Here is a 115,343-nt window from a genome sequence, read left to right as displayed (position 1 = left end):
ACCTTGATGCCATGCGACTGCAGGCGCGCGGTGGTAGCGAGCGAGCTCGACACCGCGCCGCGATAGCGCCCCTTGTTGACGGCCAGCGCGTCGATGAAACAGTTCGCGGTGGAGCCGGTGCCGACACCGATGATCGCGCCTTCGGGCACGCTGGCATTGACATAGTCGGCGGCGGCCTGGCCGACCAGTTGCTTGAGTTCGTCTTGGGTCATGAGAAATGCAGGCGGGCAGGGAAAACGACAAGTTTACCGGAGTGGCGCGCCAATGCCGGATTTATCGGGCATGCCCGCCCGGAAGAGCGCCGAAGCGGGTTCGGCGCGCCTTGATTTACTTCTTCACCGCCCGCTGCCGCACGGCTTCGAACAGGCACACGCCGCTCGCCACGGAAACGTTCAGGCTTTCGACCGTACCCGCCATCGGAATCTGCATGACCACGTCACAGGTATCGCGCGTGAGACGCCGCATACCCTCGCCTTCTGCGCCCATGACCAGCGCGACCGGACCGTCGAGTTCGGTGTCGTACAGGCTCCTGGTCGCCTCACCCGCCGTGCCGACCACCCATACGCCCGCGTCCTTCAATTCTCGCAAGGCTCGCGCCAGGTTCGTCACCGTGATGTACGGCACCGTATCGGCGGCGCCGCTCGCCACCTTGGCGGCCGTTGCGTTCAGACCCACCGCGCGATCGCGTGGCGCGATCACCGCATGCGCGCCGGCCGCATCCGCGACGCGCAGGCAGGCGCCGAGGTTGTGCGGATCGGTGACACCGTCCAGCACGAGAATCAGCGGCGAACCGTTGATGCCGTCGAGCAGCTCGGCGAGGTTCTGCGCGAGCGGCATGTCGCCCGCGCGCGCGACCACGCCCTGGTGACGCTCGGTATGCGCGAGACCCCACAAACGCGTCTCGTCGGCCGCGATCAGACGCACGCCGGCTTCTTTCGCCGCATGCAGGAACTCGGTCATGCGGCGGTCTTTGCGCGTCGCATCGTAATAGACCTCTTCGACCGTCGACGCGTCGTGCCGCATACGCGCGGTCACCGCGTGGAAACCGTATAGAACCTTGAGACGTGCCATGACTGAAACAACCTTTGATTGAGCGCGCCCGGGAGGCGCGCTGCTGTGATGAATACGAGTTTGGGTACTTCAGTGCCTGAGTACTTGCGTATGACAGAAGGCAGACCGCGCGCAACCGGTACGTGTGGACGTACCCGATGCGCGCGGCTCAACAACTCATGCGACTTCAGCGCTTCTTGCGGGCCTGCGGCTTGGACGCTGATTTGGCCGTGGCGCCATGCTTCCTGGCGGCGCCGCGTGCGTCACGTGCTTCCTTCACCGCCGCGGTTTGCGCCGGCGCGGCTTTCTTGCGACGCCCGCCCGCTGCGCCACCGGCTCCGCCCGTGCCGCCTTCCAGCGGCGGCAACGACCGCACGCGCGCACCGCCGTTGTCGGCAGAGGCTTTGTCGACGAGTGCCGGACGATTGACCGGCGACTTGATCGGCGTGTCACGCACTAGACGGAAGTCGATCTTGCGGGCGTCGAGATCGACGCGGCTCACCTGCACGCGCACCCGATCCGACAGACGATAACGAATGCCGGTGCGCTCGCCGCGCAACTCGTTCTTGATCTCGTCGTACTGGAAGTAGTCCGAGCCCAGTTCGGTGACGTGCACGAGGCCTTCGATAAAGAGCGAATCGAGCTGCACGAAAATGCCGAACGACGTCACGCCGCTCACCATGCCGCCGTACTCTTCGCCGAGCTTGTCGCGCATGAAATAGCACTTGAGCCACGCTTCGACGTCGCGCGATGCTTCATCCGCCCGGCGCTCGTTGGCCGAGCAATGCAGGCCGAGTTCTTCCCAGATCGCCACGTTATTGGCGCGCGCGCGGCCGCGCTTTTCTTCGTCGGCCTGCTGCATGGCGCGGGCACGCGGCGACAGCGCCGTATTCAGCTCGACGCCGTGCGGCGCTTCCGGCTGATACTTGCGGCCCTGCAGAATCGCGTAGATCGCGCGGTGCGTGAGCAGATCGGGGTAGCGGCGAATCGGGCTCGTGAAGTGCGCGTACGCTTCATACGCAAGACCGAAGTGGCCGATGTTGTCCGGGCTGTAGACAGCCTGTTGCATCGAGCGCAGCAGCATGGTCTGCATCATCTGGGCATCGGGCCGTTCGCGGATCTGCGCCATCAGCGCGGCGTAATCGCTCGCGTGCGGTTTGTCGCCGCCGCCAAGCGAAAGCCCCATGCCGCGCAGGAAGGTGCGCAGATTTTCGAGCTTCTCGACGGTCGGGCCGGCATGCACCCGGTACAGACCCGCATGCTTGTTGCGCTTGAGGAAGTCGGCCGCGCAGACGTTCGCGGCCAGCATGCATTCCTCGATCAGTTTGTGCGCGTCGTTGCGGGTACGCGGTACGATCTGCTCGATCTTGCCCTGCGCATTGCAGACGATGTACGTTTCCGTGGTGTCGAAATCGATCGCACCGCGCTTCTGACGGGCGGCGAACAGCGACTTGTACACGCCATACAGATTCTGCAGTTGCGGCAGCAAGGCGGCGCGACGTGTGGCCTCGGGGCCCTTGGTGTTTTTCAGCACCGCGGCCACTTCCGTATAAGTGAGCCGCGCGACCGAATGCATCACGCCCGGGTAAAACTGATACGCCTTCACCTCGCCGCGCGCGGTGACGATCATGTCGCACACCAGCACGCAACGGTCGACGTTCGGATTGAGCGAACACAGTCCGTTCGACAGTTTCTCCGGCAGCATCGGAATCACCCGGCGCGGGAAGTACACCGAGGTGCTACGTTCGACCGCGTCGGCGTCGAGCGCGCTCTTCGGACTCACGTAATGCGATACGTCGGCGATCGCGACGATCAGGCGGAAACCTTCGCCGCGACCGACCTGAACCGGCTCGCAATACACGGCGTCGTCGAAGTCGCGCGCGTCTTCACCGTCGATCGTGACGAGCGGCACGTCGCGCAGATCGATGCGATGACGCGCGTCGACCGGACGGACTTCGTCGGGCAGCCTCGCGGCTTCCTCGAGCGCGGCCGGGTTGAATTCGTGCGGCACGCCGTATTTGCGCACCGCGATTTCGATTTCCATGCCCGGGTCGTCGATATCGCCCAGCACCTCGACGACACGACCGAGCGGCTGCGAATGACGGCTCGGGAAATCGGTGAGTTCGACCACCACCACCTGGCCGACCTTGGCCTTCTTGGTGTTCTGCGTGATCAGGATGTCGTGACCGATGCGCTTGTCTTCGGGCGCGACGATCAGCGCGCCGTTTTCGTTGAGCAGCCGTCCGATCACGCGCTTGTTGGCACGATCCGTGACCTCGACGATATGCCCTTCCGGGCGCCCACGACGGTCATAGCCGACGATGCGCGCGAGCACACGGTCGTTGTGCATGACCTTTTGCATTTCGCCGGTGGGCAGAAACAGATCGTCCTGACCGTCATCGCGCACGAGGAAGCCGTAGCCGTCGCGATGGCCTTGCACGCGGCCGCCGACGAAATTCGACGGATGGGTCAGCTGATAGAGATTGCGCTGATCGAGCCGGATCTGGCCGTCGCGCTCCATCGCGCCCAGGCGCTTGAAAAATCCCTCGCGCTCCTGGCGCTTGATCGACAGGGCTTCGGCGATGTCGTTCGCGGCAAGCGGCGTTTCACTCGTGCGCAGGACGCCGAGGATTTCTTCGCGGCTTGGAATCGGATACGGAAATTTGCTCAAGGGCTTGTCGATGATTTTTTCTCGTTGCATGGACGTCGGTCGGCGATGTGGCTCGGCTTAAGAAGCGTTTGAGATGCGCTTAAGTTGCACTTGCGATTGACTGCTCGGGTCCCGCTCGTTCAAGGCTGAGTCCGACGGGCGCGTGCGCCCGTGCCAACGAACTACTGCGAGGCATTCTAACACCCGTCTTGCGCGCCACGCGGCCCGTCAATAGTCGCTGTGAGGCGCGCGCAGGCTGGCTGCAGCGTGGTTTAAGCGAGTTCCGGGAAACGCTTGACAGGCCCGAATCTGTCGCTATAATGGCGTTCTTTGCTGTTCATCACCTGCCCAGGTGGCGAAATTGGTAGACGCACTAGGTTCAGGTCCTAGCGGTGGCAACACTGTGGAGGTTCGAGTCCTCTCTTGGGCACCAGATTCAAAAGTAAAGCCGCCTGATGTTTCACATAGGCGGCTTTACTTTTTGTGTGAAGCCATGTGATCCGATTCTGTTTTGTCTGATCGGATTGATTGACTGGTTGGCAGGACGGTCGATCGTGAGCGAAGTTCTACTTCGCTGCGTGAAAACCGGGCGGTTGATGAAGCGATGTTTAGTTTGCATGTGGGGATTGACACGCTACATCATCACGCTAAAATAGCGGTCTAGCTTGAAAACGTGCCCAGGTGGCGGAATTGGTAGACGCACTAGGTTCAGGTCCTAGCGGTGGCAACACCGTGGAGGTTCGAGTCCTCTCCTGGGCACCAACAGTTGTTCCGGCGCAAGCCGAAGAAGTCCGAGAAACCCCGTAAGATCAACGTCTTACGGGGTTTTTTGTTCTCTACAGATCCCCTGCGTTCCACTGACATCGACGATTTTTGCGTATACTGTTGCGTATACCAGATTCGGGGGCAAACCCATGCCCAGACGCGTCGAACCGAAGTCAGAGTTAGTGTTCCGTGCCGCCAAAGCGCGCGCCCGTTCCTACCTTCTCGCGGATGGAAACGGACTCGCCCTGAGGGTCCAGCCGAACGGCACCAAAACCTGGCTGTTCCGCTATCGACGACCGAGCACAGGCAAGGAGAACTTCCACAGCCTCGGCCCCTACCCCGATATCACGCTCACTGATGCGCGACGGTCGGCCACTACCGCACGCAATCTCGTACGCGAAGGCATCGATCCGGTTGCATATCGCCAGGCCGAGTCCATCGCCCGCAAACGCGTGGCCGAAGGCGCCTTCCATCTCGTGGCCCAGCGCTGGCTCGACTTCAAACGGAAGGAATGGGCCGACGAAACCTACCGGAAGGCGGAGTTTGTCGTGCGCGAATACCTGACTCCCGCACTCCGCAACAAGCCCATTTCGACGCTTGCGACGCCAGAGGTCAAGCCCGTACTTGAAGCGATTGCAGCTCATGCGCCTAACCTCGCGACCAAGGCACGGCAGTATGTCGGTGGCATCGTGACGTACGCCGTCCAGAACGGACTGCGCGAAGATGGCGCCGCCTTGACACTGCGCGGCGTTGTGCCTCGCCACAAGAAAGGCCACATACCAGCGATCACCAAGCCTGCGGACATCGCTCCGCTCGTCCTTGCTATCGATGCCTACAAGTCGCCTATTACCCGCGCCGCCCTCAAGCTCACCATGCTGACCGGCCTTCGCCCAGGTGTGGTTGCCGCGGTACCGTGGGATGAGGTGAACCTCAAGACAGCTGAATGGCATGTTGCAGCCGAGCGGATGAAAATGCGGCACGATCACATCGTGCCATTGCCGAAGCAGGCCATCGCCGTCCTGAACGAGTTGCAGTCACTTACCGGTAAGGGGCACTATGTCTTTCCGTCCCCTGCCCGTCAAAAGACCCCTCATCTACATCGAGATGCATTGAGCAAAGCACTGCGAGAGATGGGCTTTCAAGGGAAGCACGCGACGCACGGTTTCCGGGGCATGCTTCGCACCGTCGCGCGAGAACGACTCGGTATGGATATCGATGTACTGGAAGCGCAACTGGCACACGCCAAACGTGGCGATGTACAAAAGGCCTACGATAGAACTACGTTTGACGATGATCGTCGCCGGGTCATGCAGGAGTGGGCCGACTATATTGATCGCCTAAGCATGCCAACGACAGAAACGGGATCGAGCAAGCGGACCTGAGCGGCATACCCACTCGATGGTCAATCCAGTGGCTGCACCCTTTGTGGGAACGGATTGCCGCCAGGTCATGTATCGACGATACCGTCACCGATACCGAAAAACCTAGTCGGCAGTTATCGGCTTTCGATAGACTGCATCGGAGATTCAACCCGTGCTTTCGTCGATGGATCAGGAACACTAGGCATTTGAGGGCGATTTCTCCAAGGATATCGTCATCGATACCGTCAGGCACGTCCAAGGTAATCCTGGCAGAGCTTGCTGAAGCCATGATTTCAACCCGGGAACGATCCCTGGCAGACTTCATTCGCCCCAGAGCTAGACGTTCCAGACTGTCGCGCTGCCGGTTAATCACCCACAGGACTACTAGTCGGCGCTGAAGCTCGCCTAGCGTACCGGCCAGCATCGCACCAAATCGCGCAACACCCGCCTGATTGCGCGCCGCCGTATTGACGATTACTGCCGCGTCCCGGTGTCCGTCGCAGAAATTGACGAGGCCAATCCAGCCGTCTGCATCGTCCAGACTATAGGCAACGCAATGCATCTCGTCCTGAACCGCCTTCATGACGTCCGGATTTGAGGTGTCGGTTTCAACCAGCGCGGCATGGATATCCTGACGCTGGAGATAATCGGCCAGCGCAAGCGATACAAAGCTCTTACCCACACCGCCCTTGCTGCCGCCAACCAGATAAATGGGGGGAATCGTCGTGTCCATTTGAGCCCTCTACAAGTTTTCAACATCGGGCGTGATCTCGAACGAGAACGCGTCCCGAATTACCATTGATCCCTGCTGACTGACTGCCCTTCCCCCATCCTGCGTTTTCCCGGCAGGCTTGTTGCCGGCATGTAATGCTCTTTCCTGACTACCCTTCTTCGCGCGTGCTGCCGTCGTCGCACCCTGCACACCATTCGCTTCTGCCTGAACAGGCCGACTCTCCTTTGCAGCGCGTTGCATCGCGTATCTCAACGTGCTCGCGCTGATTTCGACGCCATCCTGGGCAAGCTGCTGCACGATTTCCTCCAGCGTGTACCCCTTTTTCTGGGCGCTGCAGATCTGGGCCTGCATCGACTTGATTGCATCCCGCACATTGACGCGATGCTCATGCGCAGGCTTTGCCGGCAGCGTATCGAGACGGCGCGAGGCGGCGTCCCATTGCGCCTGGGTAAAGCTCTTCACCATCGGCATGACTCGCTCCGGTGTGCGGCCTGAATGCCATCTTGCAAACGATTCCCGATGATCGTCAATACCCTGAATCAGGCCTGAAGCAAGGCACGAGAACACGGCGGAATACAGAGGAACTGACCGGAATAGGAAAATTTTTTGCGTCGTTTTGTACGGGCAACACGTGGGGATTCGTGCGAGAAGGCACGACCGTCGAGGCTACCCAGCGATAGCAATCAATGGTTGCGCGCTTCTACAGGTTTGACCGGTAGGAACATTGTTCACCGTAGGAGGCTGCGATCGCGCAAGTTGCGCCGAGCAATCGCAGGATTCGATTTAATCCGCTTCGTTATACAGGTTTTTTCTGCGCTGCTCGCCAACACCTGGCATCTCCAAGTGGCGGAAGAGGCTGCCTTCTCGCGTAGACATTCAACAGGTCATTTGAATTTTTCTGCGCGAAGCATGGAACTCCGTGTTCTCCATATTGCGCCAGCAATTACGGGTTTCTTTCTCCAGACTGTTCGGTCAATTTGCGAGCAGGGAAATCTACCCGTACGATGTCGCGCACCTTCCCTCGCAAGAGGTTCAGTTTTCTGCGTGCCACAGATGTCTTTTCTGTGCTAGTGGATCGTTTTTCTTGCGCCAGGTGGTCATTCTTTTCGCGCGGCGTCGGCTACCCTACTCACGGGATCTGCGGACGACAAACTGAACAACGGAAAAACAAGGGATGGCAGGATAGGCTACCGCCGGTTTTGGGCGCCATGTGCAATGCACTTCTACTAGATAAACATGGTCGCGGCCTCAGTAACCTTGCGCTTGTTAACAAACGCTCTCGCGTTGACCGGGATCCTGTTGCGTACGCTGGTGGTGTGAACGATCAGATCAACGAGGATATCGAGCACTGTATTCGTGGCCGCCGAAATAGCTCGCGATCCGCAGCGGAGTTGAGAGGTCGAACGAACCCTACTTCAGCCGGTCGTCGCCGATGTCGCGGCTAGGACTGATTGCAAAGATCAGCGGGCGTTAGAGACGTCGTCGCGGCCGGCGGGTGTCGGCAATTGCGATCACTGTTAGCCCGTCATGAGGCAACTGCTATACCGAAAAGCGGCCCGCTCGCCGCATCGGTCGGGGTCTCAAGAAAATGCAAAGAACGATACTACTTTGAGCCGGGCAACCACCAGCCGATCCGTCCCGCCCGCCCTCGCCTTTGCGACACCTGGTCGCCGCGATAACGTGGGCTATCGCCGCCCCGACCAGCAGATTCTTCTCGGTTCGATGTGCCCATTGAGGACTCCCGCCCACGCATGGATTCAGCGAAGCAGCCCGTCAGAGCACCTTGTTCTTATCGAGCTTCTTGCCCGATGCCGCGTTGTAGTGGTCGACGTATTCGCCAAGCAATGCCCGGATCGCGCGTCCGATCTTCACATAGTCGCTCTCGTTGAGATTCGCAAGCGACACGCGGCCCGACGGATGCTGTGTACCGAAACCGCGTCCCGGCAGCAGCACGACCCGCGCGTCCTTCGCGAGACGGAACAGCATCTCGGACGGCTCAGTGTTCTTGATCACCCAATCGACGAAGTCGCGTCCGTAGGCTCGCTCACCGAGGAACTCGAGATCGAGGATCGTGTAGTAGTCAACCTTGTTCTCATCATCGTCATCGAAGCTAATGCCGATCTCGCGGTATAGCGCCTGCTTACGGCTGCGGATCAGCCGCTTGAGCGCATTCTTGTACGCATCGGGCGTATCCATCAGCGAGAACAGAGAGAACAACACCATCTGCACCTGCTGCGGTGTCGACAAGCCAGCTGTGTGATTCAGCGCGACGGTGCGGCTGTCGGCCACGAGACGATCGATGAACTTGAGCTTGGCCGGCTCGGTCGTGATCGACTCGTAGCGCGTGTTCAGTTCCTTTTTGACGTCCTTGGGCATCTCGGCGAGCAGCCTGTCGAGCACATTGTCGCGATGCGTCGCAATCGTGCCCAGGCGCCAGCCGGTCGCGCCGAAGTACTTCGAGTACGAATACACGAGGATCGTGTTCTTAGGTGCGAGTGCGAAAAGCGACACGAAGTCATCGGCGAAGGTGCCATAAACGTCGTCGGTCAGCAGGATCAGGTCGGGACGTTCCTTGACGATGTCGGCGATGTATTCGAGGCTCTCGTCGCTGATCTTTACCGAAGGTGGATTGCTCGGATTCACGAGGAAGAACGCCTTCACCTTCGGATCGCGCAGTTTGTCGAGTTCCTTCTTCGAATATTGCCAGCCGTTTTCCACGTCGGCATTCAGGTTCACGACATTCAACTGGTAGTCGTTCAGACGCGGAATTTCGATGTACGGCGTAAAGATCGGCATGCCGAGCGCAATCGTGTCACCTGCCTGGATCAGGTGATTCTCACGCATCGTGTTGAAGATGTACGTCATCGCCGCCGTGCCGCCTTCGACAGCGAAGATGTCGAACTCGCCGATGAACGGATGCTTGCCGATCATCTCTCGACGCAGATACTGCCCAACGATGATCTCCGAGAGCTTGAGCATCCGGTCCGGCACCGGATAGTTGCAGGCGAGAATGCCTTCGCACATTTCATAGAGGAAGTCGCCGGCAGACAGTCCGAGCTGGTCGCGTACATACGAAACGGCGGCGCCCAGGAAGTCAATACCGGGCACGCCCCGGTTTTCGCGCAGGAATAGCTCGAAGCGTTCGGTGAGCCCTTCACGCTTCGGAAAGCCGCCGATGCCCTCCGGCATGTACGCAAACGAACGCTCAGATTCACGCATCGCGAATAGCCCGAGCTGCCAGAAACCGTGGCGTGGAACCGTCGCGAGAAAGTTTGGATTGCCGCGACCGGCATTGAGCATCGATGCGTTCGCCGCGCGCTCGACTGCGCCGCCGCCCGCGGCCTTGATGAGTTCGTCCTTCAGTTCGAACGGGCTGAGCGCCGCCATCGCAGCACGATCGCCTGCGCCCGCTTTAGAAGACTTCGCCATCCAACACCTCCATTGAGGGTTAACGTGCAGGAAAAGCCGAATGCGTCAATGTGGGAGTCAGGTCAACAGCATCACGATGACCATCCCCCAGATCGTAAGCAGCGTATTGCCCACTGCGTAGGTGACGGTGTAACCGAGACCCGGCACCTGGCTTTTGGCCGCGTCGCAGATCATGCCGAGCGCGGCTGTCGTCGTTCTCGCCCCGGCACAGATGCCGAGCAGAATCGCAGGATGGAACTTGAAAATGTATTTGGCAATGAACATGCCAAGGATGAGCGGTACACTGGTCGCGAAGATGCCCCACAGGAAGAGGCTCACACCCAGTTGCTGAAGGCCCGAGACGAAACCCGGCCCCGCCGTGATACCGACCACCGCAATGAACACGTTCAGACCGACTGAGTTCATGAACCAGATGGTCGGCTCGGGGATCCGGCCGAAGGTCGGATGAATCGCGCGCAACCAGCCGAACACGATACCCGCGATCAGCGCACCGCCCGCCGTCGATAACGTAATGGGAATCGCCCCAACCTTGATCACGACGGCACCGATCAGGGCGCCGAGCGTAATCGCAAAACCAACGAACGCGATATCCGCGGCGCCGGTGGGCCGATCGAGCACGCCCAGATCTTTCGCGGCCGCCGTGGTGTCCTGCGTGCGGCCGATGATAGTGACGGTGTCGCCACGATGCAGCCTGGTGCTCGGTAAGACCGGAATCGGTGTTTCCGTCGCGCCACGCTTGATCCTGCGCAGGAAGACGCCGCGCGCCAGAGGCCGCGCCGCCAACTCCTGCAAGGTCTTCCCGTCGACCTCCTTGTTCGTGACATAAACGTCGACACCTTCGGCCGGCACGGCCAGCAATTCCGGATCGTCGACCTCGGTACCCCGTGGCCCCAGCATCGCCACGAGATGCTCGCGGCGCCCGGCAACGGCGACCACGTCGCCCGCCTGCAGCACATCGTCGAGCTTTGCGTCCTGAAGCACGCCACTGCGTCTGATCCGTTCAACGAATAGCCGGGCTCCTTCTGGCGACCTCACTTCAGCCTGTGCCACCGTCAGGCCGACAGCCGGGCCGTGTTCCGCAATCCGGTAGGCACGCAATTCATATTGGTGCCATGCCACGGCGGCCCCACCTGACTCCTGTGCCCCGCCCAGCGTCGCTTCATACTCTTTGCACGCTGCCACGAGATCGATACCCAGGAGCTTCGGTCCGAGCGTCGCGAGGATCAGTGCGGAGCCAATAGTGCCGAAGATGTAGGTGACGGCATAGGCGGTCGGCATTGCGTCCAGCAGCGCCTTCGTCTCGTCGGCGGGTAGCCCGAGGCGATTCATGGCGTCTGTGGCAAGGCCCATCGATGCAGAGATGGTTTGCGACCCCGCGAAGAGGCCCGCGGCCGAACCGACGCTATACCCGGCAAGCTTCGCCGCAACATAGGGCGCCGCGAGACACAATATGCACTGAACGACAGAAAACAATGCTTGCGGCAAGCCGTCCTTCGCAACGCCACGGACGAACTGCGGGCCGACGCCATAACCGACGGCGAATAGAAACATCAAGAAAAACACTGACTTGACGTTAGCCGAGACGGTAATACCCAGCTGTCCGATCGCAATGGCGGCAAGCAGCGTCGCCGTCACCGCCCCGAGAGTAAACCCGCGATAGCTTTTCCCGCCTATCCAATATCCGATCCCCAACGAGAGAAAAATGGCGATCTCGGGGTAACTGCGTAATGTTGTAGTGAACCATGACATATGCACTCCTTGGTGGACTGCTTCTCGACGATATATTCGACAGGCTCAAGCAATAACATACGGGCATTCCAGCCCGGCGCAGCCGCGTGCTGCTGAGCCGACCGACGCGCAGGCAGTACGTTCGGGAAGGAAAGGGTCGTCGATTGAGTGTAGGAAATGAAACCTGAAATACAATCCTTTCAACGGATCTGGGAGCGCACCAGAATGCTCCACACGATGGAGTTCAGAGGTCAAGGAACGGTTAAGCTTCGCACGCCCTTGATGTCATATGCGGAGCGATGATGCTGCCCAACCCTATCTAGATGGGAGAGGAACATGAGCAAGCTGACCACCACGATCAAGCGCGAATTTATGGAGATGCTGCCGCCGACTATCTTCTTCGTCATCCTCCACATCGTCGCGATCATTCGGGCCCTGACAACAAAGGGCACCGACATTACGCTGCCCACTTCCGCCTCGGTGACCATCGCCGCTCTGATTCTCAGCAAATCGGTGCTGGTCGCCAACATGCTGCCGTTCGTCAACCAGTTTCCCGAGAAACCGCTGATCTGGAATGTCGGATGGAGGACGTTCATTTACACGATTGTGGCGTTGCTCGTGCACTACGCGGAGCACCTGTACGACTACTGGAAGGAAGCACCGGGCCTGGTTGCCGCCAACAACATGCTGTTTGCCGAACTCAACTGGGCGCATTTCTGGGCCATCCAGATCCTGCTGGTCACGCTAATCGCCAACTACTGTGTGCTCGCCGAACTCGCACGTGTAGTCGGTCGCGACAAGCTCAAGGCGTTGTTCTTCGGTCCCCTGCCCCACAAGCCCGACGGGCAGACTATCGTCTAGTTCAGCTTCAGACATGACCGCGCAGGTTATTGCAGGCGTGCAATGAATTCAGCTGCGTGCGGTTGCATGGGTGCCAGCTGCGAGGTTGGTGATACGCCGTTAGTTACCGGGCCGGCCCCAGCGATACCTCCGCGTTCGCCGAACCGCCAGCGATATAGGCCTGGCGGTTTAGCGTGTTGCCGCTGGCGGTGTACGCGCCGACCGCCGCACTGTCCTGCCGATGCGCCTTCGCGCCTTGACCGACGGCAACGCTGTTATGTGGCTTCGCCCCCCTCCGGAATGAGGGGTTCACATAACGCCTGCGGCGTTATAGTCGGCGTCAACGGCTGGCTACGACAAATGGAGACAGATGATGAAAATGAATTTCGCCCGCATGACCGAACAATTGTCCGTTCGCCATCGCGACCGCGAGGCGCTTGTGAATATCGAACGCCAACGGCGCTTCACGCACCGCGATCTACATCTGCTCACCAATCGCATCGTGAACATGATGGTCGAGCGTCTCCAACTGCGGCGCGGCGACACCTATTTGTGCATTCTGGAGAACGACAATCTGTCGTTGCTGCACGCCTGGACCGCACTGAAGGGCGAAGCCGCCGCCGCATGGACGAATTTCCGCGACTCGAGCGACGAGCACCGCTGGCAAATCGAGTTTATCCAGCCCAAGGTGGTGTTTCTTGAGAACGCGCTTCTCGATCGCTACTTCGACATGCTGCATGAGCGCGGCATCCTGGTCGTCTGCATGGATCCGCCGCCGGGCGCGCGCGAAGGGCTGGCTTACTTCTGGGACCTTCTGGAAGACGTTTCCGATCGAAACCCCGGGATCGAAAGCGATCCCGACACCGACGTCCTTATCTACCGGTTCACCGGCGGAACCACCGGCAAGAGCAAGTGCGCGCAGTACACCATGGAAAACTGGCTGGCCTGTCGGAACTCGGCCTACCTGGAGAGTGAACAGCTGTACGACGCCGACTCGCGGTGCCTGCATATGGCGCCGATCAGTCACGGTTCGGGAATGGCCTTGCTGGCAGCGCTCTTTCGTGGGGGCTGCACCGCCACGCAGAACCTGCCCGATCTGACCCAGTGGTGCCGCAACGTCGAGACTGAGCGAATCACCATGAGCGCGCTCGTGCCGACGCTGTTGTACTGGCTGCTCGATCTGCCCGAAGCTTCCGCCTACGACCTGTCGACGCTACGCACGATCGCCTACGGTGCCGCCCCGATGAGCCCGGCCAAACTCGATCAGGCGCAGAAGCGTTTCGGTAACATTTTCGTGCAGGTGTACGGGGGAACTGAATGCCTGCAATACGCCACGATGCTGACCAAAGCGGACCATCTGACGGCAGCAGAAGCCGGCCATCTTGCTTCTGCCGGACGCGTGGCAATCGACGTCGAACTGATGATCGTCGACGAGACAGGTAAGGAAGTCGCGCCGGGCGCAACGGGCGAGATCTGGATCCGCTCGCGGGCGACCATCGACGGTTACCTCAATAACCCGGAAGGCACGGCCAGCGAATTCTCCAACGGCTTCTGGAAGTCAGGCGATCTCGGCTATCTCGACGACCAGGGCTTTCTGTACATCGTCGACCGCAAGAAAGACATGATCATCACCGGCGGCTTCAATGTCTATGCAGTCGAAGTGGAAGCCGCGCTAAATGCTCATCCGGCGGTGTCGAACTCGACCGTGGTGGGCGTGCCGCACGATGAATGGGGCGAAGCCGTGCACGCGGAAGTGGTTCTGCGTGCCGGCGAATCCGTCACCGCCGAAGCATTGATTGAACATGTGAAGAGCCGCATAGGCCGCTACAAGGCGCCCAAGTCGATCGTGTTCGTGGAGGATCTCCCGGTCAGCGTGGTCGGCAAGGTATTGCGCCGCAAGGTCCGCGAAAAGTATTGGGCTGATCGTTCGCGGCAGGTTGGATAGTACTGGCGCGCTTTGCCCGCAGCTCCGGCTGCGGGCTCGGCGTTCCCTAGCGGTCCGCCGCGACCGTAAGCGGCGCGAGCGCCGCTCGCATCGCATCGGACAAATGCATCGGGCGACGCGCAATGCGATCGACGTAGACATGCACGAAATGACCTTGCGCTGCGGGCTCCGCCTCACCTTCACGAAAGAGCCCAACCTCATATCGAACACTCGATGAGCCGAGTCTCGCCACGCGCAGCCCGGCGTCGACGCGGTCCGGAAATGCGACCGACGAAAAATAGTTGCACTGGGTTTCGACGACAAGCCCAATCGCTTCGCCGTGCTCGAAATCGAGTACCCCCATTCGGAGCAGATACTCGTTCACGACCGTATCGAAGTAGCTGTAATAGACAACGTTGTTGACATGTCCGTAGACGTCGTTATCCATCCATCGAGTCGGAATCGAGAGGAAGTGACGGTACGCATCACGTGACAAGGCAGTGGGTTTCTTCATTGCTGCTTTCCCCCGTTCAAACCGCCGCGCCACCGTAAGGAACGTCCTTATGGCCGTAACGGCGCACACGCAGGTTAGCCTGCTCGCCGTGGCCTGCGAAGCCTTCAAGCGCGCACAAACGCGAGCAGTACTCGCCGATCATCGCCGATGCCTCGTCCGTCATGACCTTCTGATAAGTGCAGGTCTTCAGGAACTTGCCCACCCACAGTCCGCCCGTGTAGCGTGCCGCCTTTCGGGTCGGCAGTGTATGGTTCGTGCCAATCACCTTGTCGCCAAACGACACGTTGGTGCGCGGCCCAAGGAAGAGCGCACCGTAGTTGGTCATGTTGCGCAGGAAATAGTCGGTATCGCGCGTCATCACCTGCACGTGCTCCGAAGCGATCTCGTTGGCGATGCGAACCATCTCTTCGTCGCTTTCCGCCACGATCACTTCGCCATGCTTGTCCCACGACTTGCGGGCAATATCAGCCGTCGGCAGTATTTTGAGCAGGCGTTCGACTTCGGCCATCGTCTCGCGAGCCAGCTTCTCCGAGGTGGTCAGCAGGATCGCGGGCGAATCGGGACCGTGCTCGGCCTGGCCGAGCAGATCGGTTGCGCACATTTCGCCGTCGACAGATTCGTCGGCGATCACCAGCGTCTCGGTCGGACCGGCGAAGAGATCGATCCCTACCCGCCCGAACAATTGCCGCTTCGCTTCAGCCACGAATGCGTTGCCTGGCCCGACGAGCATGTCGACGGGCGCAATGCTCTGCGTGCCGATCGCCATCGCGCCGATGGCCTGGATGCCGCCCAGACAGTAGATCTCGTGCGCGCCTGCCATATGTTGTGCAGCGACGACGGCGGGTGCCGGTTTACCGTGAAACGGCGGCGCGCAGGTCACAATGCGCGGCACGCCGGCCACCCTCGCGGTAATCACCGACATATGCGCCGACGCCAGCAACGGATACTTGCCGCCAGGCACATAGCAACCCGCAGCGTTCACCGGTAAATTCTTGTGACCGAGAACGACGCCCGGCAACGTTTCGACTTCGATGTCGCGGATCGAGTCGCGCTGGTGGCGCGCAAAATTCTCAACCTGCTTCTGCGCGAATTCGATGTCGGCGATGTCACGCGCTGACAATTGCGACAGACATTGATCGATTTCACCTTGCGACAGGCGGTAGTCGTCACGCTCCAGTTTGTCGAAGCGGATCGACAGATCACGCACCGCGGCATCGCCTCGCGCCTCGATATCTGCCAACGTTGCTTCAACCGTTTCGCGTACTTCGCGCGCGGCCGCCTTCAGAACCTCCGCCTCGGCGCCTCGCTTGAGCCAAATTGCCATTTCTAATCCCTGCCATCTATGATTATGCGGCCTCGCGCGCCGGCCGCCCACCACGCCGGATTTTCAGCACCGGCATCTACAGCCCCCGCCGCTTCAATACGAAAACGGCCCCGGCAGCATCACCACCGGGGCCGTTCACTCCGTTACTGGCCGCAAGCCAGCTTCAGGAACGCCTGCACCTGCGGGCCCGACTCTTCATAGGCGCGCGCCGTGCTCCAGTTCGCGATCTCGTCGAAGCGCGCCGCGATGCCTTCGGGCGTCAGCTCCGCGTCCGACAGCAGCACCGGCGCGGTCTCCACCACCGTCGCCGCGGCAAACGCACCGCCGCCCGCTGCGATAATCGTCTTCGACGGCGCATCCTCGCCGCACAAGAACAGCACCGCCGGCGTCACGCGTTCCGGCTGGATCCGCTGCAGCATCGCTTCGGGCAGAATGTCGGACGTCATGCGCGTGGCCGCCACCGGCGCGATCGTGTTCACCTTGATGTTGTACTTGCGGCCTTCGGTCGTCAGTGCGTTCATCAGGCCGATCACCGCCATCTTCGCGGCTCCATAGTTCGCCTGGCCGAAATTGCCATACATGCCCGAGGACGACGTGGTCATCACGATGCGCCCAAACTCCTGCGCACGCATGATCTCCCACACCGCCTTCGAGCAATTGATCGAGCCCATCAGGTGCACGTCGAGCACCGCCTTGATATCGGCCATCTCGAGCTTCTGGAAACTCTTGTCGCGCAGGATGCCGGCGTTGTTCACGAGGATGTCGACGCGCCCAAACTCCGTCACCGTGCGCTCAACCATCTTCTGCACCTGATCGTAGTCGGCCACATTCGCACCGTCGGCGATCGCCATGCCGCCTGCCTTGACGATCTCCTCGACCACCGCGAGCGCCGCCTCGGACGAGCCGCCGCTGCCATCGCGCGCGCCGCCGAAATCATTGACGACGACCTTCGCGCCACGTGCGGCCAGCGCCAGCGCGTGAACACGGCCCAAACCGGCGCCCGCGCCGGTCACAATGGCGACCTTGCCATCAAAACGAATTGTCATGGTTTGCTCTCCAGATTAATAGTCATTGCTGATTCTTCGGAATCAGAAGTCGGACACGATCGTGAACCACGACCCTGCCTCAGTCAGTTACGGAAACAGGCGTGTGATCGATTCCGCGACGCACGCGGGCTTCGTGCCCCCTTCGCATTCGACGGTCATCTCGATCTTCAGTTGTGCGCCGCCGTTGGCGAGCGCCTCCCACGCGAGCAAGCGGAAGTGCGCGCGCAGCCGGCTGCCCACGGGCACCGGCGCGACGAAACGCACCTTGTCCAGCCCGTAGTTCAGGCCGCTCTTCGTCTCGCGGATCTCGAAAGCGGTTGCAAAGAACGCCGGCAGCAGGCTCAGCGTCAGGAAGCCATGCGCAATCGGACCGCCAAACGGCCCGGCCTTGGCCCGCTCGACGTCTACGTGGATCCATTGGTGATCGCCGGTGGCGTCCGCGAACAGGTTCACGCGGTGCTGGTCGATCAGCAGCCAATCGCTCGTACCGATCGATTCGCCGACCAGCGGCTGCAGGTCGGTGATTTTTTCGAAAATCTTCATGCTGCGTTGTCTCCCTGAAGCAAGGTTTTCTGCAATTGCGCCGCACAGGCCGCCTCATGCCGGCCGCTGCTGCCCAGCAGAACATCGGCTACCACGGCGCGTTTGTAGTAATGACCGACCTCATATTCTTCGGTCATGCCGATTCCGCCATGCAACTGAATCGCCTGGCCGCACACGAATTTCGCCGCCCGCCCGATCAGCGCCTTGGCCTGCGAGACCGTATGCTGACGCGTTGCCGCATCATCGTTGTCAATCGACGCGAGCAGCGCGTACAGCATCGAACGCGCCACTTCCAGTTCCGCAGCCATATCGGCCATGCGATGCTGCAGTGCCTGGAAGCTGGCGATCGGGACGCCGAATTGCTTGCGCATCTTCAGGTATTCGGCGGTAATCGCGATTGCCTTCTCCATCCCGCCCACCAGCTCCGCGCACAGCGCCGCAGTGCCGTGTGCGAGGCCCTGCTCCAGTGCGGCCAAACCTTGGCCGGGCGCTCCGAGCACGGCGTCACGCGGCACGCGTACGCCTTCGAACGAAACTTCCGCGGCCCAGCTACCGTCATGTAGCGGCAACGCGCGACGCGTCAAGCCCGTGCTGGCGGCGTCCACCAGGAAGAGCGTGATGCCGGGCGCGTCTGGCGCGATCGCTGACACGATGAAACTGTCGGCGTCGAGCCCGCCCGCTACCAGTGTCTTGCGGCCGTGCAGCGTATAGCCGTCCGCGGTGGCCTTCGCATGCAACTGGACAGGCTCGGCAAAACCACATGACTGCGCTTCGCTGTACGCGAGTGCGAGCTTGCGCGAACCCTCTGCAAGCGGCGGCAGCAACTGTTCGAGCTGCGCCGGCGTGGCGGCGGCCACCAGCGTTTGCGCCGCGAGCACCGCGCAGCCCAGATACGGTTCCACCACCAGACCACGGCCAAATTCGTGGGCGATCAATACGGTGTCGATGAGCGTGCCGCCCAGACCGCCGGCCGCTTCGGGCAGCGCTGCGGCGAGCCAGCCGTTGTCGGCAAACGTCTGCCAGTGCGCAGCGCTACGGGTAGCGCCCGCCTTGAGCGACGCGGTTCGCGCTTCAAAGCTGTAGGCCTTGTCGACAAAGCGGCGCACGCTGTCCTGCAGCAGTTGCTGCTCGGAATTCAGGTTGAAGTTCATGATCGATAGCCCAACTCAGAATTGAAACAGCATCTTCGCGATGATGCCGCGCTGAACTTCGCTCGTGCCGCCATAAATCGTCGACGCACGCCGGAAGAACATCTCGTTGGCAATGCCGCGCCCAACTTCCTGCAGCGGCAGCGCCTCGCCCTGCGCGTCATCGTGCGGCTCCGGATACGCGATCGCGCCATAGTCGCCGAGCGCCTCGAGCGCGAACTCGCTGAGCCTTTGCTGCAGCTCGGTGCCACGCACCTTCAGGATCGAGCCCATCGCATGCGCTGCGGGGCTATGATCCTGCTCCATCGCAGCGACGCGCTTGACCATCATCGCAATCGCGTTGACCTCCGCCTCCAGCCGCGCCAGCTTCAGCGCGAACTCAGATTGCTCGATCAATGCCTGGCCGCCGGCGAGCTGCCTTGTCGCGAGCTTTTTGAGCTGCATCAGGTAGCGGCGCAAGATCGGCAGATCGGCCGCGGAGGCGTGCTCGTTGTTGAGCAGGAACTTGGTAATGTTCCAACCGGCGCCCTCTTCGCCGACGCGATTGCCAACCGGCACCCGCACGTTGTCGAAGAAGGTTTCGTTCAGGTGATGGCAATCGTCGATACTGCGAATCGGGCGCACCGTAATACCCGGCGTCTTCATGTCCACCAGCAGGAAACTGATACCGGCCTGCTTCTTCACTTCGGTATCGGTGCGCACCAGCAGGAAGATCCAGTCCGACTCATGCGCATAGCTGGTCCAGATCTTCTGGCCGTTCACCACGTAGTGATCGCCCTCGCGCACCGCCTGCGTGCGAAGTGACGCGAGGTCCGATCCCGAACCCGGCTCCGAAAAACCCTGGCACCACAGCCGCTCGCCGGCGAAGATCAACGGCAGGTGTTCGGCTTTCTGCTCGGGCGACGCGAACTCGTTGAGTACCGGGCCCAGCAGCTTCTGCGCAAAGCCGTCCTGAGTGGGCGCTCCCGCGGCGACGCACTCTTCATCGAACGCCAGCCGCTGCAGCACGCTCCAACCGGTGCCGCCATCCTTCGCTGCCCAATAGGGCGCGCCCCATCCTTTCTGATTCAGGATGCGCTGCCAGCGCACGAGATCGGCACGCATCGACCTGACGCTGCCCACCGGCTTGCCGGCAAGGTCGGCCGGCAAGTTCTCGCGCAGGAACGTACGAACCTCGTCGCGAAATGCGTCCAGTCCCTGATCGGGTTGAAAGTCCATCAGCGTCTCCCGCTCAGTTCCGGTACATCGTCACGACGCAAGCGCCGCCGATGCCGACGTTGTGCTGCAGGGCGATCCGTGCACCTTCGACCTGGCGCTCACCCGCCGTGCCGCGCAGTTGCTGGACGAGTTCGGTGCATTGCGCGAGACCCGTTGCGCCGAGCGGATGTCCTTTCGACAGCAGGCCGCCGGACGGGTTGACGACATAGCGACCGCCGTAAGTGTTGTCACCGTCGTCGATGAACTTCTCTGCGCCACCTTCCGGACACAGGCCAAGCGCTTCGTAGGTGATCAGTTCGTTGTGTGCGAAACAGTCATGCAGCTCGACCACGTCCACGTCTTCCACACCCACGCCCGCCGTCTCGTAGACCTGACTCGCGGCGTCCTTGGACATGCCGTACCCTGCCACGTAGCGCAGGTCGTCGCCGTGCAAAGATTCCTCCTTGTCCGTCGTGATCGCCTGGGCGGCGATCCACACGCGCGAATCGAGACCATGCTTGCGCGCATAGTCTTCGCTGCACAGGACGGCCGCCGCCGCGCCGCAGGTCGGCGGGCAGGCCATCAAGCGCGTCATCACGCCGGGCCACAGCACCTGCTCGTTCATGACGTCCTCGACACTCACCACCTTGCGGAACACCGCAAGCGGGTTGTTCGCCGCGTGGCGGCTCGCCTTGGCGCGAATCTTCGCGAAGCTCTCCATCGGCGTGCCGAAGCGCTTCATGTGCTCCATACCGGCCCCGCCGAAGATGCGCAGCGCGGGCGGAATGTCGGTCGGCACGCCGAGCCGGTCGCATTGCTGGTTGAACAGATCGGAAGGCAGCGGACGGTCGTTGAAGTAGCTGCCGAGCGCGCCCGGATTCATCTGTTCGAACCCCACCACCAGCGCGATGTCGATCGCGCCCGATACGATCGCCTGGCGTGCGAGAAACAGGCCCGTGGAACCGGTCGAGCAGTTGTTGTTGACGTTGAAGATCGGCAACCCCGTCATGCCGACGTGGTACAGCGCGCGCTGGCCGGCCGTCGAATCGCCGTAGACGAATGCGGCATACGCCTGCTGGATCGCCTGGTAGGTCACGCCTGCATCGGCAAGCGCGAATCGCGCAGCCTGCGCACCCATCAGGTCATACGTTTCACTGGCACCGGGTTTCTTGAACGGGACCATCCCTACACCGGCGACTACCACCTTGCGTGTCATACGCTCTCCTCCACCTGTTATTCACGCCGTTCGGGGGAATCGGCACTGGGCCATAATAGGCAGAGCCGCCCCGCACCCGCCCCTTCCTTTCTAGGGGGCGTTCAAACTTGCCCGCCGGTACAGAAACAGCGAGCACAGCACGCGTCAGCGCGACACCCGACGCTTGTCGGTATCTTCCCCACACCCCTCGAAACGAGGGGCTCTACCGCGACCGACCCGCTCTAAGCTGGACGGAACGCTGCGTCCTGCCTGTTCCCGACATGCGCGAAACGGGTCGATCATCCTGGCGGCCGGCAGGCGCCGGCACGCGAAATCGCAACGGGTTACGCCATAGCGAACGCTCCAGCAGCGCCTCGGCTGCGCGCGGCGCCATTGTTCACTGTTGACGGCCTGACGATGCACTCGACCAAACTCCTGATTTCGACGAAGTTCGCACCGCCCCGTATCAGCGCCAGGCATGTGCCGCGCGCCGGCTTGCTGAGCCTGCTTTCGCAGACACAGCAACGCAAGCTGGCGCTCGTCACAGGCAGCGCCGGCTACGGCAAAACCACGCTGCTTGCACAATGGCGTCAAACCTGTCTGCAATCGCATGCGCAAGTGGCGTGGCTGTCCCTGACTTCCGACGACAGCGGTTTCACGGATTTCTGTGCTGTCTTCTTTGCCGCCCTGCAGCAGATCGGCGTCGCGGTCGAGCTCGACCTGTTCGTCGAGGGCAGCAGCCAGAGTGCGATCGACGAGATGATCGCGAGCGTGCTTGCGGGCATCGCCAATCTCGCGAGTGAGTTGTTTCTCGTCCTCGACGACTACCATCACGTCGAGGATCCGTGGATACACAAACTGGTGCAGAAGCTGCTCGACCAGTGTCCCGCGAATTTCCATCTGGTGATCGCGTCGCGTTCAGCCCCGCCACTCAGCCTGGGCCGGCTTCGCGTGATGGACCAGATGGTCGAGATCGACTGCGTGGAGTTGCCGTTCAGTGCCACGGAAACGCGCAGCTTTCTCGACGGGAACCTCGGGCCGGGCAAAGTCAACGCGGACGACGCGGGTCTCATCTATGAGATGACAGGCGGCTGGCCGTCCTGCCTTCAACTGATCGCCATCATGCTGAAAAACCACCCGGGTGCCGGCAGCCGCTTGCGCGACGTGGTGTGGCGTTCAAACGATCTGCAAACCTACCTCAGCGAGGAGGTGCTCGCTGACCTGCCCGCCGAACTCGTCGAGTTCGCCGAGACACTCTCGCTGTTTCGCCGTTTCAACGCACCGCTTGCGGAGTACGTGACCGGCAATCCGCGCGCGGCCGAACTGCTGAGGCGCATGGAGTTCGAGAATCTGCCGATCCAGCCTGTCGATCTCGACGATCGCACGCCCTGGTTTCGCTTCCACCGGTTGTTCAGCGAATTCCTCAATACGCGCGTGGAACGGCGCGGCGTGCACGCCATCGCGGATCTGCATAGCCGCGCGAGCCGCTGGTTTGCCGCCAACGAGTTGCTCGTCGAGGCGGTGCGTCATGCCAACCTGGCGGGAGACGTGGATCTCGCCGCTTCGGTGATCGAAGGCGCGGTGCCGGCAAACTGGACGCTGGGATACCTCGGGCCGATCCTCGGCTTGCTCGAGCGCCTGTCTCCCGAGACGCTGCTCAAGCATCGCAAGCTCTCCTTCCTCGCCTGCCTCGCCGTTGCGATGGCTGCGCGCGCGCCTATTGCGCAGGCGCGGCTGACACAACTGCAAGCAAGCGAAGCCGCCCGGCACCCTGATATTGCGAGCCGCCTGCCGCTGATCCATGCCGTCATCGCACTGCAGCGAGACGACGCGAAGCACGCGATCGATCTGCTGGAGTCGCAGCCCGACGCCGCTGCCGATAACCCGTTCCTGCGGTATCTCGCGCTTTCCGTGTTGGCCACCGCCTATGCGGGTGCAGGACGCTTCGCCGATGCTCGAAGCCTGTTGGACCGTCACCCCATGCTTCCGCGCGACGAAAACAGCGACATGGCGATCGTCGCAGAAAATACGCGCGTCCTGTTGCTCTTGCTGGAGGGGAACGCACTCGAGGCTGAACGACTTGCTTCACCACTGCTGGCACGAGCGCAAAAAGAATTCGGCGATCAGTCCGTGCCCGCCAATGTTTGCTCGGCATTCGTCGCCGACGCGTTTTACGAGCTCAACCGTATCGACGATGCACGCGAGACACTCGCCAACCGCCACGGATTATTGGAATCATCAGGCGTGGAAGTGACCGTACGGGCTTCACTCTGCCGGGCCCGGCTCGACCTGTTGCAGGAGAGTCCTGGTGCGGCACTCGCGTTCCTGCAGCGGCAGGTCGTGCGCTTTCGCACCGTGGGGCTGGATCGCCCGGTCGCGCTCATGCTCGCCGAGCAGCTCAAGATCCTGCTCGCCAAAGGCGACAAAGTGCACGCCGCGACGGTGATGGCAGCCCTCGATGAGCTCGCCGGCGCTCACGCCGACAGTCAGGGCTTCCTGGCCGAAATCCCGGCCGCCGCGGCCCTTGCGCGAGCGCGCATGAATCTCGGCGAGCGGCCGGAGCTTGCCATTCAGGCGCTCGAAGAGGCGCGCCGGTATGCGCTGGCGCTTAAACGGGGCAAGCTGCTCACGTTGGTCGATTTGCTTTCGGCGCGCGCGCTCGATGAGCTGGGGCGGACGGATGACGCGATGGCATCGCGCAGCCGGGCCGTCCAGTTCGGCTGCCAGTTGGGCCTCGTGCGCACTTTTCTGGACGAAGGCTTGCTCGCACGCGAAGAACTCGCGCTGCTGGTGAAAAAACAGGGATCGCAGGACCGATCCTTGCAATTCGCACGCGAACTGCTGGCGGGATTTCCCGACGACGGCACGGCGAAAGGCCTGGCCGTACCGGCGGAACCGCACTCGCGCGCCGGCCGGGGACAGGCCGCGCTGACGCAACGGGAAATCGAAATACTCGAGCTGGTGGCACAGGCCATGTCCAACAAGCGCATCGCGCTGACGTTGAAAATCACGGTCGAGACCGTGAAATGGAACCTGCGCAATGTCTTTTCGAAACTGGAAGTATCGAGCCGCTACGACGCGATGGTATGGGCACGGAATCGGAACCTGATCCAATAGGTGCGTTCAGGTTGCAGACTGGCGGGCCGAGCGTCAGAACGCGGCGCGGTAGATCGCCAGTGCGTCGCCCTCCTCGACGGGACGAGGGTTATTGACAAGCAGGCGCGTCTGCAGCATCGCGTCGCGGGCCATGCGTGGCAGGTCCTCAAGTCGAACGCCGACCTCGCGCAGTGTCCGCGCGATGCCTGCCGCCTCTATCAGACAATCGATGTGGTCGATCAGCGCGTACGCCTTCGATTCGTCGCTGCAGGCTGCGGCTGGCACCACAATGTCGGCAAGCTCCGCGTACAGATGCGAAGCCGCCTCGACATTGAATTTCATCACATGCGGCAACACGAGTGCGTTTGACAGACCGTGCGGCACATGAAAAATGCCACCGATCGGATAGGCGAGCGCATGCACGGCGGCCACCGGCGAATTGGCGAACGCCTGCCCCGCGAACATCGCACCGAGCAGCATGGCCTCACGCGCCGCGCGATCGTTGCCGTTGTCGCAAGCACGCAGCAGATTGCGCGACAGCAACGAAAGCGCCTTCATCGCCAGCATGTCGGAAACAGGATTCTTCAGGTGTACCGACGTATAGGCTTCGATGGCATGAACCATCGCGTCGATGCCCGTCGCGGCGGTTGCGTGCCGTGGCAGCCCCAGCGTGAGCTCAGCGTCGAGGATGGCGAGGTCCGCGTACAACTGGGGCGCCACGACGCCCGTCTTGGTCGTCTCGCCGGTAGTCACGATCGACACCGCCGTCACCTCCGAGCCGGTCCCTGCGGTTGTCGGCATCTGCACGAGAGGCAGGCGTGCGCCGGTCACTTTCCTGACGCCGTAGATCTCGGCCAGCGTTTGACTGCCAGGCACGAGAATCGCAATCAGCTTGGCCACGTCCATCGACGAGCCGCCGCCCAGCCCGAGTATGACCTCCGCGTCGGCGGCGCGCGCGCGGTTCGCCGCCTCGATCACGATGTGCTCCGGCGGATCGGCGATCACATCGTCGACCAGCGTCACATGCCACCCGTGTGCGCACAAGTCGTTCAGTGCCGGATCGAGTAGCCCGCTTCTTTTCAGTGCACTGTCGGTAACGACGCACAGGCGAGTCTGGGAGCGATACGTCTCGCGAAGCAACGCGCCAAGGCGTCGCGCCGCGCCAAACTCGACGACGATGGTGGGAACGGTTTGAAAGCTGAATGATCGCGTCATGTCTTTGAAAAGAACGATGGCTCGGCGAGGCGATGAACACGACGCCAATGCGTTAATCGCGTGAAATCGGCCATCCTGATTCTGCGGCCCATTTCACGACGTGCCGATTACATATTCGGGTAATTCGGACCGCCGCCCCCCTCAGGCGTGACCCAGACGATGTTCTGCGTCGGGTCCTTGATATCGCAGGTCTTGCAATGCACACAGTTCTGCGCGTTGATGACAAGCCGGTCGTCGTCGCTCTCGTCTTTCACAAACTCGTACACGCCTGCTGGACAGAAACGGGCTTCCGGTCCTGCGTAGATTTGCAGATTGACGTTGATGGGAACGCTTGCGTCCTTCAGCGTGAGGTGAGCCGGCTGATTCTCTTCGTGATTGGTGTTCGAAATGAACACCGAAGACAGGCGGTCGAACGTCAGCTTCCCATCCGGCTTCGGATAGACAATCGGCTTGCACTGCGACGCGGGTTTCAGCATCTCGTGATCGGAATGCTGGTGATGCAGCGTCCACGGCACGTTGCCGCCCAGCAGCTTCTGCTCGACACCGACCATCAAGGTGCCGAGGTACAGCCCCTTGCTCATCCACTGCTTGAAGTTGCGCGCACGATACAGTTCAGTGTGCAGCCACGAGGTCTTGAAGCTCTCCGGATAAGCAGTGAGTTCATCGGCCTGACGTCCCGCCTGCACCGCATCGAACGCCGCATCGGCCGCCAGCATGCCGGTCTTGATCGCCGCATGCGAACCCTTGATCCGCGATGCATTCAGGAAGCCCGCATCGTCACCCACCAGCGCGCCACCCGGGAACACCAGCTTCGGCAGCGACATCAGGCCGCCCGCGGTGATCGCCCGCGCGCCGTACGACACGCGCTTGCCGCCTTCGAGGAACTCGCGGATCGCCGGATGCGTCTTGTAGCGCTGGAACTCCTCGAACGGTGACAGGTACGGATTCGTATAGCCCAGACCCACCACAAAGCCGACCATCACCTGGTTGTTGTCCAGGTGATAGAGGAACGAGCCGCCGTAGGTGTCGCTCTCCAGCGGCCAGCCGGCGGTATGGATCACCAGACCCGGCTTATGTTTCGAAGGATCGATTTCCCACAGTTCCTTGATGCCGAGGCCGTGGACCTGTGGATCGACACCGTCGCGCAGCTTGAACCGGTCGTTCAGCTGACGGCCGAGATGGCCGCGTGCGCCTTCGCAGAACAGCGTGTACTTGGCGTGCAGCTCCATGCCGAGCTGGAAATTCTCGGTCTGCTGCCCCTCCTTGCCGATGCCCAGATCGCCCGTGGCGACGCCTTTCACGGAGCCGTCGTCGTTGTACAGCACTTCGGCAGCCGGAAAGCCCGGGAAGATCTCGACGCCCAGCGCCTCGGCCTGCTGTCCCAGCCAGCGCGTGACATTCGCAAGGCTCACAACGTAGTTGCCGTGGTTCTTGAAGTTGCCCGGCAGAGCCCAGGTCGGCACGCTCTTCGAACCGGTTTTCGACAGGAACAGGAAGCGGTCTTCGGTCACGTCCACATTCAGCGGCGCGCCTTTTTCCTTCCAGTCAGGAATCAGTTCGGTAAGGGCGCGGGGGTCCATTACCGCGCCGGAGAGAATATGAGCACCGACCTCTGAGCCCTTTTCCAATACGCAGACGCCAATCTCCGCGCCTTTTTCCTGTGCCAGCTGCTTCAGGCGGATCGCCGCGGACAGGCCGGCCGGCCCGCCGCCGACGATCACCACGTCGTATTGCATCGACTCGCGCTTGGGGGCGAAGTCATCTTCGAGGACTGTCGAGATACACACTGAACCAGGTCTCCATGCTTATAAAAACGGTATAAGTCGCGTCTCACGCGAGCCACGCGACTTTTTTTAATCTGGGAAAACGTCGACCGGCGCCGCGGACCTGTGACAGTCCCGCTTCCTGCGGCATCGATTAGCCCAAGCGCATTGCTGGCATTCACAAGCGGCTGCCGAGCCAAACACTGGCGCTCCGGCCGCTCAGGCGACGTGAAGAGCCTCGTCGCCTGAAAATTGCCTTGCGCAGTCAGGACTCGTGGCCGGCGAAGCGATGGTTCGTACGATATTCATCGTTGGTCGCTTGTATTCCGGGGGGAATACGCACCACGATCCCTCGTCGTGACGAAAGAAGACGAACGCCAGCGTGCCTGACGGTCGATCGGCTTCCACACACACATAGCGCCACTGCTTACGGCGGGAGTGACTGAAACGGGTCACGCGGGCATGCTTCGCCGCGTCAGGTCCCATCCAATTCTCAACCAGTACGCGCAACGACTTTTCTCGAGTACCCATTTGTTTCTCCGACTACGCCAACGTCCTGTATTACACGGCGCGCCAACCCGCTTGTCCAGACAACAGGTCTGCTGGGCCATGCGCTTCACCATGCGCGGGACACTGCGGCTGATGGACGCGCACGCCGATATCGCGCAATGCTGAAGAAGGCAAGCGTGCCGCCGCCACTCCAGGTTTTTGCGCACGCTTTAAAGGTACCGTGATGGGCTTCGAATGGCCCCTCCACGAGTGGGGGGGCGTGTCGGTGTGCAGGACTGTGTAGTCGCTAACCTGTCTATGCCCGCAATTAAAGTTCGCTCGCGAGTTCCGGCACCACCTCGAACAGATCGCCGACGAGACCGTAATCGGCAACGCTGAAAATCGGCGCTTCCGGATCCTTGTTGATCGCGACAATGACCTTCGAGTCTTTCATCCCGGCCAGATGCTGGATCGCGCCCGAGATACCGACTGCAAGATACAGTTGCGGCGCGACGATCTTGCCGGTCTGCCCAACCTGATAGTCGTTCGGCACGAAGCCCGCATCGACGGCTGCGCGCGAGGCGCCCAACGCCGCGTTCAGCTTGTCGGCCAGCGGTTCCAGAACCTTGGTGTAGTTCTCGCCGTTGCCCAGACCGCGGCCACCCGACACGATGATCTTCGCCGAGGTCAGTTCTGGACGGTCCAGCTTCGTCACTTCGCGGCTCAAGAACTGCGACAGGCCGGTATCCGCTGCGGCTTCGATCTTCTCGACCGTCGCGCTGCCGCCGTCGGCCGCCACCGGGTCGAAGCCGGTCGTGCGGACCGTGATGACCTTGATCGGATCTTGAGATTGAACCGTTGCGATCGCGTTGCCAGCGTAGATCGGGCGTTCGAAAGTGTCAGCCGAAGCCACTGCAGTGATTTCGCTGATCTGCGCAACATCGAGCTTCGCCGCAATACGCGGCGCGATGTTCTTGCCATAGGCAGTCGCCGGCGCGAGGATGTGCGTGTAATCCTTCGCGATGTTCATCACCGTCGCTTCGACGTTCTCTGCGAGGCCTGCTGCGAGCTGCGGCGCGTCGGCCAGCAACACCTTGCTCACGCCAGCAATCTTCGCTGCCGCATCCGCTGCAGCTTGTGCGTTGTGCCCTGCGACCAGCACGTGAATATCACCGCCAATCTTCTGCGCGGCGGCAATCGTATTCAGCGTCGCGGCCTTGATCGACGCGTTGTCGTGCTCTGCAATTATTAGATTCGTCATTTTTTATCTCTCAGGTCCTAACTACAACACCTTGGCTTCGGTCTTCAGCTTCTCGACCAGCGTCTTCACATCCGGCACCTTCACACCGGCGGAGCGCTTCGGCGGCTCGGCGACTTTCAGCGTCTTCAGGCGCGACGCGACGTCGACACCCAGATCTTCCGGCTTGACGATTTCCAGCGGCTTCTTCTTCGCCTTCATGATGTTCGGCAGCGTCACGTAGCGCGGCTCGTTCAGGCGCAAGTCGGTGGTGACCACGGCCGGCAGCGTCAGCGACAGCGTTTCCGCACCGCCGTCGACTTCGCGCGACACCGTAGCTTTACCGTCGGCCACGACAACCTTCGACGCGAACGTGGCTTGCGGCAGGTTCGCCAGCGCAGCCAGCATCTGGCCGGTCTGGTTCGAATCGTCGTCGATCGCCTGCTTGCCCAGAATGACCAGCCCAGGTTGTTCCTTGTCGACCAGCGCCTTCAGCAGCTTGGCGACGGCCAGCGGCTGCAGCTCTTCGTTCGACTCGACCAGGATCGCGCGGTCCGCGCCGATCGCCAGCGCCGTGCGCAGCGTTTCCTGCGCTTGCGTCACACCCGCCGACACGGCGATCACTTCGGTCGCCACGCCCGCTTCTCTCAGACGTACCGCTTCTTCTACGCCGATCTCGTCGAACGGGTTCATCGACATCTTCACATTCGCCAGATCGACGCCCGTGCCGTCCGACTTCGCGCCGACCTTCACATTCGCATCAACCACTCTTTTAACTGCAACTAAAATCTTCACAACCTTCTCCTTGCCTGCTGAGATTCTCTATGGGCAGCGGCACGCGCCGACTCTGAGCGCACGCCACCGCTGAGACATGGCTATCGCGTGCCGCAATCGATGTCGAGTGTGGTCGCATTCAAATAGGCGTTCTCGATCACGTGCTGAACCAGAGCTGCGAATTCGCTCGCTTTGCCCATGCGCCGCGGGAACAGCATTTTCTCGATCAATCCGTCCGACACCTTCGGCGGCATACCGGCCGACATGCCCGACTCGAACAAACCCGGTGCAATCGACACGACCCGAATACCGTGCTCCGCGAGGTCGCGCGCCACGGGAGTGGTCATACCGATCACCGCGGCCTTGCTCGCGCTGTAAGCGGCCTGCCCCATCTGCCCCCCGCGAGCCGCACCCGATGCGGTGTTGATGATCACGCCACGCTCGCCGGTCTCTTCCGGTTCGTTGGCCGTCATCGCGAGCGCTGCATGGCGAATCACATTAAAGGTGCCCGTCAGGTTCACGCCGATCACGCGGTTCCAGAGATCCGACGGAAAAAGCTGGCCTTTCGAAATCGTCTTGCAGGGTCCGAGCACGCCGGCGCAATTGACGGCGATATGCACATGACCGTATTCGTGAACGACCGCATCGATGCCAGCCTTCACACTGGCTTCGTCGGCCACGTCGACGGCAATCCCTTTGATGCCCGTGCCGAGCGCGTCGTCAAGCTTCGTCTTGTCCAGATCGAAGCCGACCACCGTGGCACCCGCCGCCGCCAGCGCCTGGCAGGTGGCGAGCCCGAGGCCCGAAGCGGCGCCCGTGACGACAGCTACCTTGTTTTGCAGTTTCATCTTTCTTCCTCATTCTCTACGTTTGTACGTTCAGGATGCTGCGCAATCGGACGACTCCTCTGCAACGCAACGGCCCCCACCAGGCACCCCCTCGGATCGTGCGCGTGCCCGTCAGAATCGATGCATGATGCCGAGCGCGAAAAGGGTCTGCGACGTGCCTGTCCCGGTCACCGATACCCCTGGCCAGCTCGCCGTCGCGCTGCCGTGGTTCTTCATATAGCCCGCACGCATGTAGACGCTCGTGCGTTTGGACAGGTTGTGATCAGCGCCCAGCTCTATGCCAACCGTGTTGTCGTGAGCGCCGCGCACGTTGCGCTCAACCGCGGCCACCTCGATCACGTCCGCCGCGGTGGCCTGAATCGTCGCGCCCAGTTCGGCCACGCTGACCGAATGCCCCGCATTGAGCTGCGCCGCCGGCGAACCCGCCGGCGCATTGCCCGGCCGGGCATAGGTATAGATGAACTGGAGATTCACGATGCCCAGCCGGTACGCCAGTGCGCCCGTGAAGTGCTCCGTCGGCAGCAGATTCAGCGCAGCCGGCAGCCCGGGGAACGTTTCAGTGCCCGCATGCTGGTTCTGATACGCGAGGCCTGCGTAAAGCCCATAGCCTTCGTAGGTCACCCCGACATCGAGGACATCGCCCGAAGTGACCGGCACTGGCTGGGTCACCGTGTCAGGAAGCGCGTACATCGCATAAAACTTGAAACCGCCCAAGACCGGCGAGCGGTACAAGATCGAGTTATCCACCCGCCCTGCCGGGTATTGGGTAGACAGGGTCCGCTTGTCCACCGGCAAGATGCCCGCCGAGAACGGCGACAAGATTTCGTTGCCCCGGAACGGCTCGGCGAAATACGCGATCCAGAAACTCGGCTGATATTGACGCCCGAATGTCAGCGTGCCGTAGTGGTCGCTCGCGAGTCCGACCCATGACTGACGCTCGAAAAGCTTGCTGCTATCGACAAAAAATGCGCCGTTGTTCGCCGTGAAACCGCTTTCCAGATCGAAGATCGCCTTCAGTCCGCCACCCAGATCTTCACTGCCCTTCAGGCCGATCATCGACCCCGTGCTGCCGCCGCTTCGCTCGGAGATCGAAGTCTTTCCGCCGTTATTCAGGTACTGGACGAACGTATCGACCACCCCATACAGCGTCACGTTTGACTGCGCCGCGGCCCCCCCTGCGGCGAGCATCAATGCGGCCCCGCCCATACTCCGACTGATAAAGCGCATACAACCTTCCTCTTTGTGCCTATCGCGCCGGACAGACGCGCGAAGCAAACTCAAGCAAATGCGTAACAGCTGCGGATACCTTCGCGGACGCCGTGTAACGGACGCCGTGTAACGGACGCCGTGTAACGGACGCCGTGTAACGGACGCGTGTAACGGACGCCGTGTAACCCTCTGACGTGCTGACATGCCAGTTGGCATGGAAGAAGGATAGGGACCTTCCCGCCTGGATGCCCCCCTCCCATGTAGGGGGGTTGCCGCAGCCCAATATGCCGACCGGGGGGCGTCGCCCCTATGCCAATGGCGGACGCGGCACCGGCGTCAGGGTGACGCCGTGCCTGCCGCGTGCGGGAAAGGCCGTCGCACGGGCGTCGCCTCGCGCAACGGCCTCGTTGCAAACGGTTACGGGACGGCGCCTCGGTCGCGCGTGGCGCTATTCTCTGGCGAGAACTTGCGATGCCGCGCTCTGCGGTACCTTCCGATGATTCAGCAGGAAGTATGACAACGCGGGAATCAGCACGAGCGCGCCCACCATGTTCCACACGAACATAAAGGTAAGCAGAATGCCCATATCAGCCTGGAACTTGATCGGCGACCATGCCCACGTCACCACCGCGACGGCAAGCGTGACGCCAATCAGCGCAATGACCTTGCCGGTAAAGCTGAGCGCTCCACGGTAAGCGTCTTCGAGCGAAGCGCCCTGCCGCAGCATCGTCAGTTGAACACTGACCAGGTAGAGCGCGTAATCCACGCCAATGCCGACACCCAACGCGGTCACCGGCAGTGTCGCGACCTTCACGCCGATGCCGAGCATCACCATCAACGCCTCGCACAGAATCGACGTAATGATGAGCGGCACGACGGCCACCACCACCGCGCGCCAGCTACGGAACGTAATGAAGCACAGCACGATGACCGCGGCATAGACGAGCAGCAGCATCATCCGGTTGGCCTTCTCGACCGCGATGTTCGTCGCCGCCTCGATCCCGGCGCTGCCGGCCGCCAGCAGGAACTGGCGGTCACCGGCGTTATGCTGGGCCGCGAACGCTTCGACCGTCTTCACCACCCGTGCCAGCGTCTGCGCCTTGTGGTCAGCGAGGAAAGCGACGACGGGTGCGACAGCGCGGGCGCCATCCACCAGTTCAGGGTTCGCGACATAGGCGTTGTTGACGGCGTCGGTCGATATGGCGGGATCGCGGCTGATGGTCATCCAGCGCGGATCGCCTTCATAGCCCGCCGCCGTGTAGCGACGGCTCAGACTGCTGATTGAGGTCGTCGTCTGCACACCCGGCAGATCCCGCAACTGCTGCTCGAGGTTGTCCATTTCGATCAGCGTCTTGAAGTCGTTGATCCCGCCGGGCGGCGTCTTCGTGATCACCGCGAACTGGTCGGTCGACAGGCGATAGTGGCCGGTGATGTACGCGTTGTCGCGGTTATACCGCGAGTCCGCGCGCAACTCGGGCGCCCCCGGATCGAGATCGCCGATCTTCAGATGCTGGCCGATGAGCAGCCCTCCTGCCGTGAGCATCCCCGCTACCAGCACAGCCCCGCACGCATAGGGGCGGCGCGTGAACGGCATGAGCAGCCGGATAAGCGCGTTCTGATCGCCGGCACGCAAACTGCGCGTGGCAGCGGCGCGCGTCACGCCGGTGTAGGACAGCAGCACCGGCAGAAACACCAGATTCGTAAAGATCAGCACCGCCACGCCGACGCTGGCGGCAAGTGCGAGGCCGCGGATCACCGGAATGTCGATGAGCATGAGCACGGCGAATCCCACCGCATCCGCCAGCAACGCGGTAAGCCCCGCAAGAAACAGGCGGCGGAACGTGTAACGCGCCGCCACATAGCGGTCCGTGCCACGCCCGATATCCTGCATGATGCCGTTCATCTTCTGGGCGCCATGCGATACGCCGATGGCAAAGATCAGGAATGGCACCAGAATCGAATAGGGATCGAGATCGACGCCCAGCAGCCGAACGATGCCAAGCTGCCACAGCACCGCTGTCAACGAACAATAGATGACGAGTGCCGTGCTCCGGACGCAGCGTGTATAGGCGAAGATCACCGCCGCCGCAATCGCCGCCGCGATACCGAAATAAACCGCGATCTGCATCAGCCCATGAATCAGGTCGCCCACCACCTCGGCAAAGCCGATCACGTGAATGCTGATGTCGTCGCCGGCATACTCAGCGCGGATCTTCTCGATTGCGTCGTACACCGCGCGCGCGTCGAGCGGTTTGCCCGTATCCGCATAGTGGTCGAGCAACGGCACAAAGATCGTGCTCGACTGCTGGTCATTGCCGACCAATGAACCGACAATGCCGGCCCGCGCGACGTTCGTGCGCAGTTGACCGAGGCTGCCGGCCGATCCGTCATAGTTGTCCGGCATCACCGGGCCGCCCTGGAAGCCGTTTTCCGTCACCTCGGTCCACCGTACCACCGGCATCCAGAGCGACTTGACGAACGACCGGTCGACGCCCGGAATCACGTAGATCTTGTCATTGACCTGCCGCAGGACCTTGAGATACTTCTGGTCGTAGATGTTGCCTTTACGGTTTTCGACCACGATGCGCAGCGAGTTGCCGAGGCCACGCAGGGAGCCGATGTTCTCGAGATAGTTGCGGATGAACGGGCTCGACTGCGGCATCATCCGTTCGTAGCTCGCACTGACGGTCGACTTCGCCGCCTCAAAGCTGAGGAACGCCGTCAGGATCGCACACAGCACGACGATCCATAGCCGATGATTGAAAATGAGCCGCTCGAGGCGCGAGCCGGATTTCGATTCGAAATCCTCACGGTTCTTCAGAACCGGCATTGAATCGATTCGTTCAGTGTTCAGTGACATACCTGTATTCTTTATCCTGAAGCGGGTGCGATTACCGAAGCGCGGCGAAACTCACGCCATCGAGACCTGACAAAACCAGCGTGCTGCCCGCTAATGCCTGTACCGCAGTGATGAGCGTCGGCCGCGTGGACTTCGAAAGGTGAAGCGCGTTTGCCGATGCGTCAGCGGTTGCAATCTCACCGGCGCTGCTCACGAGCGCAAAAGTGCGAAGCCCTGGCACATAGCTCGCGCCGGTCACGGTGCCATGCAGCGGACTTTGCATCGCACGCCATGTGGCGCCGCGATCGGCACTGCGATAGACCGTGCCGCGCAGCCCGTAGGCGAGCAGCACGTCCTCGTTGCCTGTCACGCCAAAGAAGCTTCCTGCATAGCCTGTATCAACGCGATGAAACTTTCCCGTGTCCGGATCGAGCCAGAAGACGGTGCCTTTTTCGGCGGCGATATACACCTTGCCCGCCACTTCACGGATCGCGTCCAGATGCAGAAACTGTGGATTCTCGATACGCTCCAGAATGGGAGCCCAGGTTTTCCCGCCATCGTCGGTCGCGATAGCCATGCCGAACGGCCCGACGGCGAATCCATGCAACGTATCCCGGAACACCACGCCGAGAAGCGGCAGCGACGGTCCCGCTTTGTAGTTCAGTACCAGTTGATCCAGGTAGGGTTGCAACGTGGCATCGCCGGCAGCAATGCGCGTCTTGTAGTTTTCAATCAGCGCCGTGGCGGCCATGCGGCCGTCGAACTGCTTGATCCAGGTCTTACCGCCGTCGGCGGTGTGGAGCACAACGCCATCGTGGCCGACCGCCCAGCCTTCCAACGCCGTCGGAAAGCTCAGCGCGAGCAGATCGCTTCTGACCGGCGAGCTCACCTGGGTCCACGTCTTGCCGTTGTCGTCCGACATCGCAATCAGGCCACGCATGCCGGCCACAACAAGCCGCGTTCCTGCACGCACGACCGACATCAGGGGTCGCCCAGCGATGCTTCGGTGCATCACCGCAGCCTCATCCAGCGGATCGACAAACGGATCCTTGTGCAAAACCACACCCGCGCTCTGGTGCGCGCTCGTGTCCGACAACGATTGCGCCGCGACTCCGCCAGAGCTCGCCATCATCAGCGCGCCCAGCAGCAGACTCCCGCGGGCGATGCCCACAAACGTTTGCTGAAACATGTTTCACCTTCGATCATCCGATGCCTTTTCCAAGGCATCCGCAATCATGTCGTATCGGGTCCCTGCACTCCCGGCCGGAGGCGGCGTGCAGCCGCCATCCAGCCGGGAAGCAGTCCGTACACTACCCGCCGGACTGCGGTGCGAGCATTAGCGGAGGCCGGTTCCCGCCATGCCTGCTGGCGTAAACAGCATCGGCTTTTCCAGTTTTTCGGCCACACGGACTTGCATGGGACCACTCAGGCTAGCCGTACCGGCGACAAAGTAGTTCCCCTTTTGCAGGTCGTAGAAGCCCAGCGAAGTGGCGAAAACGCCGCCGCCATCGTCGTAGTAGTTGAATGAATAGTCGAGACCGACGCGCCACAGCTTGCCATCCTGGCCGAAGCCGTCTGATTCGCTGAATGCCCAGCTATCCTCGTCGACATAGAAGACCCGCTTCGAATACGCATGTCGCGCATCAGCCTTCAACGTGGCTTCCACGACCCAGACACGATGCCGCTCCCAACGCACCGCATCCGGTTTGGTGTGCTTGGGTCCGAACAGGTCATCCGGCGGAATTTGCGAAAGCTTGTAGTTGTTATACGGAATGAACACTTCCTTCTTGCCGATCAGCTTGAAGTCGAACCGGTCCATCCGGCCACGGAAGACCGCAGCCTCGTCCCAGAACGTGACGCCACCGTAGCTCGCCGCAGGGGTGTCGTATTTGTAGTCGGGCGCCATGCGGGTGCGACGTTGCGCGGGAAAATACGCCCAGGTCGTCTGATCGGCTTCGGAATAGTTAATCGGGTAGTCCACCAGGATCGACGTTCCTGCCGTCGTCGGCGGGGTCTTTTGTTGCACCCACAGCCGGTCATATGACCCGGTGAAGTTCTTGCCCGCCAACGCGCGGTCGTAGTACGGCCGGAATTCAACAATATCCAGAACCGGCAGATCGGTGCGTCCTCCCGAGGTATCGACCAGAAAGGCGCCCACGTTCCTCGCGTCGTATTGCGTGCGCTGATAGTTCAGCAGCGCGTTCCACATCACCTCGTAGCCGTTCTTTGGAATCGGGAATGGAATCCCGCCGAATGCACCCTCCACGCCGTCGCCCTCGATCTTGCCGGTCAGCTTCGCGCTGGTGGCGTTCTTCAGCGTGTTGTCGAGCACCCATTGGGGATAGCGGATCGTGCGATGCGTCGGATAGACATCGACGCGGTAGTCGGGAAACCGCTTGAGCAGCGCCTGCACGCCCGGTGTCAGCTGGTCGGCATATTGCGACATGTTCGCCGCGGTGATGCTGAAGGCGGCCTTTTCACCTTTGAACGGGTCGGGCCATTTGCCGCTATTGGGCACAAAGTCCGCCGGTGCCTGGGTAAGGCCACCGGTGTACTCCGGAATCGTGCCGTCGGCACTCGCCGCCTTCTGGGCGCCAAACGCGGTCAGCGTAGTGCCGAGCTGTTTGGCCTCGTCTGCCGATACCGCCGCGAATGCGCCGGCGCCGTGCAGCGCCACCAGACCGGCAGCAGCCAGATGAATCCAGATCTTCATGAATGTCTCCACTATCTTGTTGGTGCGAATCAGAACGACGATTGAATCGTCAACGACACCCACGGGCGGTCGTTGAGATCGACCAGCCCGGCGGCCCCGCTGTTGTCATAGGTCAAGCCGCTCGGGGTCGTCGAAGTACCATTTACGTGCGCGTGATAGCCGTTGTAGGCCAGCGTGACCGTGGTCTTCTGGCGAATCAGTGCCTGGACGCCAATGGAGTAGATAAAGAAGCCCTGCCCCCCGCCCGCTGGGCCAGGGTTGATCGGATTGTTCCCATAGAGGCCGCCCGTGATCGAGGTCGGCATACTCAGATCCACGCCCGGGAACACCTGAAGCCATTGCGGCTGGAATACGACGCCGGCGCCCACATAGTTTTTGGTCGAACAGCCCGCCCACTTGTTGTTGGAGGGGCAGCCGCCATAACCCAGACCGTTATAGATCGACGCATTCTGAGTCACGGACATGAGATGCGTGTACGACAGTTCGGCAATCAGCGTACCCGTATCCCAAAGGGGCGAACGCGACAAAGGCACGATTGCATTGGCGACCAGGTTCAGCACATCACCCTTCGCGCCTTCCGTCTGGGTCGCTATGTTCGAACTCAGCGCGGTGTTGAGGGCCGTATTGCGCCGGTAGGATGCTTCGAATCCCGTGGCCACGCTGCCGATCGTCGTGTCGAGGCTATAGCCGAACAGCTGGACGCCGCGGTTATAGGCGAGGTGGTAGTCGGTCGGCAGGGAGGTATGCAACGCCGGGAAGCTCTTCCAGTCCGACAACACCCAAGGCTGCGCTTCGTCGAAGCGGCGGAAATAGAAACCCATCGCGCCGTTCATGAAACTCGGCGTCCAGCTCGTCTTGAGGCCGAAGTTGTTGTCCAGCTGCGGCGGCGTGTTAGCCGTGCCCTGGGGGATGACATACCCAAACGGGCCGCCCGGCGGCAAACCAAACAGCGGACGCACCGCGCCTGGCAACGTCGTAACAAAGAGGCCCGATGGCCCCTGGGCAACCGCGTCGTTCGCCTCGAGGTAGGTGCCCCCCGTGCCAAGACGATTCGCCTGCCAGCCGAGTTCGTACTGTCCCGACACGGACACCTGCGGTGTCACCTGTGCTGTCAGGCTGACCTGCGGACGCGGCAGGAGCAGTTCCTTGGTCTGCGTGCCCGGCGAGTTAAGTGCCTTGATCCCGTCAGTCGCGCCCTGCCCATACGAAATGCCCTGGGTGGGAGACAGGAGGGAATTACCCCAGTACTCGGTAAACTGCCCGGCCTTGAAATAAATCGCCTTGCCGCCGATCTCCGAGTTGTAGAAAGCGAACCCATCCAGCAGCTGCGCGCCCTCTACGTAGTATCGGTTCGTATAGGAGCCGTACTGCCCGTTCGGATAGGCCCTGATCGACTGATAGGTGACGCCGGGCGCATACATGCCCGGGTTCGTCGCGTCGCCGCTGCCGTAAGCAAAATCCTTCCATGCCGAGCCCGACAGTTTGAAACCGACGTACCCCTGATAAGCCGCGGTGAACTCGGACACCGCCGACAGCCGGTTGGTGACAATGTCGCCGGCGTGCTTGAATTTGTAGTCCCCGTCATCGAAGTTCGGATTATTTCCGATCATCGGATCGACGCCCTCGGTCCGCATACCGATGTTGTAGCTAACGGTGTTATCCCAGTTGACTTCCCAGTCAGAAGATCCCGTGTCGATCCTGAACGCGTGCGCGTAGATCGGCATGACGGCCGACACCAGGCCCGCCAGAATTGTCAGCCTCGGCAGTTTCTGCACCCAGTCCCCTTGCTTTGTCTTGCGAAACATCTTTTTGTCTCCTGTTGTCCTGCCGGCTGAGTTCACACTCACGCGCAAACCCCGATACTCTTATTCAGACAGGGCTACGCCGGTTGCCGCTGCGGGTGAATCAGGCAATCTCGATCCACCGTCTCGACGCCCGCTTGTATCGAACTCAACGCAGACTTTTATGTTGTTAGTCACGTCTCAACCTGTCACTGCGATCCTCAGTCGACCTCCTCTGAAATCTCGAACGATGGATTTGCTTTTCCATACGACAGCCGTATCAAACAGCTAAGTGTCAGATTGCCAGCACTCCCCTATCCCCTCCCCTGTAAAAAGGAGGGGGCGGGTTTACTAGATAGCTTGCAAAGGGCAGCACAAAAGAAAAAACGGCGCCCGCGTGGCGCCGTTTTCTGCGTATGGACGAAGGGGGAGTCAGCCAGTCAAAACTGATCCTCGGCGAGCGCCAGTACACCTTCACCGCCCCGTCCGCTGAGGATTGTCAATTCGAGCGCTATCGCCTGGGGCAACACGTGCGTGGCGTAGAAATGCGCCGTGGCGATCTTCGCGCCGTAAAACGACGGATCGTCGGCCATCCTGTCCGCCGCCACCAGCAGCGCTCGTGCCATTTGCCAGCCGCACAGCACGATCCCGGTCAGCTTCAGGTACGGCACGCTCCCAATGAACGCCGCATTCGGATCACTCCTGAAGTGCGCGATCATGAATTCGATTGCGTTCGCGAACGCGCCCCGGCCCGCCGCAAGATGGCGATGCAGCGCCGGGAAGGCAGCACTCGACTCATACGAAACGTGTGCCTGCAGCGCCGCGAGCGTTTGATCGATCTGCGCAAGAATCGTCTTTGCGACCTCGCCGCCGTCGCGCACCGTTTTACGGCCGACGAGGTCGTTGGCCTGGATCGCCGTGGTGCCTTCGTAGATCGGCAGAATGCGTGCATCGCGGTAGTACTGCGCGGCGCCTGTCTCCTCGATGAACCCCACGCCGCCATGCACCTGCACACCGAGGCCCGTCACTTCGAGCGAAAGCTCCGTACTCCACCCCTTGATGACCGGCACCAGAAATTCATAGAGCGCATGATGTTCGGCGCGCGTTGCCGGGTCCGGATGACGATGCGCCATGTCGCAATGGCCGGCCGCGACGTACGCGAGTGCGCGCGCCCCTTCGGTTAGCGCGCGCATCGTCGCCAGCATGCGGCGCACCTCCGGATGATGGATGATCGCGACCGCGTGCCTCGCGGAACCGTCGGAGGGCCGACCTTGCACCCGCTCCTTCGCGTAGGCGGCCGCCTTCTGATACGCGCGGCCCGACACACCGAGGCCCTCCATGCCGACCGAAAATCGCGCCGCGGTCATCATGATGAACATGTATTCGAGGCCACGGTTTTCCTCGCCGATCAGATAGCCGGTCGCACCGCCATTGTCGCCATACTGCAGCACGGCAGTCGGGTTTGCCTTGATGCCGAGTTTGTGTTCGATCGATACGCAATGCACATCGTTGCGCTCGCCGAGCGAGCCGTCCTCGTTGACGAGGAACTTGGGGACGATGAACAGGGAGATGCCCTTTACACCTTCGGGTGCGTCGGGGGTGCGTGCCAGCACGAGGTGGACGATGTTATCCGCCATATCGTGCTCGCCCCACGTGATGAAGATTTTTGTGCCGAATATCTTGTAACAGCCGTCGCCCTGCGGCTCAGCTCGCGCGCGCAGGAGCGCCAGATCGGACCCCGCCTGCGGCTCGGTCAGATTCATTGTGCCGGTCCACGTACCCGACACCAGCTTGGGCAAATACAGTTGTTTCTGTGCCTGCGAACCGGCAATCAACAACGCTTCTATTGCGCCGTCCGTGAGAGACGGACACGCTGAAAACGACAGATTCGCGGCCTTCAGCATCTCGAGGCAAGGCGTCGCGATTAGCTTCGGCAGCCCTTGGCCACCATATTCGACCGGATGCATGACGCCCTGCCAGCCGCCTTCGGAGAACTGACGGAAGGCCTCCTTGAAGCCGGCCGTCGTCGTCACCTTGCCGTCGAGCCAGGTGCTCGGATTCCTGTCGCCTTGTGCGTTCAACGGCGCCACCACTTCGCCGCAGAACTTCGCGATTTCCGCGAGCACGGCCTGCGCGGTCTCCTCGGTCGCGTCTTCGAAGCCCGGCAACGTCGCGACGCGGTCAAGACCCGCCAGTTCTTTCATCACGAACATCATGTCCTTGAGTGGCGCGATGTAGCTCATGGTCTTTCTCCTCTTTGGAATGGGAAACTGGGGCACGTGCTGCGACCCGTCCGCGTGCCAACGCGCACCGCTCCTCTGGCATGCAGGGCGGCAGCACGTCGAAGTGGGTCCAGATTTAAGCATCTTTCAAGCGCTGTGCCTCCCCCTCGTAAAGACGGGGCGCCCACGCGCGGCATGCGCGGTTCGCACGCCGACAGAGACGGGAAAGTGGCTGGCACGTCGCCCCCCCCCCGAACGGAGGGTGACATTTCACTCGAATCGCGATACATGTCTTACGGGTGAAGCATCCTGTAGATCTGCACACGAAAGGACACAACAACGATGACGGACAACCACAGCAGCGATACCCGCGGCGTGCTCAGCTATCCCTGCGGTACGCCGCCGGAGCGCGGCGATACGCGCGAGGTCGCACCCGGTGTGCAGTGGATACGCATGCCCCTGCCCTCGGCATTGACCCACATCAACCTGTGGGCGATCGCGGACACGGATGGCTACACGTTGATCGACACCGGCGTCTACAACGAGGACACGACTGCCGCGTGGAACGAGGTGCTGGACGGGCCGCTCGCCGGACAGAGGCCAAGCCGCGTCATCGTCACGCACATGCATCCTGACCACGTCGGGATGGCGGGATGGCTCACGCGCAGGTTCGAATGCCGCCTCTGGATGACGCGCCTCGAATATCTCAATTGCCGCGTGCTGGTGGGGGACACCGGTCGCGCAGCGCCGGACGAGGCGATCGCTTTCTATCGCCGCGCGGGCTGGGATGAAAACGCGATCGGCGCTTACCGGCAGCGCTTCGGCGGCTTCGGCAGGATGACGTCGCCACTGCCAGATAGCTACCGGCGCATCCAGGATGGCGAGGTGATTCGCATCGGCCAACACGAGTGGGAGGTGGTGGTCGGTTCGGGCCATACGCCCGAACATGCGTGCCTGTACTGCCCGTCACTGCGACTCCTGATCTCGGGCGATCAGGTGCTGCCGCGCATTTCTTCCAACGTCTCCGTGCATCCGACCGAGCCCGATGCCGACCCGCTCGCCGATTGGCTCGCATCCATCGAAAAGATCCGGCAGCGGGTGCCGAACGATGTGCTGGTACTGCCCGCGCACAATGAACCCTTTGTCGGACTGCACGAACGGCTCGATCGTCTCGCGTCCAGTCAGCGGCGCGTGCTCGCGCGACTGCACGCGGCATTGCAGTCGCCGAGCCGAGTGATCGACGTATTCGGCACCCTCTTCGCGCGGGCGATCTCGTCGACGGATGCTTCGCTGCTGGGACTCGCTACCGGCGAGAGCATCGCCCACCTGAACTACCTCGTGGCCCGTGATCAAGCCTCGATCGAGACGGACGGGGACGGCGTCGCGTGGTATCGGGCCCGCTAACGGCGGGCCCGATATGTAGCGCCCGCGCTACTTCGCGTCGGGCCTGTCGCGTTCACGCTTCCATTCGCTCTCGTCCATCGCGAGGCGGAAGCCAAGATGCGACATACCATTCATCGGATCCGTACCACGCCGCGCACTTGTCCGGTAGCTCATGCAGTACGTCTCGCTGCACAGAAACGAGCCGCCACGGGTCACGCGAGCGGGTGCGTAAGCGGTCTCGCCCAATGCCGGGTCAAAACTGTTCGACGGGCCTTTCGGGTCCGTGACGACGCGCGCACTCGCCGCTTCGATACGAAACGCGTCCGCGCGATACCAGTCGCCGACCCACTGCCAGACGTTGCCGGCCATGTCGTACAGACCATAGCCGTTCGGCGCGTAGCGGCCAACGGGCGAGGTGCCGACCTGCACCTTTTCATGGGTGCCGCGCGCCGCGGTAACAGGAAATGGCCGGGACGCGTCGTCCCACGTATTGGCCATCTTCTTTCCGCGCGGTGCAAATTCGGCTCCCCACGCGTAGTCGGCCTGCTCGAGACCGCCTCTTGCCGCGTATTCCCACTCCGCCTCGGTGAGGAGCCGCTTGTGTGCCCACCGTGCGTAGGCTTGCGCATCCTCGTAGGACACCTGCACTACGGGATGTTTGTTTTTTCCCGTGATATTGCTATCGGGTCCAGTCGGATGCCGCCAGTTTGCGCCCGGAACGAACTTCCACCAGCGAGAATAGTCCTCCAGCGGTACGGGCGCGTCTGTTCCGGCAAACACCAGCGCCCCTGGCACGAGCACGCTGTCGGCAGGCTTCGGGGTACCCGGCGGCAACTGCACGGCCAGGTCCTCCCAGCGCGGCTTGCGCTCGGCGGTCGTCACGTAGCCCGTCGCAGCGACGAAGCGCGCGAAATCCGCGTTGGTGACGTCGTAGCGATCGATCCAGTAACCACTCACTTTCACCCGATGAGCCGGGCCTTCGTTCGGCTGAGCGTGCTGGTGATCGCTTCCCATGGCGAACTCGCCACCGGGAATCCAGACCATGTCGCGCGGACCGGTTTTGCCATCGCCAACGCTGAGCGCAACGGGCTCCTTGTTGTATTGATAGGCCGCGACAGCAGAGCTTAGAATGAGCGCGGCCAGCACCGCTGCGAACCCGATGTGTTTTCGTCTCTTTGCTGGAATCATTCTGAAACCTCTAATCAAGCGTTACACCAAAACCGATGGACGCACCGGTGTCTAGCTCACCGATATGAAGCACCGATGATCGAGGCGACGTCGCCGGGAATCCGGACGATATTGCGCAAGCCGGCCACGCCGTCGGCCACGCTGAACGCAGCCGGTTCCTCGCTGTACTGATAGACAGCGAACGCACAGCCCAATGTGAGGACGGCCAGCGCGGCCGTGATCCAGATGTGCTTTCTCTTCCTGGGTGAAGTCACGTCCAAACCTCCGTCATCGATGGCCGTACCGGCGCCCGTGAGAGCGCCGGCGTGCGTCATTGCTTCAAGGAGATCTGGGTGCGCGGCGGGTACTTCTTCAGCACCTCGCGATAACGCTGAAGCTCTCCGGCTATGGGAATAGCCGCCGGAATATGCCGGATGCTGACCGTCTCGTCTTCCTTCGGATTGGTGTAGAGGTTGAACATCAGAGCCGTCCACGGCTGTGCGATCGTGCCGCTGAAGCCTCCGTTATACCCGGCTTGAGTCACCGAATCAGCAAGCTGCACCTTGATCACGAACTTGAACTCGTCGACCCGAACCGCTGCTATTTCGTCGTTCCAGAAGTAGAAAATGCTCCGGCGGTTCGATACGCCCTTGTCAGCCAGCAGGAAGGAGGTCTGATCGATACCGTCGATATAGGTCGTGGCAGGAACCTGTTTCGCCAGCGCCGCACCCGGTTGCCCGGCAAGCGACAGCGACGTATTGAACAGGTCGGCGAAGTCGAACAACCCGTCGGACTTGCGCGCGGGAATCATGCCCTTCCAGTACACAAAAAACGGACTGCGCACACCGCCTTCCCACGTCGAACCCTTGCCGCCGCGGAACATCGTCTGGCCGTGCGGCGGAACCTCTTGCTCTGGACCGTTATCCGAGGCGAAGAAGATGACCGTGTTATCCAGTTCGTTATTGGCCTCAAGCGTATCGATCATCTTCTTGAAGAGGTCGTTGACTTCGACCATGCAGTCGCCGTACGTCGTGCGCGATGCCGAACGCCCGCGGTAGTAGTCGTTCGGATAGTTGTCGAAGTGACACGCACGCGGTGCGTAATAGAGGAAGAAGGGCTTCTCCGCCTGCTTCTGGCGGTTCAGGAAGTCGACCGTATAGGCGAGCCACTTCTGGTCGAGATCCTTGATGGTGTCGGTGTTGATCTCGTACAGGTTCTCGATCTTTCCGCCCTTCACCGCATGCACGTCGCTCTTGTTGAACGGCAGATTGCGAATGGCGTTGTAGCGATCGGGGCTCAGTGCGATCTCCGGGTTGTACTCCGGGTCTCGCCACTCCGTGTACATATCGGACACGGACAGAAAGCCGCGGAAATCGTCGAACCCGACGTTTTGCGGCTGCGAGCCCACGTTGTCACCCATGTGCCATTTGCCGACCGCCTGGGTCGTATAACCCTGGCGCGACATCAGTTGCGCAAGCGTGGTGAGCCCTTCCAGGCCGCCAGGCTGGCCGTACATAGGCGGCACCTGAATGCCGTGATGCGCCATGTTCTGGCCGGTCATGATCGTAGCGCGCGTGGGCGAGCAGCTCGGCTGCGAGTAGGCCGAACTCAGAACCAGGCTCTGGCCGGCGATACGGTCCACATCCGGCGTGTCGTTTCCGACTGCCCCGCCGCCGCCGTTGAAGCCGAAATCGCTGTACCCCACATCATCGAGCAGAAAGATGACGACATTCGGCCGCTTGCCCGTCTTCTGCTGCAATGCCTCGAGCTTTTGCCGCGCCTCGCGGTTCTGCTCGGTATTGTCGATAACCGGCTCCATGTTGTCCGCCACCTTGACGGCTCGACGGGTCAGGTATTGATTCGGCTGGTTATAGCCGGGCATCCCCTGAACCCTGGTCGGTTCGGTAATGGTCGGTGCGGCAATTGAACTGACGGCCCCAAGTGTCGCCCCAAGTGCGACGCAGAACGCTATCGGCATGATGCGTTTCACGAAAACGTCTCCTGTTGTTGTACATATTCTTCACACGCGAGTGTTCGGCCCGCGTACCTCACTGACCGCGCTTGAGCAGATCCGGCAACGCGTCCAGATGAAAGCCTTCGAACGGAACGTTGTTCCGGTGTGGCGGGCACGTCCAGTGACTACGCGCATTAGGCCCACCGCCATCCACGCGGATGCAGGTGCCGGTGATGAACGCCGCTGCGGGCGATAGAAGGAACACGATAGCCGCCGAGACTTCGGCCACGGTGCCGTAGCGCTGAGCCGGTATCGTTTTCGTGAAGCTGAGAATGGTCGATGCGGCTTCGCCGGAATAGTTGTCGAAGCCGCTGGAAGCGATGAGACCGGGCGCGACGCTGTTCACCCGAACGCCGGATGCAGCCCACTCGGATGCGGCACTTTCGGTCAACGAATGCATGCCGGCGCGAGCCGATCCCGAATGTGCGAAGCCGGGCAAACCATTCCACATGTCGGCGGTCATGTTGACGATCGAACCGCCGTGCTGCTCCATCCAGCGCACAAACACTTCGCGCATGAAAATGAAGCCGCCGGTTAGGTTGTTGCGCACCACCGCGTCGAAGCCCCGGGACGAAATGCTCTTGAGGGGAGAGAAAAACTGGCCGCCGGCATTATTGACGAGACCGTCGATACGCCCGTGATCGGCCAATACCGCGTCGACGGTCGACATCACTGTTGCGTCGTCACGGATGTCGCAGATGTGCGACGACACGCTGCCCCCATCGGCCTCGATCTCCGCCTTCACCCGTGCGAGCTTTTCGGCATTGCGTCCAACGATGACGACGCGCGCACCAAGCGCCGTCAGTTCATGCGCGGTACAGCGGCCGATACCGCTACCGCCACCGGTCACGATGACCACCCTGCCCTCGAACAGGCCGGGCCGGTAGATGGATTGATAAGGCATGAACGTTGCCCGATGAGCGCGGCTGCCAAAAGCGCACAAGAACCTGTGGGTCCTTTGTGCGTCCCCGGCGGGCGGACCGCATGCTACCCGCCCTGCCGCACCAGCGGCTACGGGCGCGCGCTGTCCATCTCCTGACTTTTGCGCACCCGTGCCGAAGCGGCTTTAGATGAACGAGCCAATACCCGTCAGCGCGCGCGAGATCATCAGCTTCTGGATCTCCGTCGTGCCGTCCGGAATCGGAATCACGATCGCTTCACGCGCAAGACGCTCGACGTTGAACTCCTTCGTCAGACCGTTGCCACCATGCAGTTGCACCGCGTCTCGGCACACCTTGACCGCTGCCTCGGTGGCGAACCACTTGGCCATCGACGACTGCACATCGCAACGAACGCCTGCGTCCATCATCGAGAAGGCGCGGAAGCACATCAGACGCGCCGCATCGGTCATCGTCGCCATTTCGGCGATTTTTTCCGCAATCAGCTGATGGCCGGCGATTTTCTTGCCGAACTGCTTGCGCTCCGTTGCGTAGGCGATCGACTCTTCCAGCGCGGCACGCATGAGGCCCACCGATAGCATGCCCACGTTGGCGCGTGCCTTTTCGAACGTCTTCATCGTGTTCTTCAGCCCCTCGCCGATTGTGCCCACCACATTGGTGACGGGCACACGACAGTCGGTGAGGAAAATCTGCGCGGTGGATTGCGAGTTCAGCGCGATCTTTTCGATGTTGCGCGACTCGTACCCATGCTCCTTGCGATCGACGAGGATGTGCGTCAACTCCTTCTCACCGGTGCGCGCCGTGACGACGATCCAGTCCGAGTAGTCGCCGTTCGAGATCCACGTCTTCTCGCCATTGAGAATGAAGTGGTCACCGTCGCGCCGTGCCGTGACCTTGATGTCCGCCACGTTCGAGCCGACGTCCGGCTCGCTGATGCAGAAGCTCGCGAACCCGCGCCCGGCCAGCATGTCGGGCAGGTAGCGTTCGCGCAGCGGCGACGGCAGGTCAGCGGCGAGCTGCGTCATGCCCTTGTTGATCATCACGCACAGCCCGATATCGACCGACACCGTGACGAGCTCTTCGAACAGCATCGCTTCAGTGACCATCGACAGGCCCATGCCGCCATGCTCTTCCGCGAGCGATGCGCCAGGCAAACCGAATTCCGCAATGGCCATCGTGATCTCGCGCATCTTCTCCTTGAAGATGAAGCGGTCACGAAACTGCTTGGCGATCGGGCGAATCTCGCTATTCAGAAACTTGCGGAAACTCTCCACCGCTTCGCGCTGGTATTCCGTCGGCATTTCAATATTCATGGTTTTTCTCTGCAGTAACCGTAAGTTCGGGAATCAAACCCGGCCGAGGATGGCAATGTGTTCGGTGGCTTCTTCGACACGCCACAGACCGCCACCATTGCCCTGAATCGCGAAGCGCGCGCCTTCCACCTGGCGCGGACCGCAATTGCCGCGCAACTGGTCGACCAGCTCGAAGATCTGTCCAAGGCCGGTCGCGCCGATCGGATGGCCCTTCGATTCGAGGCCGCCCGACGGATTGACCGGAATCGAGCCGCCGATCGTGGTTTCGCCGCGTTCGGCGAGGATGCCGCTCATGCCCGGCTCGCGCAGCCCCAGACCTTCGAACAGCATCAGTTCGCCGATCGCCGACGCATCGTGCAGTTCGGCCACATTGATTTCGCTCGGGCTGATACCAGCCTGCTCGAATGCATCTTTGGCAGCGAGCGGCGTGCAGGCGTTTGCGTGGTCGTCGGCGGCACGCGCCGAACCCGAGCGCATCACGCTAGCCATTACCTTGATCGCACGGCTGCGATCGAAGCCGTATTTCTTCAGGGCAGATTCTGTGCACAGGATTGCCGCGGCGGCGCCGTCGGAAATCGGCGAGCACATCGGCAGCGTCATCGGGTACGTGATCGGCGGCGCGGCGAGCACTTCTTCGATGCTCATCGGCTTGCGGTATTGCGAGCGCTCGTTGTGCACCGAGTGGCCGTGATTCTTCGACGCCACCGCCGCAATCTGGCGCTGCGTAACGCCGAAGCGCGACATGAAGCCCCGGCCGAGCGCCGCGTAAACATCCATGAACGGGCTATACGGTTTGTCGGACTGCGAGCCCGGCGGCGGCACGATATCCTTGCCCATGTTCGCCAGGTAGTTCTTGTTTTCCTCGAGCGTCTCGATGTCCCACGCCGACTCGAAGCACGAGAACATCTTCGCCTTGTCGTTCGTGTACATCTTCTCCGCACCCACGGCCAGCACCACGTCGGCCGCACCGGCACGCAGTTGCATGACACCCAGATTGAAGGCCGCGCTCGACGACGCGCATGCGCCTTCGAGGTTGTAGATCGGAATGCCGCCAAAACCCATCGGCAGCAGCGCGACGTGACCGCGGATCATGTGCTGACCGTCGAAGTGACCTTGCGTCGTGTTGCCGAAGAATGCCGCCTGCACCCACTTGCGGTCGCACGCCGCATCCTTGAGCGCATCTTCTACGGCCCATGCCGTCAGTTGCTTGACGCTCTTGTCCATGTGGCGACCGAACGGCGTCATGCCAACGCCGACGATGTAGATATCTTCCATGTTTACCTCAGATGTTTTCTTAATGTTGGTAGCTTGCCGGCAGCGCCGGGACGTTCGCGGGGCCGGATGCGCCCCTCGCCGCTCAATAGCCCTTGAATTCGGGCTTGCGCTTTTCGACGAACGCGCGCAGGCCTTCCTGAATGTCGTACGAGCGCTGATGGTTGCGCAGTTCCAGAACCTCGTGACGCAGCGCGTCCGCGATCGACTTGTCGGCGGCTTCGTCAGCCACCCGCTTCATCCGGGTAAGCACGATGGGACTCTTGGCCGCGAGCTTCTCGCCGAGCGCCTGGACGCGCGCCTGCAATTCCGCGTCCGCCACCACTTCGCTGACGAGGCCGTAGGTCTTCATGTCTTCGGCCGGCAGCGAATCGCCGGTGAACAGCAAGTACTTGGCTACGTTGACGGGCACCTTACGTGGCAGGAGCGCCGCACCGCCGCCGCCCGGGAACACGCCGAAGTTCGAGTGCGCATCGCCAAAGCGCGCGCTCTGCGCCGCGATCACAAAGTCGCAAGCCATCACAGCTTCGAGGCCGCCGGCCAATGCGATGCCGTTGACCGCAGCGATCACGGGCCGCGGGAAGGCGCGCAGCGTGTTGAAAAACACCACGATCGCATCGAGAAAGTCCATCTCGCCAGGCGCGGTCGGCGCGCCGACCTGTTTGAGGTCGGCACCCGCACAAAATGCGCGACCGGTGCCGGTCAACGCGACCACGCGAACCTGCGCGTCATCTTTCCACTCGACCAGCTTGGCCGTCATGCGATCCACCATGCCGCGCTCCAGCGCATTCATGGCCTCGGGCCGCGCCAAAGTGATCCAGCCGACGGAACCCCGTACTTCAAACGAAACGCTCATGCTGTTCTCCTCGATTCATGCCATTTTTCAGGCGATACGTAAGCTGCATGACACCCGTCCGCACGTGGCTGGACGCGCACGCCCCATACGTGCTGCGGCGCTTGCGCACCGGTGGTGTCACTCGTGCATTGCTACGATAGGGATTTGAGTCGATGGATTCCCCTCCATTTGCGGGGGGGATCAACGGGTAGGCAACGGCCTCTGGGCCGCCGCGCGACGCGGAAGACCCGTCAGGCGCGACTTGTGAGCTGCCGATCTTGCATAAAGGACGTGCTAGCATGCAAACAGGATGGGTGCCGCCAGCCATCAGGCGCTCGCCCGGTGCGGTTGCTGCGCGCCATTGCGTGTGCCTTGGTGAAAACCCTCGCTGTTCAGTTTCTCCTTGCCACCGTACGCTCCCGGGCCACGCACCCGCGCGAGAACGCGCTGGTGGCAATCGACCCCAGAAAATTTCCGACAATGCATTTCGACGATCTGCTCGTGCAAGCGAAGTTCGCACCGCCACGCATCGGCACGCGACACATCCCACGCAGGCAACTACTTGACCGGCTGCGCGAAACCCAGCATTGCACGATCACGCTTGTCACTGCGGGCGCCGGCTTTGGAAAGACCATCCTGCTCGTGCAGTGGCGCCAGGAACTGATGAAGGCCGGCGCCGAAGTCGCATGGCTCGCGCTCACCCAGGACGACCGGCGCGGCTCGGTGTTCTGCCGCTACCTGCTCGCCGCATTCAAACGTCTTGGCATCGAGGTAGACGACGATACGCTGGCGGAGGACGACCACGGCGCAAGATCGATCGAAAACGTGGTGGCGGCGATCATCGCCGGCGCGCAGGAACTCGCCAAGGACATCTATCTTTTCATCGACGACTACCACCACGTCGAAGACCCGTGGGCGCATCAGTTGATGCAGAAGTTGCTGACCCACAGCCCTGGCAATCTGCACATCGTGATCTCGTCGCGCGTGGCGCCTGCGTTGAGCATCAGCCGGCTGCGCGTCTACGGACAGGTGGCCGAGGTGGACTTTTCGGATTTGCCGTTCAGCCGCGAAGAAGCCCACGCGTTTTTCGAGCAGAATCTGAGCACGATGAAGCTCACCGCCGATGAACTGCGGCTGATCCAGGACATGACCCAGGGATGGCCGGCGACCCTGCAACTCATCGCCATCATGTTGCGCAGCCGCCCGGGTACACGCGAGCAGTTGCACGCATTCCTGTGGCGATCGGGCGATCTCCAGGCGTATCTCGCCGAAGATGTCATCGCGCAGTCTCCACCGGCCCTGATCGCTTTCCTGGAGTCGATCTCCATCTTCCGGCGCTTCAACGCCGATCTCGCCGCGTTCGTTGCCGGCGCGGAGAATGCAGCCGATCTGCTGCGGCGAGCCGAGGACGAAAGCCTGCTGATCCAGCGCGTCGAGTCAGACGATCGCTCGCCGTGGTTCCGGTTTCATCCGCTGCTCGGCGAATTCCTCGCCGCGCGGCTTGCGCAACGGGGCAAGGATGCCGTCGAAGCGCTGCATCGTCGCGGCAGCCAATGGTTCGCCAGCCACGACCTCCTCGTGGAAGCGGTCCGCCACGCCAATCTGGGCGGCGACGTCGAGTTTGCCGTCAACGCCATCGAGCAAGCGGCACCGGCCAACTGGAGCCTCAGCTATGTCGGCGCAATGGTGCATCTGCTCGAGCACCTGCCACAGGAAGCACTGTCCGCTCACCCGAGGCTCTTCTTTCTGGGCTGCCTCACGTATGCGCTGACGGCCCGACCCTCGCTCGCGCAGCGCTGGCTCGAGCAGCTTCGGCGCACCGATATGGCGAGCCACCCCGCCGCCGCGGTGCACCTGGCGCTGGCAGAAGCGGCTATCGCCACGCAGCGCGATGACAATCAACGCGTCATTGCACTACTGGAGCGCCCGCGCAGCGAATGGCCTGACAACCGGATGCTGAAGTACCTCTATCTCGGCGCGCTGGCAAACGCGTATGCCCGCAATGGCCGCGTCAAGGACGCGCTGAGACTGCTCAATGACAACGCGGTCATGGCCGAAGACCACGGCAGCGAAATTGCGCTGCTCGTCGAGGCAACGCTGCCGACCATCTACCTGGCGCAAGGCAGGGTGAGCGAGGCAGTCCACCTGGCATCGGCTCTCCTCGAACAGGCGGAATCGTCCTATGGGCGGCATTCGGTGTGCGCGAGTACCTGTGCGGCGATGCTGGGCGAGGTGTACTACGAACTCGACCGCATCGATGACGCGCGCGAGGTCCTCGCCAACCGGGCGCGCATCCTGCGATCATCGTGGCCGGAGGTCATGATTCAGGCCTCCTTATGCCATGCGCGGCTGGATCGTCTGCAACAGGATTCCGCGGCGGCGCTCGCCTTTCTCGATGTCCAGGCAGCGCACTTCCACGGTCTTGGCCTCGCGAGGCCGATGGGGTACATGCTCGCCGAACAGGCGCGCATCCTGCTTGCCGACGGCGATCACATTCGCGCCGACGACGTAGTCGCAAGACTATGCGCGCTCGGCGAGGCGCACCGCGGCGCCAGCTTCCACGCGGAGCTTTCGGCGATCGCTGCGTTCGCGCGCGCGCGGCTCGCACTGGCAAACTTCGATGCCAGTCAGGCGCTCCATGCGCTCGATGAAGTCCGGGCGTTCGCGCGATCGTTCGGGCGCGAGCGGCTGCTCGTGCGGGCGAACCTGCTGGCGGCCGTGAGCTTCGACAATCTCGAGCAGCACGATGCGGCAACCCAATGCCTGACCGATGCCGTGCGCTCGGGCGCGAAACTTGGGCTGATGCGAGCCTTCCTCGACGAAGGCGAACGGATCGGTCCGTTGCTCGCAACGGTGCGTCACGAACCGGCCCTCGGCACGCAGGCCGCGCACTATCTCGACACGGTGCTCGACAAGCTCGGCACGGCCCCCGTTCGAGTCAGCCCCTCGGGTACTGCCTCGCTGGCCGCGCAACACGTGAGCCTCACGCCGCGCGAACTCGAAATCCTGTTGCTGATCTCGCAGGCCATGTCGAACAAACGCATCGCGCTGACGCTCAACATCACGGTCGGCACGACGAAGTGGAACGTACGGAATATCCTCACCAAGCTCGGCGTCTCGACGCGCTACGACGCCATGATGTGGGCGCGCGAGCACGGATTCATCCAGTAGCCGACCGATCAAGCGGGCCGTGGATCGCCATGTCCGCCCTCGCATTCGCGCGCCCTTCAGCACGCGCCGGAACGTACACGCATGCCCGCCCGCGTGCCCCTGCCCGGAATAGGGGGATCACAGCTTCGGATCACAGCCAGGACCGCCATCCGCCCCCTCCTGCTTGAGGGGGTGTGCCGCAGCATGCGGCTGTCTATCATTAGGCAGACTACAAACATAGCGAGACAAACGATGGCGTCAAACAAGCAAGGGCCGCTCACCGGCATCCGGGTACTGGAAATCGCGGGCATTGGCCCCGGGCCTTTCTGCGGGATGCTGCTCGCCGATCTCGGCGCAGACGTGGTGGTCGTCGATCGCGTCAATGCCGACACTGAGCGCGTGGATGTCGGCAACAATGACATCGCGAGCCGCGGCAAGCGCTCGATCGCTGTGGATCTCAAGACGCCCGAAGGCGTACGCACCGTGCTGGAACTGGTCGAACAGTGCGATGCGCTGATCGAGGGCATGCGCCCCGGCGTGATGGAGCGCCTCGGCCTCGGCCCGGACGTCTGTCTGCAGCACAATCCTCGTCTGGTTTACGGCCGGATGACCGGTTGGGGCCAGAGCGGACCGCTCGCCCATGCGGCGGGACACGATCTGAACTACATCGCGCTGTCTGGCGCCCTGTGGTACGCGGGCCAGCCGGGCGAGCCGCCCGTCACGCCGCCAAGCCTCATCGGCGACGTGGGCGGCGGCGCCATGTACCTCGCCGTCGGGTTGCTGGCCGGCATCATGAGCGCGCGCGCGACGGGCCAGGGTCAGGTGGTGGATGCCGCTATCGTCGACGGCACCGCGCACATGATGACGCTGCTGCTGACGCTGCAGGCTTCGGGCAAGATGACGCCCGCACGCGGACAAAGCCTGCTCGACGGCCCCCACTGGTACAACACCTACCGCTGCGCCGATGGCGGGTTCATTTCGGTGGGTTCGCTCGAGCCCAAGTTTTACCAGCAACTACGCGAGAAGCTGGGTGTCGCCGACGATCGCGCCTTCGACAACGGCTACGATTCGCGCAACTGGCCAACGTTGCGCGAGCGTTTCGCCGAACTCTTTGCAAGCCGCACGCGCGACGAATGGTGCGCGCTGCTCGAAGGCACGGACGCCTGCTTCGCGCCGGTGCTGACTCCCGACGAAGCGGCGGCGCATCCGCATATGAAGGCCCGCGAGGTCTATACCCGCGACGGCGGCATCCTGCAGGCCAGCCCGGCGCCCCGCTTCTCCGCCACGCCTGCCGCCCGCCCCGGCGCAATTCCCCGCCGTGGCGAACATACCGACTCGGTACTCAAGGACTGGCAAGCACGCTGATCCGGCCAGGCTCTTTCTGCGCAGCGCAGGGGCTGCCGATCCGTGCGCCCGCGCGGCGCGGACGATGGCTCCCAAAACGCGCTTGTACCCCATACCAGGCCCTCGATAAAGGCAAGGCAATCATGACAGACATATCCACTGCATTCCTGACAGAACAACAGATCCTGATCCGAGACTCCGCACGGCGCGTCGCTACCGAGATCATCGCGCCGACCGCCGCCCAACGCGATGCCGCGTCGGCATGGCCATACAGCGAACTGAAGGCGATGGCGGAACTGGGCTTTCTCGGCATGCTCATTCCCGAAGAGTACGGCGGTACGGGCGCCGGCGTGCTGGACTTCTGTCTGGCACAGCACGAGTTCGCCGCTGTCGACGCTGGCCTCGCCACCATCGTCCACGTGCACAACTTCACGGCGATGACCATCGCCGAACACGGCACCGAAGAACAGAAGCGGCGCTACCTGCCGGCGATGGCACGCGGCGAATCGATCGGCGCGTTCCTCCTCACCGAGCCGCATGCCGGTTCCGATACCGCCGCGCTGCGCACGGCAGCCCGCCGCGACGGCGACCACTACGTCCTGAACGGCGCCAAGCAGTTCATTTCGAACGGCAGCGAAGCGGGCGTCGGCGTCGTCTTTGCGATCACCGACAAAACAGCCGGAAAACGTGGTGCAACCACGTTCATCATCGACCCGAAGCAGCCCGGCTATCACGTGACGCGCATCGAGAGCAAGCTCGGTCAGCACACGGCGCATACGGCCCAGATCGCGCTGGAAGATTGCCGCGTGCCGGCCGAAAACCGCTTGGGCGATGAGGGCAACGGCTATCGCACGGCGATGGGGGGACTGGCCGACGGCCGCATCGGCATCGCCTTTATCGCCGCGGGCGCCGCGCGTGCTGCGCTGGAGGCCGCGATCAAGTACGCCGGCGAGCGGGAAGCGTACGGCGCGCCCATTGCCAGGCTCCAGGGCGTGGCATTCGACCTGGCCGATATGGCCGCGCAGGTCGACGTCGCGTACCAGTACTGCCTGTACGCCGCGCGGTTGCGCGATTCCGGCGTCAACTGCATGAAAGAGGCATCGATCGCCAAGCTGTTTGCCAGCGAAATCGCCGAGAAGGTCTGCTCGGATGCGCTGCAGATCCACGGCGGTTACGGATACCTCACCGACTTCCCGGTGGAGCGCTATCTGCGCGATGTGCGGATCTGCAAGATCTACGAGGGCACCAGTCACATCCAGAAGCTGATCATTTCGCGTAACCTGGCTTAACGCGCTGGCTTAACGCGCGCTGTCGTCCTCGGGCGCCTGGGGTCACGCGAAAGCCTGGCCCCCGTCAAGGCGCGCGGCAGGATTACCGGCCAGCCCCAGGCCGTGCCACCGGGCATAGGGATAACGATGACATCCCGCCAAACGTGCCCGCCGTTGATGTCCTTCAGGATGCCGTCGCCCCCATGCCGATCCCCCACGGAACGGGTCTCTTCCGGGATATCGGCCAGTCTCCGCTCTCTTGACGTTCGAATGCTGGTAAGTTAGCTTCCGCTCATCCGTTTGGCACCCCTCAATCAGAGGAAGGACGTATTCGCGCGGAACACGGATGTAAACGGTTGCCTCTCGCGCGCGAATCATCCGTTGCATCGACTAGGTGACGACTTGACCACGCAATTCACCAGACACCTGGTTTCCACCAAGTTCTCTCCCCCTCGTATCGGCGCAAAGCACTTGCCGCGCGCCAACCTGCTCGCCCAGCTCAACCGTATTCATCAGTGCAGGCTCGCCCTTGTCACCGGCAGCGCGGGCTACGGCAAGACCACCCTGCTCGCGCAATGGCGGCAAGCCTGCCTGAAGGCTGGGGCCGACGTCGGCTGGCTCTCCCTGAGCGCTGACGACAACGGCTATGCCGGCTTTTGCGCCGCGCTGTTTGCCGCCCTTCAACGCCTGGGCATTCCGGTCGAAACGGATATGCCGCTCGAGGACACCAGCGCAGTCGCCATGGATACGGCGATCGCCGCCATCGTCAGGGGCGCCGAGGCGCTTCAGCGCGACGTTTACCTGATCCTGGACGACTATCACCTGGTGGAGGCGTCGGCAGCGCACAAATTCATGCAGAAGCTGCTCGATCATGGCCCGGGCAATCTCCATCTCGTGCTTTCTTCACGCGTTACGCCGCCATTGAGCTTGAGCCGGTTGCGAGTCATGGATCAGATCGTGGAACTGGATAGCGCCGAACTGCCCTTCGACCTGCCAGAAACGCGCGTCTTCCTCGATGAAAACCTGGGTGCAGGCAAGATCAACGCCGATGAACTAGGCCTGATTCAGGAGCTGACGAGCGGCTGGCCATCGTGCCTCCAGTTGATCGTCATCATGCTGAAGAGCCGTCCGGACACGCGTTCGATCCTCCCGCATCTTGTCTGGCGATCCAGCGATCTGCAAACCTACCTGACCGAAGAGATCATGGCGCACCTGCCGCCTGAGCTCGCCGGTCTTGCCGAAACGCTGTCGATCTTCCGCAGATTCAATACGTCTCTCGCCGAGTCCGTCACGGATATTCCGCACACTGCGGAGTTGCTGACGCGCATGGAAGACGAGAACCTGCTGATCATTCGGGTCGATTCGGACGACAGGTCAGTCTGGTACCGCTTCCATCCGCTATTCGGCGAATTTCTCGCCACGCGGCTCGAACGCCGCGGATCCGCTGCAGTGCGGGAATTGCACCGGCGCGGCAGCCGATGGTTCGCCGATAACGGATTCCTTGCAGAAGCGATCCGCCATGCCAGCCTCGGCGAAGATCTGGAGTTCGCCACCTCGGTGATCGAGCGCGCCGCCCCCGCAACATGGAGCCTGGAATATCTGAGTCCGACGCTGCATCTGCTGGACCGCCTGCCGGAAGAGACCTTGTTCAAGCATCAGAGGCTGCTTTTCCTCGCCTGCCTGACGGTCGCGCTGACTGCTCGCCCAGCCAAAGCGGAGGGCTGGCTCGCCCATCTGGACGCAAGCGGCACCCCTACGCATCCGGATGTCAGCAGCAGCCTGCCGCTGATCCGCGCCGCGATCGCCGTCCAGCGCGACGATATGCAACGCGTCATCGATCTGCTGGAGCCCCAGCGCGATGCCGCGATGGAAAATCCCTTTCTGCAGTACGTGCTGCTTGCCGAACTCGCCTCGGCGTACAGCGCCACCGGGCAGTATGCGAAAGCGAGGCGCCTGCTCGACGCCCACCCCATTCCGCTGGCGGACCGCAACAATGACATGGCGCTCGTGGCGGAAGCGACGGTCATCACGACGTTGATGCTCGCCGGCGAAGTACGTGAGGCGGAGCGCACCGGTTCCCTGCTACTCGCGCGTTCGGTGAAGGCGCTGGGCCGCCGCTCGATCAGCGCGAACCTTTGCGCCGGCGGCCTCGCCGATGCTTATTACGAACTGGACCGCATCGATGATGCACGGGAGACCATCGCCAATCGCCGTGGCCTGCTGCAGTCCTCCGCGCCGGAGGTCATGATCCGTGCATCGCTTTGCAGGGCGCGTCTCGACCTCCTGCAGGAAAGCCCCGAGGCAGCGCTGTCCTTCCTGCAGCAACAGGCCGGACATATGCGCGGCCTCCGCCAGGAACGCGCGGTCGCGCACATGCTGGCCGAACAGGTCAAAGTGTTGTTGATAAAGGGGGACCGGGCACGTGCCGCTGACGTGTCCGCCTCTCTGGACGAACTGGCACACGCCCATCCGGCCGAACAGGGTTACCGCGCGGAGTTTCCGGCAGTCGCCGCGCTTGCCCGGGCCCGTGTCGTTCTGACCGATTATCCCGATCGGGCACTAGCGGCGCTGGAGATCACGCGCAGCCATGCGGCGCAATTCGGTCGCGGCAGGCTGCTTGCGCTTGTCGACATACTCCAAAGCGCGGCACTCGACAACATGGAGCGCTCAGAAGAAGCAATCGCCTCCATGGCCAAAGCGGTCGAAGCCGGCCACAGACTCGGCCTCATACGTACGCTGGTCGACGAAGGCGCGTTGGTCGGCAAGCCACTCGCGCGGCTCGTGCAGGAGAAGCTGCTGCAAGGGCCCGTCATGCAGTACGCGCAAGATCTGCTCGACAAGTTCTCCAACGCCGCGACAGCCGACGCGACCACCGGCGGGAGCCGGCGCGCAAACGCCCCCAGGAACCAGGCGGTGCTGACTCAGCGCGAAGTGGAGATACTCGGCCTCGTGGCCCAGGCGATGTCGAACAAACGAATCGCGCTCACACTGAACATCACGCTTGAAACCGTGAAGTGGAATCTGCGCAACATCTTCTCCAAGCTGGGGGTGTCGAGCCGGTATGACGCGATGGTATGGGCGCGCAAGCATGACCTGATTCAGTAGGGAGCAATGCCGTCCTTCACGGGGGACGGCGTCGAACGCAATGCAAATACCTGCGTCGAACAACGGCCCAGACACCGTGTTCACGCGACCGCCGTTACCCCACCATCCACCGCGAGAATCTGGCCGGTGATGTGCTTGCCGGCATCGCTCGCGAATAGCAGCGCCGCACCCTTCAGGTCGCCGTCGTCGCCAAGCCGTCGCAGAGGGATGCCCGCGCATACGGCATCCATGTCCATGCGAGCGAGCGAGCCGCTCGTCATCTTCGACGGGAAAAAGCCCGGCGCCAGTGCGTTCACCGTGATGTTGTGCTCGCCCCACTCGCCTGCCAGCGCGCGTGTGAAGTTGACCACCGCGCCCTTCGACGTGTTGTAGGCGATCGTCTCCATGCGGCCCGGCACGTTGCCCCTGAGGCCGGATATCGATGCGACATTGATGATCCGTCCGTAGCGGCGGGGAATCATCGAACGCCTGCCGATGCGTTGCGTCAGCAAAAACAGGCCGCGGATGTTCAGGTCCATCACTTTGTCCCAGGCTTCGACGGTGTGGTCCTCGGCCGGCGCGCCCCACACGGCGCCGGCATTGTTCACCAGGATGTCGACGCGCCCGAGCGTTGCGAGCGCTTCGTCGGCAAGACGCGCAATATCGTCGTCGCGCGCAGCGTCGGCGGCGACCCAGTCGACCACGATGCCACGCGCCTGTAAATGCGCCTGAGCGGCCTGCAGTTCGTCTGTCTTGCGTGCCGATATCACGAGGCGGGCGCCCTGCTCCCCGAGTGCCTCCGCGATCTGCAGGCCAAGCCCGCGCGAGCCGCCGGTAATAAGCGCCGTCTTACCCTTCAGGTCGAAGAGCTGCTTTACGGTATGCATATGATTTTCCTTTTGTAGAGCCGTAGGCTCTTGTTGAGCGTCTTTACAATCGACGTCTCGACAACGACGCGGCCGCGTCAACCACCCCGTCACATCGGCCAGTCGCTGAGTGATCAAGCGACTTCACATCAATGAGTTCGGCGACGCGTTGAAGAAGCCCCGCGCGGCGCCATGCCAGGTACTTCACGTAGCACGTCTGCTGGGCCGGAAAAATGGACGGCAGCCTATGCCACTTCTCGCCGTTTTGCTGCACCCAGAGAATCGCATTCAATATTCCGCGACAATCTCGACGGGGTCGCCCAGGTCCCCGAGTCGGCCCTGGAAACAGATGTTCGACGCGCGCCCAGTCAGCATCTGATAGGAGAATATCTGTGACGCACTTTTCCGCGTATTGCTGTACAGCGTTCAAAAAGGGACTCCTTGAGCTCGCCTCGTGCCTGATCTGCTAGCGATCACTTCAGCATCGAAGGCGCTCATTTAGAACCAGGCGTCCTGCATGTCGAGCGTGGTTCGATCGAGACTTGCAAGCAGATCAAACTGCGCTGTCACGCGGGGCAGCTCCCAGCGAAAGAAATAAGCCGCGGCGGCGAGCTTGCCGCGGTAGAAAGCATCGTCCTGTGCATGCTTGCCGCCAGCAAGCGCAGCACTCGCGACAAGGGCCTGCTCCAGCCACACCCACGCCATCACCACATGGCCGAACGCTTCCAGGTACAAGGACGCGTTGGCGAGCGTCAATGCGGGTTCCCCCGCCGCCCACAGTTGCCGCGTCACCTGCGCGAGGCGGGCGGTAGCGGAATCGAGCACACCGGCATATTCGTTCAACGCCGCGTCCGCACAAGCACGCGCGCATTCAACGGCGGCTTGCATCGTGTCGCGGAGAATCCCAAGGGCGGCCCCCTCCTTCAACACCACCTTGCGGCCAAGCAAATCCAGTCCCTGGATGCCGTGCGTGCCTTCGTGAATCGGGTTGAGACGGTTGTCGCGGTAAAACTGCTCGACGTTGTACTCGCGGGTGTAGCCGTAACCGCCGTGCACCTGAATCGCGAGACTGTTCGCTTCCAGGCACCATTGCGACGGCCAGCTTTTGGCGATGGGCGTCAGGATGTCGAGCAATAGCGTCGCCCGCTCACACGCCTGTGCGTCGCCCGCCGCGTGCGCCGCGCGTTCTTCGTCCACCCGCTTGGCGCAATATAGATTCAGCGCCAGCGCGCCCTCCGCGTAGCTCTTCTGCGCGAGCAGCATGCGGCGAATATCAGCATGCTCGACCAGCTTCGCCTGCGGGCTGGCCGGGTCCTTGCCGCCACGGCCGGCGGTGCGTCCCTGGGGCCGGTTGCGCGCGTAGTCGAGCGCATGCAGGTAGCCGGTATAGCCGAGCGTCGCCGCACCCAGCCCCACGCCGATGCGCGCCTCGTTCATCATGTGGAACATACAGGCGAGCCCCTGACCCGGCTCGCCGACCAGATAACCAATCGCGCCAGCCTTGCCGTCCGGCCGATATTTGATGCCTTCGCCGAAATTCAGCAGGCAGTTGGTCGTGCCACGATGGCCCATCTTGTGATTGAGACCGGCGAGCACCACATCGTTGTGCTCGCCGAGCGAGCCATCATCATTGACGAGGTACTTGGGTACGATAAAAAGCGAGATGCCCTTCACGCCCGAAATCAGCCTGCCGTCCGGACCAGGAATCTTGGCCAGCACCAGATGTACGATGTTCCCGGACAGTTCGTGTTCGCCGCCCGAGATCCACATCTTGTTGCCACGCAGCCGGTATTGCACGCCGAGCGGCGACTCGACCTCATACTCGGCGCGCGTCGTGATGTCCGACAGCGACGAGCCCGCCTGCGGCTCGGACAGGCACATCGTCCCGAAGAAACGGCCGTCCATCTCAGGCCGCACGAACGCGTCGATCTGCGCGGGCGTGCCGTAGGTGAGCAACAGGTTGGCATTGCCAATCGTCAGGAACGGATAGCCCGCCGTGCCGACGTTACCGGCCATGAACCAGGCGAAGCCAGCCTTCTCGACCACCAGCGGCAACTGCATGCCACCGAGTTCGTAATCCTGGCCCGCGGCCATCAGACCTGCCGCACTGAACGCGTCGAGCGCAGTCTTGACCTCAGGAATGAGGCTAACCGTTTCGCCGTCGAAATGCGGCTCGTGCTGGTCGCTCTTCTTGTTATGCGTCGCGAACAGTTCAGTGGCGATCTTTTCGCAGGTATCAAGCGCGGCGTCGAAAGTTTCGCGCGAGTGGTCGGCGTAGCGCGGGATCTCCGTCAGCGCCTCGACCCGAAGCCACTCGTACAGCATGAAATCCAGATCACGGCGGGACAGGATCAGCGACATACGGAGATCCCGTTCAAAGCACTTCGAACAGGCCGGCCGCACCCTGGCCGCCGCCGATACACATCGTAACCACCACGTACTTCACGCCGCGGCGCTTGCCTTCGATCAGCGCGTGGCCGACGAGGCGCGCGCCCGATACGCCAAACGGATGGCCCACCGCAATCGCGCCGCCATTGACGTTCAGGCGCTCCATCGGGATGCCGAGCTGGTCGGCGCAATACAGCACCTGCACCGCGAATGCTTCGTTCAGCTCCCACAGGCCGATGTCCTCGACCTTGAGGCCAGCCTTCTTCAGCAGCTTGGGCACCGCGAACACCGGACCAATACCCATTTCGTCGGGCTCGCAGCCCGCCACCGCGAAGCCACGGAACACGCCGAGCGGCTGCAGGCCGCGCGCGGCCGCCACCCGTGCGTTCATCACCACGGCGGCCGACGCGCCATCCGAGAACTGCGATGCATTGCCTGCCGAAATGACACCGCCAGGCATCGCGGTGCGGATCTTCGCCACGCCTTCGAGCGTGGTGTCGCCGCGGATACCTTCGTCGGCCGCGAGCGTCACTTCGCGCGTCACGATCTCGCCGGTGACCTTGTCGGTCACGCCGGCCAGCACCGTGATCGGCACGATCTCGTCATTGAAGCGGCCCGCCTGTTGCGCAGCGGCCGCCCGTTGCTGGCTGCGCGCACCGTACTCGTCCTGGCGCTCGCGCGAGATCTCATAGCGCTTGGCCACGGTCTCGGCGGTCTGCAGCATGCTCCAGTAGATTTCCGGCTTATGCTGCACCAGCCACGGGTCGCTCGCCATGTGCTGATTCATCTGCCGCTGCGTCCACGAAATGCTTTCGACGCCGCCCGCCACGAAAATGTCGCCTTCGTCCGCGATCACGCGCTGCGCAGCCATCGCAATGGCCTGCAGGCCCGACGAGCAGAAGCGGTTGACCGTCGCACCCGGCACCGTCGCCGGGCAGCCCGCGCGCAGGGCGATCTGCCGCCCGATATTGCCGCCCGTCGCGCCCTCGGGATTCGCGCAACCCATCAGCACGTCCTCCACTTCGCCAGCCTCAATGCCGGCGCGCTCGATTGCGTGCTTCACCACATGGCCGCCCATCGTGGCGCCGTGGGTCATGTTGAGGGCGCCCTTCCAGCTCTTTGCCAAGCCGGTGCGCGCGGTGGATACGATGACTGCTTCATTCATGTGTTGTTCCTGGGTGTGCTTTGATAGGGTTACTGGCCGGCAGCCGCAGCGCGGGATGCATGGCATCCGTGACCTGCGCGCCGGCATGCAGCAGCGGACACGCTCAATCGTTGAAGCCCTTGCCTTCGTCCGCCAGCTTCTGCAGCAGCGGCGCGACCTGCCATGCTTCTCCGCGATAACCCTTCGCGCAACGCTGGATCGCCTGCGCGACGTTGTAGAGGCCGAACTGATCCGCATACAGCATCGGGCCGCCGCGGAACTGCGGAAAGCCGTAGCCGCTCAGATAGACCATGTCGATGTCCGATGCCTTCGACGCGATGCCTTCCTCGAGAATCAGTGCGCCTTCGTTGACGAGTGCGAACACCAGCCGCTCGACGATTTCTGCATCGGAAATCTTGCGGCGCGCGATCCCCAGATCCTTCGAGTGACGCACGATCATTTCGTTGACCTGCGGACTCGGATACGCCTTGCGATCGCCCGGCTCGTAGTCGTACCATCCTGCGCCGGCCTTCTGGCCAAAGCGCCCCGCCTCGCACAGCAGGTCGCCGGTCTTCGAGTAGGTGAACTCGGGCTGCTCGATGGCGCGCCGTTTGCGGATCGCCCAGCCGATATCGTTGCCCGCCATGTCGATCATGCGGAACGGGCCCATGGCGAAACCGAATGTCTCGATCGCGCGGTCAACCTGTTCGGGCAACGCGCCTTCGTCCAGCAGGAAGCCCGCCTGGCGGCTGTACTGCTCGAGCATGCGGTTGCCGATGAAACCGTCGCACACGCCGGCCACAACGGCGACCTTTTTGATCTTCTTACCGAGCTGCATGACGGTGGCAAGCACATCCTTGCCGGTTTTCTCGCCGCGGACCACTTCGAGAAGCTTCATCACGTTGGCCGGGCTGAAGAAGTGCATGCCGACCACGTCCTGAGGACGCGTCGTGAACGAGGCGATTGTGTTCACGTCCAGCGTCGAGGTGTTCGAAGCGAGGATCGCCCCCTGTTTCATGACCCCGTCGAGTTTCCTGAAGACCGCTTCCTTCACACCCATTTCCTCGAACACCGCTTCGATGACGAGATCGGCGTCGCCGATGTCGTCATAGGAGAGCGTCGTGCGCAGCAGGTTCATGCGCTGCTCGACGTCGTCCTGGGTGAGCTTGCCCTTTTTCGCGCTGCTCTCGTAGTTGCGGCGGATCGTCGCCACGCCGCGCTCCAGCGCATCGGACTTCATTTCCAGCATCGTCACGGGGATGCCCGCGTTCAGGAAGTTCATGCTGATGCCGCCACCCATGGTGCCCGCGCCGATCACGGCCACCTTCGCGATCTTGCGGGTGGGCGTGTCGCCCGGCACATCGGGAATCTTGCTCGCGGCGCGCCCGGCGAGGAACGCATGACGCAAGGCCCGCGATTCAGGCGTAGAGAGCAGATACAGGAAGCCATCGCGCTCGTCTTTCATGCCCTGTTCGAACGGCTTGAGGGAAGCCGCGACCGCGTCGACGCATTTGAGCGGTGCCGGGAAATGCTGCGATGTCGCCGCGAGCGTGCTGCGCGCGAATCCGAGGTAGCCTTCAGCGTTCTTGTGCTGCACCTTCAGGTTTCGTACCTGCGGATGCTGGCCCGGCGCGGCGGCGACGTTCCGAGCGAACTTCACTGCAGCGGGTAGCACGTCGTCACTGGCGACGTGGTCGAATAGCTTCGTATCGGCAAACTTCTCGGACGGGATCGCATTGCCTGACGTGATCATGTTCAAAGCCGCCTCGAGGCCGATCACGCGCGGCAAGCGCTGCGTCCCGCCGGCGCCTGGCAGCAGGCCAAGATTGACTTCCGGCAGGGCGATCTGCGCGCCCTTTGCCGTCACGCGGTAGTGGCAGCCTAGCGCCAGCTCGAGGCCGCCGCCCATCGCCACCGCATGAATTGCAGCCACCACCGGCTTTGGCGAAGCCTCAATCGTATCGATGACCGTTTGCAGGCTCGGCTCCTGCATCGCCTTTGGTGTACCGAACTCGCGGATATCCGCGCCGCCCGAGAATGCCTTGCCGGCACCGGTGATCACAATCGCCTTGACGGTCGCATCGTCCAGCGCTCGAGTCATCCCTTCGACGATGCCCACCCGGGTGCTGTGGCCCAGTCCGTTGACAGGAGGATTGTCGAGCGTGATGACGGCAATGCCGTCATGGGACTGATACTGCGCTGTCATGCTGGTTCCTTTGATGTCTTGAGTTTCTCCCGGGATCGGGAGGGTCGACTTCATCCGTTTTGTCATGCGAAGCCGTTCGGCGCGGCGGCGAAAGCTGCGGCGTGTGTCGCACGTGAGATCCGGGCACATGATAGGCAGGCGTCAGACGCAATTTCCCCCTCCCTTTCTAGGGGGCGCCGGCGAACTGCCGTTCAGTTCGCCAGACGCGGACATGCGTCCCACCGATGCCCGGTTTCGCGGCGACCCGCCGCGCAATCCGCCAACCAGGCCGCGTTCGCAGCCGCCCCCCTCCAAAGGGAAGGCGGCGCCACACCCGACACGCCCTATCCTGCGTGTGCAGGCGCGTTGCCGCGTTGCAACCTGAAGCGCTCGCTGAGCTCGACATTCCCGACATGCAACCAGGCAGGACAACGCAATGAAGCAGTTTCAGAACAGGGTTGCCGTGATTACCGGCGCTGCATCGGGCTTCGGCAAGGCATTCGCCGAGGCCGGCGCGGCCCTGGGCATGAAGCTCGTGCTGGCCGACATCCAGGAGGACGCACTGCACGCCACCGTGAAAACACGCCGTGACCAGGGTGCGGCCGTGATCGGCGTGCGTACCGATGTGTCGAGTGCCGATCAGGTACAGGCGCTCGCCGACGCCGCGATCGACGCGTTCGGCGAGGTCAATCTGTTGTTCAACAACGCTGGCGTGGGCGCGGGCGGCCTCGTGTGGGAGAACACCGAAAAAGATTGGGACTGGGTGCTGGGCGTGAATTTGAAGAGCGTCATTCATGGTGTGCGGATATTCACGCCCTTGATGCTCGCCGCCGCCGCGCGCGATCCGGCCTATGAAGGCCATATCGTCAATACCGCATCGATGGCCGGTCTCGTCAACGGACCGTCGATGGGCGTGTACAACGTCTCCAAGCATGCGGTGGTTGCCCTCACCGAGACGCTTTATCACGACCTCGGCCTCGTGACCGATCAGGTGCACTGTTCGGCGTTGTGTCCGTACTTCGTGCCGACCGCATTCAGCCAGTCGCGCCGCAATCGTCCCGCCGAGCTTGCCAACGCTGAAACGCCGACGCGCTCACAGCTTGTCGCGCAAGCGATGTCCGAGAAGTCGGTCAGCTCCGCAAAGATCAGCGTGGAAGAAATCGCCCAGATAACGTTCGACGCCGTCCGGATGCGGGACTTCTATATCTACTCGGATCTCAATGTAATGGCGCTCGTGGAGGAGCGCTTCAAACGCATGATCGGACAGTGCAACCCCGGTGACCCGTTCGCCGGCCATCCGCAAGTGCGCGAAAAGCTGGTCAAAGCCTTGCGCGGCTAGCGCACGCGTCATTGCTGTCCACGGATATCCGATATGAACCCGACCGCTGTCGCGCGAAAGCTTCTTCATACCCGCCATGTCGCCTGTCATGCGTATCAGCGCAGCGACGGGCTGATTGACATCGAAGCAGAGTTGAGAGACATCACGCCAGACGGAACAGATCTTTTCTTCAAGATCCTGCCCGCCGGCATGCCGATTCACGACATGCGCATCCTCATGACGGTGAACCAGAAGCTGGTCGTCCAGGCCGTCACCGCGCAGATGCGCGCAACCCCGACGCCTTACTGCCCGAAGATCGAGTCCGCCTATGCAGCGCTCGCCGGTCTGCAAATCGGTGCGGGCTGGCGAACGCAGGTCAAGGCTCGCGTCGGCGGCATGCACGGTTGCACGCATCTGACCGAACTGATACTCGGAACAATGGCGACGACCGCCGTGCAGGCGAGCTTGGCTATCGAGCGCGCGTCGCCCGACTGGCCCGCAAGCCTTAAAAAAGACGTGACGATCATCAATAGCTGTCACAGCTATCGGAGCGATGGCGAGGCGGCAAAAATACTCTGGTCCGAGCAGCGGCGCGAGCAGGATTGCAGCGGTCCGGTGGTCTGAATGTGGAACGCGCAAACCAATCGAACCAGCTGGCGTGTGCTGACCGAGCAATCGCGCCGGGCATTACTCGCGCATTTTCTCGCCCTCAACGACGAAGACCGTCGACTCCGTTTCAATCAGCCGACGCGCGACTGGACGATCAAACATTACGTGGATGGCATCGACTTCGAGCGCGACACGGTGTTCGGCGTCTACGACAGTCCGCTGACGCTGGACGGCGTGGGGCATTTCGTGACGCTGCGCGATAACGACCGTCCTCGCGCCGCCGAGCTCGGCGTATCCGTATCGCAAGATGCGCGCGGGCGCGGCATCGGCAGCGCACTGCTCGAACACGCGATTACTCACGCTCGCAGCATGCAGTTCCACACGCTGTGGATGTATTTTCAGTCGGACAACGACGCGATGATGCGTATCGCGAGAAAGGCCGGCATGACGATCCAGTGCGCGTACGGCGAGGCCGATGCATGGCTCGCGCTGCCATCGGCGGATGACCCCATTGCCGTTCTGGACAACCATTGCATCAAACCACGAGGGGACTTGTATGGCGTCTCACTTCAATGCACCAGAGAAATGGCTTCAGGCATGCTTCAAGTTGGCACACGACTGGACGCAGGTGCTGACTGGCCCGCGAGCAACCCAGGATAGCGAGGCATCGAACGCGGACGCGGCGCCGCTGGCGCTTGCCAGTGCACACTATTGGAATCAACAGATGGCGCTTTGGCGCACTCTGATGTCGCCGCACGCGAGCGGCAATGGCGTCGCGCCCCCCATGACGGCGCCCGAGCCGAACGACCGCCGCTTCCAGGGCGAGGATTGGACCGGCAACGCCTGGTACAGTGCGCTCGTGCAGGCTTACCTGCTCAATTCACGCCTGCTCGCCGAGATGGTCGAAGCCGCGGAACTCGACGACAAGGTCAAGCACAAACTGCGCTTTTTTTCCCGCCAGTTCATCGATTCGATGAGCCCCGCAAACTTCGCCGCGACCAATCCCGAGGCGATGCGGCTTGCGCTGCAATCGGACGGCGAGAGCTTGCGTGCCGGCATGTCGAACCTGCTGCACGACCTGGCACGCGGCCAGATTGCGATCACCGACGAGACGGCATTCGAGGTAGGCCGCAACGTCGCGGTCTCCGAGGGTGCGGTCGTGTTCGAGTGCGAGCTCATGCAATTGATCCAGTACCGGCCGCTCACCACGCAGGTCGCCGCGCGCCCGCTCGTCGTGGTGCCGCCGTGCGTGAACAAGTTCTACATTCTCGACCTCCAGCCGAAAAACTCCTTCGTGCGCTATGCGTGCGAGCAGGGCTACACCGTCTTCGTGATTTCATGGCGCAACCCAGGCGAGGACATGCAGCATACGACCTGGGACGATTACCTCGAACACGCCGTGATGAAGGCGATCGAGATAGCGCAGGCGATCAGCGGCGCGGACAAGGTCAACACGCTCGGCTGGTGCGTCGGTGGCACGATGCTCTCCTCGGCACTGGCGATCCTGCGCGCGCGCGGCGACGAAACGGTAGCGAGCATGACCTTGCTCACGACCCTGCTCGATTTCGACGAACCGGGTGACCTGGGCGCGTTCATCGACGAGGAAAGTGTCAGGCAAAGCGAACTGACGATCGGCCAGGGTGGCATCCATTCCGGCAAGTCGTTGGCGTTCGTATTCCAGATGTTGCGCGCGAACGATCTGCTGTGGCCCTATGTCGCCAACAACTATCTGAAGGGACAAACGCCCGACGCGTTCGACCTGTTGTACTGGAATGCCGACGCCACCAATCTGCCGGGGCCGATGGTTGCGTGGCTGCTGCGTAACACGTACCTGGAGAACAACCTGCGCGTGCCGGGCAAGCTCGTGATGTGCGGCCAGCCGGTGAACCTCGGCGCGATCGATGTCCCGAGCTATGTTCTCGCGGCCCAAGGCGACCATATCGTCCCATGGCGGTCCGCATGGCGAACCGTACACCTGCTTGGCGGCAAGCCGCAGTTCGTGCTGGCCGCGAGCGGCCACATCGCCGGGGTCATCAACCCTCCGTCCGTGAACAAGCGCCATTACTGGACTGGTGGCAACCAGGCCGACAACGCGGACGAGTGGCTCGCGCTTGCGAAACAGAAGCCAGGAAGCTGGTGGACACACTGGAGCCAATGGCTGCGCCGGCACGCCGCCGAGAAGGTTCCGGCTCGCACGCGATTGGGCGATGACGCCTATCAGCCGATCGAGCCGGCGCCTGGCCGCTATGTAAGCGCGCGCTGCGGATAGCCATGCCGCGGCGGCATGGCTTGCACTATTCCGCTTGATCGGTTTGGCACTCGCCCGTTGTGCTCGTCCCGCCGGTCAACAACGCATGCACCATGCGTGCGATCAAATAGGGCGTATCGGAATCGACGAGGTATTCAGGTCTTTCAAGCACCATCGCCCGCGGCAGCGCAAGCAGCGTCTGGAAGACCAGAAACTCGGCCTGCGCCCAATCCCGGACGCGAATCTCGCTGGCGAAACGCGCCATCAGCGCCGGGGTCGCGACCGCGTGCCAAAGTTGTTTCGTCTTGACCAGATCGAGCCGCACGAGTTCGTCATAGTGGGTCGAACGCACGCTGTACGCCGGGTCGATCAACATTTTCTTGTGATGAACGGCAACGCCGATTTTCAACGTAAGGAGAATTCCGTCGAACAAGGTCGCGTTGACAGGCAGCGCCGCGATGCCCGCCAGCAACGCTTCGCGTCGCTCGACACGGTAATCGTCGAAGACCGCGGTAATCAGCGCTTCCATGGTCGGGAAATACTCGTAGATCGAGCTAATGGCCACGCCCGCATTTTCCGCGAGGCGCAACGCGGTCAACGCGTCGCGCCCTTCCGTCTCGAGAATTTGCCTGCCAGTTTGCTTCAGCGCGGCGACAAGGGCGATCGAGCGCGCCTGGCGCGGCGCTTTGCGCGGCTGAGCAGGTATCCCGACACGCAGGACCCGATCGCCGCTGGCCGCTCCTTGCACATCGCGGGTCGAATTAGCCATGGCAATCCTTCTCTCTCGTTCGGCGTGCGCCTGCGCCGGCAGGTGATTCCGCGGGGCGCAAGGACAGTTCGGAAATGCCAACTATAGCGACGTGCACAGCCACCGCCTCCCCTCATTCGTAGGGGGGCGGGTTACCACGCGTTGACAGGAACGGTCGCTCACGGGCCGTCCGCTGGCCGTCCGCAGGCACCGGTCAGAAACGCAGAATCGCCCGGCAAACGCGCCTCCAGCCCAAAATTTCTCCTTTTATTTCAAGGTCTTGTCCGCCGCCACCAGGCGACCGAATCCGGAACGAGACACGGCCGTCGGCTCCCTATACTGATCTTGCGGTCTGCGTTGGGCCGAGCGAGCGTGAATGCTCGCCGCACGCCGGCGTCGGCGCCGGTCCCTTACCCAAGATTTACTCAAGAGTAGCGAGTCAGACGATGTCCTCTGCAGAAGTCTCCATCGAACAAAAAACCCAGTTGTTGCTGAACGACCCGGCGGCTCTCGCCAATCATTCATACGAAACATGGGGTCACCTGCCGCGTGCCGAGGTCGACGCCATGCAGCTGATCGGCCTGAAAAAGCGCTTTGCCGCGTTTCGCGACCGCATTCCGACACTCAAGAAGCTCGCCGATGCCGAAGGCGTGCACACGGTCGAGCAACTTGACGACGTGGTGCCGCTGCTGTTCGAGCACACCATCTACAAGTCCTATCCGCCTTCGCTGCTCGAAAGGCACAACTTCACGCAAATCAACAGGTGGTTGAGCAAACTGGTCACCCCTGAGGTGGCCGAGCAGATACTCGCGGCCGACGTCAGCGCGTGCCGCGGGCTCGACGACTGGTTCGCGGCAATGGACGCAGCGGTGCCGCAACTGGTGCTCAGCCACACGTCAGGCACGTCGGGCACGGTGTCGTTTCTGCCGCATAGTGCCCGCGAGTACGAAAAAGCTTTCGAGGCACGCAGGCTGTTCATCTGGAACATGACGGGGCCGCACACGCCTCAACCGGAGTTGCACACCGCCTTTCCGTACTACCGTTCCGGCTATTTGAGCCACTTGCGCGGCAACGACTTCATGATCAAGGTGTTGCTGCCGGACGAAACGCATTTCCGGGCCGCCTACCCCGCGCGGCTGAGCAGCGACGTGCTGCATCTCGGCGCGAAAATCCGAGCTGCGCACGCGCGCGGCACGCTCGATCGACTGGAAATCAGTGCTGAACTGGCCGCCAAGAAGAAAGCCTTCGACCGGCTCCAGGCCGACATGCCGAAGCATCTCGAAGCATTCTTCGAACGCATCGCACATGAACTCAAGGGCAAGCGCGCGTTTATCTACGCGACCTGGAATCTGCTGCACAACATGGCGAAGGCGGGCCTCGCGCGCGGTCTCGAAGGCGTGTTCGCCGCTGATTCGTACATCACCACCGCCGGCGGCGCGAAAGGCATGGTGCAACCCGAAGGCTGGGTGGAGGACATCCTGCGTTTCACGGGCGCGAAGAAGCTGAACCAGTCATATGCGATGTCCGAAGTACTCGGTTCGCACATGCTGTGCGAGCACGGCCATTACCACCTGAATCCGACCGTCATTCCCTACCTGCTCGATCCCGAGACGAGCAAGCCGCTGCCGCGCACTGGCCGCGTGACAGGGCGCGCGGCTTTTTACGATCTGAGCACCGAAACGCGCTGGGGCGGCTTCATTTCCGGCGACGAAATCACCATCGAATGGGACGAGCGCTGCCCGTGCGGCAGACCGAGCCGCTACATCGTCGGTCCGATCCAGCGCTACAGCGAAAAGAACGGCGGTGACGACAAGATCACCTGCGCGGCCAGCGAAAACGCGCATCGCGAAGCGATGGATTTCCTCAATACTCTCGAAGGCTGATGTCATGCAAAAACCTATCGCGCCGATGATCATTCGCGGCCAGATCATCACCGATAACCTGATCGAAGTCGGCGGCCGCGGCGGCGATCTCGCATTTCTCACGCCGGACGCCCACCATTACATCGACGCGCTGCCGCTCGGCAATCCGGCGAAGCTGGCCGACCTGTACAAGCTCAGCTTCGACGACATTCTCGACTACGCTGCCGCGCTCGGCGAGCACCTCGATCTCGCGACCAATCGCCACCTTCAGGAAGCGTGCGAGCTGTCGTATCTGACGGCGCCGACCACGCCGACGCTCGTCAAGTCGAGCTACCTCGGCCTGCGTCACATGCTCTCGCGCGAGGCGATCATCGAAGCCGTGGACAGCACGGTCGGCATCAAGTATCTGGAAGGATGGGTCAAGCAGCGCCTGATCGACGGCACCGACCTCGAAGTGCGCTGCTTCGGCGCGCGTACTCTGCACATCGTGGCCGGCAATGCCACGGGGCTGTCGTTGCTGACCATCGTGCGCAACATGGTGCTGCGCAGCGACGCCATCATCAAGGCGCCGTCGAACGACCCCTTCACGGCCCTCGCCATCGCCCGCACGATGATCGAGATGGCACCGGATCACCCGCTCACGAAACACCTGAGCGTCGCCTACTGGAAAGGCGGCGACGCGGCGTTCGAAAAGCGCCTGTATCAGCCACAGAATCTGGAAAAGATCGTCGCGTGGGGCGGCTTCGCGTCGATGAAGCACGTGAGCCAGTACATCCAGCCCGGCCTCGAACTGATCTCGCTCGACCCCAAACGCAGCGCGAGCATCATCGGCAAGGACACGTTCGCGAGCGAGGCCAGCATGCGCGAAGCCGCGCTGCGCCTCGCCACCGATATCGGCGCGCTGAACCAGAAAGGCTGCGTGTGTGCGCGTCTGGCCTATGTGCAAAGCGGCACCGACGAGGCGGGCCTGCAGCAGCTCAACGCCTTCGGCCGCTACGTGTACGACGCCCTGATGCAATTGCCGAACAGCGTCAGCACGTCTGCGAAACGTTACGACCAGGGTCTCAAGGCACACGTCGATGCACTACGCCTCGACGACGAGTGGTATCGGGTAATCGGTGGCAAGGATGGGGAAGGTGCGATCATCGTCTCGCAGATTCCCGAACCGGTGTCGTTCGCCACGTTGCTCGACGATCGGACGGCCAACCTCGTGCCGGTCGACTCCCTCGATGAAGTGATGGACGCGGTGGACGCCTACACCCAGACGGTCGGCATCTATCCGGAACGCCTCAAGGACGAACTGAAAGATCGCCTGCCGTTGTATGGCGCCCAACGGATCGTGTCGCTCGGTTACGCGGCGGCGATGAAATGGGCCGCGCCTCAGGACGCGATCGAGCCGCTGCGCCGTATGGGCAAGTGGATTTCGAACCAGACCAACTCACCCGACGCCACCCCGGGCCCGTGGCAGCGCCCGCCCATCGACTGACCGGTTTTCTATCCCCAAGGCCCGGCGCCCGCTCGGGCCAATCCATTCCCTTTTTCTTCTGAACCACATCAAATCATGACCACCTGTCACGGATTCGGCGCCCTCGATGCCCACGCACACCTCACCCCGATGAGCTTCGAGCGCCGCGCATTGCGCGCCGACGATGTCTCGATCGACATCGCCTACTGCGGCGTATGTCACTCGGACGCCCACCAGGTCGACAACGACTGGAACAATACCGTTTTCCCCTGCGTGCCCGGGCACGAGATCGTCGGGCAGGTCTCTGCCGTCGGCAGCGACGTGACGAAATTCAAGGTCGGCGACCGGGTCGCCGTCGGCTGTCTCGTCGACAGTTGCCAGCACTGCGCACCCTGCGAGGAAGGCGAAGAACAACTGTGTACCGAAGGACCCACGCCGACCTACAACGGCCGTGATCGGATCACCGGCGAGACCACTTACGGCGGCTACGCCCAGCACATCATCGTGCGCGACCGGTTCGTGCTGCGCGTGCCCGCCGCACTCGACCCACGCTTCGCCGCACCGCTTCTGTGTGCCGGCATCACGGTATGGACGCCGATGCGCAAGTATGGCGTCGGCGCGCAATCGAAGGTGGCGGTCGTAGGCCTGGGCGGCCTGGGTCACATGGCGGTGAAGCTCGCAGCGGCACTGGGCGCCGAAGTGACCGTGATCACGAGCTCACCGGGCAAGGTCGACGACGCTCGCGCGCTCGGCGCGAACCACGTGTTGCTGTCGAGTGATCCGAAGGCGATGCAGGCAGCGGTCAACTCATTCGATTTCATCCTCGACACGATCCCGATGCGGCACCACGTCAACCCGTATCTGATGCTCCTTGGACGCAACGGCAAGCTGGTGGTGGTCGGCGCAATCGACCTTCTGGAGCCCGTGCACGGCGCTTTGCTGATGCGCAACAATCGCTCGCTGACCGGTTCGCTGATCGGCGGAATCCAGGCTACCCAGGAACTGCTGGACTTCTGCGCGGAACACAAGGTTCTGCCCGACTGCGAGATGATCGACATCAGCGAGATCAACACGGCGTTTCAGCGCATGCGTGCCAATGATGTGAAGTATCGCTTCGTGATCGACATGGCATCGCTCGAGAACGCCGGCGGCGATTGAGTTTCGCCGCGGCGCGGGGGCCTGCGCGAGTTTCGCAGGTCCGCCGTATCGTTACCGTCGCGAGCGTTCTCGCGACGCAACTCAGCGCAGACCCGTCAGTTGACGTCGACCAGCACGCGGCCGCGCACTTTACCCGCCAGCAGGTCTGCCGCGGCACTGGGCACTTCGGTCAGCCGTACCGTTTTCGCCGTGATCGCGTCGAGCACGGACACTGGCAAATCCGTCACGATACGCTGCCACGCTGCGATCCGATTCTTCAACGGAAGCATGACCGAATCGACGCCGATCAAGTTCACGCAACGCAGGATGAACGGCATCACGGTGGTCGGCAAATCGGCGCCGCCCGCCAAACCGCATGCGGCCACCACACCGCCGTAGTTCATCTCGGCCAGCACGCGTGCCAGCACTTTCGAGCCAACGGTGTCGATCGCGGCGGCCCAGCGCTGGCCCTCGAGCGCGCGCGGCGATTCGGCCCATTGCGGACCGTCCACGATCTCGCTGGCGCCGAGGCCCCTCACATAATCATGTTTCTCCGGATTGTGCGTCAGCGCGGACACGGTATAGCCGAGGTGCTTAAGGATCGCTACAGCGATGCTCCCCACCCCGCCGGTCGCGCCAGTGACGAGCACGGGACCGCTTTGTGGCGTGACCCCCGCCGATTCGAGCGCGCTCACGCACAACATGGCCGTCAAGCCCGCCGTGCCGACCATCATCGCCTCACGCGTGCCGAGGCCGTCTGGCAAGGGCACAAGCCAGTCGCCCCGCACCCGTTGATACTGGCTATAGCCGCCCCAGTGCTTTTCGCCGACACCCCATCCCGTCAACACCACTTTCTGGCCCGCGGTGAGCTGGGGATTCGTGGTCTCGACAACGGTCCCCGCGAAGTCGATACCGGGTACCAGCGGCCATGCCTTGACGACCTTGCCGGTGCCCGTGACGGCAAGCGCGTCCTTGTAGTTGATGGTCGAATAGTCGATTTTGACGAGCGTGTCCTCAGCGGGTAGCGCATCGAACGACAAGGTTTCGACCGCCGCCCTCGTCTTCCTGTCTTCCTCGCGCAGCATCAGCGCGTTAAAAGTCTGTTCAACCATTCCGTTCACCTTTAAATGATCCGTCGCGGGAGATTGTGCGCCATCTGCGCCCACACGGCAGTAGTGCCCGCGTCTAGGGTGTGCCCGCCACGCCGTCGAAGACACGTCCAGGATTGAGCACGCCTTTCGGATCCAGCGCTTGCTTGAGCAGGCGCATCACATTCACTTCGGCTGGTGTGCGCGACACACCCAGCCACGGCTTCTTTTCGATCCCGATGCCGTGTTCGGCCGACACGGCGCCGTGCAACGCCTGCAACGGTGAGTAGACCAAGGTGTCGAGTTCGACGCGGCGTTGCGGGTCCAGGTCCGGCACATGCACCGCGAGATGCACGTTGCCATCGCCGAGATGCCCGAAGGCCCACAACCCGGCGCCGGACCAACGCTGCGCGATCTCTGCACGGACGGTTTCGACGTAGTGTCCCGTGTCGGCGAGCCGCAGCGAGATGTCATACGCGACGAGCGGGCCGAAGCGGCGCAGCTGCGCGACATCGTCGCGCAGTCCCCACAGGGCCGCGCATTCGCGCTCGTTCTTCGCGAGTGTCGCATCGACCACGACACCCGCTTCCAGCGCCGCACCGAGCGCATCGTCGAAGCGATCGCCCTGGCTATCGTCATCGACACTCGCCTCCACCAGCACATAGAACGGATGGTCCTGCGGCAATGGCGGCCGCGCGAGCGCGGGCGGCGTGGTCACCACATGGTAGAAGTCCTGCCACATCACTTCGAACGCCGAGAGCCGGCCGTCCATTGCATGATCCAGCTGGCGCAGCAGCGTGCAGACCGCTGCGAAATCGGGCATCGCCACGAGCGCCATGCGTCGCCCGGCGGGCGGCTCGCTAAGACGCAGCACGACCCGCGTCACGATGCCGAGCGTGCCTTCGGAGCCGATGAAGAGGTGTTTCAGATCGTAGCCGGAGTTGTTCTTGACGAGCTCATTCATCGAGTCCAGCACGGTGCCGTCCGCCAGTACGACTTCGAGACCGCGCAGGTTCTCGCGCATCATCCCGTAGCGAATCACGCGGTTGCCGCCCGCATTGGTGGCCACCATGCCGCCCAGCGTCGCGCTGCCGCGCGCGCCGAGGTCGACCGGCAATAACAGCCCCGCCGCCGCGGCTGCGTCCTGCGCTTGCGCGAGTATCACACCCGCCTCGGCGATCAGCACGCGCTGCGTCGTATCGACCGGCTCGATGCGCTGCATGCGCTCCAGCGACAGAATCACTTCATGCGCTTGCGCATCGGCGCCGTGCACGAGGCCCGTCAGCCCGCCTTGCGGTATGACGGGTACCCCCGCCGCGTGGCAGACGGCCAGCACGGCGCTGACTTCGGCGGTGCTGGCGGGACGCACGAGCACCCGCGCTTGTATCCCCTGCCGGCTGGCCACGCCGGCAGGGCGCGCACGCACATCGTCTTCCAGCAAAAGGCCAGCCGGACCGACGATTTCGCGCAGCGCCTCGATCAGTGGTGTCAGCGCGGCGCCGGCGTCAGCGCGTTGCTGTGTGTTACCTGACGTTGTCATGGTTGAATGCCCTCTCGTCAGATCATCAGTTCGATCAGGAACGGGCCCTTGCGCCCATTCGCCATCGCGAAGAGTTCGGCGAAGCGCGCGAGTGTATCGGCGCGCGCGGCCTCCACGCCCATGCCGTTGGCGATCTTGACCCAATCCATATCGGGGCGGCCGATGTCGAGCATGTCCAGCGCGGTTTTGCCCGGCGTCGCGCCGACGCTTGCCAGCTCACCGAGCAGAATCGCGTATTTGCGGTTCGACAGCAGCACCACGGTCACATCGAGACCTTCGCGGGCCATGCTCCAGAGCGCCTGCGGCGTGTACATCGCCGAGCCGTCGGCCTGCAACGCAACGACGCGCCGGCCAGGCGCCGCGACCGCCGCGCCGAGCGCGAGCGGCAGACCATCGCCGATCGCGCCACCGGTCACCTGCAGCCAGTCATGCGGCGCCGCGTGTGCGGTGCCCGGGTAGAACGCATGACCGAAGGTGACACTCTCGTCGACCACGATCGCTTGCTCGGGAAGCTGTGCACACAGAATCTGCGCCACCGACTGCGAGGTGATCGGTCCGTCAGGAATCTCGTGCGCAGCGGCCTGGGCGTCAGGTGCGTCGATGCGCGGCGCGTTCAGTTGCGCCGCGAGCTGCGCCAGCGCATCGGCGAGGTCCTGCTCTGCCCGGGCCAGCACGTGGACCACCGCGTCTTCGGGATACGGGCGCGACGACTTGCCTGGGTACGCGAAAAACGTCGCCGGCGCGGGTGTGCCGACGAGGATCAGATGGCGGATGCCAGCGGTCCTGGCCCGTGCAGGGTCGCCGTAATACGGCAGCCGCTCGATCGGAAAGCGCCCACGGCCGCGCGCCACGCGCGCATTGGCGGTCGTGCACATCAGGCGAGCGCCGGTGGCGGCGGCAATGCCATGCGCGTCGGCCAGCGCGGCTTCGTCGAGCGCGCGGCCCGCGAGCAGCAGCATGGTCGGCTCGCCGGAGCGCAGCACACGCGCGATTTGCTGCACGATATCCGGCGTGACCTTCGGCACAGGGAGCGGGGCCAGTGGCGCAGCCACCTGGCCGCCCTCGTTCCAGCAGACATCGGACGGCAGGATCAGGCTCGCCACCCCGCCCGGTTCTGCACACGCGGCCTGCACCGCGGCGGCCGCAGCGGCGCCGACCGAAGCGGCCTCGGTGGCCGTGCGCGTCCACACCGAGACCGGACGCGCCCAGCCCTCCGTATCGGAGGTAAGGGGGGCATCAAAGGGCCGATGATAAGTCGCCTGGTCGCCGACGATGTTGACCACGGGCGTCTGCGCGCGGCGCGCGTTGTGCAGGTTGGCGAGGCCGTTGGCCAGACCGGGCCCGCAATGCAACAGCGTGGCGGCGGGCTTGCCCGCGATGCGCGCATAGCCATCGGCCGCGCCGGTCACCACGCCCTCGAACAGGCCGAGCACACAGCGCATGCCGGGAATCTGGTCGAGTGCCGCCACGAAATGCATCTCGCTCGTGCCGGGGTTCGCAAAGCAGGTGTCGACGCCACACGCGAGCAACGTTCTCACGAGGCTCTCAGCGCCGCTCATCTGCGCCATCGTGCCGGCCGGCCGGGTTTCGAGCAAACGTGTGGTGTCCTCAAGGTGTTTTTCTACAGTCGACATCGACGATCTCGCATAGGGAAGGGGTGAAACGCACGCCGTCAAGCTGCGGCGGTCTCAGTGACGAAGCGGTTGACGTGCGCGGCTACGGTTTCAGGCACCTCTACCGGAACGAAGTGGCCAACCCCGGGCAATTCTGCATATTGCGCCTGCGGCGCCAGAGCATGCAGCGCTCTCCCCATGGCAATGTTGGCGATGGGGTCCGCATCGCCCCACAGGAACTGAACTCGCGCGCCCTCCGCCTGGACTGCACCGACCCAGCGGTCCGCGTGCAAATACCGTTCGCGCACGTAACTGTAGACATTGGGTATGCGAAGGTTGCCGTCCTTGTGGGCAAGGAGTTCGGTCATGATCAGTGCGTCCTCTGCACTGACGGCCTCGGGTTTGCCCATACACTTCTTCAGGCGCTCAGCGTATCCAGGCACCATGTCGGCCACCATCCGCTTCCCTTCGTCAAGGGTGGCGGGATTCTCAAGCACCTTCTGGATGTTCGTGAGTGTCGCCATCCCCTTGATGATGCTTCCATTCAGAAACGTCGAGCTGTCGATCTCGAAGGAAAGGCGCCCCTCCTGCTTGCGGGCAAGCAACTCCGTATGGACACTCGTGCCCACGTCGTGGCTCACCACGTGCACCGTCTTGACGCCGAGCTTTTTGAGCAATGCTTCGATGACATCGGCTTGCTGGAAGAGCGAGTATCCCCACGCCGCCGGTTTGTCGGAGAGTCCGTAGCCGATCTGATCGAATGCGATGCAATCGAAGTGGCCCGCAAGGCTGGAAACTGTATCTCGCCAATCAAAGCATGAAGTCGGAAAGCCGTGGATGAAGAGAATGGAAGCGCCAACGCCTCGCCGATGGACGAAGACCCGATGCTCTCCAATCTGAACAAAATCGCCCGAATTTTGCCAGGCTGTGGTTGCTGCAGAAAACGAAGATTCAGCTGTCATTTTGTCTTTCCGAGTTTGAGAACGAATTCAGTTCGTGCTGTGACGAACAGGGCGCCTGCACCCATTCGTGGCAGTTCGCGGGCGAACCCGTAAAGGGATGACGAACAGGCAACCAAGGATCATTGCCACCCCGGCCGCGCTGAACGCCAAGGTGAAATTTCCTGTATGTATTCGCACGAGGCCAAAAACGAACGGTCCGACTACGCCGCCCAGGCTGCCAAAGCCATGAATGACGCCAATCCCCACGCCGAGCACGGCTGGCGGCAACACTTCGGATGGCAGCGTCCAGAACGGCCCGAACCGACCCGCCATGGCACCTGTTGCCACAGCAAACAGACAAACCATCGCGAACGCGCTTCCTCCACTGAACTGCATCAGCAATAGCACGCAACCCGCAGTCATCGTCGCGCCAATCATGTGCCACTTGCGCTCACCCCAACGGTCAGAGCTTCTGGCAACCAGCGTCATCGAGAGCATGCTCAAGAGGGCCGGCAAGGTGGCCACCAGTCCAACGACGCCTATTGAAAGCCCCGCCTCTTTGAGAACGGTGGGATACCAGAACTGAATTCCCCACTCCCCGACAAGTGCAAGAAAGTTGTACAGCGCCAGCAAGATGACACATGGATGCCACAGGACCGACAGGAAATGGCCTTGCAGCGCAACCATGTCGCTCGTTTCCGCGTCAAGGGTTCGAATCAGTTGTTCGCGCTCCGCTTCATCCATCCAGGTCGCGTGTCGTGGGTGGTCATCAATGAGGCACCACCAGACGATGCCCCAGAGTAAGCCTGGCAATCCTTCGATGATGAACATCCAACGCCAGGTTGAGTGCGTCAGAATGAGGCCGGAAAGCGGACCCGCGATGATCGGCCCGGCGACCAGACCCAGCAGGAGAATGCCGGTGGCGCGCGCGCGCTCTGCACGAGTAAACCAGGACCGGATCAGGACCAGCACGCAAGTCAGCAAACCGCCTTCTGCGAGTCCCAGCATGAACCGGTTGATCGTCAATCCACGTTCGGTCGTGACAGACGCCGCAGCCAACGCAATGGTGCTCCAGAGCAGCATCAAGACGAAGATTGCCTTCTTGGGGCTCCGTAGACTGGCTATTCGTCCCATCGGTATCTGCAAGATGAGATAGCCCCAGAAATAAGCGCCCGCCGCCAGGCCAATGGCCTTTGGCGACAAGCCGAGATCCTGGCGCATCGAGGGAATGGCCATGCCCAGATTGCCGCGATCGATGAGCGCCAACATGTACATCACCGTAGCGACGCCAAGAATGCGAACCCATCGGTTTCGAAGCGAAAATTTGAGATTCCCAACCGGCATGATGTCTCCGTTTGATCCCGTGTTTCGGGATGCTATTTAGTGCACGACTACTGCCCGTTCCGTACGTTGTCTTGACCACGCTGATCCAGACAGCGCACGGAATTGACGCGTCACTGGCCTGGCGGAATGAAGTCTTCCGAAGCGATGTGCGCGGGCACGGGGGTGTAAGACTTTTCAGTCACCAGATTGGCCATCACCATTTCGGGACCACCCAGGCTTTCGATCAACTCACGTTGCGCAAGGTTGGCGCGCTTATCGACTTCTTCGGGGTCAACGATCGTGTGCAAGATGCGCTCGAGTTCCGAGACCACCGATGCGTAGCGCGTGTCCTCTGCAAGGTTAGTGCCCTCCTCGGGGTCGGCCTCGAGGTCGAACAGTTCTGAAGAAAACTCAACGTAGTGGATAAGCTTGAAGCGGCCTTTGCGGACCATGTAGGACGCGGACGGCGACCCGCCGGCGTGGTATTCGCTGAAGGCGACACGCTCGATGTCGTCCGGCTGGTTTGCAAGATTGAAAAGCGATTTTCCGGGTGTTCCGTCGTTTTCAAAGGGCAACCCGGCGGCATGAAGGATGGACGGATGGACGTCAACCAGCGTGGCGGGCGTGTTGCACACCTTCGCAGCGGGAACATCCGGGCCCGCGACGATGAGCGGAATGGCTGCGGCTTCCTCGTAGTGGTTGGACTTGCCCCACAGGCCGCGAGCACCGGCGTTTTCGCCATGGTCCGAGGTAAAGATGATCCGGGTGGAATCGGTGAGGCCCGCCTGTTGCAACGCTTCCAGCACGCGCCCGACCTGGGCGTCCATGAAACTGCACAGCGCCAGATAGGACGCGAAGGCCTTTTTTTGTTGCTCGACTGTCGCGCGCCCGGAGGCGACGAAGCGCTGCAGCCAGGGGTGAAGCTGGAAGCCTGATGCGGGCGCAAACTTTCCCTCAGGCATCTGGTCGATCGGGTACAGGTCCAGGAATTCCTTGGGTACGCACAATGGATAGTGCGGTGTGACGAAGCTCACGAACAGGACCCAGTTGCCGTCTTTGTCAGCGGCGCGCTTCAGCCAGTCACACGCGACGTCGGCGATCCGCCGGTCGTAGCGGGTGTATTCGCTTTCGCCTTCGGCTGCGGACATGGGGATGCCTGCCACATGGCGCGCCTCGGCCACGAAATCCGGAAATTGCTTGCGGATCGACAGATGCACCATGCCCAGGCCGTCCTTGATATGCATGGGCACATGCTGGCGGTCAAGGCCGACCGGATCGCTTTGCTTGCGATAGTGGAGCTTTCCGATGGACTCCACCGGGATCTTTGCCGCCTGGAGACGATGCCCCCAGCCCTCTACACGACCATCGTAGGCAATGGAATTGTCCCAGTACCCGATTTCATTGACGTAGCGTCCGGTGGCGAAGCTCGCGCGCGCCGGCACGCAGATGGGGGAATTCGTGTAAGCATGGGTAAAGCGGGTTCCGCGTGCCGCCAGCGCATCGAGGTTTGGCGTTTTTGCCAGGGGATGGCCTGCGCACCCAAGCATTCTGGCGTTGTGCTCGTCCGCCATCAGTACCAGTACATTGTTCGGCTTCATTTCGGCTTCGTCTCTCGTTCTGGGTTTGCTACTTAAGCCGAGTCTGTATGATTCGATTCATGGTCGCAATGCGACATCTGGCATAAAGTCATTACCATCAGGAATGCCTCAATGGAAACCCGTGACCTCGAATATGTTCTGGCCATCAACACATATGGCGGGATCGGCCGTGCCGCCACGGCCATGGGCGTCACTCAGCCCGCGTTGACCAAGGCTGTGAAGCGCATCGAAGCGCAGTTAGGCTTACGGTTGTTCGAGCGCAGCGCGCGGGGTATGAGTCCAACTTCGGCAGGGGCACTCTTCATCGATCGAGCTCGGCTTATTCATCGGGACTACGAAGATGTGCTGAAAGAAATGCGGGCGATTCAATCGGGGACGCAGGGCGTTTTGAGCCTGGGTTGTTCGCCCTCGGTCCCCGATGCGATGGTGCTGGATGCCTGTCGACAGTTGGTCATGGATCGCCCCGCGGCCCAGCTTCGTCTGCGTCGGATGCTGGCGCCTGCCCTTTTAGACCTCCTCGCGGAAGGTTCGCTCGATCTGGTCATGGCGCCAGTGCCAAAACAGCGCGCAGCAGATTTTGTGGTGCGGGAGCTTTTCAATGACAGACTCACTGTCATCGCGGACCAGGCGCACCCACTGCTGCGTAAGCGAAAGCCGAAGCTCGCTGATCTGGTGGGCCACGATTGGCTGCTGCCAGGTTCCCACGTCGCCGTGCGGCAACAAGTGGAAGCCGCGTTTCGCAATCAAGGCCTGCCACAGCCTATCTTGCGGATCGAGACAGACTTCAGCAGCCCCTCGTTCGTTCAGCTTGTTCGGGGTACGCAATTGCTGAGCGTCGCAAGTGCGGCGCCAAAGTGGGCGGCGATGGGGATTCGACCGATCAGGCTGGATGCGCAAGAGCTTGATCTGCAAAGGCGCATCGCGATCATGTCAAGAGCCGGAGCCTATTTGTCGCCCTTGGCGCAGCGGATGATTGCCATCGTGGAACAGCGTTCAAAGAAAACCTGGCCGGCCTGACGAGGCCGGTCAAATGCGTATCCGCTTGTCAAAGCACGGGCTGCGCTTGAGGGAACGTCCAGGATCCCTTCAGGACTTCGGCGCGCGGACGATAGAGTCGTACCGTATAGTTCCAGCCAGCCTCGGTGGGCAGGCAATTGGCAATCTTGCCGTCGCACGCTCCGAACTGGACCTCGACGGAATCGTCCCCGGCCTTCTTCGCCGTTACGTTATTAAGCGTATAGGCACCGTATGCGTTCGACTGGATATATCCCGATGCGTTGTACACGCTGACCGACCAGAATCCATCGACGGGCACGTCCTTGACACGTAGACGATACACCGTTGCACCGTCGTTCTTGCCCGGCGTGACGGTCAGATAGACAGCATCCTTATCCGGATTGCCGCCCCAGAGGGTTGCGGCACCGATCAGATGCCGTATCGGCGACACTTCGCCCGGCGGGCCGAACGAGTCCCTCGTGTCAGGAAGCGTCGATCCCAGCACTTTCAGCGCGTCGCGTACTCGCTTCTGACTGACGGCATCCCAATTGGGCATGTCGAAATGGCCGACACTCGCCTGTTTGACCTTGATCCCGTCCTGTAGCGCATGGACCTGTTGCAGATCCGCCGGATCTGACGGGTCCGCCAGCGTGCGCACCGTAACCAACACGTACCGCGTGCCCATCTGCTTCTTCGTCAACGTGTAGCTACCGCCGTCATAGACCACCTCTTGCGCATAGTGATCTTCGTTAATCGCAATCATCGAACGAAAGCGCTTGCCCGCGTCGGGCAGCGTGATCGTCACGGGCCCTGCATCAAGGTCGAACACCGCCGTCGAATAGATCGTGTCGCGATTGACACGTACGACAGTCTGCTTGTCAATCGGCGCCAGATCGCGGTGATGCCCGAACTGTCCGAGGCCGTTCTGCTTGACCATCGCGGTGAACATCATGTCCGACTCCGCGCGAACGAAGTTATCGGCGGTGACAGGAATTGAGAGTGCTGCCGAGCCGGCCGACTGTGCGCACACCGACGCCGTTGCGAGAGCGAGGCTAAGTGCAACGAGAGGCCGCAGTGAAAAGGACATGAAGACTCACTTTAGAAGTAGCTGTTCGACCGGTCAGCCTACTTCGTCACAAGTTGCGGCACACCTGTCCAGACGAGAGGGCGGCCGTTGCTACCGCGCGCGTAGGCATGCCCTCGATTCGTGGGCGGTTTCGGCATCAGACCAGGCGTCGCACGCCAGTTGGCTGAGTGCGGACGAAATTGCCTGTCAAACGCCGGGGCCGCCCGGCTGCCAATCAGGATTCGACGCGTTGCGGCTGAGCCAGGTGTCAGCGCCGCCCCACACATCTATGGCATGGATTTTGGCGGTATATAGGGGTCAGGCGTGCCTGCAGCGGAGGTCGCTGCTCACCGGCTACCCTCCTCCTAGATCAGGCTGCGTGCAATGATCAGTTTCTGGATATGGCTCGTGCCTTCGTAGATCTTGGTCACGCGCACATCCCGGTAATAGCGCTCGACCGGGAAGTCGTTGAGATAGCCATAGCCGCCGTGGATCTGCAAGGCATCCGAGCACACCTTCTCCGCCATCTCGCTGGCGAAGAGCTTGGCCATCGAGGCTTCCTTCGCGCAGGGGATGCCGGCTTCGTATAGCCTCGCGGCATGCAGCATGAACTGGTGCGCGACTTCCACCTGGGTTGCCATGTCGGCCAGATCGAAAGCGACGCCTTGCAGCTTGATGATCGGCGCGCCGTAGGCTTCGCGCTCGCTGGCATATTTCACCGCGGCTTCCAACGCGGCGCGCGCGGTGCCGACTGCCACCGCAGCAATCCCAATGCGCCCCTCAGACAGCATGCCCATGATCTTCTTGTAGCCGGAGCCCTCTTCCCCCAGGATGTTTTCAGCCGGTACACGACAGTCTTCCAACTGGATCGCGGCAATATGAGCCGAGCGCTGCCCGAGCTTGTTTTCGACGCGCGCCACGTTATAACCGGGCTGACTGGGATCGATGATGAACATGCTCGACCCATTCTTCCCGGCGGTCTTGTCGGTCACCGCAATGGCAAAGGCTACGGCAGCTTCGCTGCCGTTCGAGATGAACTGCTTGTTGCCATTCAACACATAATGCGATCCGTCACGGCGTGCCGTGGTACGGAAGGCCGCCGTATCCGAACCGGCGTGCGGTTCGGTCAACAGACCCGCGCCGATTTTTTCACCCGAGGCCATCGCCGCCAGGTACGTGCGCTTCTGCTCTTCGCTTCCCATTTTGGCAAGCATGCCGGCCATGGTGTTGTGTACGTGAATGAGCGTCGCAAAACCGGTATCCGCTGCGGAAAACGCTTCGATGGCGAGGCAATAGTCCACAAAAGTTGCGCCGGATCCGCCGTATTCCTCTGGCACTTGCATGCCTAGAAAGCCGAGTTCAGCGACGGTTTTCAATTCGGCGCGCGGCCACGCACAGGTCCGATCGCGCTCGGCTGCCGTTGGCGCGACCACTTCCGCCGCCACCTTCCTGGCCGAATCGCGGATCATGACTTCCTGTTCGCTCAGGAATACCGCTGACGTATCGTTCATTTATCTTGCTTCCCTAATTTGATGTCGGGCCTTACACAAGGCCACGTGAAATGATCAGCTTCTGGATATGGCTTGTGCCTTCGTAGATCTTTGTCACGCGCACGTCCCGGTAGTAGCGTTCGACCGGGAAGTCGTTGACGTAGCCATAGCCGCCGTGGATCTGCAAGGCATCCGAGCACACCTTTTCCGCCATCTCGCTGGCGAAGAGCTTGGCCATCGACGCTTCCTTCGCACAGGGGATGCCGGCTTCGCACAGGCGGGCGGCGTGGATCATGAACTGACGCGCGACTTCCACCTGGGTCGCCATATCGGCGAGATCAAAGGCAACGCCCTGCAGCTTGATGATCGGTGCGCCGTAGGCTTCGCGCTCCCTGGCATATCGCACCGCGGCTTCCAATGCGGCGCGCGCGGTGCCGACAGCCACTGCGCCAATGGCAACCCGCCCCTCCGACAGCAAGCTCATGACCAATTTGTATCCGCCGCCTTCATCGCCCACGCGGTTTTCGATCGGCACACGGCAGTTCTCCAACTGGATTTGTGCGACGTGCGCCGAGCGTTGACCCAGCTTGTGCTCGATACGGGCAACGATATAGCCGGGCTCGCTGGGTTCGGCGAGGAGCAGGCTCATGCCATTCCTGCCAGCGGTTTTGTCGGTGACGGCGAGTACAAAGGCCACACCGGCTTCGCTGCCGTTCGAGATGAACTGCTTGCTGCCATTCACAACGTAATGCGATTCTTCACGGCGTGCCGTGGTACGGAAAGCCGCCGTATCCGATCCCGCGTGCGGCTCAGTGAACAATGTCGCACCGATCTTTTCGCCGGAGGCCAGCGCCGGCAGGTACCTGCGCTTCTGCTCCTCGCTTCCCACTTTGGCAAGCATGCCGGCCATGGTGTTGTGCACGTGAATGAGCGTTGCGAAGCCGGCGTCCGCGGCAGCAAACTCTTCGATGGCGAGACAATAATCCACAAAGCTGGAGCCGGAGCCGCCGTATTCCTCCGGAATGAGCATCCCCAGAAAGCCGAGTTCAGCGACGGCTTTCAATTCGTCGCGTGGCCACGCACAGGTCCGATCGCGCTCGGCTGCCGTTGGCGCGACCACTTCCGCCGCCACTTTTCTCGCCGAATCGCGGATCAAGACTTCCTGCTCACTTAGGAATGCTGCTGATGTATCGCCCATTTTTTCCTCATGAAATGTGACATTCATTTTCCGGATTGAATTGCTTCCGGAGCAATGAATCGATGATGTCGGATCATTCCTTCGCAACGGAAATCATCGGGCCTTGCACCAGTCGTTCAGCACGGCTTCGCCGTGCTCGCCGCGGCTCGGTATGCTGCCCGGCTGCGCCAGGGGGGTGCCGATGAAGCGCGGTGCCGGATTGGCCTGCAGTACGCCATCGATGCGGCTGTACACTGCGCGTGCGGCCATGTGAGGATGCTTCGCCGCCTCGTCGGGGTTCAGAACCGGTGCAAAGCAGGCATCGGTGCCTTCCAGCAACGCACACCATTCGTCACGCGTGCGAGTGGCAAACAAGGCGGCGAAACGCTCGTGCACTTGCGGCCAATGATCGGGGTCATTTTGCTTCACCTCGGCGAGTTCGTCGGCAAGGTTCAGCTTCTCCAGCAGGATGCGGTAAAAGCGCGGTTCCAACGAGCCGACCGAGACAAAGTGACCATCGGCGCAGCGATAGGTACGATACCAATGCGGACCGTCGAGGAGGCTGCGCCCACGCTCATTCACCATCTGGCCAGTCGCCCTCAGGCCCATCAGCAGATTCATCATGTTGGCGCTGCCGTCCACGATCGATGCGTCGATCACCTGCCCCTTGCCTGTTGCACGCGCGCTCATCACGCCGGCCAGCACACCGACGGCCAGATACAACGCGCCGCCGCCGATATCGCCGATCAGGCTGGGCGGCACCATCGGCGCTTCGCCCGGTTGACCGGAATACCAAAGTGCGCCCGACAGCGCCAGATAGTTGATGTCGTGGCCGGCAGCGTGCGCCAACGGTCCCTCCTGCCCCCATCCGGTCATGCGGCCGTACACCAGCCGCGGATTGCGCGCGAGGCAGACGTCGGGACCGAGTCCCAGCCGTTCCATCACGCCGGGGCGCATTCCTTCTGTCAGCACGTCGCAGTTTTCCACCAGACGCAGCAGTGTTTCCACGCCTTCCGGGGACTTGAGATCCAGGGCGATCGAGCGCTTGCCGCGGTTCATGATTGCGCGCTTGCCGAGATCGTTATCTTCGGCGCCTACCTGCATGCGGTCGACGAGCACAACATCGGCGCCCAGATCGGCCAGATTCATGCCGCAGAACGGGACCGGCCCGATCCCGTAAATTTCCAGGACGCGCAGTCCCGCCAGCGGGCCATTCTGATTTCGACTCATTTCCATTCTCTCGATTAAGGTCGCTTCAACGACTTGAATGTCACGCTACGACCGCGAAGGGGCTCGCATTGGCGGCGCACTGCATGGCCGCCAGCTGATGCAGTTCACACACATAGCGCTTCATTGGTGGCAGCCGTCGATACAATGGATCGGGCGCACTGTGATGTCAGTTGCGATACATGGTGACGACGGCAGCGCCGCCAATACCAATGTTGTGCTGCAGCGCGATGCGCGCGTCCTGCACCTGGCGCTGGCCGGCATTGCCGCGCAGTTGCTGCACAAGCTCCGTGCACTGCGCGAGGCCGGTGGCCCCGATAGGGTGGCCTTTCGACAGCAAGCCGCCGGACGGATTGGTCACGTAGCGGCCGCCATACGTGTTGTCGCCATCGTCGACAAACTTTTGCGCGCCACCTTCCGGACACAGGCCGAGCGCTTCGTAAGTCAGCAATTCGTTGTGCGCGAAGCAGTCGTGCAGTTCCACCACGTCGACGTCTTCGGCTCCGATGCCGGCGATCTCGTAGACCTTGTTGGCCGCCGCGCGTGACATGCTGAAACCAGCGATGTTGCGCATGTCGTCGGATTGGAAGGTGTCGAGACCATCGGTGGCGATGGCTTGCGCTTCGATCCACACGCGCGTGTCGAGTCCGTGCTTCTTCGCATACGCTTCGCTGCACAGCACGACAGCCGCCGCGCCGCAAGTGGGCGGACAGGCCATCAGGCGCGTCATCACGCCCGGCCACAACACTTGATCGGCCATCACTTCTTCGGTGGTTACGATCTTGCGGAACACCGCCATCGGATTGTTGACCGCATGACGGCTAGCCTTGGCACGGATCTTCGCGAAGGTTTCCATCGGCGTCCCGAAGCGCTTCATGTGCGCCAGGCCGCCGCCGCCAAATGTCGTCAAGGCCGTGGGCAGATCCAGTTTGCCCAGCAGTTTTTCCTTTTGCTGCTCAAACAATTCGAGGGGATCCGGCCGGTCATGGAAGTTCGATCCAAGCGCGCCTCGGTTCATCTGCTCGAAGCCGACTGCCAGCACGACGTCCACGTCGCCACTGGCAATCGCCTGGCGCGCCAGATAGATCGCGGAAGAACCACTGGCGCAGTTGTTATTGACGTTGACGATGGGGATGCCGGTCATGCCGACGTCGTACAGCACACGCTGGCCGCAGATCGAATCGCCGTAGATATAGCTCGCAAACGCCTGCTGGATCGATTCATAGCCGACACGGGCGTCAGCCAGCGCGGCGCGCACCGCCTCCGCGCCCATCACCGGGTAGGTTTCGCTCTGGCCCGGCTTCCTGAATGGAATCATGCCGACACCGGCAACGACGACCTTTTGCGTCATGTCCTGCTCCTTTCGTCATTCGAATTGTTCACTGGCAAGCATGCCGACCACGTCGTTCGGGCAAACCCGGATGCGCCTCTTGCCCGAAGTTCATACACGTGAACAATAGGCATAGACGCTTCAGGCAGCACCCCGAATTCAGGGGGGGGCGCGCGCTTTGCACGCCCCCCCTTTGCCAGTGCGGGTGCGCACGGCGCGTGGCAAACGCACGCGCGATTGCATACACTAGTGCTCCGCGACACATGCCGCGCTGCGAAATAAAGCGCCCCTGGTGCTTCTGGCCGGGACGAGGCGACGGGCTCCGGCAACTGCCGGGAATACCGATCCGTTGCAGCGAGCGCTTGCAAAGCAATCGAGCAGGAATGCCTTCAATGAATATCGATAAGCTGCTTGTGGTGAGCAAGTTTGCGCCGCCACGCATCGACGCCCGTCACATTTTCCGTACGCAGTTACTCGACCCGCTGCGCGAGCCGCAGCACTACGCCCTTGCGCTGGTCACCGGGGGTGCCGGCTTCGGCAAGACCATCCTGCTGGTGCAGCGGCGTCAGGAATTGATGAAGGCGGGAGCCGAAGTCGCGTGGCTGTCACTGAGCCACGACGACAAGCACCTGCCGAACTTTTGCGCCTATCTATTTGCTGCCTTTGAGCGGCTGGGTATCCGGATCGAGAACGACATGCTGCTGGAAGGCGACAGCGGCAAATCGATGAACAGCGTGTTGGCCGTTGTGGCGGATGCAGTTGCCCACATCGCCAAAGAGCTCTATCTCATCATCGACGACTATCACCACGTAGAAGACCCGTGGGCACATAAGCTGATGCAGAAATTGCTCGACCATTGCCCGGCGAACCTGCATTTGATCATTGCCTCGCGCGTTACGCCTCCACTTGGCCTCAGCCGCTTGCGCGTGTCGGGACAAGTCGCAGAGATCGGCTTCGCGGAACTCCCCTTCGACGTGGACGAGACCCGTGTTTTCTTCGAGCGGAACCTCAGTACGATGAAGCTCTCAGCGGATGAAGTGCGATTGATCCACGACCTCACCAATGGTTGGCCGGCCAGTCTGCAACTGATCGCCGTCATGTTGAAAAATAGTCCGGCGAAGCGTGCAAAGCTTCGTTCCTTTCTGCGTAAATCGACCGACCTGCAAGCCTATCTCGCGGAAGATGTGCTCGCCTATTTGCCGCCGGAATCGACAGCGTTCCTCGAAACCATTTCGGTCTGTCGACGCTTCAACGCGGAACTCGCCGCTTTCATCGCTGACAACGCGCACGCGGCCGACTTGATCAAGCGGGCGGAAGACGAGAACCTGCTGATTTATCGGGTGGAGTCGGACGACCCTTCGCCGTGGTACCGCTTTCACCCGCTATTCGGTGACTTTCTCGCGAGTCGGCTGACGCGGCGCGGCCAGCCTGCCGTGGAAGCGCTGCACCGCCTCGCCAGCCGGTGGTTTGCGGGGCAGGAGCTTCTGGCGGAGGCGGTTCATCATGCCAGCCTCGGCGGAGATCTGGAATTTGCTGTCGACGCCATAGAACAGGCGACCCCCACCACCTGGAGCCTGGGTTACATCAGCCCCATGTTGCATCTGCTCGAGCACTTACCCCAGGACACGCTGTTCGCTCATCCCCGGCTTTTTTTTCTCGGTTGCCTGACTTATGCGTTGACCGCGCGCCCGGATCAAGCGGAACAATGGATCGAGCAAATCCGGAAAAGCGATGCCGCAAAAAATCCTGCGATCTCTTCCCAGCTCGCACTGGCGGATGCCGCGATCGCGCTGCAGCGCGACGATACGCAACGGGTCATCGATCTGCTCAAGCACAACGCACCGTCCGACATTCGATTTCTGCGCTACGTCTATTGGTTGTCGGCTCTGGCGGCGGCCTATGCTTCGGTGGGCCGCTACAGCGACGCTCGCAAGCTTCTGGCCGACAACCCGGTTGACGCCGCGGACTGCGACAACGACATGGCACTCGTGGCAGAAGGCACGCGGCCCCTTATCCTGCTGATCGAGGGCAACGTCAAGGAGGCGGCGCGGCTAGGCGCGCCCCTTCTCGCCCGTTCGGAGGCCGCGCATGGGCGCGGATCCCTCTCCGCAAACCTGTGTGCGGGCAGTCTCGGAGACGCGTACTACGAGCTTGACCGGCTCGACGAGGCGCGCGCGGTGCTCGCCAACCGTACCAGCATTCTCCGGTTTTCGTCACCGGAAGTCATGGTGCATGCCACGCTGTGCCATGCGCGGCTGGATCTGTTACAGGAAACGCCGGATGTCGCTTTGGAATTCCTCGAAGCGCATGCAACGCATTTCAATAGCATTGGCCTGGATCGGCCCCTCGCTTACATGCTGGCCGAACAGATCAGGATACTTCTCATCAAAGGCGATCGGGTGCGCGCCGCCGACCTGACGGCCGATTTGCATCAACTGGCGGCACTCCATCGGAACGCGAAAGGCTTCCGCGCCGAAATTCCGGTGATCGCGGCCCAGGCCCAGGCGCGGCTTGCACTCGCCAATTGCGATTATGGGGAAGCCTTGGACGCCCTGTTGGCGGTCGTTAATTTTGCGGAGAAATTCGGTCGTGCCAGATTACTGGTCATGGCCAACGTGCTGGCGGCAACGGCGCTCAGTAGCCTGGAGCGTAAAGAGGAAGCGGCCCAATACCTGATTCACGCGCTGCAAACGGGGGCCCGGCTCGGCCTGATACGCACCTTTCTCGATGAGGGCCAACGTGTCGGGGAGATGCTGGCGCACCTGCAGAACGACGCCGGCATGGATAGCCTTGCAGCGCAATGGCTGCACAACCTGATGGGGAGATTTTCGCCAAGAGGCCCAGCGGAGCAGACAACAAGCGCGTCGTCTTACCAGAAAAAAACCATGCTGCAGGAGGTGATCCTCACGCCGCGCGAACTGGAAATCCTGGGTCTGGTGTCGCAAGCAATGTCCACCAAGCGCATTGCACTGACGCTCAACATCACGCCCGAAACGGTGAAATGGAATGTCAGGAACATTCTTTCGAAACTAAATATATCGAGTCGTTATGATGGGGTGACGTGGGCGCGCCAACGGGGTCTCATCAAGTGACCCAACGCGCGCAATCAGGTGGCGCATCGGTTGAATCATTCGGCCGTCGTCAATAACGCATGCAACATGCGGGCGAGCAGCAGTGACGTATCCGCCTCCCCCAGGTATGCGGGCTTCTTGAGCGCAATCACTCGAAGCGATGCCAACAGCACCTCGTTGACAAGAAATTGCGCTTTTTCGCGATCGTGCACCAGAATCTCATCTGGAAACCGAGCAAACAGGGCTGGCATCGCTCCGGATGACCAAAAATGTTCCGGCTTGACGAGATCGAGCCGCACCAATTCGTCATAGTAGGCAGATTTGACGTTGAAATCCGGATCGATCTGCGACCATTTATGCAGCGCGGCAATGCCGCTTCGGAGTGCCAACAAGATGCCATCGAACAGCGTGGCGGAGAGCGGCAGCGCTTGAATGTCCTCGAGCAGCAGGCGACGGCATTCGGCGCGGTAGTCTTCGAAAATCGCGCCAATCAACGACTCTATGGTTGGGAAGTATTCGTAGATGGAACTGACTGCTACGCCTGCGCATTCGGAGAGCCGGTAAAGCGACACCGCATCACGCCCTTCTTTCTCCAGAATGTCCCGGCCCGTTTTCTTGAGCGCGTCAACCAGCACGATCGAGCGCGTCTGACGCGGGCGCTTGCGCGGCTTCGCCAGCACTTCGATATGCACTACGTCGTTTGCCGTCTTTCCCGGGGATGGCCTGGTCATCCGTCTCTCTCTTTTCGGTGAAGTGCCAGTCGATGGGCCCGTGCGCGTCTGAACTACGCTGGGAAAAGTGAAAGTCACCCACTACTTCATTCAGCCTTAGGCCGGCCGAACAGCTAAAAGAGTACCCGAAATCGGGCGCTCACTTCGCAGGCAATTGGCGTGGCAGCTTCTCGACGAACACTTCCGGACGCGGCGCCGGCAGCGTCATGAAATACAGAGCCAGCGACTCTCATGACCGGCGCGAATCCGTTATTTTTCTTTTAATTCAATCCATTGGCGTCGTCCCACGCGCCCTCGGAATGCGGAGATGAATTCGCATTTCATCCTCTTATACTGGTTCAGCGCCAACACCGTCGCCGCGTCAACAGCAACATTGTTCCGTCTGTCGCATCGGCGCTCGCCGCCGGATCCTTCATCATTCAATTGCGAAACCTGATCATGACTCTTGCGGACAAGTCTCTCGAGGACAAAACCCGTCTGCTGCTGAATGAACCGGCAGCTCTCGCGAATTACTCGCTCCATAAGTGGAACCATCTGCCACGCGCCGAAGTCGAGGCGCTACAGCTTGCTGCCCTGAAGCAGCGCTTCGCCGCATTGCGCGACCGGATTCCAATGCTAAAGAAGCTCGCCGATGCTGAAGGCGTGGAACGCATCGAGCATGTCGACGATGTGGCGCCGCTGTTATTCAAGCATACCGTCTACAAGTCCTATCCGCCGTCGCTGCTGGAAAAGCGCAACTTCACGCAGATCAACCAATGGTTCGGCAAGCTGGTCACGCCCGAACTCGCCGACGCCATTGCTGCGGTCGATGTCAGCGGCTGCCAAGGGCTGGACGAGTGGTTCGGAAAAATGGACGAAGCAGTCCCACAGCTCACGCTTAGCCACACCTCGGGCACCTCCGGCACGCTGTCGTTCCTGCCGCACGGCACGCGCGAATGGGAAAAGGTCCTGAGCGTGCGGCGCCTGTTCGTATGGAACATGGATGGCCCGGACACGCCGCAGCCCGAACTTCACGTGGCCTACCCTTACTTCCGCTCCGGCTTCATGAGTCACCTGCGCATCAACGACCATGTCGTCAAGACATTGCTGCAGGGCGAGTCCTATTTCCGGGCCGCCTACCCTGGGCTGCTCTCCAGCGACCTGCTGCATCTGAGCGCCAAAGTCCGCGCCGCCCACGCCAAGGGCACGCTTGACCGGCTCGATATCAGCCCGGACATGATGGCGAAGAAAGAAACCTTCGACCGCTTGCAGGCCGACATGCCGCGACACCTGGCGGCCTTCTTCGAGCGGATGGCGACCGAGATCCAGGGCAAGCGGGTTTACATTTCAGCCACCTGGACCAACCTGCACAACATGGCCAAGGCCGGCCTGGCCCGCGGACTGGAAAGCGTGTTCGACGCCGATTCCTTCATCAATACGTCCGGCGGCGCGAAGGGTCTGGTGCAGCCGGAGGGCTGGCGGGAAGACATCCTGCGCTTCACCGGCGCGAGGCGTCTCAACGAGGGATATGCCATGTCCGAGGTGCCGTGCTCGCACATGCGCTGCGAGCACGGTCACTTCCACCTCAACCCCACCGCCATTCCGTACCTGCTCGACCCCAAAACCGGCAAACCGCTGCCGCGCAGCGGCCGGGCCACGGGGCGCGCCGCCTTTTTCGACCTGGGCGCCGAGACACGCTGGGGCGGCTTCGTCAGCGGCGACGAAATCACGATCGAATGGGACGAGCCCTGCGCCTGCGGGCAGCCGAGCGCCTACATCGCCGGTCCCATCCAGCGCTACAGCGAAAAGAATGGCGGCGATGACAAGATCACGTGTGCCGCCACGGAAAGCTCACTCAGCGAAGCGATGGATTTTCTGAATACTCTCGAAGGCTAATGACATGAACAAGCCGATTTCCAATCCGATTGCGCCGATGATCATCCGTGGCGAGGTCATCGCCGACAACCTGATCGAAGTAGGCGGCCGCGGCGGCGACCTCGCCTTCCTGACCCCGGACGCGCACAAGTACATCGACAAGCTGCCACTCGGCAATCCCGCCAGACTGGCAGATCTCTACACGCTCAGCTTCGACGACATTCTCGACTATGCCGGCGAGCTGGCGAGGCACCTTGACGTCGCCACCAACCGGCACCTGCAGGAAGCCTGCGAGCTGTCCTATCTGACTGCGCCGACCACCCCCTCGCTGGTCAGGAACAGCTACCTGGGCTTGCCCAACATGCTCGCCCGTGACGCGATCATCGAGGCGGTCGACTCCACCGTTGGCATCAAGTACCTGGAAGGCTGGGTCAAGCAGCGCCTGCTCGACGGCACCGAACTCGAAGTGCGCTGCTTCGGCTCGCGCGCCTTGCATATCGTCGCGGGAAATTCGCCGGGGCTGTCGTTGCTGACCATCATCCGCAACATGGTGCTGCGCAGCGACGCCATTATCAAAGCGCCGTCCAACGATCCCTTCACGGCGCTGGCCATCGCTCGCACCATGATCGACATGGCGCCGGACCACCCGCTCACCCGACATCTCTCTGTCGCCTACTGGAAAGGCGGCGACACGGCTTTCGAAGCGCGTTTGTACCAGCCGCAAAACATTGAAAAAATCGTTGCCTGGGGTGGTTTCGCCTCGCTCAAGCATGTCACCCAATACATCCAGCCCGGGCTGGAGCTGATCTCGCTCGATCCGAAACGCAGCGCGAGCATCATCGGCAAGGACACGTTCGGCAGCGAGGCGAGCATGCGTGAAGCTGCGCTGCGCCTCGCCAGCGACATCGGCGCGATGAACCAGAAGGGTTGCGTCAACGCGCGCGTGGTGTACGTGCAGAGCGGTACCGACGAGGCGGATCTCGCGCAACTCAACACCTTTGGTCAGTATGTCTACGAGGCGTTGATGGGTTTGCCGAACAGCCTGTCCACCGCGCCCAAACGCTACGACGAAGGGCTCAAGGAGCATGTCGATGCACTGCGCCTGGATGACCAGTGGTACAAGGTCATCGGCGGCAAGGACGGCGAAGGCGCAATCATCGTGTCGCAGATCCCTGACGCGGTGTCCTTCTCCACGCTTCTGGATGACCGTACGGCCAACCTGGTGCCGGTCGACACGCTCGACGAAGTCATGGATGCAGTGGACGCCTACACCCAGACGGTGGGCATCTATCCGGAAAACCTGAAAGATGACTTGAAGGACCGCCTGCCCCTGTATGGCGCGCAACGCATCGTGTCGCTCGGATACGCGATCGCAGGCAAGTGGGCCGCCCCGCAGGATGCCATCGAGCCGCTGCGCCGGATGGGCAAATGGATATCCAACCAGATCGCCTCGCCGGAGACCACGCCGGCACCATGGCAACGACCGCCGATCAACTAATGACCGCTCATCAACGGAAGCCGGTACACCGTTGCCGGCGCAGTGACCCCATATAGATCGTCAGCGACTCGCCTGCGCATCGCACCCTCCCCCCTACAAAAGAGGGGGCAATGCGCCGCCGAGTCGATCCATACTGCCAGAAGTCGCTCGACGTGATGGCGCCCTTCGCACGCGGCGCGCGCACTCATGCGGAAACACTCGTTTGGAAGTAACTCGACTGGCAATGGCGCATAGTGGTGTCACAGATGTCAAGAAGATCGACCGGAAAAGCCTGCTTCCCGGCACGTTTCGAACGCGCCTACCGATTTCGCGCCCGCGATTTCCAGCATCCACGCGCCGCGAACGAGGTGGACAACAGGCGCGCCGACCGTCAACCTTTCAAATAGATGTTGAGGCGCTTTGCCGAATTACGCAGGTGTGTCTCAGCGGCGCTCCCGGCTCGATCCGCGTCACCCGCGCTGATCGCCTCGAAGATCTGCTTATGCTCCTGCTGCACCGCCTCGACCAGCTGCGCATACCGGGTCTTCGTGTTGCTGCGCGCCTGCCGGATCAGGCGACGCGCGCCATGCTCGAGATGTTCGCTCAGTGCCTGAAAATGCGGATTATGGGTCGCGTCGACAATCGCCTGATGGAACGCAAAATCCTCTTCGTCTCCGAGGCGATCACTGGCGATTTCATACTCCATACCGATCAGTGCGCGGCGAATCCGTTTCAGATCGTCTGCCGTTCGCCGCAAGGCGGCAAAACGCGTCGCGGCCACCTCGACGGTGATCAGCAACTCCATCACCATCGCGAGAGAGTCCTTCTGTCCGAGTTCCACATCCTGCATGCGGAAAACCTGGCGTTGACTGCCGTCGCTGACATAGACGCCGCTGCCCACTCTCGACGTCACGAGCCCCTCGGATTTCAATTTGGACAGCGCTTCACGCACGACCGCGCGGCTGACAGAAAACTGCTCGCACAGCAGCCTTTCGCTAGGCAACCGATCGCCTGCTATGAATTCCTTTGCGCGGATAGCCTGGGCAAGGTGCTTTGCGATCTCGTCGGGCAAATGCTGCGGAGCGTTCTGGTCGGCCGCCCCGACGGGAATTCGGCCAATCACCGCTCGCGGAGCCGCTCCTGCCTTCGCCGCGTTGCGCTTGTTGAGTGGTTCTGCAGACATGTCTATCCGGTTTTTCAATTGGTCTTACAGGCAAATTTAGCACACTTCGTGTGGTTGGCCAGAAGAGAGACTCGAGTTGACGAGCGGCAGGGTTGCGCCGCATTGACACCGTCACGCCTCTCCACTAACCTCCCAACCTGTCAGACCACTTATATATTCTGACTTACCAGTCATTTTACGTGCGGTTAGGCGTCTGGTAATTCAGATGTTTCGGTTTTGAAGTTGCTTTTGTGGAGAAGCTATGAACACGCTGGACACCGATCTGGCCGAGTTGCACGGTATTGAATCCGATTGGCGTTTCGGACTGCCATTCGACGTTCGCTGGAGCGAACTGGACGCATTTTCACACGTCAGCCATCGTAGTTATTTCACGTGGTGCGAAGAAGCGCGCAATGCCTATTTCGCGTCGCTCGGCGAACCCGCCTTCTCCGTTGAGCGTGCCGGCCCCGTACTGAAGGAAGTCGGATTTACTTACGAGCGTTCGCTGGACCAGGGCAGCCATGTCGTCGTGACCGCGCGTGTTGCATGGATGCGCAACACCAGTTTCCGGATGGAATTCGCTGCCTGGAGTCGGGGACTCGTGGGACGAGGACACGCGATCTGCATCTGGATGCGCAATTCGACTAGCGAGCTGGTCACCGTTCCAGACGACCTGCGCCTGCGGATTACACAGCGTGACGCGCCCCAGGATCTGCGACGCGCGACGTAGCCGCGGACGAGCCCTGTATTGCGTGCGCCAGACAACCGCATGAGAGCCCCGATCAACGAGACACACAATGACAGCCTACTCAGACTACCAACCGCGCACAGCATGGCTCATTGCCGCCTTGCTGACGGGCCTCGCGCTCATCAACTTCCTCGACAAAGTCGTACTGGGCCTGCTAGCGGTGCCCCTCATGGCCGAGTTCAAGTTGTCACCGTCAGAATTCGGTCTGATTGCCGGCAGTTTCTTCTGGCTCTTTTCGACGTCCAGCGTGATCGTCGGTTTTCTTTCCAACCGCTTTTCCACGCGGTGGATCCTCTTTGCAATGGCGCTCAGCTGGTCTCTATTGCAACTCCCGCTGGCCATTGCCGGCGGCGCGCTGACCATTCTCGTCTGCCGTGTCATCCTGGGGGCGGCGGAGGGTCCGGCATCTCCGCTGTCGATGCACGAAGTGTTCAAGTGGTTCCCTGATCAGAAGCGCGGCCTGCCGGTCGCACTGCAACAGCAGGGCGCGGCCTTTGGCCTCGTCGTATCGGGCCTGCTCATTCCGCCAGTCACACGGCATTGGGGTTGGCGCATGAACTTCGTTATGCTCAGCGTCCTCGGTGCTGTCTGGTGCCTGCTCTGGTTGCGCTTTGGGAGAGAGGCCGGACCGCATGAGCCGACCGACCCGGCCCACCGCGCGAAACCCGCCACGGACCCGGCCGCGGCCCAGGTAGCACGCCTGCCGTACCGCGCGATACTGGGTTCTCCCTCGGTCCTGCTGGTCTTCCTGCTCGGGTTCTCGGCGTATTGGACATCGGGCCTGATGCTGACCTGGCTGCCCACCTATCTGGAGAAAGGCCTCGGTTTCGACAGCATCACCTCCGGCCGGGTATTTTCGATGATCCTGCTGTTCACGACACCTTATACGATCGGCCTGAGCTGGCTGTCACAGCGCATGCAGGCGCGGGGAGCCTCGACCCGGCAGTCGCGCGTCCATGTCATGAGTGTGGCTTTTGTAGCCGGTGGCACGATGCTTGTCGCATTGGCGGCCTTTGATCTTCCGCCCATGGCGAAGGTCGTGCTATTCGCTTTAGGCAATGCCCTTCCCTCGATCTGTTTTACCCTGGCGCCGGCTATCCTCGGCGAGCTGGTGCCAGCCAGCCAGCGCGGCTCAATCATGTCGATCTATACGGCTCTCGCCAGTTCGGCGGGTGCGATCGCGCCCGTCGTGATGGGCCGCCTCGTTCAGGCACACGGCACCACCAATTCACATGGCTATGAGACCGGCTTCCTGATCGGCGCCGCGCTCCTGATTGTCGCCGCCGTCGCCAGTGCGCGTTTCCTGCATCCCGAGCGAGCGCGACTGAGGTTGGCGCACACCGCGGCCTCCAGGCTGGCTTGAGCAATGGTGCGACGACCGGCCCTTCGCGCGAGGAAGCAGTCGAATTTCGCGCGCGAGCGTATTCATTCAACACGAGAAGCCTGAAGAGAGCTACAGATATATGTCAGATCATCCAGTTTCCTCACCTGCCGCAGGCTCGTCCGGACATGGCGGCACGCCCGCGGTGGCGGGTTCCAAACCGGCTTTGGGGGCGGCTGCCGTGCGTCTCGTACGCGCCGGGAACGGCGCCATCGTCAACGAGGCGATCCTGGACAACGCGCGCCTGGTCAAACATCAGGACTTCACGCCCTACCAGCTGACCGGGGGGGTTTGGGTCTTGCCGGGCCCTTCGTTGAACGCCGCGGTGATCGAGGGGCCCGACGGGCTGATTGTCTGGGAAACCGGTGAGAACATCGAGCACGGCAAGCGATACCGCGAGCTCATCCGCAGCATCAGCACCAAGCCGATCAAGGCGGTTATCTACAGCCATACCCACTACACGCTGGGCACCTCGGCGATCATCGAAGGCGAGCTCGATGTAAAAGTCATCGGGCATCCAAAGCTCAATGAGAACATGCAGGTGGCCACGCTCGGCTCCTACTTCCCGGAGATCGAACCGCTTCAACGCGCACGCGCCGTTCAGCATGCGCAGATGTTCTTGCCTGAGCAAGGCGAGGACGCGAAGCACGGCTTCTTCATCGAACCGGGGGAGCGCGGCTTCGTTCCCGTCAACACGCCCGTGCAGCACGGCGAGGAACTGACAGTCGCGGGCATACGCCTGCAGTTCTTCACCGAAGGCGGTTCCGATACCGACGACTGCACCACCGTGTGGCTGCCGGAACACAAGGTGGCCCTGAACAACATCCTCTGGCCCTGGCAGCCGAATTTCTATACCCCGCGCGGCGCCAAATTCCGCGATCCGCGTATCTGGTCTGAGGCGCTGCGGCATATCCTCGCGCTGCAACCTGAGTACCTGATCAATCAGCACGGCCGCTCCATCGCCGGTCGGGAAGAGATCGGGCGCACGCTGCGCAACTATCTGGACTTCACAAGCCTCGTGCTCGACCAGACCTTGCGCGGCATCCTGCAGGGCAAGGGCCCTGAAGAGTTGCGCGACTTCATCCGGCTGCCGCGTCATCTGGCGGCCGAGCCATGGCTGTTCGAGTCATACGGACGCATGGACTGGCATGCGCCCTACATCATGAACCACGCGGTGGGTTGGTGGGATGGCGACGCCGCCACGCTCGCCAAACTGCCGCCGCAGCAAATCGCCGAACGCATGGTGCCGCTGCTGGGCGGGCGCGACAAGATACTCGTCGCGGCGCGCGAGGCGCGCGCCAAGGGTGAACTCGCATGGGCGCTCGAGCTGCTCAACTACCCGTTCCGTCTCACGCCGGCTGATGCTGAAATCCGCCAGCTCAAGGCCGAGCTGCTGCGCGAAAGCGCGCGAGCCTGCACGGCGAGCATCACGCGCGGTTTCATGCTGAGCCAGGCGCTTGCGCTCGAGGGCAAGATCACGCTGCCGCGCGTGGTGCCTCCCACGCCGCAGCAGATAGCCGCGAATCCCACGACGTTCGTCAACCAGATGCGCGTGCGCGTCGATCCTGTCAAAGCACAGGACACTGATGCGGTCATGCGCTTTGACTTCACGGATGGCACGAGGCAATCGGTGGCGCTCCATTTGCGTCGAGGGGTGACCGAATTCGTCGAGCGGCCGGATCGCCACTACCGGCAGGCCGACATCGTTCTTACGCTTGACGCGCGATGCTTCGCCGCCCTCTTCCTCAGCTCAGAATCGCTAGAGGCGCTGGTGGACCGGCAAGCGGTCGTCATCACCGGCGACAAAGCCGGCGCGTCGGCGTTCCTTGCCTTGTTTGATTCGCTGCGGCCGTAAGCGGACTGGCGTATTCGACGTTCCAAAAGAGACCGACGAAGAGACTGACGAAATGAAACAGGATAGCGAACCTGGCGTGCTCACCGGCAAGGTCGCCGTCGTGACAGGCGGCGGCCGCGGTATCGGGCGCGCCATTGCTGTGGCCTATGCGGCGGCCGGTGCATCGGTCGTCGTGGCGGCGCGAAGTGCGCACGAAATCCAGGCCGTCGCGCAATCGATCAGGCAGACCGGCGGTGACGCGATCGCCTGTGAAGTCGACGTGACAAATCGCGCGAGCGTCGAGACCATGTTCAACCAGGCCGCGGCCCACTTCGGCGGCGTCGACATTGTCATCGCCAACGCCGGCGCAGCGCTCCAGCGCGGCAACATCGAAACCTGCGATCCAGAACTCTGGAAACAGACCGTGGAAGTCAACCTCTTCGGTGCCTTTCACACTGCGCGCGCCGCCATTGCCCACTTGCGCAAGCGGGGCGGCGGCAAGATCGTGATGACAGGTTCGGGTTCCCGATTTCGCCCCTATGCGGGCGGGTCAGCTTATACAAGTTCGAAGCTCGCGCTGTGGATGCTCACGCAGACGTTGGCCATGGAACTCGAAGGCGCCAATATCAGTGTCAATGAGTTGATCCCGGGTCCTGTGAAGACCGCCATGACGGGTTTCGGCGCAACCCCCTTCCCGCCGGGCGAGTGGGTCAAGGAGCCGGAAGATGTCGTGCCGCTGGCGATGTTCCTGGCCACGCAGCCCCTGGTTGGACCTACCGCGCAGAGTTTTAGCCTGATGCGCCGGCCAGGATGAGCGCAGTCTCGCCGCACGCCGACGCGCCGTCGTCGGCCAGCCGTCCGTTTCGCGCGAGCATGTGCAGGCCCATGCTGATTGAACCGGCGACTGCTTCACCTATTTGAAAGAGGATAGACCCCATGCAAGCCCAAGAGCCATCGAATTCTCCCGCCGCGTTCGCTTCCTTAGCGCCATCTCCCGCGGAGCAACGCCCGGCGCTACCGTTCTATCGTGGCGGTCAGGACGACAATAAGGCCACGGCGCCGAACGGCGCCATCATCAACGCCGACTTTCTTCGTTACGCCGCCAACTCGAGAAAGGGCATACGCGTAGAAAACGTTCGGCCGGGCATCCATGTGATCCTGGGCTACCACAGCGTCAACTGTATCGTTGTGGAGGGAGCGACCGGCTTGATCGTCATCGAATCGGGCACCAAGTTCGGCCATGGCCGCGAGCTGCGCCAGATGATTCGCGGCTTCAGTGACAAGCCGATCAAGGCAGTCATCTATTCGCACCATCACTACATTGGCGGCGGTGCCGGCCTGCTCGACGGCGAGAAGATCGCGGACGTCGCGGTCTACGCCCATCCGTTGATGGAACATCTGGACGCCACGACCAACGACCTGCTCGGGCCGATGCAATTGCGCCGCATCGGCATTCAGTTTGGCGCCTATCTGCCGTCGGACGGTCCCGATGCGCGCCTCGGCGAAGGCGACAAATCCTTTGACGAGCCACATCTGAACGCCGCGGCCCCCTTGAAGGTCACGCATGCAGTGGCCGACAAGGAAGTCGTGACTGTCGATGGCGTGAAGATCCGTTTTCATCACATCATCGGCGACACGCGCGACTCACTCGCCATCGAATTCCCCGAACTGGACGCGGTAGTAGCCAACTCGGCGCTCGGGCCGGTGGCCTATCCCCTCTATACGCTGCGCGGCGACTTCTTTCGTACACCGGACGAACTGATCGCCAGCCTCGACCTGTTACGCACCCTCGACCACACCTACGTGATCCCGGTGCATGGCGTCCCGTACACCGACAAGGCGTCGGCACAGGCGGCCCTCACCGCTCATCGCGACGCGTATGCCTTCATCTGGAACCAGAGCCTGCGCGCCATCAACCAGGGCATGACACCCGATGAGATGGTTGCCAGCATTCATCTGCCCGAGCATCTCGCCAACCATCCTCTGCTGTACCCGGGTTATATCGACTGGGAATACGGCATCCGCGGCATCTACCGCGGCATGGTGGGCTGGTATAGCGAAGACGGGGCCGACCTGCATCCACCGGCGCCAGCCGAACTGGGCGAGGCGCTCGTGGAAGGCTTTGGGGGTGCCGACGCCTTCATTGCCCGCGGGCGCCGCGCGATGGATGAACGCAAATACAACCTTGCCGCCAGACTGATGAGCCTGCTGCTTGGCGCCGAACCGGACAACCCGGCAGCGCGCCAGCTCAAGGCCGATGCCCTGCGTGCGATGGCGCAAGCCACCCGTACCGGCGTGCAGACCCGTAACTTCATGCTCACCGAAGCGCTGCATCTCGAGGGCAAAACCGACTGGCGCCGCATTTCGCCGAAGTCGTTCTTCGGGGCGCAGACCGTGGAAACGCTGTCGGCGAAGCCTCCGCAAGATCAGGTCAAGCTGCTCGAACTAAGCGTCGATCCGCAAGCGGCCGCGGGAGTGCGCACCAGCGTGACATTCCGCTTTCCCGGCCACGGTGCTTGCGGGCTGCTGCTACGCCCCGGAATCGCCGAGTTTCGCAGCGAGGCGCCCGGCGAAGCCGCGATCGAAATGAGTCTGAGCGTGCGCACGATGTCGCAATTGACTTTACATCAGACAAGCCTGAGCAAAGCCGTGGCTAGCGGCGACATTCAGGTCACGGGTGATCCTGGCCTGATACCAGTCCTGGAAAAGGTCCTGGCGCTGGCACCACGCCAGGACTGATGGCGATTTGTTGGCGCCAGCCGTATCGGCGCCATGCGTCAGCCGAGTTTCCCGAGATCGACACACAAGGAATCACCCATGTCATCCCAAATCGAACATCACTATGTGACGCTCAACGGATACACCGCGCACTTCGCCAGCTGCGGCGCCTCCGACCGTCCGCTTCTGCTCTTTGTGCACGGGTTTCCCGAAAGCTGGCTGGCCTGGCGCGGGATGCTCCAGTCATTTGGTCAGTATTACCATGCAGTCGCACTGGACACCCGCGGCATCAATGAATCGAGCGGTCCGGAAGACGTGCGCGGGTATCGCGCGGGACAGATGGTGAAAGATCTGGTCGCGCTACTCGATCATCTAGGGCACGAGAAGTGCATCCTGATCGGTCACGACTGGGGCGGTGCGATCGCTTGCGCATTTGCCATCGCGTATCCGCAGCGACTGCACGGCCTCGTCATGATCAACGCCGTACATCCGGCCGTGTACCGTCGCGAGCTGACCGAAAACGCTGCGCAAAAGGCAGCGAGTGCCTACATGAACTTTTTTATCGGCGATGGTGCGGAAGCGGCGCTCAGCGCCCACAACCATGCTTATCTGCGCTCGATGTTCACCGAGGGCGGACAGTCCGATGCCCTGCCGCCCTGGTTCGACGCCGCGGCGCAGGAGGAGTACCAGCGCACGTGGTCACAGCCGGGCTCGATCCGGGCCGGGCTTTCATACTACCGAGCCTCGCCGCTGCATCCTGCTAGCGGCGAGGACCCCGGTGCACAAGCCGTGATCTTCGATGATGCCGCGATGACGGTGAGCGTGCGCACACTGGTGATCTGGGGAGAGCGAGATCGCTTCCTGCTGACTGGATGCCTGAATGGCCTGCAAAAGTACATCCCCGATTTGCATATCGAGCGAATCGCCGACGGCAGCCACTGGGTGATCCACGAGCATGAATCCCGCGTGACTCAACTGGTCGCCCAGTTTGTGACGGATCGTATCAACCTGTCGTGAGCGTGGCTTTGCCGGAACGTCGCGCGGTGCCACCGCGCTTTCGGCACATTTCTCACGACGTGCCGTAACGATTCACATCGGCGTTGACGGGCGCTATCTGGTGCCTCTATAGTTAACCTGTCTGACCAATTGTATTTTTGGTCTATCCAATTTATGAAAATTTCGCCGGCGGTTCAGTGCTCAACAAGCATCCTGGCTTGCTCGCCGCTATGAACATGTTAGTCATCCGTATTTCATGCCCTGCACGGCCGAACGGCAACGAAGGCGAGCCTGTGCAACGCGAATCCAATACTCAACTGATGAAGGACCGGTTAGCTGCATGAACCCCTCCCCGTATAAAACGTCGCAGACGGCACAAGCTTTTACGCCAGCCATCTATGCCGGCCTCGCCGGCAAGTCCGTACTCAACACAGGCGGCGCGAGCGGCATAGGCCGTGCGATGGCGCATGGCTTCGCGCGACACGGCGCCCGCCTGACGCTGCTCGACCTGGATGCGGCCGGCCTCGCGGCCACCAAGGCGGAGCTGGAAGCTGCCTATCCGCATATCGAAGTGGAAACCGTCACGGCGTCGATCACTGACCCCGCCGCCGTCGAAGCCGCCTGTGCCGACACCGAAGCCCGCTTCGGGCGCATCGACATCCTGCTCAACAATGCCGGAATTTCCATGAACAAGCCCTCGCTGGAACTGACACCAGACGAGTGGCGCCGTGCCATCGACATCGACCTGTCCGGCGTCTTCTACTGCACGCAGGCTGCCGCCCGTCGCATGGTGCGGCAAGGCGGCGGCTCCATCGTGAGCACCGCGTCGATGTGGGGCCTCGCCTCATCGGCCCGGCGCCTCGCCTACTGTGCCGCCAAGGCCGGCGTCGTGTCGCTCACCCGGTCGCTGGCGGCGGAGTGGGCCGAGCACAACATCCGCGTCAACGCGCTGTGCCCGGGCTACACGAGCACCGCGTTAATGGAATCGCTGCTGGCCCGCAAGGCCATCGACGGCGACGCGCTGCTCGCGCGTACGCCACTGCGGCGCTTCGGCACGCCTGAGGAAATGGCCGAAGTGGCGCTTTTCCTCGCCTCCGACTCGGCCGCGTTCATCACGGGCCACGCGCTGGTATCCGATGGCGGCTGGACCGCCGACGGTTTCTGAACACGCCGCTTCGCGATTTCGACTGGTATTCAAGGATTTCCGCATGTCTGAACGTAGCCTCCTGCACCCCACCGCCGAATGGGTGGAACTGCGCGCCACCGACGATGACTGGGCGCGTGCCGACCCTGCGCTGCTCGGCACAATGCTTAGCCATTTGCACCTGATCCGCGGCTTCGAGGAAGCCGTACTGGAACTCGCGGCAGAGGGACTGGTGCATGGCCCGGCCCATTCGAGCATCGGCCAGGAGGGCGGCGCGGTCGGTTCAATCGTCCCGCTTACCGGCACCGACCAGATCAACGGCTCACACCGCGGCCATCATCAGTTTCTGTCCAAGGCATTGGGTTATCTCGCGCCTGCCGGCATCGATCCTCACGCACCGTTTGCGCCGGCCATTCAGAACCTGCTGCAGCGTACCCTGGCGGAAATCCTCGGTCTGGCTCAGGGTTTCTGCAAGGGCCGCGGCGGCTCGATGCATCTGCAGTGGGCCGAAGCCGGCGCACTGGGCACCAATGCGATCGTGGGTGGCGGCGTACCGATGGCCGCCGGCGCCGCGTGGTCGCATCGACACGCCGGCACCGACGACGTGGCCATCACCTATTTCGGTGATGGCGCGGTGAATATCGGCTCGGTTCTGGAAACCATGAACCTGGCTGCCGCGTGGAAGCTGCCGCTGTGCTTCTTCATCGAAAACAACCGCTACGCCGTCTCCACCACCGTGGAAGAATCCACGGCGGAGCCGCGCCTGTCAGCGCGCGGTATGGGGTTCAACATCCCAAGCTGGAAAGTAGACGGCATGGATCCGCTGGCGGTCTATCTGGCCACCCAGGAAGCGCTCGCGCATATGCGCGCCGGTCTTGGGCCGACCGTGATCGAGGCAGACGTCTATCGCTTTTTCCATCAGAACGGGCCGTTTCCCGGCAGCGCCTTCGGCTATCGCAGCAAAGACGAGGAACAACATTGGCGCACCCGCGATCCGCTCGACCTGATCGCGCGTCGCATGCAGGAGCGCAAGCTGATCGGCGCTGACGAGATTGCCGCGCTGCGCGAGCGTGTGAAGCAGGGAATGCGCGAAGCCATCGAGGCGCTCACCGAAGCCGATCCAGCCAGGCCCGGCAAAAAGCGTATTCGGCCCGACCTGTGGCCGAGCCCGGACTTCCGCGACGTTGGCATCCGCAGCGAGTTGCGTGAGCTCGAGGGCCTGCGCTACGAGGAAGAGGCTGACTTCACCGGCAAGCTGGACACGCGCAAATTTATCGACGTGGTGGCCGACGTCATGCACCGCCGCATGGACACCGACCCATCAATCGTCGTCATGGGCGAGGATGTACACCGCCTCAAGGGCGGGACCAACGGCGCCACCCGTGGCTTGCGTGACAGCTTTCCAGGGCGGGTCCTTGGGACGCCCATCAGCGAGAACGCATTTGTCGGCCTTGGCGGCGGGCTTGCGCTGGATGGCCGTTACAAGCCAGTGGTCGAGTTCATGTATCCGGACTTCATGTGGGTTGCCGCGGACCAGATCTTCAACCAGATCGGCAAGGCCCGCCACATGTTCGGCGGCGAAAGCGATGTGCCGCTGGTCTTGCGCACCAAAGTGGCCATGGGCACCGGCTACGGTTCCCAGCATTCGATGGATCCGGCCGGCATTGTTGCCACCAACCCTGGCTGGCGCATCGTGGCCCCTTCGACACCGTTCGACTATGTGGGTTTGATGAACACGGCACTGGCCTGCAAGGACCCGGTGCTCGTGATCGAGCACGTCGACCTTTACAACGCCACGGGTACGGGCCCAGTCGATGATTTCGACTACCACCTGCCGGTGGGCAAGGCCTCGGTACGCCGCAGCGGCATCGAACTCACGGTGATCACCTATCTGTCGATGGTCGGCCACGCGCTCGAAGCCGTCGAGCAGACCGGGATCGATGCTGAAGTGATCGACCTGCGCTGGCTCGACCGGGCCAGTCTCGATTGGGAAACGATCGGACAGAGTCTCAAGAAAACCAACAACGTGCTGATCGTCGAGCAAGGCGCACGCGGCACATCGTATGGCGGCTGGCTGGCCGACGAAATCCAGCGGCGCTACTTCGACTGGCTGGACCAGCCCGTGCAGCGCGTCACCGGTGCGGAAGCTGCGCCCAGTATCTCCAGGGTGCTGGAACGCGCCGCTGCCGCGCGCACTGAGGAAGTGGCCGAGGGTCTGCGTCAAGTCATGCGCGACAAAGGCGCGGCCTGAGCAGCAGCGCCCGAAAGATATCGAACCGATTGATCGTATTCAAGGAATTCCCATGACGCTGAACATGATTGCTCCGCTGGAGGTTGGCATTGCGGTGCGCGACCTGCCGCGCATGCGCCGTTTCTACGAGCAGGTACTGGGTTTCGCGTTCGTCAGCGAAATCGCCGTGCCTGCCGCCAAGGCTGTGCAGGCGGCCTTACATGAAGCCGGCTACACCGTCGTGCGCCTGCAGACCTCCAATGGCGAACGCATCAAGCTGCTTGCGCCGGAGCAACCACCGGCGCCGCAAGCCGCGCCAGCGTACATCCTGGGTGAGGCCAATGCCACCTACCTGACTTTCATCGTGGACGACATTCAGGCCGTGATCGACAGGCTTCACGCCGCTGGCGTGACCTTCCTGACCGGCGCGCAGCGCGTCGAGGTGCGGCCCGGCACCTACCTGTCGTTCTGCCGCGACCCGGAAGGCAATGTGCTCGAGATTGTCCAGTACGCGGATATCGCGACCTATCGCCCCGAGCTTTGCCAGCCGAGGAACGCCTGACATGCCTATCCTTCTGCGCATGCCCGAGGTAGCGGCCAACGCGACCCAGGCCACGCTGCAAGCGTGGACAAAGAATGAGGGCGATACGATCGCGGTGGGCGACTGCATCGCCGAAATCGAAACCGACAAGGCCGTCGTCGAACTGAACGCCGATAGCGCCGGTGTGCTGGGCCGCTGCCTGATTGCCGCCGGGCAAAGCGTCGAGGTCGGCGCGCCAATCGGGGTACTGTTGATCAATGGCGAAACTTCGGTCGATGTGGATGTAGTGATCGCAGCGGCCGCAAACGGTACGCAAGCGTCTGGGGCAAACGCCGCTCCCGATACAAGCGTCTGTTCGTCCGGGGGTAACGACGCGGCAACGGGCGCGCTCGCATCACAGCCGGTCCGCGTCTTTGCCAGCCCTCTTGCGCGCCGCCTCGCCGGCGAGCGCAAACTGGACCTCGCCAGCCTGATTGGCAGCGGCCCCAAAGGCCGGATCGTCAAGCGCGACGTCGAGGAGGCTGCGGCCATGCTTGCGTCGGGCGAAGCCGCCGCCTTGCCCGTGGTTCGCGAGGCCGCGCAGCCAGTGCAGTCCGCCGGGACGTTCGTCGAAGTCCCGCATAGCAATATGCGCCGCACGATCGCCCGCCGCCTGAGCGAGAGCAAGTCCACTATCCCCCATTTTTATCTCACTGCGAACTGCCGCATGGAGCGGTTGCTTGCGCTACGCACCGAGATCAACGCCGGCGCGGCGCGAAAAATGTCGGTGAACGACTTTATCGTACGCGCCGTGGCGGTCGCCTTGCGCGAGGTGCCGGCGGCCAATGTCGGCTGGACGGACACCGCGATGCGCCAGTACACGCAGGCCGATATCGCGGTGGCGGTTTCGACCGATGCGGGCCTCATTACGCCCATCGTGCGCGCGGCCGATCAGAAGCCGCTTTCCGTCATCAGCGCCGAGATTGCCGAACTGGCAGCGCGTGCGCGCGCCGGACGATTGCGCCCGGACGAATACCAGGGTGGGAGCTTTAGCGTCAGCAACCTCGGTATGTTCGGTGTGGCCGAGTTCGCCGCAATCATCAATCCTCCGCAGGCCGCCATCCTGGCTGTTGGCGCCACCCAGTCCATGCCGGTGGTGGACGGCGGCGAAATCCGCGTCGGGCAGGTCATGCGCTGCACGTTGTCAGCAGACCATCGCGCACTCGACGGCGCGCTCGCGGCGCAATGGCTGGCCGCCTTCACGCGCCTGCTGGAAAACCCGTTGACGATGCTGATCTAAGGAGCAGGAAGTGATGAACGCCTCGTTTGATCTGATCGTTGTCGGGGGTGGCCCCGGCGGCTATGTTGCCGCGATCCGTGCGGCCCAGCTCGGCATGAAGACCGCACTGGTCGAGAAAGCTCAGTTGGGCGGGGTCTGCCTGAACTGGGGCTGCATTCCGACCAAGGCGCTGCTGCGTTCGGCCGACGTGCTCAGGATGGTGAAGCACGCGGCATCCTTCGGTGTACGAACGTCAGCACCTGGCGCCGACCTGCCAGCGATGGTCGCCCGCTCGCGAGCGGTGGCTGCGCAACTGAACAAAGGCGTCGCTCACCTGATGAAGAAGAACGGCGTGACCGTATTTGAAGGTCATGGCCGCCTTGCCGGCAAGCGCGCACTGGAAATCACCGGTTTGAACGACGAAGTGAACACCGTTTCGGCCACCCACATCCTGTTGGCAACGGGAGCACGCGCACGCCAGTTGCCGATGCTTCCCGCCGATGGCGAGACAGTTTGGACCTACCGCGAAGCACTGACACCCCCGATGACGCCCAAACGGATGCTGATCGTTGGCGCCGGTGCGATCGGCGTCGAGTTCGCGAGCTTCTATCACGCGATTGGCGTAGCCGTGACGATCGTCGAGATGGCCGAGCGCATCCTCCCTGCGGAAGACGCCGAGATCGCCGCGCACGTCGCCAGCAGCCTCGGCCAGGAAGGCATCGTGATGCATACGGCTACTCATATCGAGCGCGCGCAGCGCACGGCATCAGGTTGGGCGATTGACCTGCAGGGCGACCAGACGGCCAGCACGAGCGTCGAGGTCGATGTGGTGCTGGTGGCAGCCGGAATCGTCGGCAATGTAGAGAATCTGGGCCTGGAACATAGCGCGGTCAAGGTCGAGAAGACGCACATCGTGACCGACAAATTCGGCTATACCGGCGAGCCCGGCGTCTACGCGATCGGCGACGTGGCCGGCCCGCCGTGGCTGGCGCACAAGGCCAGTCACGAGGGCGTCATCTGCGTGGAGCATATCGCCGGACTGCAACCGCACGCACTCGATCCGGAGCGCATCCCTGCCTGCACCTACAGCCATCCGCAGGTAGCCAGCGTGGGACTTACCGAAGCACAAGCCAGGGCACGCGGGCATCAAGTCAAGGTCGGCAAGTTTCCCTTTGTGGGCAACGGCAAAGCTATTGCCATGGGAGCGACTGCGGGGCTGGTCAAAGTGGTGTTCGACGCGGGCAACGGCGAGCTGCTCGGTGCGCATATGGTGGGAGAGGAAGTCACGGAGATGATTCAGGGCTATGCCATCGCGCAAGCGCTGGAAACCACCGAAGCCGATCTGATTGCGGCCGTCCTGCCGCACCCGACGATGTCCGAGGCCATGCACGAAGCGGTGCTCGCGGCCTACGGGCGTGCACTGCATATCTGAGGGATTCGCAGAGCGCACCCGCACTGACCTCCATGGAAACGATCATGTACAACTTCGAGCAACGCACGCTGCTTCTTACGGGCGCGAATGGCGGCATTGGCCGCGAGACGGCCCGGCTTTTTTTCGCGCATGGCGCGAACCTGGTGCTTGTGGACCTCGACGCAACGGGTCTGACGGCCTTTGCCCGCGAACTGGACCCGGACGGCGCGCGCATCGTCACACTCAGCATGGACGCAGCCAGCCCGGATGATTGCGCGCGCGCCGTCGCACTGGCGCAGGGACGCTTCGGCGGCATCGATTTCCTTGTACCGTCCGCTGGCCTCTACCAGGACCAGCCGGTCGGCGAGATGACCGACGCGCAGTGGAGGCAGACGCTCTCCGTCAATCTCGACGGCGTGTTCTACCTCGTGCGCCGCGCAATACCGGCGTTGCGCGAGAACAGCGCCATTGTCAACCTCACCTCGGTGGCCGCGCATCGAGGCGCTTACTCCAATGCGCACTACTCAGCGTCCAAAGGTGGCCTGCTCAGTTTCACCCGCAGCCTGGCCAGGGAACTCGGTCCACGCACGCGCGTGAATGCGGTGTCCCCCGGCATCATCGAGACACCGATGACCGCGGGTCTGATCCTGAAACGTGGCGCCGATTCAGTCGAGCAGACGCCGCTGAAGCGCCTCGGCCACCCACGCGAAATCGCCACGGCGATCGGCTTCCTATGCAGCGATGCCGCCAGCTTCGTGACCGGAGAAGTGCTGCATGTCAATGGCGGCCTATACATCGCCGGTTGATGGCATGACGCATTGATCGATCCGACGGCAAACCTTGAGACAAGCGCGACTGAAGCCGCCGACGTCCCCATGCTTGCCGTCAAACCCAGATCACAACCCTTTCCCCCGCTGCATCGGAAGCACACCATGATCAAACTTCAGGACCCGTCCCTTCTGCGTCAGCAGTGCTATATCGATGGCCGCTGGATCGATGGCGATCGTTACATCGACGTCACCAATCCCGCCACCGGCGAACACGTCGGCCGGGTGCCGGCGCTCGGCGCCAGCGAGACGCGCCATGCCATCGAGGCCGCCAACCGTGCGCTGCCCGGCTGGCGCTCCCGCACGGCCAAGGAGCGCTCGGTGTTGTTGCGCAAATGGTTCGAACTGCTACTCAGCCACCAGAACGACCTTGCCTGCATCATGACGGCTGAACAGGGCAAGCCTCTCGCGGAAGCGCGTGGCGAAATCGCTTACGCGGCGTCGTTCATCGAATGGTTCGCCGAGGAAGGCAAGCGCGTCTACGGCGAGACCATTCCCGCACCGCTCAGCAATCAGCGCATTGTCGTGACCAAGGAGCCGGTGGGCGTATGTGCTGCGATCACCCCATGGAATTTTCCCGCGGCCATGATCACCCGCAAGGCCGGCCCGGCGCTGGCGGCCGGCTGCACCATGGTACTCAAGCCCGCTTCGCAAACCCCGTTGACAGCCCTCGCGCTGGTGGCGCTGGCCGAACGCGCCGGCATTCCCGCCGGCGTATTGTCTGTGGTAACCGGGTCGGCTGCCGCCATCGGCGGTGAACTCAGCAGCAACCCGCTGGTACGCAAGCTCACCTTCACCGGCTCGACGGAAGTCGGACGCACCCTGATGATGCAGACCGCCTCCACCATCAAGAAGGTATCGATGGAACTGGGCGGCAATGCGCCGTTTATCGTGTTCGACGATGCGGATCTCGATGCCGCAGTCGAAGGCGCGATTGTGTCGAAATACCGCAATGCCGGCCAGACCTGCGTTTGTGCCAACCGCCTCTATGTGCACGCCCGTGTTTACGACGTCTTTGCGCAGAAGCTGGTCGCCGCCGTCAGCGCGCTCAAGGTAGGTGACGGCAACGAAGACGGCGTCCGTGTCGGTCCGTTGATCGACGCAAAAGCGGTCGTCAAGGTTGAGGAACATATCGCGGACGCACTCGCCAAGGGCGCGCGGGTACTTTGCGGCGGCCAGCGCCACGCGCTCGGGCAATCGTTCTTCGAGCCCACCGTTCTGGCTGACGTGAAACCCGGC

Annotated in this window: 84 protein-coding genes and 2 tRNA genes (2 of these 86 running past the window's edge); 35 read left to right on the top strand and 51 right to left on the bottom strand. The window is 62.2% G+C overall.

Annotation, left to right across the window (positions count from 1 at the left end; translation table 11 throughout):
• From rpiA to rnr, 3 genes are all read right to left on the bottom strand, one after another.
• Window positions 1-212 carry the 5' end (the start) of a ribose-5-phosphate isomerase RpiA gene (rpiA, locus tag PQR27_RS07850; RefSeq protein WP_408523064.1) on the bottom strand. The gene continues 484 nt to the left of window position 1, outside the view, so the window shows 212 of its 696 coding nt (coding positions 1-212); its start codon is at window positions 210-212; the stop codon falls past the left edge of the window.
• 115 nt (window positions 213-327) lie between these two features.
• Window positions 328-1,071 (bottom strand): 23S rRNA (guanosine(2251)-2'-O)-methyltransferase RlmB, encoded by a 744-nt coding sequence (rlmB, locus tag PQR27_RS07845; RefSeq protein WP_408523063.1) that lies wholly within the window; start codon window positions 1,069-1,071, stop codon window positions 328-330.
• A gap of 166 nt (window positions 1,072-1,237) precedes the next feature.
• Window positions 1,238-3,751 (bottom strand): ribonuclease R, encoded by a 2,514-nt coding sequence (gene rnr / locus PQR27_RS07840; RefSeq protein WP_408523062.1) that lies wholly within the window; start codon window positions 3,749-3,751, stop codon window positions 1,238-1,240.
• 295 nt (window positions 3,752-4,046) lie between these two features.
• Between rnr and PQR27_RS07835 the strand changes: the two genes are divergently transcribed.
• The 3 genes from PQR27_RS07835 to PQR27_RS07825 all read left to right on the top strand — a co-directional run bounded on the left by PQR27_RS07835 (window position 4,047) and on the right by PQR27_RS07825 (window position 5,847).
• Window positions 4,047-4,133, top strand: a tRNA-Leu gene (locus PQR27_RS07835).
• A gap of 242 nt (window positions 4,134-4,375) precedes the next feature.
• A tRNA-Leu gene (locus PQR27_RS07830) sits at window positions 4,376-4,462 on the top strand.
• 152 nt (window positions 4,463-4,614) lie between these two features.
• Window positions 4,615-5,847, top strand: a complete 1,233-nt coding sequence (locus tag PQR27_RS07825; RefSeq protein WP_408523061.1) for a tyrosine-type recombinase/integrase — start codon at window positions 4,615-4,617, stop codon at window positions 5,845-5,847.
• Here PQR27_RS07825 and PQR27_RS07820 read toward each other — a convergent pair.
• From PQR27_RS07820 to aspT, 4 genes are all read right to left on the bottom strand, one after another.
• Entirely contained in the window at window positions 5,771-6,559 is a 789-nt protein-coding gene (locus tag PQR27_RS07820; RefSeq protein WP_408523060.1) for a nucleotide-binding protein, read from the bottom strand. The genes PQR27_RS07825 and PQR27_RS07820 overlap by 77 nt on opposite strands.
• Before the next feature lie 9 nt (window positions 6,560-6,568).
• Window positions 6,569-7,030, bottom strand: a complete 462-nt coding sequence (locus PQR27_RS07815) for a hypothetical protein (RefSeq protein WP_408226534.1) — start codon at window positions 7,028-7,030, stop codon at window positions 6,569-6,571.
• A gap of 1,302 nt (window positions 7,031-8,332) precedes the next feature.
• Window positions 8,333-9,988 carry a bifunctional aspartate transaminase/aspartate 4-decarboxylase gene (locus PQR27_RS07810; protein ID WP_408523059.1) on the bottom strand — a complete coding sequence of 552 codons (1,656 nt, stop codon included), beginning with the start codon at window positions 9,986-9,988 and terminating at the stop codon, window positions 8,333-8,335.
• A 57-nt stretch (window positions 9,989-10,045) separates the two neighbouring features.
• Complete coding sequence (gene aspT, locus PQR27_RS07805; protein WP_408523058.1) at window positions 10,046-11,737, bottom strand: aspartate-alanine antiporter; 1,692 nt, start codon at window positions 11,735-11,737, stop codon at window positions 10,046-10,048.
• A 315-nt stretch (window positions 11,738-12,052) separates the two neighbouring features.
• Here aspT and PQR27_RS07800 point away from each other — a divergent pair, with 315 nt between their 5' ends.
• Both PQR27_RS07800 and PQR27_RS07795 read left to right on the top strand, forming a co-directional pair.
• On the top strand, window positions 12,053-12,577 hold the full coding sequence (locus PQR27_RS07800; RefSeq protein ID WP_408226525.1) for a hypothetical protein: 525 nt from the start codon (window positions 12,053-12,055) through the stop codon (window positions 12,575-12,577).
• Window positions 12,578-12,926: 349 nt separating this feature from the next.
• Window positions 12,927-14,501 (top strand): class I adenylate-forming enzyme family protein, encoded by a 1,575-nt coding sequence (locus PQR27_RS07795; protein ID WP_408523057.1) that lies wholly within the window; start codon window positions 12,927-12,929, stop codon window positions 14,499-14,501.
• A 46-nt stretch (window positions 14,502-14,547) separates the two neighbouring features.
• Here PQR27_RS07795 and PQR27_RS07790 read toward each other — a convergent pair whose 3' ends face one another.
• From PQR27_RS07790 to PQR27_RS07760, 7 genes are all read right to left on the bottom strand, one after another.
• Complete coding sequence (locus PQR27_RS07790; protein ID WP_408226516.1) at window positions 14,548-14,994, bottom strand: acyl-CoA thioesterase; 447 nt, start codon at window positions 14,992-14,994, stop codon at window positions 14,548-14,550.
• A gap of 16 nt (window positions 14,995-15,010) precedes the next feature.
• Complete coding sequence (gene hisD / locus PQR27_RS07785) at window positions 15,011-16,318, bottom strand: histidinol dehydrogenase (protein WP_408226513.1); 1,308 nt, start codon at window positions 16,316-16,318, stop codon at window positions 15,011-15,013.
• A 143-nt stretch (window positions 16,319-16,461) separates the two neighbouring features.
• The gene (locus tag PQR27_RS07780) at window positions 16,462-17,364 is read right to left on the bottom strand and encodes an SDR family NAD(P)-dependent oxidoreductase (protein ID WP_408226510.1); all 903 of its coding nucleotides are present in this window, start codon (window positions 17,362-17,364) and stop codon (window positions 16,462-16,464) included.
• Between the two features lie 87 nt (window positions 17,365-17,451).
• Window positions 17,452-17,907, bottom strand: coding sequence for a MaoC family dehydratase (locus PQR27_RS07775; protein ID WP_408226508.1), 456 nt, complete (start codon window positions 17,905-17,907; stop codon window positions 17,452-17,454).
• A complete protein-coding gene (locus PQR27_RS07770; protein WP_408226505.1) occupies window positions 17,904-19,058 on the bottom strand; it encodes an acyl-CoA dehydrogenase family protein in 1,155 nt (384 codons plus the stop codon). Before PQR27_RS07770 ends, PQR27_RS07775 begins: the two co-directional genes overlap by 4 nt.
• A 15-nt stretch (window positions 19,059-19,073) precedes the next feature.
• Window positions 19,074-20,273: an acyl-CoA dehydrogenase gene (locus PQR27_RS07765; RefSeq protein WP_408226502.1), complete on the bottom strand. Its 1,200-nt coding sequence runs from the start codon at window positions 20,271-20,273 to the stop codon at window positions 19,074-19,076.
• Between the two features lie 13 nt (window positions 20,274-20,286).
• The gene (locus PQR27_RS07760; protein WP_408226499.1) at window positions 20,287-21,468 is read right to left on the bottom strand and encodes a lipid-transfer protein; all 1,182 of its coding nucleotides are present in this window, start codon (window positions 21,466-21,468) and stop codon (window positions 20,287-20,289) included.
• Between the two features lie 396 nt (window positions 21,469-21,864).
• Between PQR27_RS07760 and PQR27_RS07755 the strand changes: the two genes are divergently transcribed.
• Complete coding sequence (locus PQR27_RS07755) at window positions 21,865-24,564, top strand: winged helix-turn-helix domain-containing protein (RefSeq protein WP_408226496.1); 2,700 nt, start codon at window positions 21,865-21,867, stop codon at window positions 24,562-24,564.
• Between the two features lie 33 nt (window positions 24,565-24,597).
• Here the strand turns inward: PQR27_RS07755 and PQR27_RS07750 are convergent, their stop codons facing one another.
• From PQR27_RS07750 to PQR27_RS07700, 11 genes are all read right to left on the bottom strand, one after another.
• Window positions 24,598-25,758: an iron-containing alcohol dehydrogenase gene (locus PQR27_RS07750; protein ID WP_408406173.1), complete on the bottom strand. Its 1,161-nt coding sequence runs from the start codon at window positions 25,756-25,758 to the stop codon at window positions 24,598-24,600.
• 107 nt (window positions 25,759-25,865) lie between these two features.
• Complete coding sequence (locus tag PQR27_RS07745) at window positions 25,866-27,494, bottom strand: electron transfer flavoprotein-ubiquinone oxidoreductase (protein WP_408226729.1); 1,629 nt, start codon at window positions 27,492-27,494, stop codon at window positions 25,866-25,868.
• Window positions 27,495-28,338: 844 nt separating this feature from the next.
• On the bottom strand, window positions 28,339-29,271 hold the full coding sequence (locus tag PQR27_RS07740; RefSeq protein ID WP_408398021.1) for an electron transfer flavoprotein subunit alpha/FixB family protein: 933 nt from the start codon (window positions 29,269-29,271) through the stop codon (window positions 28,339-28,341).
• A 21-nt stretch (window positions 29,272-29,292) separates the two neighbouring features.
• Complete coding sequence (locus PQR27_RS07735) at window positions 29,293-30,042, bottom strand: electron transfer flavoprotein subunit beta/FixA family protein (protein WP_408398019.1); 750 nt, start codon at window positions 30,040-30,042, stop codon at window positions 29,293-29,295.
• An 80-nt stretch (window positions 30,043-30,122) separates the two neighbouring features.
• A complete protein-coding gene (locus PQR27_RS07730; protein ID WP_408226484.1) occupies window positions 30,123-30,869 on the bottom strand; it encodes an SDR family NAD(P)-dependent oxidoreductase in 747 nt (248 codons plus the stop codon).
• Between the two features lie 111 nt (window positions 30,870-30,980).
• Window positions 30,981-32,096 carry a porin gene (locus PQR27_RS07725; RefSeq protein WP_408398017.1) on the bottom strand — a complete coding sequence of 372 codons (1,116 nt, stop codon included), beginning with the start codon at window positions 32,094-32,096 and terminating at the stop codon, window positions 30,981-30,983.
• A 430-nt stretch (window positions 32,097-32,526) separates the two neighbouring features.
• Entirely contained in the window at window positions 32,527-34,938 is a 2,412-nt protein-coding gene (locus tag PQR27_RS07720; protein ID WP_408398015.1) for an efflux RND transporter permease subunit, read from the bottom strand.
• 31 nt (window positions 34,939-34,969) lie between these two features.
• Complete coding sequence (locus tag PQR27_RS07715) at window positions 34,970-36,106, bottom strand: WD40/YVTN/BNR-like repeat-containing protein (protein ID WP_408226475.1); 1,137 nt, start codon at window positions 36,104-36,106, stop codon at window positions 34,970-34,972.
• Window positions 36,107-36,253: 147 nt separating this feature from the next.
• On the bottom strand, window positions 36,254-37,630 hold the full coding sequence (locus tag PQR27_RS07710) for a DUF1329 domain-containing protein (RefSeq protein ID WP_408226472.1): 1,377 nt from the start codon (window positions 37,628-37,630) through the stop codon (window positions 36,254-36,256).
• 29 nt (window positions 37,631-37,659) lie between these two features.
• On the bottom strand, window positions 37,660-39,435 hold the full coding sequence (locus PQR27_RS07705; RefSeq protein WP_408452737.1) for a DUF1302 domain-containing protein: 1,776 nt from the start codon (window positions 39,433-39,435) through the stop codon (window positions 37,660-37,662).
• Window positions 39,436-39,851: 416 nt separating this feature from the next.
• Window positions 39,852-41,654, bottom strand: coding sequence for an acyl-CoA dehydrogenase (locus PQR27_RS07700; protein WP_408523056.1), 1,803 nt, complete (start codon window positions 41,652-41,654; stop codon window positions 39,852-39,854).
• A gap of 321 nt (window positions 41,655-41,975) precedes the next feature.
• On the opposite strand from PQR27_RS07700, the gene PQR27_RS07695 reads away from it, so the two are divergent.
• Window positions 41,976-43,037, top strand: coding sequence for an MBL fold metallo-hydrolase (locus PQR27_RS07695; protein ID WP_408523055.1), 1,062 nt, complete (start codon window positions 41,976-41,978; stop codon window positions 43,035-43,037).
• Between the two features lie 27 nt (window positions 43,038-43,064).
• Here the strand turns inward: PQR27_RS07695 and PQR27_RS07690 are convergent, their stop codons facing one another.
• From PQR27_RS07690 to PQR27_RS07660, 7 genes are all read right to left on the bottom strand, one after another.
• Window positions 43,065-44,204 carry a formylglycine-generating enzyme family protein gene (locus tag PQR27_RS07690; RefSeq protein ID WP_408226460.1) on the bottom strand — a complete coding sequence of 380 codons (1,140 nt, stop codon included), beginning with the start codon at window positions 44,202-44,204 and terminating at the stop codon, window positions 43,065-43,067.
• Window positions 44,205-44,260: 56 nt separating this feature from the next.
• On the bottom strand, window positions 44,261-44,458 hold the full coding sequence (locus PQR27_RS07685; RefSeq protein WP_408226456.1) for a hypothetical protein: 198 nt from the start codon (window positions 44,456-44,458) through the stop codon (window positions 44,261-44,263).
• Between the two features lie 56 nt (window positions 44,459-44,514).
• Window positions 44,515-46,173, bottom strand: a complete 1,659-nt coding sequence (locus PQR27_RS07680; RefSeq protein WP_408226453.1) for a sulfatase-like hydrolase/transferase — start codon at window positions 46,171-46,173, stop codon at window positions 44,515-44,517.
• A 58-nt stretch (window positions 46,174-46,231) separates the two neighbouring features.
• Window positions 46,232-47,101 (bottom strand): SDR family oxidoreductase, encoded by an 870-nt coding sequence (locus PQR27_RS07675; RefSeq protein WP_408226450.1) that lies wholly within the window; start codon window positions 47,099-47,101, stop codon window positions 46,232-46,234.
• A 162-nt stretch (window positions 47,102-47,263) separates the two neighbouring features.
• Window positions 47,264-48,409, bottom strand: coding sequence for an acyl-CoA dehydrogenase family protein (locus PQR27_RS07670; protein WP_408226447.1), 1,146 nt, complete (start codon window positions 48,407-48,409; stop codon window positions 47,264-47,266).
• Between the two features lie 33 nt (window positions 48,410-48,442).
• Entirely contained in the window at window positions 48,443-49,684 is a 1,242-nt protein-coding gene (locus PQR27_RS07665) for a thiolase family protein (protein ID WP_408226444.1), read from the bottom strand.
• An 82-nt stretch (window positions 49,685-49,766) separates the two neighbouring features.
• Window positions 49,767-50,537, bottom strand: a complete 771-nt coding sequence (locus tag PQR27_RS07660) for an enoyl-CoA hydratase/isomerase family protein (protein ID WP_408226441.1) — start codon at window positions 50,535-50,537, stop codon at window positions 49,767-49,769.
• Between the two features lie 354 nt (window positions 50,538-50,891).
• On the opposite strand from PQR27_RS07660, the gene PQR27_RS07655 reads away from it, so the two are divergent.
• The 4 genes from PQR27_RS07655 to PQR27_RS07640 all read left to right on the top strand — a co-directional run bounded on the left by PQR27_RS07655 (window position 50,892) and on the right by PQR27_RS07640 (window position 59,383).
• Window positions 50,892-53,687: a winged helix-turn-helix domain-containing protein gene (locus PQR27_RS07655; protein WP_408511616.1), complete on the top strand. Its 2,796-nt coding sequence runs from the start codon at window positions 50,892-50,894 to the stop codon at window positions 53,685-53,687.
• Between the two features lie 231 nt (window positions 53,688-53,918).
• The gene (locus tag PQR27_RS07650; protein ID WP_408226435.1) at window positions 53,919-55,031 is read left to right on the top strand and encodes a CaiB/BaiF CoA transferase family protein; all 1,113 of its coding nucleotides are present in this window, start codon (window positions 53,919-53,921) and stop codon (window positions 55,029-55,031) included.
• A 122-nt stretch (window positions 55,032-55,153) separates the two neighbouring features.
• Window positions 55,154-56,299 carry an acyl-CoA dehydrogenase family protein gene (locus tag PQR27_RS07645; protein ID WP_408226432.1) on the top strand — a complete coding sequence of 382 codons (1,146 nt, stop codon included), beginning with the start codon at window positions 55,154-55,156 and terminating at the stop codon, window positions 56,297-56,299.
• A 381-nt stretch (window positions 56,300-56,680) separates the two neighbouring features.
• Window positions 56,681-59,383, top strand: coding sequence for a winged helix-turn-helix domain-containing protein (locus PQR27_RS07640; protein WP_408226429.1), 2,703 nt, complete (start codon window positions 56,681-56,683; stop codon window positions 59,381-59,383).
• 80 nt (window positions 59,384-59,463) lie between these two features.
• Here the strand turns inward: PQR27_RS07640 and PQR27_RS07635 are convergent, their stop codons facing one another.
• From PQR27_RS07635 to PQR27_RS07615, 5 genes are all read right to left on the bottom strand, one after another.
• Window positions 59,464-60,249 (bottom strand): SDR family oxidoreductase, encoded by a 786-nt coding sequence (locus PQR27_RS07635; protein ID WP_408226426.1) that lies wholly within the window; start codon window positions 60,247-60,249, stop codon window positions 59,464-59,466.
• Window positions 60,250-60,292: 43 nt separating this feature from the next.
• On the bottom strand, window positions 60,293-60,658 hold the full coding sequence (locus tag PQR27_RS07630) for a transposase (RefSeq protein ID WP_408226423.1): 366 nt from the start codon (window positions 60,656-60,658) through the stop codon (window positions 60,293-60,295).
• Window positions 60,659-60,726: 68 nt separating this feature from the next.
• A complete protein-coding gene (locus PQR27_RS07625) occupies window positions 60,727-62,589 on the bottom strand; it encodes an acyl-CoA dehydrogenase (protein ID WP_408226420.1) in 1,863 nt (620 codons plus the stop codon).
• A gap of 13 nt (window positions 62,590-62,602) precedes the next feature.
• Window positions 62,603-63,781, bottom strand: a complete 1,179-nt coding sequence (locus PQR27_RS07620) for an acetyl-CoA C-acyltransferase (RefSeq protein WP_408226417.1) — start codon at window positions 63,779-63,781, stop codon at window positions 62,603-62,605.
• A gap of 103 nt (window positions 63,782-63,884) precedes the next feature.
• Complete coding sequence (locus PQR27_RS07615) at window positions 63,885-65,966, bottom strand: 3-hydroxyacyl-CoA dehydrogenase NAD-binding domain-containing protein (protein ID WP_408226414.1); 2,082 nt, start codon at window positions 65,964-65,966, stop codon at window positions 63,885-63,887.
• A 415-nt stretch (window positions 65,967-66,381) separates the two neighbouring features.
• On the opposite strand from PQR27_RS07615, the gene PQR27_RS07610 reads away from it, so the two are divergent.
• The 4 genes from PQR27_RS07610 to phaC are packed head-to-tail and all read left to right on the top strand — an operon-like array spanning window position 66,382 to window position 70,141.
• A complete protein-coding gene (locus tag PQR27_RS07610) occupies window positions 66,382-67,284 on the top strand; it encodes an SDR family oxidoreductase (protein WP_408511618.1) in 903 nt (300 codons plus the stop codon).
• A gap of 33 nt (window positions 67,285-67,317) precedes the next feature.
• Complete coding sequence (locus PQR27_RS07605) at window positions 67,318-67,887, top strand: DUF2889 domain-containing protein (protein ID WP_408269069.1); 570 nt, start codon at window positions 67,318-67,320, stop codon at window positions 67,885-67,887.
• Window positions 67,888-68,532, top strand: a complete 645-nt coding sequence (locus PQR27_RS07600) for a GNAT family N-acetyltransferase (protein ID WP_408397994.1) — start codon at window positions 67,888-67,890, stop codon at window positions 68,530-68,532.
• Window positions 68,429-70,141, top strand: a complete 1,713-nt coding sequence (gene phaC / locus PQR27_RS07595; RefSeq protein WP_408397992.1) for a class I poly(R)-hydroxyalkanoic acid synthase — start codon at window positions 68,429-68,431, stop codon at window positions 70,139-70,141. The genes PQR27_RS07600 and phaC overlap by 104 nt, the downstream gene beginning before the upstream one ends.
• A gap of 25 nt (window positions 70,142-70,166) precedes the next feature.
• Here the strand turns inward: phaC and PQR27_RS07590 are convergent, their stop codons facing one another.
• Window positions 70,167-70,889, bottom strand: coding sequence for a TetR/AcrR family transcriptional regulator (locus PQR27_RS07590; RefSeq protein ID WP_408523054.1), 723 nt, complete (start codon window positions 70,887-70,889; stop codon window positions 70,167-70,169).
• Between the two features lie 425 nt (window positions 70,890-71,314).
• Between PQR27_RS07590 and PQR27_RS07585 the strand changes: the two genes are divergently transcribed.
• The 3 genes from PQR27_RS07585 to PQR27_RS07575 all read left to right on the top strand — a co-directional run bounded on the left by PQR27_RS07585 (window position 71,315) and on the right by PQR27_RS07575 (window position 75,353).
• The gene (locus PQR27_RS07585) at window positions 71,315-72,751 is read left to right on the top strand and encodes a phenylacetate--CoA ligase family protein (protein ID WP_408226396.1); all 1,437 of its coding nucleotides are present in this window, start codon (window positions 71,315-71,317) and stop codon (window positions 72,749-72,751) included.
• A gap of 4 nt (window positions 72,752-72,755) precedes the next feature.
• Window positions 72,756-74,216, top strand: coding sequence for an acyl-CoA reductase (locus tag PQR27_RS07580; RefSeq protein WP_408511619.1), 1,461 nt, complete (start codon window positions 72,756-72,758; stop codon window positions 74,214-74,216).
• Between the two features lie 75 nt (window positions 74,217-74,291).
• Window positions 74,292-75,353 (top strand): NAD(P)-dependent alcohol dehydrogenase, encoded by a 1,062-nt coding sequence (locus tag PQR27_RS07575; RefSeq protein ID WP_408226391.1) that lies wholly within the window; start codon window positions 74,292-74,294, stop codon window positions 75,351-75,353.
• 95 nt (window positions 75,354-75,448) lie between these two features.
• Here the strand turns inward: PQR27_RS07575 and PQR27_RS07570 are convergent, their stop codons facing one another.
• From PQR27_RS07570 to PQR27_RS07545, 6 genes are all read right to left on the bottom strand, one after another.
• A complete protein-coding gene (locus PQR27_RS07570) occupies window positions 75,449-76,444 on the bottom strand; it encodes an MDR family oxidoreductase (RefSeq protein ID WP_408226389.1) in 996 nt (331 codons plus the stop codon).
• 73 nt (window positions 76,445-76,517) lie between these two features.
• On the bottom strand, window positions 76,518-77,960 hold the full coding sequence (locus PQR27_RS07565; RefSeq protein ID WP_408511620.1) for an FAD-binding oxidoreductase: 1,443 nt from the start codon (window positions 77,958-77,960) through the stop codon (window positions 76,518-76,520).
• A 17-nt stretch (window positions 77,961-77,977) separates the two neighbouring features.
• A complete protein-coding gene (locus PQR27_RS07560; protein WP_408226726.1) occupies window positions 77,978-79,519 on the bottom strand; it encodes an acetolactate synthase large subunit in 1,542 nt (513 codons plus the stop codon).
• A 113-nt stretch (window positions 79,520-79,632) separates the two neighbouring features.
• The gene (locus PQR27_RS07555; protein WP_408226383.1) at window positions 79,633-80,535 is read right to left on the bottom strand and encodes an alpha/beta fold hydrolase; all 903 of its coding nucleotides are present in this window, start codon (window positions 80,533-80,535) and stop codon (window positions 79,633-79,635) included.
• A 27-nt stretch (window positions 80,536-80,562) separates the two neighbouring features.
• Window positions 80,563-81,783 (bottom strand): MFS transporter, encoded by a 1,221-nt coding sequence (locus PQR27_RS07550; protein ID WP_408226380.1) that lies wholly within the window; start codon window positions 81,781-81,783, stop codon window positions 80,563-80,565.
• Window positions 81,784-81,968: 185 nt separating this feature from the next.
• Window positions 81,969-83,435, bottom strand: a complete 1,467-nt coding sequence (locus PQR27_RS07545) for a sulfatase family protein (protein ID WP_408226377.1) — start codon at window positions 83,433-83,435, stop codon at window positions 81,969-81,971.
• Between the two features lie 111 nt (window positions 83,436-83,546).
• Between PQR27_RS07545 and PQR27_RS07540 the strand changes: the two genes are divergently transcribed.
• Window positions 83,547-84,452, top strand: a complete 906-nt coding sequence (locus tag PQR27_RS07540; protein WP_408226374.1) for a LysR family transcriptional regulator — start codon at window positions 83,547-83,549, stop codon at window positions 84,450-84,452.
• Between the two features lie 28 nt (window positions 84,453-84,480).
• On the opposite strand, the gene PQR27_RS07535 is transcribed toward PQR27_RS07540, so the two are convergent.
• From PQR27_RS07535 to PQR27_RS07515, 5 genes are all read right to left on the bottom strand, one after another.
• Window positions 84,481-85,518, bottom strand: coding sequence for a DUF1254 domain-containing protein (locus PQR27_RS07535; RefSeq protein WP_408269045.1), 1,038 nt, complete (start codon window positions 85,516-85,518; stop codon window positions 84,481-84,483).
• Between the two features lie 344 nt (window positions 85,519-85,862).
• On the bottom strand, window positions 85,863-87,008 hold the full coding sequence (locus PQR27_RS07530; protein WP_408226368.1) for an acyl-CoA dehydrogenase family protein: 1,146 nt from the start codon (window positions 87,006-87,008) through the stop codon (window positions 85,863-85,865).
• A 31-nt stretch (window positions 87,009-87,039) separates the two neighbouring features.
• On the bottom strand, window positions 87,040-88,185 hold the full coding sequence (locus PQR27_RS07525; RefSeq protein WP_408226366.1) for an acyl-CoA dehydrogenase family protein: 1,146 nt from the start codon (window positions 88,183-88,185) through the stop codon (window positions 87,040-87,042).
• 93 nt (window positions 88,186-88,278) lie between these two features.
• The gene (locus PQR27_RS07520) at window positions 88,279-89,394 is read right to left on the bottom strand and encodes a CaiB/BaiF CoA transferase family protein (protein ID WP_408269041.1); all 1,116 of its coding nucleotides are present in this window, start codon (window positions 89,392-89,394) and stop codon (window positions 88,279-88,281) included.
• A 166-nt stretch (window positions 89,395-89,560) separates the two neighbouring features.
• Window positions 89,561-90,742, bottom strand: coding sequence for a lipid-transfer protein (locus PQR27_RS07515; RefSeq protein WP_408269038.1), 1,182 nt, complete (start codon window positions 90,740-90,742; stop codon window positions 89,561-89,563).
• A gap of 371 nt (window positions 90,743-91,113) precedes the next feature.
• Here PQR27_RS07515 and PQR27_RS07510 point away from each other — a divergent pair, with 371 nt between their 5' ends.
• Entirely contained in the window at window positions 91,114-93,813 is a 2,700-nt protein-coding gene (locus tag PQR27_RS07510) for a winged helix-turn-helix domain-containing protein (protein WP_408397976.1), read from the top strand.
• Between the two features lie 35 nt (window positions 93,814-93,848).
• Here PQR27_RS07510 and PQR27_RS07505 read toward each other — a convergent pair whose 3' ends face one another.
• A complete protein-coding gene (locus PQR27_RS07505) occupies window positions 93,849-94,484 on the bottom strand; it encodes a TetR/AcrR family transcriptional regulator (RefSeq protein ID WP_408397974.1) in 636 nt (211 codons plus the stop codon).
• Between the two features lie 477 nt (window positions 94,485-94,961).
• Here PQR27_RS07505 and PQR27_RS07500 point away from each other — a divergent pair, with 477 nt between their 5' ends.
• Together PQR27_RS07500 and PQR27_RS07495 are read left to right on the top strand one after the other, a co-directional pair.
• Entirely contained in the window at window positions 94,962-96,398 is a 1,437-nt protein-coding gene (locus tag PQR27_RS07500; protein ID WP_408523052.1) for a hypothetical protein, read from the top strand.
• Between the two features lie 4 nt (window positions 96,399-96,402).
• Window positions 96,403-97,875, top strand: a complete 1,473-nt coding sequence (locus PQR27_RS07495) for an acyl-CoA reductase (RefSeq protein WP_408511624.1) — start codon at window positions 96,403-96,405, stop codon at window positions 97,873-97,875.
• A gap of 370 nt (window positions 97,876-98,245) precedes the next feature.
• Here PQR27_RS07495 and PQR27_RS07490 read toward each other — a convergent pair whose 3' ends face one another.
• On the bottom strand, window positions 98,246-99,055 hold the full coding sequence (locus PQR27_RS07490) for a FadR/GntR family transcriptional regulator (RefSeq protein WP_408397970.1): 810 nt from the start codon (window positions 99,053-99,055) through the stop codon (window positions 98,246-98,248).
• 223 nt (window positions 99,056-99,278) lie between these two features.
• Here PQR27_RS07490 and PQR27_RS07485 point away from each other — a divergent pair, with 223 nt between their 5' ends.
• The 13 genes from PQR27_RS07485 to gabD all read left to right on the top strand — a co-directional run.
• The gene (locus tag PQR27_RS07485; protein WP_408226342.1) at window positions 99,279-99,746 is read left to right on the top strand and encodes an acyl-CoA thioesterase; all 468 of its coding nucleotides are present in this window, start codon (window positions 99,279-99,281) and stop codon (window positions 99,744-99,746) included.
• Between the two features lie 67 nt (window positions 99,747-99,813).
• A complete protein-coding gene (locus PQR27_RS07480; protein ID WP_408226339.1) occupies window positions 99,814-101,127 on the top strand; it encodes an MFS transporter in 1,314 nt (437 codons plus the stop codon).
• Between the two features lie 199 nt (window positions 101,128-101,326).
• The gene (locus PQR27_RS07475) at window positions 101,327-103,000 is read left to right on the top strand and encodes an alkyl sulfatase dimerization domain-containing protein (RefSeq protein ID WP_408523051.1); all 1,674 of its coding nucleotides are present in this window, start codon (window positions 101,327-101,329) and stop codon (window positions 102,998-103,000) included.
• Between the two features lie 76 nt (window positions 103,001-103,076).
• A complete protein-coding gene (locus tag PQR27_RS07470) occupies window positions 103,077-103,793 on the top strand; it encodes an SDR family oxidoreductase (protein ID WP_408269019.1) in 717 nt (238 codons plus the stop codon).
• 122 nt (window positions 103,794-103,915) lie between these two features.
• Window positions 103,916-105,718 carry an alkyl sulfatase dimerization domain-containing protein gene (locus PQR27_RS07465; RefSeq protein WP_408226330.1) on the top strand — a complete coding sequence of 601 codons (1,803 nt, stop codon included), beginning with the start codon at window positions 103,916-103,918 and terminating at the stop codon, window positions 105,716-105,718.
• A gap of 78 nt (window positions 105,719-105,796) precedes the next feature.
• Entirely contained in the window at window positions 105,797-106,714 is a 918-nt protein-coding gene (locus PQR27_RS07460; protein WP_408397962.1) for an alpha/beta fold hydrolase, read from the top strand.
• A 319-nt stretch (window positions 106,715-107,033) separates the two neighbouring features.
• The gene (locus tag PQR27_RS07455; RefSeq protein WP_408226324.1) at window positions 107,034-107,858 is read left to right on the top strand and encodes an SDR family NAD(P)-dependent oxidoreductase; all 825 of its coding nucleotides are present in this window, start codon (window positions 107,034-107,036) and stop codon (window positions 107,856-107,858) included.
• Window positions 107,859-107,901: 43 nt separating this feature from the next.
• Entirely contained in the window at window positions 107,902-110,088 is a 2,187-nt protein-coding gene (locus tag PQR27_RS07450; RefSeq protein WP_408226321.1) for an alpha-ketoacid dehydrogenase subunit alpha/beta, read from the top strand.
• 52 nt (window positions 110,089-110,140) lie between these two features.
• Window positions 110,141-110,629, top strand: coding sequence for a VOC family protein (locus PQR27_RS07445; RefSeq protein WP_408226318.1), 489 nt, complete (start codon window positions 110,141-110,143; stop codon window positions 110,627-110,629).
• Window position 110,630: 1 nt separating this feature from the next.
• The gene (locus tag PQR27_RS07440; protein WP_408226315.1) at window positions 110,631-111,887 is read left to right on the top strand and encodes a pyruvate dehydrogenase complex dihydrolipoamide acetyltransferase; all 1,257 of its coding nucleotides are present in this window, start codon (window positions 110,631-110,633) and stop codon (window positions 111,885-111,887) included.
• 13 nt (window positions 111,888-111,900) lie between these two features.
• On the top strand, window positions 111,901-113,298 hold the full coding sequence (lpdA, locus tag PQR27_RS07435; protein ID WP_408226312.1) for a dihydrolipoyl dehydrogenase: 1,398 nt from the start codon (window positions 111,901-111,903) through the stop codon (window positions 113,296-113,298).
• 32 nt (window positions 113,299-113,330) lie between these two features.
• On the top strand, window positions 113,331-114,083 hold the full coding sequence (locus PQR27_RS07430) for an SDR family NAD(P)-dependent oxidoreductase (RefSeq protein ID WP_408226309.1): 753 nt from the start codon (window positions 113,331-113,333) through the stop codon (window positions 114,081-114,083).
• 126 nt (window positions 114,084-114,209) lie between these two features.
• Window positions 114,210-115,343: the 5' portion of an NADP-dependent succinate-semialdehyde dehydrogenase gene (gene gabD, locus PQR27_RS07425; protein ID WP_408511626.1), read on the top strand. The gene runs 315 nt beyond the window's last position; the window shows 1,134 of its 1,449 coding nt (coding positions 1-1,134); it begins with the start codon at window positions 114,210-114,212; its stop codon lies beyond the right edge, outside the window.

The sequence above is a fragment of the Paraburkholderia fungorum genome (assembly GCF_046027215.1).
In the GTDB taxonomy this organism is placed as follows: Bacteria; Pseudomonadota; Gammaproteobacteria; order Burkholderiales; family Burkholderiaceae; genus Paraburkholderia; species Paraburkholderia fungorum_D.
This window is presented reverse-complemented; position numbering and strand designations above follow the sequence as displayed.

Bases quoted from the DNA above. Each gene is read 5' to 3' on its own strand.
- PQR27_RS07725 (WP_408398017.1), bottom strand. From the start codon at position 32,096: ATGCGCTTTATCAGTCGGAGTATGGGCGGGGCCGCATTGATGCTCGCC.
- PQR27_RS07515 (WP_408269038.1), bottom strand. From the start codon at position 90,742: ATGACGCAAAAGGTCGTCGTTGCCGGTGTCGGCATGATTCCATTCAGG.
- PQR27_RS07730 (WP_408226484.1), bottom strand. From the start codon at position 30,869: ATGAAACTGCAAAACAAGGTAGCTGTCGTCACGGGCGCCGCTTCGGGC.
- PQR27_RS07755 (WP_408226496.1), top strand. From the start codon at position 21,865: ATGCACTCGACCAAACTCCTGATTTCGACGAAGTTCGCACCGCCCCGT.
- PQR27_RS07460 (WP_408397962.1), top strand. From the start codon at position 105,797: ATGTCATCCCAAATCGAACATCACTATGTGACGCTCAACGGATACACC.
- PQR27_RS07610 (WP_408511618.1), top strand. From the start codon at position 66,382: ATGAAGCAGTTTCAGAACAGGGTTGCCGTGATTACCGGCGCTGCATCG.
- PQR27_RS07585 (WP_408226396.1), top strand. From the start codon at position 71,315: ATGTCCTCTGCAGAAGTCTCCATCGAACAAAAAACCCAGTTGTTGCTG.
- PQR27_RS07745 (WP_408226729.1), bottom strand. From the start codon at position 27,494: ATGCAATACGACGTGGTGATCGTCGGCGGCGGGCCGGCCGGCCTGTCC.
- phaC (WP_408397992.1), top strand. From the start codon at position 68,429: ATGGCGTCTCACTTCAATGCACCAGAGAAATGGCTTCAGGCATGCTTC.
- PQR27_RS07695 (WP_408523055.1), top strand. From the start codon at position 41,976: ATGACGGACAACCACAGCAGCGATACCCGCGGCGTGCTCAGCTATCCC.
- PQR27_RS07675 (WP_408226450.1), bottom strand. From the start codon at position 47,101: ATGCCTTATCAATCCATCTACCGGCCCGGCCTGTTCGAGGGCAGGGTG.
- PQR27_RS07430 (WP_408226309.1), top strand. From the start codon at position 113,331: ATGGAAACGATCATGTACAACTTCGAGCAACGCACGCTGCTTCTTACG.
- PQR27_RS07825 (WP_408523061.1), top strand. From the start codon at position 4,615: ATGCCCAGACGCGTCGAACCGAAGTCAGAGTTAGTGTTCCGTGCCGCC.
- PQR27_RS07620 (WP_408226417.1), bottom strand. From the start codon at position 63,781: ATGAATGAAGCAGTCATCGTATCCACCGCGCGCACCGGCTTGGCAAAG.
- PQR27_RS07485 (WP_408226342.1), top strand. From the start codon at position 99,279: ATGAACACGCTGGACACCGATCTGGCCGAGTTGCACGGTATTGAATCC.
- PQR27_RS07705 (WP_408452737.1), bottom strand. From the start codon at position 39,435: ATGTTTCGCAAGACAAAGCAAGGGGACTGGGTGCAGAAACTGCCGAGG.
- PQR27_RS07760 (WP_408226499.1), bottom strand. From the start codon at position 21,468: ATGACACGCAAGGTGGTAGTCGCCGGTGTAGGGATGGTCCCGTTCAAG.
- PQR27_RS07495 (WP_408511624.1), top strand. From the start codon at position 96,403: ATGAACAAGCCGATTTCCAATCCGATTGCGCCGATGATCATCCGTGGC.
- PQR27_RS07525 (WP_408226366.1), bottom strand. From the start codon at position 88,185: ATGGGCGATACATCAGCAGCATTCCTAAGTGAGCAGGAAGTCTTGATC.
- PQR27_RS07530 (WP_408226368.1), bottom strand. From the start codon at position 87,008: ATGAACGATACGTCAGCGGTATTCCTGAGCGAACAGGAAGTCATGATC.
- PQR27_RS07790 (WP_408226516.1), bottom strand. From the start codon at position 14,994: ATGAAGAAACCCACTGCCTTGTCACGTGATGCGTACCGTCACTTCCTC.
- PQR27_RS07780 (WP_408226510.1), bottom strand. From the start codon at position 17,364: ATGACAATTCGTTTTGATGGCAAGGTCGCCATTGTGACCGGCGCGGGC.
- lpdA (WP_408226312.1), top strand. From the start codon at position 111,901: ATGAACGCCTCGTTTGATCTGATCGTTGTCGGGGGTGGCCCCGGCGGC.
- PQR27_RS07510 (WP_408397976.1), top strand. From the start codon at position 91,114: ATGAATATCGATAAGCTGCTTGTGGTGAGCAAGTTTGCGCCGCCACGC.
- PQR27_RS07535 (WP_408269045.1), bottom strand. From the start codon at position 85,518: ATGTCCTTTTCACTGCGGCCTCTCGTTGCACTTAGCCTCGCTCTCGCA.
- PQR27_RS07605 (WP_408269069.1), top strand. From the start codon at position 67,318: ATGAACCCGACCGCTGTCGCGCGAAAGCTTCTTCATACCCGCCATGTC.
- PQR27_RS07600 (WP_408397994.1), top strand. From the start codon at position 67,888: ATGTGGAACGCGCAAACCAATCGAACCAGCTGGCGTGTGCTGACCGAG.
- PQR27_RS07455 (WP_408226324.1), top strand. From the start codon at position 107,034: ATGAACCCCTCCCCGTATAAAACGTCGCAGACGGCACAAGCTTTTACG.
- PQR27_RS07445 (WP_408226318.1), top strand. From the start codon at position 110,141: ATGACGCTGAACATGATTGCTCCGCTGGAGGTTGGCATTGCGGTGCGC.
- PQR27_RS07820 (WP_408523060.1), bottom strand. From the start codon at position 6,559: ATGGACACGACGATTCCCCCCATTTATCTGGTTGGCGGCAGCAAGGGC.
- PQR27_RS07570 (WP_408226389.1), bottom strand. From the start codon at position 76,444: ATGGTTGAACAGACTTTTAACGCGCTGATGCTGCGCGAGGAAGACAGG.
- PQR27_RS07710 (WP_408226472.1), bottom strand. From the start codon at position 37,630: ATGAAGATCTGGATTCATCTGGCTGCTGCCGGTCTGGTGGCGCTGCAC.
- PQR27_RS07715 (WP_408226475.1), bottom strand. From the start codon at position 36,106: ATGTTTCAGCAAACGTTTGTGGGCATCGCCCGCGGGAGTCTGCTGCTG.
- PQR27_RS07665 (WP_408226444.1), bottom strand. From the start codon at position 49,684: ATGGAAGATATCTACATCGTCGGCGTTGGCATGACGCCGTTCGGTCGC.
- PQR27_RS07750 (WP_408406173.1), bottom strand. From the start codon at position 25,758: ATGACGCGATCATTCAGCTTTCAAACCGTTCCCACCATCGTCGTCGAG.
- rlmB (WP_408523063.1), bottom strand. From the start codon at position 1,071: ATGGCACGTCTCAAGGTTCTATACGGTTTCCACGCGGTGACCGCGCGT.
- PQR27_RS07520 (WP_408269041.1), bottom strand. From the start codon at position 89,394: ATGAGTCGAAATCAGAATGGCCCGCTGGCGGGACTGCGCGTCCTGGAA.
- PQR27_RS07555 (WP_408226383.1), bottom strand. From the start codon at position 80,535: ATGACAGCTGAATCTTCGTTTTCTGCAGCAACCACAGCCTGGCAAAAT.
- PQR27_RS07440 (WP_408226315.1), top strand. From the start codon at position 110,631: ATGCCTATCCTTCTGCGCATGCCCGAGGTAGCGGCCAACGCGACCCAG.
- PQR27_RS07590 (WP_408523054.1), bottom strand. From the start codon at position 70,889: ATGGCTAATTCGACCCGCGATGTGCAAGGAGCGGCCAGCGGCGATCGG.
- PQR27_RS07800 (WP_408226525.1), top strand. From the start codon at position 12,053: ATGAGCAAGCTGACCACCACGATCAAGCGCGAATTTATGGAGATGCTG.
- PQR27_RS07670 (WP_408226447.1), bottom strand. From the start codon at position 48,409: ATGAATATTGAAATGCCGACGGAATACCAGCGCGAAGCGGTGGAGAGT.
- PQR27_RS07815 (WP_408226534.1), bottom strand. From the start codon at position 7,030: ATGCCGATGGTGAAGAGCTTTACCCAGGCGCAATGGGACGCCGCCTCG.
- PQR27_RS07540 (WP_408226374.1), top strand. From the start codon at position 83,547: ATGGAAACCCGTGACCTCGAATATGTTCTGGCCATCAACACATATGGC.
- PQR27_RS07770 (WP_408226505.1), bottom strand. From the start codon at position 19,058: ATGAACTTCAACCTGAATTCCGAGCAGCAACTGCTGCAGGACAGCGTG.
- PQR27_RS07635 (WP_408226426.1), bottom strand. From the start codon at position 60,249: ATGCATACCGTAAAGCAGCTCTTCGACCTGAAGGGTAAGACGGCGCTT.
- PQR27_RS07810 (WP_408523059.1), bottom strand. From the start codon at position 9,988: ATGGCGAAGTCTTCTAAAGCGGGCGCAGGCGATCGTGCTGCGATGGCG.
- PQR27_RS07660 (WP_408226441.1), bottom strand. From the start codon at position 50,537: ATGAGCGTTTCGTTTGAAGTACGGGGTTCCGTCGGCTGGATCACTTTG.
- PQR27_RS07565 (WP_408511620.1), bottom strand. From the start codon at position 77,960: ATGACAACGTCAGGTAACACACAGCAACGCGCTGACGCCGGCGCCGCG.
- PQR27_RS07765 (WP_408226502.1), bottom strand. From the start codon at position 20,273: ATGGACTTTCAACCCGATCAGGGACTGGACGCATTTCGCGACGAGGTT.
- rnr (WP_408523062.1), bottom strand. From the start codon at position 3,751: ATGCAACGAGAAAAAATCATCGACAAGCCCTTGAGCAAATTTCCGTAT.
- PQR27_RS07645 (WP_408226432.1), top strand. From the start codon at position 55,154: ATGACAGACATATCCACTGCATTCCTGACAGAACAACAGATCCTGATC.
- PQR27_RS07450 (WP_408226321.1), top strand. From the start codon at position 107,902: ATGTCTGAACGTAGCCTCCTGCACCCCACCGCCGAATGGGTGGAACTG.
- PQR27_RS07690 (WP_408226460.1), bottom strand. From the start codon at position 44,204: ATGATTCCAGCAAAGAGACGAAAACACATCGGGTTCGCAGCGGTGCTG.
- PQR27_RS07465 (WP_408226330.1), top strand. From the start codon at position 103,916: ATGCAAGCCCAAGAGCCATCGAATTCTCCCGCCGCGTTCGCTTCCTTA.
- PQR27_RS07575 (WP_408226391.1), top strand. From the start codon at position 74,292: ATGACCACCTGTCACGGATTCGGCGCCCTCGATGCCCACGCACACCTC.
- aspT (WP_408523058.1), bottom strand. From the start codon at position 11,737: ATGTCATGGTTCACTACAACATTACGCAGTTACCCCGAGATCGCCATT.
- PQR27_RS07720 (WP_408398015.1), bottom strand. From the start codon at position 34,938: ATGTCACTGAACACTGAACGAATCGATTCAATGCCGGTTCTGAAGAAC.
- PQR27_RS07560 (WP_408226726.1), bottom strand. From the start codon at position 79,519: ATGAGCGGCGCTGAGAGCCTCGTGAGAACGTTGCTCGCGTGTGGCGTC.
- PQR27_RS07740 (WP_408398021.1), bottom strand. From the start codon at position 29,271: ATGACGAATCTAATAATTGCAGAGCACGACAACGCGTCGATCAAGGCC.
- PQR27_RS07775 (WP_408226508.1), bottom strand. From the start codon at position 17,907: ATGAAGATTTTCGAAAAAATCACCGACCTGCAGCCGCTGGTCGGCGAA.
- PQR27_RS07500 (WP_408523052.1), top strand. From the start codon at position 94,962: ATGACTCTTGCGGACAAGTCTCTCGAGGACAAAACCCGTCTGCTGCTG.
- PQR27_RS07625 (WP_408226420.1), bottom strand. From the start codon at position 62,589: ATGTCGCTGATCCTGTCCCGCCGTGATCTGGATTTCATGCTGTACGAG.
- PQR27_RS07795 (WP_408523057.1), top strand. From the start codon at position 12,927: ATGATGAAAATGAATTTCGCCCGCATGACCGAACAATTGTCCGTTCGC.
- PQR27_RS07580 (WP_408511619.1), top strand. From the start codon at position 72,756: ATGCAAAAACCTATCGCGCCGATGATCATTCGCGGCCAGATCATCACC.
- PQR27_RS07650 (WP_408226435.1), top strand. From the start codon at position 53,919: ATGGCGTCAAACAAGCAAGGGCCGCTCACCGGCATCCGGGTACTGGAA.
- hisD (WP_408226513.1), bottom strand. From the start codon at position 16,318: ATGGCAATTTGGCTCAAGCGAGGCGCCGAGGCGGAGGTTCTGAAGGCG.
- PQR27_RS07480 (WP_408226339.1), top strand. From the start codon at position 99,814: ATGACAGCCTACTCAGACTACCAACCGCGCACAGCATGGCTCATTGCC.
- PQR27_RS07550 (WP_408226380.1), bottom strand. From the start codon at position 81,783: ATGTTGGCGCTCATCGATCGCGGCAATCTGGGCATGGCCATTCCCTCG.
- PQR27_RS07615 (WP_408226414.1), bottom strand. From the start codon at position 65,966: ATGACAGCGCAGTATCAGTCCCATGACGGCATTGCCGTCATCACGCTC.
- PQR27_RS07700 (WP_408523056.1), bottom strand. From the start codon at position 41,654: ATGAGCTACATCGCGCCACTCAAGGACATGATGTTCGTGATGAAAGAA.
- PQR27_RS07545 (WP_408226377.1), bottom strand. From the start codon at position 83,435: ATGAAGCCGAACAATGTACTGGTACTGATGGCGGACGAGCACAACGCC.